The organism is Alphaproteobacteria bacterium, assembly GCA_016699735.1.
GTDB lineage: Bacteria > Pseudomonadota > Alphaproteobacteria > Micavibrionales > Micavibrionaceae > JAGNKE01.
Window position 1 is genome coordinate 173,015 of record CP065008.1, and the last position, 115,343, is coordinate 288,357.

The 115,343-nt window shown below is 52.8% G+C and carries 111 protein-coding genes, 1 tRNA gene and 1 pseudogene (2 of these 113 running past the window's edge); 40 read left to right on the forward strand and 73 right to left on the reverse strand.

Features of this window, described 5'->3' with window-relative positions; all coding sequences use genetic code 11:
* Positions 1-290, forward strand: the 3' portion of a protein-coding gene (locus IPN28_00805; GenBank protein ID QQS57390.1) for a hypothetical protein. The gene continues 223 nt to the left of window position 1, outside the view; 290 of the gene's 513 nt are visible here — the last part of the coding sequence; its start codon lies beyond the left edge, outside the window; the stop codon is at positions 288-290.
* 4 nt (positions 291-294) lie between these two features.
* Here the strand turns inward: IPN28_00805 and IPN28_00810 are convergent, their stop codons facing one another.
* The 6 genes from IPN28_00810 to IPN28_00835 all read right to left on the reverse strand — a co-directional run bounded on the left by IPN28_00810 (position 295) and on the right by IPN28_00835 (position 5,797).
* Positions 295-1,239, reverse strand: coding sequence for a hypothetical protein (locus IPN28_00810; GenBank protein QQS57391.1), 945 nt, complete (start codon positions 1,237-1,239; stop codon positions 295-297).
* A gap of 511 nt (positions 1,240-1,750) precedes the next feature.
* Complete coding sequence (locus IPN28_00815; protein ID QQS57392.1) at positions 1,751-2,443, reverse strand: hypothetical protein; 693 nt, start codon at positions 2,441-2,443, stop codon at positions 1,751-1,753.
* Positions 2,440-3,258, reverse strand: a complete 819-nt coding sequence (locus IPN28_00820) for an RHS repeat-associated core domain-containing protein (GenBank protein QQS57393.1) — start codon at positions 3,256-3,258, stop codon at positions 2,440-2,442. The genes IPN28_00815 and IPN28_00820 overlap by 4 nt, the downstream gene beginning before the upstream one ends.
* A gap of 81 nt (positions 3,259-3,339) precedes the next feature.
* Positions 3,340-3,948 (reverse strand): hypothetical protein, encoded by a 609-nt coding sequence (locus tag IPN28_00825; protein ID QQS57394.1) that lies wholly within the window; start codon positions 3,946-3,948, stop codon positions 3,340-3,342.
* Between the two features lie 55 nt (positions 3,949-4,003).
* Positions 4,004-4,795, reverse strand: a complete 792-nt coding sequence (locus IPN28_00830; protein QQS57395.1) for an SDR family NAD(P)-dependent oxidoreductase — start codon at positions 4,793-4,795, stop codon at positions 4,004-4,006.
* A gap of 105 nt (positions 4,796-4,900) precedes the next feature.
* Positions 4,901-5,797, reverse strand: coding sequence for a protoheme IX farnesyltransferase (locus tag IPN28_00835; protein QQS57396.1), 897 nt, complete (start codon positions 5,795-5,797; stop codon positions 4,901-4,903).
* 151 nt (positions 5,798-5,948) lie between these two features.
* On the opposite strand from IPN28_00835, the gene IPN28_00840 reads away from it, so the two are divergent.
* Complete coding sequence (locus IPN28_00840) at positions 5,949-6,272, forward strand: hypothetical protein (protein QQS57397.1); 324 nt, start codon at positions 5,949-5,951, stop codon at positions 6,270-6,272.
* Positions 6,273-6,282: 10 nt separating this feature from the next.
* Here the strand turns inward: IPN28_00840 and ctaD are convergent, their stop codons facing one another.
* From ctaD to IPN28_00855, 3 genes are all read right to left on the reverse strand, one after another.
* Positions 6,283-7,893, reverse strand: a complete 1,611-nt coding sequence (ctaD, locus tag IPN28_00845; GenBank protein QQS57398.1) for a cytochrome c oxidase subunit I — start codon at positions 7,891-7,893, stop codon at positions 6,283-6,285.
* Complete coding sequence (gene coxB, locus IPN28_00850; GenBank protein QQS57399.1) at positions 7,893-8,753, reverse strand: cytochrome c oxidase subunit II; 861 nt, start codon at positions 8,751-8,753, stop codon at positions 7,893-7,895. Before coxB ends, ctaD begins: the two co-directional genes overlap by 1 nt.
* 220 nt (positions 8,754-8,973) lie before the next feature.
* Positions 8,974-9,696 carry a 16S rRNA (uracil(1498)-N(3))-methyltransferase gene (locus IPN28_00855; GenBank protein QQS57400.1) on the reverse strand — a complete coding sequence of 241 codons (723 nt, stop codon included), beginning with the start codon at positions 9,694-9,696 and terminating at the stop codon, positions 8,974-8,976.
* Between IPN28_00855 and IPN28_00860 the strand changes: the two genes are divergently transcribed.
* Positions 9,695-10,624: a 4-hydroxybenzoate octaprenyltransferase gene (locus tag IPN28_00860; GenBank protein ID QQS57401.1), complete on the forward strand. Its 930-nt coding sequence runs from the start codon at positions 9,695-9,697 to the stop codon at positions 10,622-10,624. The two genes, IPN28_00855 and IPN28_00860, sit on opposite strands and share 2 nt — an antisense overlap.
* Before the next feature lie 163 nt (positions 10,625-10,787).
* Here the strand turns inward: IPN28_00860 and IPN28_00865 are convergent, their stop codons facing one another.
* On the reverse strand, positions 10,788-15,671 hold the full coding sequence (locus tag IPN28_00865) for an NAD-glutamate dehydrogenase (GenBank protein QQS57402.1): 4,884 nt from the start codon (positions 15,669-15,671) through the stop codon (positions 10,788-10,790).
* A 184-nt stretch (positions 15,672-15,855) separates the two neighbouring features.
* On the reverse strand, positions 15,856-17,085 hold the full coding sequence (locus tag IPN28_00870; protein ID QQS57403.1) for a PD40 domain-containing protein: 1,230 nt from the start codon (positions 17,083-17,085) through the stop codon (positions 15,856-15,858).
* A 177-nt stretch (positions 17,086-17,262) separates the two neighbouring features.
* Here IPN28_00870 and IPN28_00875 point away from each other — a divergent pair, with 177 nt between their 5' ends.
* The gene (locus tag IPN28_00875) at positions 17,263-17,451 is read left to right on the forward strand and encodes a hypothetical protein (GenBank protein QQS57404.1); all 189 of its coding nucleotides are present in this window, start codon (positions 17,263-17,265) and stop codon (positions 17,449-17,451) included.
* A 70-nt stretch (positions 17,452-17,521) separates the two neighbouring features.
* Here the strand turns inward: IPN28_00875 and IPN28_00880 are convergent, their stop codons facing one another.
* Both IPN28_00880 and IPN28_00885 read right to left on the reverse strand, forming a co-directional pair.
* Positions 17,522-17,917 (reverse strand): hypothetical protein, encoded by a 396-nt coding sequence (locus tag IPN28_00880; protein ID QQS57405.1) that lies wholly within the window; start codon positions 17,915-17,917, stop codon positions 17,522-17,524.
* An 8-nt stretch (positions 17,918-17,925) separates the two neighbouring features.
* Positions 17,926-18,411 (reverse strand): hypothetical protein, encoded by a 486-nt coding sequence (locus IPN28_00885; GenBank protein QQS57406.1) that lies wholly within the window; start codon positions 18,409-18,411, stop codon positions 17,926-17,928.
* Between the two features lie 40 nt (positions 18,412-18,451).
* Here IPN28_00885 and gorA point away from each other — a divergent pair, with 40 nt between their 5' ends.
* Both gorA and IPN28_00895 read left to right on the forward strand, forming a co-directional pair.
* Positions 18,452-19,834 (forward strand): glutathione-disulfide reductase, encoded by a 1,383-nt coding sequence (gorA, locus tag IPN28_00890; protein ID QQS57407.1) that lies wholly within the window; start codon positions 18,452-18,454, stop codon positions 19,832-19,834.
* Between the two features lie 60 nt (positions 19,835-19,894).
* On the forward strand, positions 19,895-21,799 hold the full coding sequence (locus IPN28_00895) for a methyltransferase domain-containing protein (protein QQS57408.1): 1,905 nt from the start codon (positions 19,895-19,897) through the stop codon (positions 21,797-21,799).
* Between the two features lie 9 nt (positions 21,800-21,808).
* Here IPN28_00895 and IPN28_00900 read toward each other — a convergent pair whose 3' ends face one another.
* From IPN28_00900 to IPN28_00915, 4 genes are all read right to left on the reverse strand, one after another.
* Entirely contained in the window at positions 21,809-22,354 is a 546-nt protein-coding gene (locus IPN28_00900; GenBank protein ID QQS58504.1) for a TrmH family RNA methyltransferase, read from the reverse strand.
* Positions 22,355-22,359: 5 nt separating this feature from the next.
* Complete coding sequence (locus tag IPN28_00905; protein ID QQS57409.1) at positions 22,360-23,067, reverse strand: aspartate/glutamate racemase family protein; 708 nt, start codon at positions 23,065-23,067, stop codon at positions 22,360-22,362.
* A gap of 63 nt (positions 23,068-23,130) precedes the next feature.
* Entirely contained in the window at positions 23,131-24,339 is a 1,209-nt protein-coding gene (locus tag IPN28_00910; protein ID QQS57410.1) for a pyridoxal phosphate-dependent aminotransferase, read from the reverse strand.
* A 269-nt stretch (positions 24,340-24,608) separates the two neighbouring features.
* A complete protein-coding gene (locus IPN28_00915) occupies positions 24,609-26,603 on the reverse strand; it encodes an acetoacetate--CoA ligase (protein QQS57411.1) in 1,995 nt (664 codons plus the stop codon).
* A gap of 108 nt (positions 26,604-26,711) precedes the next feature.
* On the opposite strand from IPN28_00915, the gene IPN28_00920 reads away from it, so the two are divergent.
* The 4 genes from IPN28_00920 to IPN28_00935 all read left to right on the forward strand — a co-directional run bounded on the left by IPN28_00920 (position 26,712) and on the right by IPN28_00935 (position 31,843).
* Positions 26,712-28,967, forward strand: coding sequence for a thioredoxin family protein (locus tag IPN28_00920; protein ID QQS57412.1), 2,256 nt, complete (start codon positions 26,712-26,714; stop codon positions 28,965-28,967).
* 81 nt (positions 28,968-29,048) lie between these two features.
* Positions 29,049-29,681: a redoxin domain-containing protein gene (locus IPN28_00925; GenBank protein QQS57413.1), complete on the forward strand. Its 633-nt coding sequence runs from the start codon at positions 29,049-29,051 to the stop codon at positions 29,679-29,681.
* Positions 29,682-29,861: 180 nt separating this feature from the next.
* A complete protein-coding gene (locus IPN28_00930; protein QQS57414.1) occupies positions 29,862-30,521 on the forward strand; it encodes a PAS domain-containing protein in 660 nt (219 codons plus the stop codon).
* A complete protein-coding gene (locus IPN28_00935) occupies positions 30,512-31,843 on the forward strand; it encodes a PAS domain-containing protein (GenBank protein QQS57415.1) in 1,332 nt (443 codons plus the stop codon). The genes IPN28_00930 and IPN28_00935 overlap by 10 nt, the downstream gene beginning before the upstream one ends.
* Before the next feature lie 7 nt (positions 31,844-31,850).
* Here IPN28_00935 and IPN28_00940 read toward each other — a convergent pair whose 3' ends face one another.
* The 7 genes from IPN28_00940 to IPN28_00970 form a co-directional block, all read right to left on the reverse strand.
* A complete protein-coding gene (locus IPN28_00940) occupies positions 31,851-32,789 on the reverse strand; it encodes an SDR family oxidoreductase (protein ID QQS57416.1) in 939 nt (312 codons plus the stop codon).
* Positions 32,790-32,803: 14 nt separating this feature from the next.
* Positions 32,804-33,472, reverse strand: a complete 669-nt coding sequence (locus tag IPN28_00945) for a glutathione S-transferase family protein (protein ID QQS57417.1) — start codon at positions 33,470-33,472, stop codon at positions 32,804-32,806.
* A gap of 90 nt (positions 33,473-33,562) precedes the next feature.
* Positions 33,563-34,786 (reverse strand): YceI family protein, encoded by a 1,224-nt coding sequence (locus IPN28_00950; GenBank protein QQS57418.1) that lies wholly within the window; start codon positions 34,784-34,786, stop codon positions 33,563-33,565.
* Positions 34,787-34,816: 30 nt separating this feature from the next.
* A complete protein-coding gene (locus tag IPN28_00955; GenBank protein ID QQS57419.1) occupies positions 34,817-35,431 on the reverse strand; it encodes a polyisoprenoid-binding protein in 615 nt (204 codons plus the stop codon).
* Between the two features lie 70 nt (positions 35,432-35,501).
* Positions 35,502-35,705, reverse strand: a complete 204-nt coding sequence (locus IPN28_00960) for a hypothetical protein (GenBank protein ID QQS57420.1) — start codon at positions 35,703-35,705, stop codon at positions 35,502-35,504.
* Positions 35,706-35,779: 74 nt separating this feature from the next.
* Positions 35,780-36,340, reverse strand: coding sequence for a 16S rRNA (guanine(966)-N(2))-methyltransferase RsmD (gene rsmD / locus IPN28_00965; GenBank protein QQS57421.1), 561 nt, complete (start codon positions 36,338-36,340; stop codon positions 35,780-35,782).
* A 3-nt stretch (positions 36,341-36,343) separates the two neighbouring features.
* Positions 36,344-37,159, reverse strand: a complete 816-nt coding sequence (locus IPN28_00970) for an rRNA pseudouridine synthase (protein QQS57422.1) — start codon at positions 37,157-37,159, stop codon at positions 36,344-36,346.
* A 34-nt stretch (positions 37,160-37,193) separates the two neighbouring features.
* Between IPN28_00970 and IPN28_00975 the strand changes: the two genes are divergently transcribed.
* Positions 37,194-37,637 (forward strand): nucleoside deaminase, encoded by a 444-nt coding sequence (locus tag IPN28_00975; GenBank protein QQS58505.1) that lies wholly within the window; start codon positions 37,194-37,196, stop codon positions 37,635-37,637.
* Here IPN28_00975 and IPN28_00980 read toward each other — a convergent pair.
* From IPN28_00980 to putA, 3 genes are read right to left on the reverse strand one after another with little or no spacing between them, the layout of a single operon-like run.
* A complete protein-coding gene (locus IPN28_00980) occupies positions 37,634-37,999 on the reverse strand; it encodes a barstar family protein (GenBank protein QQS57423.1) in 366 nt (121 codons plus the stop codon). The genes IPN28_00975 and IPN28_00980 overlap by 4 nt on opposite strands.
* Before the next feature lie 15 nt (positions 38,000-38,014).
* Entirely contained in the window at positions 38,015-39,313 is a 1,299-nt protein-coding gene (purD, locus tag IPN28_00985; protein ID QQS57424.1) for a phosphoribosylamine--glycine ligase, read from the reverse strand.
* Between the two features lie 23 nt (positions 39,314-39,336).
* Positions 39,337-42,375 (reverse strand): bifunctional proline dehydrogenase/L-glutamate gamma-semialdehyde dehydrogenase PutA, encoded by a 3,039-nt coding sequence (gene putA, locus IPN28_00990; GenBank protein QQS57425.1) that lies wholly within the window; start codon positions 42,373-42,375, stop codon positions 39,337-39,339.
* Between the two features lie 43 nt (positions 42,376-42,418).
* Between putA and IPN28_00995 the strand changes: the two genes are divergently transcribed.
* The gene (locus tag IPN28_00995; protein QQS57426.1) at positions 42,419-43,915 is read left to right on the forward strand and encodes an exodeoxyribonuclease VII large subunit; all 1,497 of its coding nucleotides are present in this window, start codon (positions 42,419-42,421) and stop codon (positions 43,913-43,915) included.
* Here the strand turns inward: IPN28_00995 and IPN28_01000 are convergent.
* Positions 43,912-45,009, reverse strand: coding sequence for a thermonuclease family protein (locus tag IPN28_01000; GenBank protein QQS57427.1), 1,098 nt, complete (start codon positions 45,007-45,009; stop codon positions 43,912-43,914). The two genes, IPN28_00995 and IPN28_01000, sit on opposite strands and share 4 nt — an antisense overlap.
* Before the next feature lie 199 nt (positions 45,010-45,208).
* Between IPN28_01000 and IPN28_01005 the strand changes: the two genes are divergently transcribed.
* Entirely contained in the window at positions 45,209-45,745 is a 537-nt protein-coding gene (locus tag IPN28_01005; GenBank protein QQS57428.1) for a hypothetical protein, read from the forward strand.
* A gap of 3 nt (positions 45,746-45,748) precedes the next feature.
* Here the strand turns inward: IPN28_01005 and IPN28_01010 are convergent, their stop codons facing one another.
* From IPN28_01010 to IPN28_01020, 3 genes are read right to left on the reverse strand one after another with little or no spacing between them, the layout of a single operon-like run.
* On the reverse strand, positions 45,749-46,390 hold the full coding sequence (locus tag IPN28_01010) for a TerD family protein (protein ID QQS57429.1): 642 nt from the start codon (positions 46,388-46,390) through the stop codon (positions 45,749-45,751).
* A gap of 53 nt (positions 46,391-46,443) precedes the next feature.
* Entirely contained in the window at positions 46,444-47,424 is a 981-nt protein-coding gene (locus IPN28_01015) for a calcium/sodium antiporter (protein QQS57430.1), read from the reverse strand.
* 17 nt (positions 47,425-47,441) lie between these two features.
* Positions 47,442-48,188, reverse strand: coding sequence for a Tellurium resistance protein TerA (locus IPN28_01020; protein QQS57431.1), 747 nt, complete (start codon positions 48,186-48,188; stop codon positions 47,442-47,444).
* A gap of 460 nt (positions 48,189-48,648) precedes the next feature.
* Between IPN28_01020 and IPN28_01025 the strand changes: the two genes are divergently transcribed.
* On the forward strand, positions 48,649-51,546 hold the full coding sequence (locus IPN28_01025; protein QQS57432.1) for a hypothetical protein: 2,898 nt from the start codon (positions 48,649-48,651) through the stop codon (positions 51,544-51,546).
* Between the two features lie 43 nt (positions 51,547-51,589).
* Here the strand turns inward: IPN28_01025 and IPN28_01030 are convergent.
* Positions 51,590-51,664, reverse strand: a tRNA-Thr gene (locus tag IPN28_01030).
* Between the two features lie 304 nt (positions 51,665-51,968).
* On the opposite strand from IPN28_01030, the gene IPN28_01035 reads away from it, so the two are divergent.
* From IPN28_01035 to IPN28_01045, 3 genes are read left to right on the forward strand one after another with little or no spacing between them, the layout of a single operon-like run.
* Complete coding sequence (locus IPN28_01035) at positions 51,969-53,117, forward strand: type IV secretion system protein (protein ID QQS58506.1); 1,149 nt, start codon at positions 51,969-51,971, stop codon at positions 53,115-53,117.
* A gap of 58 nt (positions 53,118-53,175) precedes the next feature.
* Positions 53,176-53,754 (forward strand): hypothetical protein, encoded by a 579-nt coding sequence (locus IPN28_01040; GenBank protein QQS57433.1) that lies wholly within the window; start codon positions 53,176-53,178, stop codon positions 53,752-53,754.
* Between the two features lie 40 nt (positions 53,755-53,794).
* Positions 53,795-56,545 carry a TraM recognition domain-containing protein gene (locus IPN28_01045; protein QQS57434.1) on the forward strand — a complete coding sequence of 917 codons (2,751 nt, stop codon included), beginning with the start codon at positions 53,795-53,797 and terminating at the stop codon, positions 56,543-56,545.
* A gap of 22 nt (positions 56,546-56,567) precedes the next feature.
* On the opposite strand, the gene IPN28_01050 is transcribed toward IPN28_01045, so the two are convergent.
* Both IPN28_01050 and recF read right to left on the reverse strand, forming a co-directional pair.
* Entirely contained in the window at positions 56,568-57,467 is a 900-nt protein-coding gene (locus IPN28_01050; protein ID QQS57435.1) for a Fic family protein, read from the reverse strand.
* A gap of 54 nt (positions 57,468-57,521) precedes the next feature.
* Positions 57,522-58,655, reverse strand: a complete 1,134-nt coding sequence (gene recF, locus IPN28_01055) for a DNA replication/repair protein RecF (GenBank protein ID QQS57436.1) — start codon at positions 58,653-58,655, stop codon at positions 57,522-57,524.
* 119 nt (positions 58,656-58,774) lie between these two features.
* Between recF and IPN28_01060 the strand changes: the two genes are divergently transcribed.
* Positions 58,775-59,272, forward strand: a complete 498-nt coding sequence (locus IPN28_01060) for a hypothetical protein (protein ID QQS57437.1) — start codon at positions 58,775-58,777, stop codon at positions 59,270-59,272.
* A 25-nt stretch (positions 59,273-59,297) separates the two neighbouring features.
* Here the strand turns inward: IPN28_01060 and IPN28_01065 are convergent, their stop codons facing one another.
* From IPN28_01065 to IPN28_01100, 8 genes are all read right to left on the reverse strand, one after another.
* Positions 59,298-60,413, reverse strand: a complete 1,116-nt coding sequence (locus tag IPN28_01065; protein ID QQS57438.1) for a DNA polymerase III subunit beta — start codon at positions 60,411-60,413, stop codon at positions 59,298-59,300.
* A 112-nt stretch (positions 60,414-60,525) separates the two neighbouring features.
* Positions 60,526-60,876, reverse strand: coding sequence for a hypothetical protein (locus tag IPN28_01070; GenBank protein QQS57439.1), 351 nt, complete (start codon positions 60,874-60,876; stop codon positions 60,526-60,528).
* 17 nt (positions 60,877-60,893) lie between these two features.
* A complete protein-coding gene (locus tag IPN28_01075; protein ID QQS57440.1) occupies positions 60,894-61,505 on the reverse strand; it encodes a hypothetical protein in 612 nt (203 codons plus the stop codon).
* Positions 61,480-62,772: an adenosylmethionine--8-amino-7-oxononanoate transaminase gene (locus IPN28_01080; GenBank protein QQS57441.1), complete on the reverse strand. Its 1,293-nt coding sequence runs from the start codon at positions 62,770-62,772 to the stop codon at positions 61,480-61,482. Before IPN28_01080 ends, IPN28_01075 begins: the two co-directional genes overlap by 26 nt.
* Positions 62,762-63,085: a hypothetical protein gene (locus tag IPN28_01085; protein ID QQS57442.1), complete on the reverse strand. Its 324-nt coding sequence runs from the start codon at positions 63,083-63,085 to the stop codon at positions 62,762-62,764. Before IPN28_01085 ends, IPN28_01080 begins: the two co-directional genes overlap by 11 nt.
* Positions 63,085-63,723: an ATP-dependent dethiobiotin synthetase BioD gene (gene bioD / locus IPN28_01090; GenBank protein ID QQS57443.1), complete on the reverse strand. Its 639-nt coding sequence runs from the start codon at positions 63,721-63,723 to the stop codon at positions 63,085-63,087. The genes IPN28_01085 and bioD overlap by 1 nt, the downstream gene beginning before the upstream one ends.
* The gene (locus tag IPN28_01095; GenBank protein QQS57444.1) at positions 63,720-64,841 is read right to left on the reverse strand and encodes an 8-amino-7-oxononanoate synthase; all 1,122 of its coding nucleotides are present in this window, start codon (positions 64,839-64,841) and stop codon (positions 63,720-63,722) included. Before IPN28_01095 ends, bioD begins: the two co-directional genes overlap by 4 nt.
* 55 nt (positions 64,842-64,896) lie before the next feature.
* Positions 64,897-65,148 carry a hypothetical protein gene (locus IPN28_01100; GenBank protein QQS57445.1) on the reverse strand — a complete coding sequence of 84 codons (252 nt, stop codon included), beginning with the start codon at positions 65,146-65,148 and terminating at the stop codon, positions 64,897-64,899.
* A 138-nt stretch (positions 65,149-65,286) separates the two neighbouring features.
* Between IPN28_01100 and IPN28_01105 the strand changes: the two genes are divergently transcribed.
* Positions 65,287-65,871, forward strand: a complete 585-nt coding sequence (locus tag IPN28_01105) for a TetR/AcrR family transcriptional regulator (protein QQS57446.1) — start codon at positions 65,287-65,289, stop codon at positions 65,869-65,871.
* Between the two features lie 4 nt (positions 65,872-65,875).
* On the opposite strand, the gene bioB is transcribed toward IPN28_01105, so the two are convergent.
* Entirely contained in the window at positions 65,876-66,856 is a 981-nt protein-coding gene (gene bioB, locus IPN28_01110) for a biotin synthase BioB (GenBank protein ID QQS57447.1), read from the reverse strand.
* A 212-nt stretch (positions 66,857-67,068) separates the two neighbouring features.
* Between bioB and IPN28_01115 the strand changes: the two genes are divergently transcribed.
* A complete protein-coding gene (locus IPN28_01115; protein ID QQS57448.1) occupies positions 67,069-67,671 on the forward strand; it encodes an NUDIX hydrolase in 603 nt (200 codons plus the stop codon).
* Positions 67,672-67,811: 140 nt separating this feature from the next.
* On the opposite strand, the gene dnaA is transcribed toward IPN28_01115, so the two are convergent.
* The 5 genes from dnaA to IPN28_01140 form a co-directional block, all read right to left on the reverse strand.
* A complete protein-coding gene (gene dnaA / locus IPN28_01120) occupies positions 67,812-69,191 on the reverse strand; it encodes a chromosomal replication initiator protein DnaA (GenBank protein QQS58507.1) in 1,380 nt (459 codons plus the stop codon).
* 620 nt (positions 69,192-69,811) lie between these two features.
* Positions 69,812-70,075 carry a 30S ribosomal protein S20 gene (rpsT, locus tag IPN28_01125; GenBank protein QQS57449.1) on the reverse strand — a complete coding sequence of 88 codons (264 nt, stop codon included), beginning with the start codon at positions 70,073-70,075 and terminating at the stop codon, positions 69,812-69,814.
* Between the two features lie 245 nt (positions 70,076-70,320).
* Entirely contained in the window at positions 70,321-70,719 is a 399-nt protein-coding gene (locus IPN28_01130; GenBank protein ID QQS57450.1) for a hypothetical protein, read from the reverse strand.
* Positions 70,720-70,753: 34 nt separating this feature from the next.
* Positions 70,754-71,587, reverse strand: coding sequence for a bifunctional DNA-formamidopyrimidine glycosylase/DNA-(apurinic or apyrimidinic site) lyase (gene mutM, locus IPN28_01135; GenBank protein QQS57451.1), 834 nt, complete (start codon positions 71,585-71,587; stop codon positions 70,754-70,756).
* 9 nt (positions 71,588-71,596) lie between these two features.
* Entirely contained in the window at positions 71,597-72,367 is a 771-nt protein-coding gene (locus tag IPN28_01140) for a hypothetical protein (protein ID QQS57452.1), read from the reverse strand.
* Between the two features lie 454 nt (positions 72,368-72,821).
* Between IPN28_01140 and IPN28_01145 the strand changes: the two genes are divergently transcribed.
* On the forward strand, positions 72,822-73,451 hold the full coding sequence (locus IPN28_01145) for a helix-turn-helix transcriptional regulator (protein QQS57453.1): 630 nt from the start codon (positions 72,822-72,824) through the stop codon (positions 73,449-73,451).
* Positions 73,452-73,482: 31 nt separating this feature from the next.
* Complete coding sequence (locus IPN28_01150) at positions 73,483-74,553, forward strand: DUF2156 domain-containing protein (GenBank protein ID QQS57454.1); 1,071 nt, start codon at positions 73,483-73,485, stop codon at positions 74,551-74,553.
* A 22-nt stretch (positions 74,554-74,575) separates the two neighbouring features.
* Here IPN28_01150 and IPN28_01155 read toward each other — a convergent pair whose 3' ends face one another.
* A complete protein-coding gene (locus tag IPN28_01155; GenBank protein QQS57455.1) occupies positions 74,576-75,142 on the reverse strand; it encodes a hypothetical protein in 567 nt (188 codons plus the stop codon).
* Positions 75,143-75,229: 87 nt separating this feature from the next.
* Here IPN28_01155 and IPN28_01160 point away from each other — a divergent pair, with 87 nt between their 5' ends.
* On the forward strand, positions 75,230-75,574 hold the full coding sequence (locus IPN28_01160; protein ID QQS57456.1) for a TfoX/Sxy family protein: 345 nt from the start codon (positions 75,230-75,232) through the stop codon (positions 75,572-75,574).
* 8 nt (positions 75,575-75,582) lie between these two features.
* Positions 75,583-76,101, forward strand: coding sequence for a hypothetical protein (locus IPN28_01165; protein ID QQS57457.1), 519 nt, complete (start codon positions 75,583-75,585; stop codon positions 76,099-76,101).
* A gap of 73 nt (positions 76,102-76,174) precedes the next feature.
* On the opposite strand, the gene groL is transcribed toward IPN28_01165, so the two are convergent.
* Positions 76,175-77,818 carry a chaperonin GroEL gene (gene groL / locus IPN28_01170; protein QQS57458.1) on the reverse strand — a complete coding sequence of 548 codons (1,644 nt, stop codon included), beginning with the start codon at positions 77,816-77,818 and terminating at the stop codon, positions 76,175-76,177.
* A gap of 32 nt (positions 77,819-77,850) precedes the next feature.
* Positions 77,851-78,153 (reverse strand): co-chaperone GroES, encoded by a 303-nt coding sequence (gene groES / locus IPN28_01175; GenBank protein ID QQS57459.1) that lies wholly within the window; start codon positions 78,151-78,153, stop codon positions 77,851-77,853.
* Between the two features lie 359 nt (positions 78,154-78,512).
* Here groES and IPN28_01180 point away from each other — a divergent pair, with 359 nt between their 5' ends.
* Complete coding sequence (locus IPN28_01180; GenBank protein QQS57460.1) at positions 78,513-78,776, forward strand: Usg family protein; 264 nt, start codon at positions 78,513-78,515, stop codon at positions 78,774-78,776.
* A gap of 54 nt (positions 78,777-78,830) precedes the next feature.
* On the opposite strand, the gene IPN28_01185 is transcribed toward IPN28_01180, so the two are convergent.
* Positions 78,831-79,145: a 2Fe-2S iron-sulfur cluster binding domain-containing protein gene (locus IPN28_01185; GenBank protein ID QQS57461.1), complete on the reverse strand. Its 315-nt coding sequence runs from the start codon at positions 79,143-79,145 to the stop codon at positions 78,831-78,833.
* A complete protein-coding gene (locus tag IPN28_01190; GenBank protein QQS57462.1) occupies positions 79,142-79,990 on the reverse strand; it encodes a hypothetical protein in 849 nt (282 codons plus the stop codon). Before IPN28_01190 ends, IPN28_01185 begins: the two co-directional genes overlap by 4 nt.
* Positions 79,991-80,082: 92 nt before the next feature.
* Here IPN28_01190 and IPN28_01195 point away from each other — a divergent pair, with 92 nt between their 5' ends.
* A complete protein-coding gene (locus IPN28_01195; protein QQS57463.1) occupies positions 80,083-81,150 on the forward strand; it encodes a COX15/CtaA family protein in 1,068 nt (355 codons plus the stop codon).
* On the opposite strand, the gene IPN28_01200 is transcribed toward IPN28_01195, so the two are convergent.
* Positions 81,119-81,937: a hypothetical protein gene (locus IPN28_01200; GenBank protein QQS57464.1), complete on the reverse strand. Its 819-nt coding sequence runs from the start codon at positions 81,935-81,937 to the stop codon at positions 81,119-81,121. The genes IPN28_01195 and IPN28_01200 overlap by 32 nt on opposite strands.
* A 211-nt stretch (positions 81,938-82,148) precedes the next feature.
* Here IPN28_01200 and IPN28_01205 point away from each other — a divergent pair, with 211 nt between their 5' ends.
* Positions 82,149-82,679 carry a DUF937 domain-containing protein gene (locus IPN28_01205; protein QQS57465.1) on the forward strand — a complete coding sequence of 177 codons (531 nt, stop codon included), beginning with the start codon at positions 82,149-82,151 and terminating at the stop codon, positions 82,677-82,679.
* Here the strand turns inward: IPN28_01205 and IPN28_01210 are convergent.
* From IPN28_01210 to IPN28_01235, 6 genes are all read right to left on the reverse strand, one after another.
* Positions 82,671-83,075, reverse strand: coding sequence for a hypothetical protein (locus IPN28_01210; protein ID QQS57466.1), 405 nt, complete (start codon positions 83,073-83,075; stop codon positions 82,671-82,673). The genes IPN28_01205 and IPN28_01210 overlap by 9 nt on opposite strands.
* Positions 83,059-83,367 carry a cation transporter gene (locus IPN28_01215; protein ID QQS57467.1) on the reverse strand — a complete coding sequence of 103 codons (309 nt, stop codon included), beginning with the start codon at positions 83,365-83,367 and terminating at the stop codon, positions 83,059-83,061. Before IPN28_01215 ends, IPN28_01210 begins: the two co-directional genes overlap by 17 nt.
* A 32-nt stretch (positions 83,368-83,399) precedes the next feature.
* Positions 83,400-84,050 carry a hypothetical protein gene (locus IPN28_01220; protein ID QQS57468.1) on the reverse strand — a complete coding sequence of 217 codons (651 nt, stop codon included), beginning with the start codon at positions 84,048-84,050 and terminating at the stop codon, positions 83,400-83,402.
* A 71-nt stretch (positions 84,051-84,121) separates the two neighbouring features.
* Positions 84,122-84,496: a hypothetical protein gene (locus IPN28_01225; GenBank protein QQS57469.1), complete on the reverse strand. Its 375-nt coding sequence runs from the start codon at positions 84,494-84,496 to the stop codon at positions 84,122-84,124.
* Between the two features lie 56 nt (positions 84,497-84,552).
* Complete coding sequence (gene chrA / locus IPN28_01230) at positions 84,553-85,887, reverse strand: chromate efflux transporter (GenBank protein QQS57470.1); 1,335 nt, start codon at positions 85,885-85,887, stop codon at positions 84,553-84,555.
* 19 nt (positions 85,888-85,906) lie between these two features.
* Positions 85,907-89,371, reverse strand: coding sequence for an acyl-[ACP]--phospholipid O-acyltransferase (locus tag IPN28_01235; protein ID QQS57471.1), 3,465 nt, complete (start codon positions 89,369-89,371; stop codon positions 85,907-85,909).
* Between the two features lie 321 nt (positions 89,372-89,692).
* On the opposite strand from IPN28_01235, the gene IPN28_01240 reads away from it, so the two are divergent.
* The 3 genes from IPN28_01240 to mltG all read left to right on the forward strand — a co-directional run bounded on the left by IPN28_01240 (position 89,693) and on the right by mltG (position 92,316).
* Complete coding sequence (locus IPN28_01240) at positions 89,693-89,932, forward strand: acyl carrier protein (GenBank protein ID QQS57472.1); 240 nt, start codon at positions 89,693-89,695, stop codon at positions 89,930-89,932.
* A gap of 88 nt (positions 89,933-90,020) precedes the next feature.
* On the forward strand, positions 90,021-91,292 hold the full coding sequence (gene fabF, locus IPN28_01245; GenBank protein QQS57473.1) for a beta-ketoacyl-ACP synthase II: 1,272 nt from the start codon (positions 90,021-90,023) through the stop codon (positions 91,290-91,292).
* A 13-nt stretch (positions 91,293-91,305) separates the two neighbouring features.
* The gene (gene mltG, locus IPN28_01250; protein ID QQS57474.1) at positions 91,306-92,316 is read left to right on the forward strand and encodes an endolytic transglycosylase MltG; all 1,011 of its coding nucleotides are present in this window, start codon (positions 91,306-91,308) and stop codon (positions 92,314-92,316) included.
* A gap of 65 nt (positions 92,317-92,381) precedes the next feature.
* On the opposite strand, the gene IPN28_01255 is transcribed toward mltG, so the two are convergent.
* From IPN28_01255 to IPN28_01265, 3 genes are all read right to left on the reverse strand, one after another.
* Positions 92,382-93,017 (reverse strand): hypothetical protein, encoded by a 636-nt coding sequence (locus tag IPN28_01255; protein QQS57475.1) that lies wholly within the window; start codon positions 93,015-93,017, stop codon positions 92,382-92,384.
* Positions 93,018-93,111: 94 nt separating this feature from the next.
* A complete protein-coding gene (locus tag IPN28_01260; GenBank protein QQS57476.1) occupies positions 93,112-93,654 on the reverse strand; it encodes a hypothetical protein in 543 nt (180 codons plus the stop codon).
* A gap of 33 nt (positions 93,655-93,687) precedes the next feature.
* Positions 93,688-93,966 carry a hypothetical protein gene (locus tag IPN28_01265; protein ID QQS57477.1) on the reverse strand — a complete coding sequence of 93 codons (279 nt, stop codon included), beginning with the start codon at positions 93,964-93,966 and terminating at the stop codon, positions 93,688-93,690.
* Positions 93,967-94,107: 141 nt separating this feature from the next.
* On the opposite strand from IPN28_01265, the gene asnB reads away from it, so the two are divergent.
* From asnB to IPN28_01300, 7 genes and pseudogenes are all read left to right on the forward strand, one after another.
* A complete protein-coding gene (gene asnB, locus IPN28_01270) occupies positions 94,108-96,051 on the forward strand; it encodes an asparagine synthase (glutamine-hydrolyzing) (protein ID QQS57478.1) in 1,944 nt (647 codons plus the stop codon).
* A gap of 61 nt (positions 96,052-96,112) precedes the next feature.
* Positions 96,113-97,000, forward strand: a complete 888-nt coding sequence (locus IPN28_01275) for a hypothetical protein (protein ID QQS57479.1) — start codon at positions 96,113-96,115, stop codon at positions 96,998-97,000.
* A gap of 107 nt (positions 97,001-97,107) precedes the next feature.
* The gene (locus IPN28_01280; protein QQS57480.1) at positions 97,108-98,136 is read left to right on the forward strand and encodes an NAD-dependent epimerase/dehydratase family protein; all 1,029 of its coding nucleotides are present in this window, start codon (positions 97,108-97,110) and stop codon (positions 98,134-98,136) included.
* Between the two features lie 5 nt (positions 98,137-98,141).
* Positions 98,142-99,296: a glycosyltransferase family 4 protein gene (locus IPN28_01285; protein ID QQS57481.1), complete on the forward strand. Its 1,155-nt coding sequence runs from the start codon at positions 98,142-98,144 to the stop codon at positions 99,294-99,296.
* Positions 99,297-99,487: 191 nt separating this feature from the next.
* Positions 99,488-99,577: a hypothetical protein gene (locus IPN28_01290; GenBank protein QQS58508.1), complete on the forward strand. Its 90-nt coding sequence runs from the start codon at positions 99,488-99,490 to the stop codon at positions 99,575-99,577.
* Positions 99,578-99,855: 278 nt separating this feature from the next.
* Positions 99,856-99,990, forward strand: a pseudogene (locus tag IPN28_01295) (IS481 family transposase).
* A 711-nt stretch (positions 99,991-100,701) separates the two neighbouring features.
* Positions 100,702-104,001, forward strand: coding sequence for a hypothetical protein (locus IPN28_01300; GenBank protein QQS57482.1), 3,300 nt, complete (start codon positions 100,702-100,704; stop codon positions 103,999-104,001).
* A 27-nt stretch (positions 104,002-104,028) separates the two neighbouring features.
* Here IPN28_01300 and IPN28_01305 read toward each other — a convergent pair whose 3' ends face one another.
* The 8 genes from IPN28_01305 to IPN28_01340 all read right to left on the reverse strand — a co-directional run bounded on the left by IPN28_01305 (position 104,029) and on the right by IPN28_01340 (position 111,778).
* Positions 104,029-104,865, reverse strand: a complete 837-nt coding sequence (locus IPN28_01305) for an FTR1 family protein (GenBank protein QQS57483.1) — start codon at positions 104,863-104,865, stop codon at positions 104,029-104,031.
* 26 nt (positions 104,866-104,891) lie between these two features.
* Complete coding sequence (locus IPN28_01310) at positions 104,892-105,353, reverse strand: cupredoxin domain-containing protein (GenBank protein QQS57484.1); 462 nt, start codon at positions 105,351-105,353, stop codon at positions 104,892-104,894.
* Between the two features lie 91 nt (positions 105,354-105,444).
* Positions 105,445-105,603 (reverse strand): hypothetical protein, encoded by a 159-nt coding sequence (locus IPN28_01315; GenBank protein QQS57485.1) that lies wholly within the window; start codon positions 105,601-105,603, stop codon positions 105,445-105,447.
* A gap of 28 nt (positions 105,604-105,631) precedes the next feature.
* Complete coding sequence (locus IPN28_01320; protein ID QQS57486.1) at positions 105,632-107,590, reverse strand: hypothetical protein; 1,959 nt, start codon at positions 107,588-107,590, stop codon at positions 105,632-105,634.
* Between the two features lie 125 nt (positions 107,591-107,715).
* On the reverse strand, positions 107,716-108,060 hold the full coding sequence (locus tag IPN28_01325) for a hypothetical protein (protein QQS57487.1): 345 nt from the start codon (positions 108,058-108,060) through the stop codon (positions 107,716-107,718).
* On the reverse strand, positions 108,060-109,829 hold the full coding sequence (locus IPN28_01330; protein QQS57488.1) for a hypothetical protein: 1,770 nt from the start codon (positions 109,827-109,829) through the stop codon (positions 108,060-108,062). Before IPN28_01330 ends, IPN28_01325 begins: the two co-directional genes overlap by 1 nt.
* Before the next feature lie 150 nt (positions 109,830-109,979).
* A complete protein-coding gene (locus IPN28_01335) occupies positions 109,980-110,867 on the reverse strand; it encodes an alpha/beta fold hydrolase (GenBank protein QQS57489.1) in 888 nt (295 codons plus the stop codon).
* A 29-nt stretch (positions 110,868-110,896) separates the two neighbouring features.
* Positions 110,897-111,778, reverse strand: coding sequence for an alpha/beta hydrolase (locus IPN28_01340; GenBank protein ID QQS57490.1), 882 nt, complete (start codon positions 111,776-111,778; stop codon positions 110,897-110,899).
* Between the two features lie 190 nt (positions 111,779-111,968).
* Here IPN28_01340 and IPN28_01345 point away from each other — a divergent pair, with 190 nt between their 5' ends.
* Together IPN28_01345 and IPN28_01350 are read left to right on the forward strand one after the other, a co-directional pair.
* The gene (locus IPN28_01345) at positions 111,969-112,454 is read left to right on the forward strand and encodes an Hsp20 family protein (protein QQS57491.1); all 486 of its coding nucleotides are present in this window, start codon (positions 111,969-111,971) and stop codon (positions 112,452-112,454) included.
* Between the two features lie 124 nt (positions 112,455-112,578).
* Positions 112,579-113,133 carry an Hsp20/alpha crystallin family protein gene (locus tag IPN28_01350; GenBank protein ID QQS57492.1) on the forward strand — a complete coding sequence of 185 codons (555 nt, stop codon included), beginning with the start codon at positions 112,579-112,581 and terminating at the stop codon, positions 113,131-113,133.
* Positions 113,134-113,202: 69 nt separating this feature from the next.
* Here the strand turns inward: IPN28_01350 and IPN28_01355 are convergent, their stop codons facing one another.
* Positions 113,203-113,715: a hypothetical protein gene (locus IPN28_01355; GenBank protein QQS57493.1), complete on the reverse strand. Its 513-nt coding sequence runs from the start codon at positions 113,713-113,715 to the stop codon at positions 113,203-113,205.
* Positions 113,716-113,717: 2 nt separating this feature from the next.
* Positions 113,718-114,065 (reverse strand): PadR family transcriptional regulator, encoded by a 348-nt coding sequence (locus IPN28_01360; protein ID QQS57494.1) that lies wholly within the window; start codon positions 114,063-114,065, stop codon positions 113,718-113,720.
* A gap of 193 nt (positions 114,066-114,258) precedes the next feature.
* Here IPN28_01360 and IPN28_01365 point away from each other — a divergent pair, with 193 nt between their 5' ends.
* On the forward strand, positions 114,259-115,343 hold the 5' portion of the coding sequence (locus IPN28_01365; GenBank protein ID QQS57495.1) for a calcium-binding protein. Its footprint extends 238 nt past the window's final position; the window shows 1,085 of its 1,323 coding nt (coding positions 1-1,085); it begins with the start codon at positions 114,259-114,261; its stop codon lies beyond the right edge, outside the window.

Consider the following 115,343-nt stretch of genomic DNA (forward strand, 5'->3'; position numbering starts at 1 on the left):
ACTTCCGAATCGACGAGGATGAAACATGGAATGCCGTCCTGGGCGGGCTCGCACCGATCACGGACTCCGCTCTGATACAGCAGATCTCGATAGACATGGCTCGCTGCCCTTGGCGTTACCGTCTGGAAGACAACTCCAGCGCTTATGTACTACTCAAAGAAGCGCACACATCCGACCACAAACACTACCTTGTTATCAATAGCAGCAGGACAATTGCTTGGTACTACAGCTTCTCAGCTGACTTTCCTTCGGAAGTCGAACAAATCTGCACTTTGCAGAATCAAGATTGACATTCTATTTCCTGCATTCCTTGACATCACTGTTCCACTGTCCCTCCTCAGACAACGGCATAATTTGGCGATTTACGCGCGACGTTCCAGGTTCTGCCATCTGCATGACAAGAGGCCCTCCAGTGAAAACCACCGTCGTCGACTTCGCATTCCCGAGCGTAATCTGGCAGCCTTGATATCGGTTCGCCACCATTTCGAAGCCGCCGTTGAACACACTGTCATCTGGTTCGGCATTCGAAGGCATACCGTCTTCAAACTCTACTTTTGTAAACGTTCGGCTCATAAATGGCTTAGATATGTTCGTCGTAGTTGCGAACCCCTCAGCTAGGACAGCCGTATGGTCCCTTTTTCCGTCAATACATTCGGATGTGAGATAAAAGGCAATAAAGAAATACCTGGTTGTTTTGAAAAACCAGTTAAATGGTTGGGTGCCCAATGAGGGCAACGAAGAAATGTCTCCTGGCGCGATCCCCCGACCAGTCCATTTGCGCAATCCTCTCGGATCAACATAAGTGAGCGGATTGAGAGAGGCGTAGGCGAAGACATTAAGATCAACACTAATTCCCAAGGGATCACCAGAAATATAGCGCCCCGTGGCGGGGTTGTAGTAGCGATTCCAGTTGTAAAGCAGCGCGCTTTCAGCATCGAAGTATTGGCCGGGGAAGCGCAGGTTGACGCTGACGCTGCCCGTTGGTGCCTCCTTGCCGAACGCGCCAGAATCCCATATCCAGACCGTTGATCCTGCCGCATTGGTGCCATAGCGCGGCGTGGCCAAATGATCCGTGTGCAGATAAGTAACGGTTTCCGTCCCGCCCGATTTCGTCACCTGCGCCAACGGTTCGCCGTTCAGCCAGATGTATTCTCGGATCAGGACGCCGGAATTGTCATACTCTCCATACAGCAACCCGCCCAGACCATACACGTAATGGGTGGTCGTGCCCCCGGCCACTTTCTTGGTGCGGGGGAATCAGAAAAAGAGATGAACGATATCCAAGAACCTTGGAATAACATTGGCAGATTCGGGAGCCGGAACGCAAGAAAGAACCGCTCAAGACCAAGCGGTCATTCGGCAAGTTCCGCAAGGCGCTGGAAACCAAGCGTAGGGGCAAGCTTGGCGATGCGCTCGAACGGTTGCGCGAAGTCTTCCTCGAACTGCATGAATATCGGCTTCATGAGGCGTGGTGCGCACTGGACAGCCGAACGAGGATGGACAGGCAGGTCCAGAATTGAGAGAGCCTGAAAACCTGTTCACTCCCGGTTTAGCTCCAACATGGGGGTCGTGCAGGCGCACAGCTCCGCACCCTCTTCGACACCTACCGCGCCGAATTGCAGAAGGAGCACGAACGAGAGTTGTGCCCGCTCGTGTGGATCAAAAAGACTATAGACGAACGACTCCGCAAGGACAGCGCAAGAAAGAAGCACTCAACAGACTGTGGCGGATTGGTATATAGCCCTATATCCTATTCTTCAAAAAACCCAGTTCCATTTGGAACGCAATCGGCGGATATAGTAACCTGCTCCATAAATATTAGATTTGGAAATTTTAGGTTGCTAATAATATTTGCAACACATATTTTCTCAGAATTGTTTATTTGACCATATAGAATCACATTTCCGACATTTCCTTTTTTGCTAATGCTTATTTCTTCAAAATAGTATGGAAAATCTTCAAAATGAGTATTTTCATTAAAACATTCGTTTAACATTTTCTTGGAAGACGAAAATAAGCTAGTACAGGAGTCCATTATTTTTATCATTTCATTGTTTTTTTGGATCCTCTTTAAACGTAATTCATTGATTTTCGATTTTTGATCTTCAGGGAGACGATTATACAAACTCTCCCAAAATATATACAATATTTTACTACTCATTCCATCTGGTTCAAATATACCATTAGCGTACATATAAATAAAAAGAAAATAGTCGTGACTATTGTAGATGTAATTATTTCTGATTTGAAGGCCATAGGAGAGATGCAAGCCAGATAATCCTTCTAATGGTAATACTAGAAGCGACCGTTTTTGTTGTTCGTCCAACTTTTGTTCAAGAGAAGATATATACCGAGAAAGAAAAAATGCTGCGAAACTTTCTTGTCGAAACGCATAAAAAAGCATCAAGAACAAGAGGGCAATAGTTAATGAAACTTTGCTCATGGCTTAATCTCGGGATGCACCTGGGTCGCATCTGAGGTGTCTTGCCCAGGCTTTAAAATTTTAATGTATCCAGTTGGAGTACCTAAATATAGAGGCTTTTTAAAACCATCTACCCATTCCCAGTCTTCCCAAGAATAACCCTCACCATCGTCACTGAAGACATTATTTGGATGGGTATGCCAACCAGCTGAGAACGATCCCCCATCGACGTAAGAAGCATTTAAATTAGGTTCTAGGCTGTGTATGTTTGAAATCCATCCTGTTTTCAAAAATTTATAGTCGTACCCAAAGCAACCGCTCTTGAAATATATTATACCTGCCAACTCATGGAGGCTTACTCTACCGTCTGTCCAAGCAAGCTTTATTGCATGAACCGCAGCACTACGTTGAGAGATAAACTTGTAACCGCTCCATCCAACAGCCTCTAATCCCCTAGGGTCTGTTAATAGCAATGGATTAGCTTCTGAGTATAAATAGGGGCTAACCTGACGAATAAAAAACTTAGGATCTCTGGAGATATAGCGCCCGGTGGCGGGGTTGTAGTATCGGTTCCAGTTGTAGAAGAGCGTGGTTTCGGAGTCGTAATACTGGCCGGGGAAGCGCAGGTTGACGGTCGCCGTTCCTGTCGCCGCTTCCTTCCCGAACGCTCCTGAATCCCAGGTCCACACTGTGCTGCCCGCCGCGTTCGTGCCATAGCGCGGCGTCATCAAATGATCCGCGTGCACATAGATGACTGTCTCCGTTCCGCCGGATTTTGTGATTTGCGCCAGCGGCCCTTCATGCAGCTCCGAACAGTGCTGTAGCCCAGTGAACATGAGCCCTCCTGCCTCAAAACATTACGCCCCTCGGAAAGGGGCGTAAAGAACAAGCATCCAAAAAATCACAGCGGACCGACCCTAAAAGTCGGGCGCATCCTCGGGCATGATGATCTTCTTGCGCGGCTTGGCTTCGCTGTCCGACTCCTCGACGACTTTTTCCTTCACACCCTCGGCAGGAGCGGCATCATCGGTCTCCTCGGCGGGTGCCCCCTCTTCAGAGACAGAAGCGGTTTCCATCGTCTCTGCTTTGTCTCCCATAACTTCCGCGCCGTCAGTATCTTCAGCGCCATTCTTGGCGGCCAGAGCCTTTTCAGCTTCCTCGGCTTCACGCGCCAACTCGAGCTGATATTCCTTGGACTCCTGTTTATACAACTCCTCACGGTTTCTGCGGAAAGCTTCAAGAGCCTCTATACGGGGAGCTTCAAAAGCCACGCGGCGCTTCTCGATAGTCTCTCTGTACGCTTTAGAGTGCTTGCGGTAATCAAGCTGTCTTGAATAAATATCGCAATAACCGCCTTCAGTTGTTTCCACCGAGCCCTGCTCTGCATCGCCGCACTTGGTGCAGGTGGGGCAGGAAGCCGGGGCAGCAGCCTCCTCCGTTTGCCCCTCCTCAGCATAAGCCGGAACAGGAGACAAAAGCACAAAAGAGAAGATAAAACAAAGGCGGATGAAAAGGGGCCGGGGCATAAAAACAACTCCAAATAAACCAAAAAGACGAACCATACTACACCATTTCCCCAATTTAATCAAAGCGTTCCACAACCAAAGGCCCAAAAGTTTGCGTCGTAGGCATCAATTCGATCCGGTTAACATTGAATTTCGGGGGCAAAGTCGCGCTCCAGACCACGGCTTCCGCCACATCCTCCGCATGAAGATTTTCCGTATTATCGTAGACTTTCCGGGCTTTTTCGGCATCACCCTTAAAGCGGACAACTGAAAATTGCGTCTCGATCATCCCCGGCTCGATATTGGTGACCCGGATATTCGTTCCCTTCAGGTCCGCCCGCAAGGACAGCGAAAACTGCTTCACGAACGCTTTCGTCGCGCAATAGACATTCCCCCCCGGATAGGGGTAGGTGCCCGCCGTCGAGCCGATATTGATGATATGCCCCCTCTTCCGTGCCGCCATGCCGGGAAGGATCAGGCGCGTCATCTGCACGAGGGCCGTGTTGTTGACGGCAATCATGGTCTCCCAGTCGGAAAGATCGCAGGTCGGCGCCGGATCGAGGCCCAAAGCCAGCCCGGCATTGTTGATCAGAAGGTCGATACCTCTGAAACCCTCAGGCAGAGTGTTAATAGCCGCCTCCATACCCTTTTTATCGGTCATGTCGAAGGCGCAGAGATGAACCGCAATCTTATGCTGGCCAAGAACCGCCTCTTTCAGGGATTCAAGCTTCTGGATATCCCGCCCGACCAGAACGAGTCTGCAGCCAAGCGCCGCAAACCTTTCGACAAAGGCCCGCCCGAAATCGCCGGTTGCTCCGGTAATCAGAACAGTGGAAGGGAGATAACTGTGGCGCTGCTCGTAACTCATGATCCCTGTAACTTGATGATCGTGACAATGAGAATCAAGGCGCAAAGCGACAGAATGGCCCCGAACACAGCGAGATTCTTTTTGAACTTTTTCTTATGCAGATCGCTATGTGGCATGAATCACCAACGCCAGAAAAAGGGCAAATAGATAAAAGACGGAATACCCGAACATCAGCCGCGCTTTCTTGAGATCGTCAGAACGAAAAACGCTCACCGCCGTCACGACAAAAAATCCGCTGAGAAGCACGGCCAAAGCCAGATAGATCGGCCCCTCCATGCCCAGAAAATAGGGAAGCAGGGTTAAAGGAAAGAGAACCAGCGTATAAAGAACCATCTGGATTTTTGTAGCCTTAAGCCCATGAACGGCGGCCATCATCGGGATTTTGGCCCGCTTGTAATCCTCGTTGGCATAAAGCGAAAGCGCCCAGAAATGCGGCGGCGTCCAGAAAAAGATAATCAGGAACAAGATGATCGGCTCAAGAGTGATATCCCCGGTCACAGCCGCCCAGCCAATGATCGGCGGAAACGCGCCCGCCGCGCCGCCGATGACGATATTCTGCGGCGTCCGGCGCTTCAGCCACATCGTATAAACGAAAACATAAAAGAGATTGGCAAACGCCAGCAGCCCCGCAGCCACCCAGTTCAGCGCCAGCCCCATCAGCATCACGGAGAAAAGACTGAGCGTGATGCCGAAGGCCAGCGCCTCTGCCTCATCCACCCGTCCCATCGGAATCGGGCGTCCGCGGGTGCGGTTCATGACCGCGTCGATATCGCGGTCGAACCACATATTGATCGCCCCTGCCGCCCCGGCATTAATAGCCAGACAGAGCATGGCGATTAACGCCAGAATGGGGTTCATGCTTTCAAGTCCCGGTGCCAGCCACAGCCCCCCGAACCCGGTAAAAACCACAAGGCTCATGACCCGCGGCTTAAGCAACGCGATGAAATCCCCGACGCGGGATTCGTCAACAACCGGAAAGGGGCTGGAAAGGACATTGCTCATGCCCCTTATTTACCACGGAAAAACAAAAGGTCACGAATTTTTCTCTGCTTTCCGTTCTGAAATGACTATAATACGAGCGCGAAAAAACGAGGATAATGAAATGAGCAACATCACGCAACATAAAGCGAGAACCCAACAAATCATAGAAGAGATGGGAAACGAGGAAATTTCCTATGAGTCGGCCAGCGTTCAACTCGAAGAAGCCAACAGCGAACTACTGGCCCAGCACGTTGTCGATACACCTGACGAGGTTATTGATCAGGTCTACGAAGCGTTTGCCGAACTTCAGGTACGGGCGGCGGAACTGGGCAATGTGACGCCTGTCGAAGGCATTCGACTGATCGGTGAACGCGCCAAAGATCTGTTTGAGAATTACCGCGGCTGGGAAGCTGTTGAGAAAGCCGTCAGGCCGCACCAAGACAAGCTGGAAAAACTGATCGAGGAAACCGAAGGCCCGGAACAAAACCTCGCTTAAAAAATCGGAATTATTTCACGCTCGGCTGGATATCGAACTGGTGGAAAGGCGGCGGTGAAGACACCGACCACTCCAGCGTAAAGCACTGCGGCTGGACGTTCCAGTAATTCGCGCTGGCTTTCTTTCCCGCCGTCAACGTGTACACCACGACAAGGATAAACCACAGCGTGGAAGCCCCGGACATATAGGCGCCGTAAGAGGAAATCGCGTTCCAGTCCGCCCACACCGCATATTCGGCATCGGCGGAATAATCGATGATCCGGCGCGGCATACCGTTCAGCCCGAGGAAATGCTGCGGGAAAAAGGTTACATTGACGCCAATAAACGTCGTCCAGAAATGAATCTGCCCCATCCATTCGGGGTACTGCCGCCCGGAAATCTTTCCGATCCAGTAATAAAACCCGGCAAAAAGCGCAAACACCGCGCCCAGTGACAGAACGTAGTGGAAATGGGCGACGACATAATAGGTATCGTGTAAGGCTGTATCCATGCCGGAATTGGCCAGAACCACGCCCGTCACACCCCCGACCGTGAACAGGAAGATAAACCCGATGGCCCACAGCATCGGCGTCTTGAACTCGATCGATCCGCCCCACATCGTAGCGATCCACGAGAAAATCTTGATCCCCGTCGGCACGGCGATAATCAGAGTCGCGGCGGTAAAGTAAGCCTCGGTATCCACGCTCATGCCCGCCGTATACATATGGTGAGCCCACACGATAAACCCGACAAACCCGATGGAGACCATCGCATACGCCATCCCCAGATATCCGAAGATTGGCTTTTTGGAGAAGGTGGACACGATATGGCTGACGATCCCGAACGCGGGCAGGATCATGATATAGACTTCGGGATGCCCGAAGAACCAGAACAGATGCTGGTAAAGAATCGGATCGCCGCCGCCATCGGGAACGAAAAACTTCGTGCCGAAATTCCGGTCGGTGAGCAGCATGGTAATGGCACCGCCGAGGACGGGAACCGCCAGAACCAGCAGAAAGGACGTGACCAGCATACCCCAGACAAACAACGGCATCTTGTGCAGCGTCATGCCCGGCGCGCGCATATTGAAGATCGTTGTAATGAAATTCGCCGCACCCAGAATAGAACTGGCACCGGCAAGGTGTAGAGAAAAGATCGCCATATCGACCGCCATATTCTGATGGCCGCTGGAGCTAAGCGGCGGATAAACGGTCCAGCCCGTCCCCGCCCCGCCGCCGACCACAGCCGACCCGACCAGAAGGATCAGCGAAGGCACAAGAAGCCAGAAAGAGATATTATTAAGCCTTGGAAACGCCATGTCCGGCGCCCCGATCATCAGCGGCACAAACCAGTTGCCGAACCCGCCGATCAGCCCCGGCATAACAACGAAAAACACCATGATCAGACCGTGCGCGGTGATAATGACGTTCCACATATGCCCGTCGGGATTGCCCGCTGCATCGACCAAAAACTGGACCCCCGGCTCCTGCAGCTCTAGGCGCATAACCATGGAGAACAGGCCACCAATCAGTCCGGCCAGAATCGAGAAAATAATATAAAGCGTCCCGATATCCTTGTGGTTCGTTGAACAAAACCAGCGGACGAAAAAACCGGGCTTATGATCGTGGTCGTGGTCAGCCATTATTCGCTGCTCCCATCAGGTTGTTCGAGAGTCGGTTGTTCGGCGGGTTGATCGGATACGGGCTGTTCAGGAACAGGAGAAGACATAATCGGCTCCGAAACAACGCCTTTATGGGCAGGATTATGATTGGCCTGAATCCACTCCTGCGCCTTGTCGGCATCCACCTTGGCCAGTGCGGCCCATTCCTCGAACACGGGTTTTTCAACTGCCCAGACCTCAATCGGCATATAGGAATGATCCTTGCCGCAAAGCTCCGAACACTGTCCATAATAAACACCAGGCTTGTTGATCCTAAACCACGTGTGGTTCAAACGACCCGGAACGGCATCGGTCTTGATCCCGAACGCCGGCATGGCCCACGCGTGGATAACGTCATTGACCGCCGCAGTCACCAGAACCTGAATCGTGACACCGACAGGCAGAACGACTTTGTTATCCGTAGACAACAGGCGCTTCTGCCCCTTCGCGGCATCCACCTTGTCGGAGGGGATCATGTAGGAGGTAAAGGCGATATCGCCCTGATCGGGATACTCATACCCCCAGTACCACTGGAACCCGGTGACTTTCAGGGTCATCTCGGGATTTTCGATCCGCTCATTCTTGTATAACAACTGGAAGGAGGGAACGGCGATGATAATCAGGATCACCACCGGAATGATCGTCCAGACGATCTCCAGCATAACATTGTGCGTCGTCTTGGACGGAACCGGATTAGCCTTGGAATTAAAGCGAAAAATGACAACCACAAGCAACATCAGAACAAAAACCACGATGCCGGTGATGATATAAAGCAGCAAATTATGAAAATCATGGATCCGCTGAGCCGAGTCAGTGGCCGCAGGCTGCAGATCAATCGCCATCCCCTGAGCCCACGAAACGCCCGCACCGCCGAGCGCGAACACAAGGCAAAAAATGGCAAACGCCGTAAATAATCTGCGAATAACTGAATGTCTTAAGAGGACCATATCCCTAAACGGACCTTTCCGGTTTCTACGCGGGGGGCAAGTAACAAACAAATACGTCCATATCGTTTGAATTTCAAGACCCTAAGCATTGTAAAAAAATGTTTTTCAGGAGTTTCTATAAAAGCTGCATACGCGCATAGGACAGGCAAAGCAGCGCCGCCGTCTCCGCCCGCAGGATCGTGTCTCCAAGGCCGACAGCCTGAACCTTGGCAGAATTCTTCAAAAACTCGCCCTCTTCGGAATCGAACCCGCCCTCCGGCCCGATCAGAAAAGCACAGTCCTTTGATACAGGAGCGGAAGAAAGAACCGGAGCCTCCATACGCTCCACGCACGCCAGAATTTTCGGTCCGTCCCATGCTTTCAGCATATTTTGCAAATTGTCCATGGGATGCAGGACCGGAAGATCAAGCCGTTCGCACTGTTCCGCTGCCTCGATCATCTGGGCAGTCACTCGCTCGGCCTTTAAATGCCTGTTCTCTGTCCGCCCCGTAAGAATCGGATAAAAATCCGTTGCCCCTAGCTCAACCGCCTTCTCGATCAGAAAATCCATCCGCTGCTTCTTGATCGGCGCAAACAAAAGCCGAATCCGCGCTCCATCTTGAGTTTGCGGCTTGAGGATTTCCTGCAAAGTGATAATCCCTCGCTTTTTATCCAGACTTTTGAGGTCAGCCCGCCATTCTCCATCGCGCCCGTTGAACACGCGCAAACCCTGCCCCGCCTCTAGCCGCAGCACATTGCGAAGGTAATGCACATGATCGTCGGACAGCGCGATCTCACGGCCCGCTGAAAACTCTTCGTTGAGATAAAGCCGCACAAGCTTGTATAAAGGTTGGGTCATGACCGATACACTCAACACCAACACCCACACCGATATCAAGAGGCTTCCATGGATTGAGGAGCGCCTTCCCGAAAAACTGCGCCCCTTCGCCTATCTCGCAAGACTGGACCGCCCCATCGGCATCTGGCTCCTCCTGCTCCCCGGCTGGTGGGGAATCGTTCTGGGGTCGGGCGGACTCTTCGGTATGAGCCTTTATTCATGGCTTTTGATGGGACTGTTCGGAATCGGCGCCATCCTGATGCGTGCCGCCGGCTGTATCATCAACGACCTCTGGGACCGCGATCTGGACAAGCAGGTCGAGCGCACCAAAAACCGCCCCCTCGCTGCGGGAACGGTCAGCAGGTCGCAGGCTCTGGTCTTACTGGCCGGACTATTAACCCTAAGTTTGGGGATTCTTTTGACCATGAATCGCCTGACCATCGTCCTTGGTGTCCTGACAATCCCCCTGATCGTGTCTTATCCACTCATGAAACGGGTAACGTGGTGGCCTCAGGCCTTTCTGGGAATAACCTTCAACTTCGGGGCTCTGATGGGATATACAGCCATCACAGGCACCTTGAGCTTTTCCTGCGTTTTCCTCTATTTAGCAGGAATATGCTGGACGCTGGGTTACGACACGATTTACGCCCATCAGGACAAGGAGGACGACGCGCTGGCCGGAATGAAATCCACGGCCTTGCTGTTTGGCGAGAACAGCCCCAAATGGGTAAAAAGATTCTATGAACTGACCGCCCTGTTTCTGGTGCTGGCCGTCTTGATCAGCAGCGGCAGTCTCTGGACCAGCCTGTTGATTCTCGCCGCCTGCTCGCATCTGCTCTGGCAAATCACGGAATGGAAATCCGAAGAACCGGCCTCCAGCCTGCACATCTTCCGCTCGAACAGGGATTTCGGGCTGCTGATCCTTCTGGCTCTGCTTTTTGGCGCTTAACAAAACGCCGAAAACCCTTAGGGTAGAGACTCACAGCTTTTATAAAGTCTGCGAAAACACGGGCTTTCGAGAACCGCATCGCAGAATACATCGACGTATTTGAGAAGCGGAAGCGAAGAAAGACCGTGTTTGCAGGTCTTTAGAAAAGCTGTGGGTTTTGACCCTACCCCCCGAAAAGCTGCCGCAGCCGCTGCTCCGCAACCGCCAGCATGGTCAGATCGACCGTTCCCGCCCGCCGCAATTCAGCGAACAACGGCTCGAACTGCTTGAGCAGATGCCCGTGATCCTTGAGCCATACCTCCAGCATACTGTCCTTGCGTGGGCTTTTCCCGGCCTTGCCGTTGAGGTCACGCAACACACGCACAGTTAACCCGGCCTGACAGCTATAGAGGCTTTCTAGTAACCCGGCCGAAGCCTCGCTCTGCCAGTGGTTGTCGTGGGGTAAAAAGCGCGCCTGCTGCCGCAGCCAGTCGAGATGGAACGCTTCTCCGACCTCGAAATAGGTCCGGGTCGTGTTCATCATGTTCGTGTTCTGCTCCAGACTGATACGGATGATATCGCACGCCGAGGACAAAACGGGCATCAGGGCGATCTGCCGCGCCAGACTCTGCGGCAATCCGTCCCGCACACCGATATCGATTCGAGCCTGAATCGAGTTTTTGAGATCGTCGGTCAAAAGCCCATCGATATTCTTACGCAGACTTTCGATGCTCTCACCGAAAATCTGGGTATCCTTCTCCAGATGCAGGTCGCGCCCGAGCCGGGTTAGAAACCAGGTGATCGTATGCTCGGCCATCTGCGCGATATCGCGCATGGCCTTGAGTTGGACTTCCGCCGGAACCTTCCCGTCGAGCGACTCGATATCATCCCACAAAGGACGCAGCTTGAACGCATCGCGCGTCACGATATACGCCTCGACGACCTGATCCACCCGCGCCCCGGTCTTGTTCATCCGGGACTTGGTGAAGGTCGGCCCCATCCGGTTGACGAGCGAATTGGCGATCGTCATACCGATAATCTCCCGCTTCAAGAGATGCCGCTTGATCTCGGGGCGAAACTTCTCACCCAGAACGTCCGGGAAATACTCGACCAGCCAGTTTTCCATCTTGGAATTGTCCGGAATGTTCGAAGCCAGCAACTCGCTGGTCAGAGCGATCTTGGAATAAGAAATCAGGATACACAGCTCCGGCCGTGTCAGCCCCTTGCCGGCCCGCAGACGGGCTTCGATGGTTTCCTTGTCCGGCAACCCTTCGTTCTTGCGGTTCAAACCGCGCTCACGCTCCAGATCCTCGATAAAATCCTCATGTAGCTGGAGGTTCTCCCGCGCCTGCAATTCGGCAAGACTCACCGCCTGCGCCTGCTGGTAATTATGCCGCAGGACGTGAGAGGCCACTTCCTCCGTCATCTTCTTGAGCAGGACGTTACGGGCCTTGATATCCATATTGTGCTTCTTGCTGCCCATCACATCGGTCAGCAAAATCTTGATATTCACCTCGTGGTCAGAGGAGTCGACGCCGCCGGAATTATCGACGAAGTCGGTATTCAGGCGCACACCCTTCTCGGAAAGCTCGATCCGCCCGAGTTGCGTCAGCGCAAGATTCGCGCCCTCACCGATCACCCGCGCCCGTATTTCCGAGGCATTCACACGCAGCGCGTCATTGGCCTTGTCGCCGACATCAATATGCGTTTCCTTGGTCGCCTTGACATACGTGCCAATCCCGCCGAACCAGATCAGATCCGTCCGCGCCTTCAGGATCGCCCGGATCAGTTCCGCAGGCGTCGCCTTATCCTTAGGAAGATCAAAGCGCTTCTGAATTTCCGGCGTCAGGCTCAAAACCTTCTCGCTGCGGTTGAAAATCCGCCCGCCTTTGGACAACAGCTTCGTGTTGTAGTGATCCCAGCCCTTCACCTCATCGAACAGCCTTTTGCGCTCCTTGAAGCTGGAAACCGGATCGGGATCGGGATCGCAGAAGATATGGACATGGTTAAACGCCGCCACAAGCCGCATCTGTTCGGACAGAAGCATCCCGTTCCCGAACACATCCCCCGCCATATCCCCGATGCCCGTCGCATCGAACGCCTTTTTCTGGATATCATGGTTGAACAGGCGGAAATGCGCCTTGACGGATTCCCAACCCCCGCGGGCCGTGATCGCCATTTTCTTGTGGTCGTATCCCGCAGAACCGCCGGACGCGAACGCATCGCCCATCCAGAATCCGTATTCCTGCGAAATCCCGTTGGCGGTATCGGAGAAGGTCGCCGTTCCCTTGTCGGCCGCAACTACGAGATACGGGTCATCCCCGTCCCGCCTCACCACATCCTTGGGCGGAATAATCGCCGCGCCGGAGAGATTATCTGTAATATCAAGCAAACCGCGGATGAAGGTCTTGTAACACTCCACCCCTTCCTTGATATATTCTTCGCGGCTCTTGGTCGGAGTCTTGACGACGAAACCGCCCTTCGCGCCCATCGGCACGATGACCGCGTTCTTGACCATCTGCGCCTTCATGAGACCCAGAACCTCGGTGCGGAAATCCTCATGCCGGTCGGACCAGCGTAAGCCTCCGCGCGCGATCTTGTCCCCGCGCAGGTGAATGGCTTCCACACGCGGTGAATAAACGAATATCTCCATGAACGGCTTGGGATCAGGCAGATCGGGAACCAACGCGCTCTTGAGTTTAAGGGAGAGATAAGGTTTGCGCCCCTCTTCCGTCCCGCGCTGGTAATAATTCGTCCGCATGGTCGCCTCGACCAATGCCGAAACCTGCCGCAGAATCCGGTCCTGATCGCTGGATGTGACCTTTTCAAGCTCCGCCTCGATCTTCGCAGAACACGCCTCAGCCAGAGTTTTCGATTTCGAGCCGTTGGCCGGATCATGATAAGCCTTGAAAAGATCAATCAACAGACGGCTGATCGACGCATTGTCCGTCAAGGCCTTCTGGATATAGGTGCGGCTGAAGGGCGAGCGCACCTGCTGCATATAATGAACATAGGACCGCAGGATCGTAATCTCCCGCCAGTTCGCCCCCACGCGCAGGACAAGACGGTTCAGACCGTCGCTCTCCATCTCGTTGTACCAGATTTTGGTAAAGGCCTTTTCGAACTGCTCCTTGACATCCTTGACCGCGATCTTGTCCTTGAATTCCGGCGTCTCCAGAAGGAAATCGTGAATCCAGAGCGATTGCGCGCTGCCCGCAGGCGTAATCTCGAACGGCAGTTCGGCAATCACCCGCAATCCCATATTCTCAAGGATTGGCAGCACATCGGAAAGCGTGATCGGTGAACCGGGGTGATAGACCTTAAGCCGCAGCTTGTCCTGCTCCGTCTCGTTCGGGCGGTAAAGATCAAGCACAATCCGCCCCTGCGCCAGCGCCTGCTCGATCTTCTCGATATCGAACACCGCCTGCCGCGCCCGGTGGTTTTCGGTATAGGCGACCGGAAAAGCCTCGCGGTACTTGATGGTCAGATCCGTAACCTTGGTATCGTCCTGATACTCCTCGGCAACAGCAAAAGCCAGCTTTTCCTGCCACGTCTCCCCGCACTCGCGCAGCATCTTCTCAAGCTGCTTGGCGTTGAATTTCGGCGGGCTTTTCTGGCTGACGTTAATCACATACATCACCCGCGCAAAGACAGAATCGTCGAGAGTCGTATAGAAATTCGCGCACGTCCCGTTCATCTGCTCTTCGAGGATTTTCTCCATATCCAGACGCAGCTTGGTGCCGAAACGGTCCCGCGGCACATAGACAAGACAGGAAATATAGCGACCGAACGGATCGCGCCGCAGGAACAGAGAAATCCTCTGCCGTTCCTGAAGGCGGATGATGTTCATGCAGATTTTCAGCAATTCGTCATTCTCGATCTGGAACAACTCGTCCCGAGGATATTTCTCAAGAATATGCCTCAGGGCGCGCCGGTCATGGCTGCCCTCCATCAATTTCGAAAGCTGAACCACATCCTCGACTTTATCCCGAAGGTAAGGCACATCGCGCACGCTGCGTGAATAGGTCACGGACGTAAACAGGCCGAGAAACAACCGTTCGCCCTTCACCCCGCCTTTCTCGTCATAGGTCTTGACCGCAATCGCATCCATCGGGACGCGGCGGTGGACCGTGGAGACGCGGTTGGTCTTGGATATCGACACGGGCGGCAGGCTGCGCCGCAGCTCCTGCAGATTGCGCGGCAATCCCTCATCGCTCTCGCTGATATAGGCCGGCTCGACATCGTCATGCAAAAGCCCGAGGCTCGACCCCTTGACTGTCTTGCTCTTGACCCCGTCCTTGCCATCCACGAACAGATATTCGCGGTAGCCCAGAAACGTGAAGTTATTGTCCGCCAGATAATCCAGAAACGCGCAGCACTTCTGGATTTCGCTGGCCGAATGCGGCGTGGTGGAAACCGACAACTCCGTCGAGGTCTCCTTCATTTTCTGCAGCATGGAGAGCCACTGCTTGTTCGCCGCCGTAATATCAATGAGAACCTTGTGCAGCCCCTGCTCCAGCGCCTTCGATTCCGCCTTGGAGAGAACCTTGTTGATCTGCACATGGACGTGCGATTGCCGCCCCTCGCCCTTCTTGCCGCCTTCCTTGATCCCCGTAAAACCCTTCTTTTCGTCGAACACCGGCACCGCGCTGGGATGAATCAGAATGTTGATGAGGTAGTCATAGCGGTTGATCTCCGCCGCCGTGGAGTCCACCAGAAACGCCAGATCGTCGCACACGATATCCACGACCGTGCGGCGGTGCTCAAGCCCCGGCACCTCCGGGCAGTAAACCTTGATCTTTGTCTGCCCCGGTTTGCGCTCCCGCGCCATCGCCCAGTGGCTCTCCGCCATCTCGGCCAGAATCTGCGGCTCGAAGAACCCCAGATCGTCCGCGTCGATATCATGAAATAAAACCTCAAGCAGCTGCCTGAGGCCTTCGGGGGAATTCGCGGGCAGGAGCGCGAGAGCGTCCTTGAGTAAATTCGCCGGAGTTTTAATCGGCCCGACAGTTTTAGACTCGGTTTTGGATTCAGCTTTAGGAGACTTGGCGGCGGCTTTTTTGGACATGATCACTCCGGAGCACCCGATAGGTTTTTTCTGGCCGCATCATAGTGTTATCCCCCACCAAGGTCCAGCCCTTTTCAAGGGTTTTTCCCCTGCGGTGCAGCATGAGTCCTTCCCGAAGGTTTATATGGTGCGCCGCATAAGCCCTTCTACCCTCAAGATAGGGTACTAAACTGATATAATTGATCTATTTCCCCTGGGCTATTGAAAATACGACTAGTGTGTCGTGACTAAAATGATCCTGCCATTTGGTGACGATGACAGCCAATCGATCTGACGTAGGAGCCCATGTTAACTCTTGTATTTGCCCGTCTATTTCCCATTGTTTTTGTAATCTGCCTGTCAGCAAATCTTTTATATAAACCGTTGAGCCGCTGATATGCGCCGTGTGAAGACCGTTTGGACTTGCAGCACCGGGGTCGGATGCATACTCAGGAGTTGGATAAGACTGCGACCCAGAAGATGGCGCAGCTTTTTGCCAACCTTGATCGAAGACTAGCAGGCTATCCGCTGTCACCGGCACAAACCGAAATGTGCCCATTTCCTCAAGAGTTCTTGTACCCCATGAGTGGACGACAGCCTCAGGATAATCTGCATCCAACAAATCGCAGAGATACTCGTTTGACAGAAAAGTGCCCTCTTTAGCAGGAATACATCGGATAACAAGCAGTCGATCGGACTGAAAACCTTTTGAATTGACTAGATTTAAAAGACCGTGAGTCTTTGTCGGAGGCACGAGAGTTTCAGTTAGTCCCGACTCAATAGAGACTCTCCCCAAGCCCACGTTTCCGCCATACGCACCATTTACCGCGCCGCCAATCGAATAAACGACTTGTTTTCCATCGTGAGAAAAGATTGGCTCAGTTAAATAACCGTCACTTGGCTTTGCCAAAGTAATATACGACTTAGAAGCTCGATCATAGATCCTGATGTCATTACCTTTGAGGGTAGATGCAAGCACTCGGTAGCGAGAAATCGGTGAAACCTGAGAGGAGTAGGCAATCTTGTTTCCATCGGGAGAAAAAACAGGTTCCCAACCCCAATCAATCGTCTCGACTTGCTGATTGGGTGACAAGATTACCACCTGCGGATCGGCATATCGCTCGTCTGCGTCAATTCGGGCTTGTTGGAGTTTTATCTCATCGTCTGAAATTGCTTCAGCCTCGTGACCGTCATAGGTGTGACGTTTACGAACGACAACAACACTAGAGCCATCAGGTGAGAGTTGTGGGTTATACAACTCCATTCCGCTCTCATACCAAGACCATTCGGGGGCATCAGGCGAAGGCGAATCTTGCCCTGGGGCAAATCCTGCAAAGAACAGCGTGGCCAGTATTCCGACGATACAAAAATAGTTTTTCAATCTATCACACATGGTTGACTCTATCTTTGTGCAGATAAACAAATCAAGCTGCATAGTAAAAGATCAAGAACCGCAAAACCTGTAGACGCAAAGAACCAAAAAAGCCACGCACTCAATGATCCAAGCGCCTCGCCGTTCAGCCACGATTCCCCCATTTCCCCATGTTCAAACCGGCTTGCGCTGTTTATCATGCCCCCATAATGCCATAAGCCTCAAACCGAAAGAAACAAAATGACCGCCTACGACTTCGACCTCTTCATCATCGGCAGCGGCTCCGGCGGCGGCCGCGCCGGACCGCGAGCGGGAAGCCACGCCCGAAGTGTTTCGCGGCAAGCTCAAAAAAGCCGATCTTGGCATCACCGCGCCCGAGGCGCACTCACCGCAACCGCGTCGGCCCGGACACGGCAAAGGCTTGAATAAAACCGGGGGGCATGAACCCGATGCGTAACCGCTACTTTCAGAATATCTGTCCGCTATTTTTGTGTTTTTTTCAAATTTCCTTCATAGCTGTATCGATGCTACTTTTCAGAAGGAGATAGAAGCTTGGCAGGTCATGGAAATAAAACCAGTATATTTGGCCAAACTCATCAATAACTACTCGTACCGCCCCCCCCAATACATTTATATCTATATTGCTAAAATCAGTTAATTTCATTTGGATTCTTTGCTCATAGGTGGGCTGAGGCAACGGGTATCCTTTAAACGAGAATTGCTCGGGAGTTCCGTCTAACAACTGCAAAGGAACTACTACCCTTTCTAACTGCTCGGCTACTAAATCTTCTCCCTGCTTTTTAAGACCCTCCAGCAAGGAAGAAAATATTCTCTGATCAACGCCCGATAGTTTTATGCTTGGAGTGCATTCTGAGCGATTCTCTTTTTGTGACATGACTATTCCTAAGGCGATCCGGGTTTGTAAGGAAATTCTATCGGAATGCCAGCAGCATTTACGGCAACAAAATGAGGGCACTCATGATTCAGGCCGCCTTTTAGACCCATTAGATCGCTTGATATAAATCTGCCAATACCCGGGTTGTAGGTGCGATTCCAGTTGTAGAAGAGCGTGGTCTCGGAATCGTAGTACTGGCCGGGAAACCGGAGATTGACGGTCGCGCTCCCTGTCGGCGCTTCTTTGCCGAAAGCACCCGAATCCCATGTCCAGACTGTACTTCCCGCCGCATTCGTTCCATAGCGCGGCGTGGCCAGATGATCCGTGTGCAGAAAGGTGACGGTCTCTGTACCGCCCGACTTGTCGATTTGCGCCAGCGGCGCGCCGTTCAGCCACACATACTCGCGGATCAGGACGCCCGCATTGTCGTATTCGCCGTAAAGCTTGCCGCCCCCCATTTCCCCATGTTCAAACCGGCTTGCGCTGTTTATCATGCCCCCATAATGCCATAAGCCATAAACCGAAAGAAACAAAATGACCGCCTACGATTTCGACCTTTTCATCATCGGCAGCGGCTCCGGCGGCGGCCGCGCCGGACGCGTGGCGGCGGAGTACGGGAAAAAGGTCGCCTACGCCGAAAACCGCCATATCGGCGGCACCTGCGTCAATCTCGGCTGCGTGCCGAAAAAAATCATGACCTACGCCGCCTCTTACGCTTCACACATCACGGATTCCGCCGGATACGGCTGGAGCATCGGCCCCTCCGCCCATGACTGGAAAAAATATATCAAAGCGCAGCAGGGCGAAGTCGAATTCCTGAATACCATGATCAGCAAGGGCATCGAAACCGACGGCCAGCCCGTTTTTAACGCCACCGCCAAAATCACCGGCCCGCACAGCGTGGAGGTCGGCGGAAAAACAATCACCGCCGAACGCATCCTGATCGCGACAGGCGCGAAGCCCCATATCCCCGACCTTCCGGGCGCGAAGGAATACGGCATCACCTCGGATGAGGTCTTCTCCCTGCCCGACCGCCCGCAGCGCCTCGTGGTATACGGCGCGGGCTACATCGCGCTGGAGTTCGCGGGCATCTTCAACCAGCTCGGCTCAGAGGTGCATCTCGTCTTCCGCCGCGAGCAGATTTTGAACCCCGACTTCGACGGCGACGTCCGCGCCTTCCTGCAAAAGGAAATGGGCAAGAAGGGCGTCACGCTTCACCCGCAAACCACCGTGACGAAAGTTGAAAAAACCCCATCCGGTTTAAAAATCAGCCTCTCGGATGCAAACACAATAGAGGCCGACGCCATCCTGTTTGCCACAGGCCGCACGCCGAATATCGAACCGCTGGGTCTAAAAGAAATCGGCGTCGAACTGACGAAAGACGGCGCGGTCAAAGTGGGTAAGGACGACCGGACAAACATCCCCTCCATCTACGCCATCGGCGACGTCACGGGCCGCATCGCCCTCACCCCCGTCGCGATTGCGGAGGGCCACGCGCTGGCCGACAGATTATACGGCGGAAAACAGCGCTATATCTCCTATGAAAATATCCCCTCCGCGATATTCTCAAATCCAACCGTCGGGCAGGTCGGACTCTCTGAGGAACGGGCGCAGAAAAAATTCCCCGGAAAAATCGACATCTACCGCGATGATTTCCTGAGCATGAAGAACGCACTGGCGCAGCGCGACGAACGCACGCTGGTCAAGCTCATCGTCCACCGCGAAACGGATAAGGTTCTGGGCCTCCACATGGTCGGACAGGACGCGCCGGAAATCACGCAGGGCTTCGCCGTCGCCCTGATCGCGGGCGCCACCAAGGCCGATTTCGACCGCACCGTCGCCATCCACCCCACGGCGGCGGAGGAGCTGGTTCTTCTGAAAAAAAGCCAAGATAAAACAGCAGTAAAAACAAATTGATTTCCGCAGAAATTATCCATTAAATACTGAAATTCAAGGATTTTCAGAAGTGACCGGACCATGACAAACCATGCGACCTCTTCATCCAACGAAGCAAAAGCCAAGGAAATATATGTGCTGGCTGTCGATTGCATCAAAAAACAGGATTTTGCTGGTGCCGAAAAGTATCTGACGGAATCCATGAGCATATTCCCCACCGCAGACGCAGCGCACAATCTGGGCACGCTGCGTTATATGCAAGGCAACATTAGCAAGGCAGTTGAGCTTTTTCATACTGCCATTCAGCTGAACCCGCACTACGATGCCGCTTACGCCAATCTGATGCGGATCATGCATCAGAAAGGCGACATGGCAAAAGCCATGGAATACAGCGCCCTCGCCATAACCGCAGCCCCTGAAAAAAAAGACCATAAAAAGGAATTCCTCAAAATATTGGCTCTGACGAAATTTGAACTCAGCAGCCCCGACATCAAGCATCTGATTACACTCTGCTTCGAAGACGGTAGCCTGAATTACGATTATATCGGAAGAGCATGGTTTAGCCTCATGGTGACAGATCATGAGTTGGCACCTTTTTACAGCCTGAAAAAAAACGAAGATTTTTCTTCTTTCGAAAGACAATTTCGCAAGAATACGGACAGAGAATTCCTTTTATCGCGCTATCTCACTCTCGGACTGGAGAACGTAATTGTTGGCGACCTGAGCTTTGAGAGACTTCTCACCCACATGAGGCATCTGCTTCTCAAAGACTACATACAAGACAATCAGAGTCTATTCGGAATCCAGTTTTTGCCTTTTCTTGCGGCACTTTCTGTTTACTGCTTCTATACGGAATATCTTTTCGATGTCAGCGATGAAGAAAATGAACTTCTGGAAAAACTAAAAAATGAAGTAGCGCTTCAAGAGGACATTTCCGGAAATCCCTACCCTCTTTGCCTTCTCGCCTGTTACGAAAACATCTGGAAACACAAAGCATCCGCTGATTATCTAAAACAGCTGAAAGACTCTAAGGAACTACAAACTTTTGTATCATATCATTTGGCAGGCCCCCTGGAGGAACAAGAGATCAAGAAAGCGATCGTAAGCATCACCGAGGTAGAAACCGAGACCTCCAGGGAAGTACAGGAACAGTATGAAGAACTCCCTTATCCGCGCTGGCGTCACACTCCCGAAGCCTTGAGTCGCGAAGATACCGCACTGCTTCAAAAATACCTTCCCAAGGGAAAGACAAAACTTCTGATCGCTGGAACGGGAACGGGGCAGGAAGCCTCCTTTTATACCCAGGTACTCCCGGAGAGCGAGATTCTGGCGGTTGATCTGAGCAAATCAAGCCTCGCTTATGGCATACGCAAAACCGAGGAAATCGGCATCAAAAATATCACCTTCCGTCAGGCGGATATTCTGGGTCTGGGAAAAGTTCTGGCCCCCGATTCCTTTGACCTGATCGTCAGTTCAGGGGTTCTGCACCACATGAAAGTACCGGAAGACGGTTTGGCCGTGGTCACAAGCCTTCTGAAGCCGGACGGTGTCATGCATCTAGCCCTCTACAGCAAGCACGCCAGAAGGGCAATTATCAAGGCCCGCGAGATCATTGCAAAAAACGGAATCGGCGGCGACCACGAAAGCATGAAAGAGTTTCGCAGAAACGCCCTGAACTGGCTGCCGGAAGAGGATGTTGAATCACTCGTAAGGTTCCGGGATTATTATTTCCTGTCGGAATACAAGGATCTTATCTTCCATGTGATGGAACATTGCTACGATATTCCCCAAATTTCAGAAATGCTTAGAAAAAACAATTTGGAATTCCTTGGGTTTAGAGACATAAATAACCTGCACCAGAACTACTCCAAAGCCTTCCCCGACGACCCGCAGCGGACAAACCTGGACAACTGGAACAAATTTGAGATCGCCAACCCGGATATTTTCCGCAGGATGTACCAGTTCTGGGTCAGGAAAAAGCCTTAGAAAAAGCGTTTAGTCTTCACTCTGCTTGGTCCGCACCCTCCGCCGATGCCCTTTCGGTTGGATGACGGTATGATCGAGCAAAGGCCCGCCCGGCCGCACAGGACGCTCCGCAAACTTGCCAAGGCAGATCATCCGGTCATAGATCACCAGCGCCGCCGCCACCCCGACATTGACACAGAATTTCATCGGGATTTTGACAACATGATCGCATCGCGCCGTCAGCTTCGGCGATAGACTGCCCATCTCCGGCCCCAGAACATACGCCGCCCGCAACGGATGGCGAAAACTGGGAAGCTCAACGGCATCCTCCGTCAACTCCACCCCGACCAGAACGCAATCCTTGGGCAGTTTCAGCTCTTCGGGTTTTTTATATTGGTAATAGGGCAGATGATCGAACGCCCCCGACGTATCGGAGACTTTCAGCTCATGAATATCGATCGACGGCCTGATCGAGAAAAAGAAACTGCCCCCGAAGGCATGGGTCGTCCGTACGATGGTTCCCGCGTTTTGTTCCTTGCTGATCCCCTCGACCCCGACGCCGAAATACCCGCGCAGCCCGCTCATGCTGCCACCGCCTGTTCATCGAAGGCAAATGCCGCAGCCTGATCGATATGAATCTGCGTGGTATCGAAGACCGGACACGAAACATCCGGCGGCCCGATCAGCATGGTAATCTCTGTACAACCCAGTATCACGCCCTGTGCGCCCTGCCCTAAGAGATCATCTATAATGTTCTGATAAACAACGAGGGATTCATCCCGCACGATTCCCCGGCACAATTCATCGTAAATGATGGCATGGACCTGCGCCCGCCCCGCCGCATCGGGAACAAGGGGCTCTATACCGTGCAAACTCAAGCGCTTCTTATAAAAATCCTGTTCCATCGTGTAAGCCGTGCCGAGCAGCGCGATGCGTTTCAGCCCGCTGGCCTTGATCCGCTCGGCAGTCGCATCCGCAAGATGGAGAAACGGGATGTTCAGCGCCGCGAGAACATCATCCGCAAAGCGGTGCATCGTATTGGTCGCCAGCAGAACGAAATCCGCCCCGGCCCGCTCCAGAGATTGCGCCGCCTTTACGATCATCTTCCCCTGTGTCTCCCAGTCGCCGCGCGCCTTGAGTTCGACAAATTCCCCGAAATCGAGGGAATTGAGCAAAATTCGCGCATTGTGATGCCCGCCCAGCCGCGCCTGCACCGCCGCATTCAGCCCCTTGTAATACACGATAGTCGATTCCGGGCTTAAGCCCCCGACGATCCCAATGGTTTTCACGCGCCAGTATCTCCTAAAAAAATATGCAGGAAGTTTATCCGCGAAGTAAAACGAAGGAAAGCTTTAAGAGACAAACCGCTCCAGCCGATCCAGCGCATCCAGAAGCTTTGTCTCCGAACAGGCGAAGGCCAGCCGGATGAATCCGCGCCCGCAATCCCCGAAGGAACACCCCGGCGCCAGAGACAACCCCGCCTCGTCGATCAAACGCGTACAGAAGGCGATGCAGTCTTCCTCGCCCGCAGCCTTGAAAAACGCATAAAAGCTCGACTCCGGCCGCACAATCGAGATTTTCGGCATCTGCGCGAAACGGTCCATCAGCAGATCGAGATTCGACCGCCACAACGTCATCTGCTCGGTCAGGAACCCTTCGCCCTGCCGCAGCGCCGCCAGTGCGCCATATTGGGTAAAGCTCGGCGGCCCCATATTGTTGTAAACCGCCAGATCGCAGATTTTCATCTCGGCAGAAGACGGCCCGACAATCCAGCCCAGCCGCCAGCCCGTCATCGCCCAGGTCTTTGAAAAACTGTTAATCACCAGCAGCAGATCGTCCGGCTCCGAAACATCAAGGAAGCTCGGCGCCCGCACCTGCCCGTAGACAGTCCGTGTGTAAACCTCATCGGCCACCACCCAGATCCCGCGTTCGCGGGCAAAATCCATGACCGCTTTCATTTCCGCCGTCGTCATGACCCAGCCCGTCGGATTGGACGGCGTAACGATCATGATCGCTTTGGTGGCAGGCGTACAGGCCGCAAACAAGCGGTTCAAATCAAGCAGCCAGCCTTTGCCGTCAACGTAGTTCATGCCGACCTGTTTGATTTTGGCTTCGGCGATTTCCATCGCACTCATCAGGTTTTTCCAGATCGGCGTCAGCGCCACGACCTCATCGCCGCTGTTGATAATGGCTGCCAACGACAGATGCACGGCCGTCGTGCCGGAACTGGTGACAAAAAAACGGTTCTGAGGAATATCAAGCCCATAGATATTCTTATAATAGGTGGAAAGCTCCGCCCGCAGCTCAGGATGGCCGAGGATCGGGGCATAAAACGTCTTGTTCTCCTCCTTCAGAGCCTTCATCGCCGCATCGCAGATGAAGGAGGGAGTCGGCAAACTCCCCTCGCCTTGCGCGAGCGAGACGACCTCCGGCTTCGTCCGCGCATAGCGCAGAAGATCGGTGCCGGGATTAGGCGTTAAATTCTCGATGGTCGTGTTATAGGGTGTCATGCGCGAACTCAAAGGCAGTTTCACGATTTCTTTTACAGGGCTCTGTGGCATTTCAATAGTTCCAAAATTCTGGTTTTTGAAGTTTTGACCTGAAAAAAGGCGCAAAACCTCTGTTTTTTCTGTTCCGGTGCTCGGGGGGTGTTCTAAACGCGCTCTTGCGCTATGGGCGAATATCGTGCGGCTAGGCCGCCGCTGCTGCAACCGCTGCTGCTGCGAAAGCCGTTGCGGCCCCGCGATTCAGATCAACTCTTTCGACAGCGAAAATATTCATAATAGTAGAGAAACACGATTTAAGCGCGTCCTGCAAGTGCTTTTTTCGCCTAACTCTTCAATTCCTCAAGATTTTTATAGAGATCGAGACTTTCCGGGTTGGCCAGCGCCTCCACGTTCTTGATTTTCCGCCCGTGGATGACATCCCTAACGGCCAGCTCAGTGATTTTTCCGCTTTTGGTCCGCGGAATATCGGAAACCGCGATAATTTTCGCCGGAACATGGCGCGGCGAAGCCCCGTTGCGGATCTTCGTCTTGATCTCCTTGATCAAATTCTCATCCAGCGCCCAGCCTTTCTTGAGAATCACGAACAGGATGACCCGCACATCGTCCTCCCAGTCCTGCCCGACGGCGATAGATTCCCGCACAGCCTCCACCTGCTCCACCTGCCGATAAATCTCGGCGGTCCCGATGCGGACACCTCCGGGATTGAGGGTTGCATCGCTGCGCCCGTGAATGATCAGCCCGCCATGCGCGGTCTTCTCCACCCAGTCGCCGTGAACCCAGATATTGTCGAACCGTTCGAAGTAAGCCGCTTTGTATTTAACCCGCTCGGGATCGTTCCAGAAGGAAACGGGCATACACGGAAAAGGCTTCGTGCAGACCAACTCCCCCGCGCTGATTGTCGCCGGCTGCGCCTGCTCGTCGAACACATCCACCGCCATCCCCAACCCCGCCGCTTGAATCTCGCCCCGCCAGACCGGAGAGATCGGATTGCCCAGCATGAAGCACGAAACGATATCCGTCCCCCCGGAGATCGAGGCGAGATGCAGGTCGGACTTAATCGACGCATAGACATAATCAAAGCTCTCATGAACCAGGGGTGACCCGGTGGAGGTCAAAGTGCGGAGCGCCGAAAGGTCATGCGTCTTCCCCGGCGCCAGATGATGCGACTTCAGCGCATCAATATATTTCGCCGACGTCCCAAAAAGCGTACACCCATGCTTCGCGGTATAATCCCAAAGGACATTCCCGTCAGGATGGAACGGCGATCCGTCGAACAGCAGAAGCGTTGCCCCGGACGCCAACCCCGTCACCAGCCAGTTCCACATCATCCACCCGCAGGTGGTGAAATAAAACACTTTATCCCCCGGCTTGATATCGCAATGCAGACGATGTTCCTTGAGATGCTGCAGCAATGTCCCCCCATGCCCGTGGACAATACATTTCGGGATGCCTGTCGTCCCGGAGGAAAAGAGGATAAACAGCGGATGATTGAAAGGAACCCGCGTAAAGGCGATCTCCTTGGGCTGAAAATCGGCTACAAAATCACCGGAGCTGACAGAGTCCTGAAGATTCTCAGGCTTGAGAGCAGAACCCGCAAAGGGAATAACCACGGTCTTTTTCAAACCCTTCAGCGCGGGCTGAACATCCTTGACCTTGGGCAGGCAATCCATCACCTTCCCGTTATAATAATATCCGTCAACGGTAATCAGAATCTTCGGCTCAATCTGCCCGAAACGGTCAATCACCCCCTGTACGCCAAAATCCGGCGAGGCCGAAGACCAGATCGCCCCAAGAGAAACCGCCGCCAGAGCGGCGATAATCGTTTCAGGAATGTTAGGCAGATAAGCCGCGACACGATCACCTACGCCGACCCCTTCACGGATGAACGCCTGCTGCCAGAGGCTGACCTGATCGTAAAGCGTCGCATAGGTAAGTGAAGACTCTTCACCTTGTTCATTACGGAAAATAATCGCGGTGACGGAGTCCCTTTGCCGCAGGTTGTTTTCGGCATAATTGATTTTGCCTTCGGGAAAAAACTGCGCCCCGAGCATCTTTCCGCCATGGGAATCGAGGATTTTACCCCCCTTATCCCCCTGTACATCGCAAAAATCCCACAAAAAATCCCAAAATTGTTCGGAATGTTCGACCGACCAGCGCCAAAGCCCGTCATAATCCACAAATTTCACGCCCTTTTTCGCCCCCAGCGCCTGCATAAAGAGATAAAGCGTAGTAGATTCGATCTGCTCCTGGGAGGGTGCCCAAAGCGGCTTTTGCGAAACGTCGGCTGTTTTTTCTAGGCTGGTCTTCTGACTGTTCATGGTGCAAATATTAGCGTGTTTCCGGTAACGGGACATTAACAAAGGCCGAATAACCTGTATACAGGGTACAAACCTTAAAAACCCCGCAATTCTAAAGGGATAATCAACATGAAAGCAAGAGGCGGCCGCAGAACATTCACCGCAGTCAGGCCATTTCTGGTTTTGGCGCTGGCAGTTTTTGCTCTGTGGACCCCCGTCCCTTCACACGCTGAAAACCCCGGAGGCGAGCCGGACCATTATGTCGATGTCCGCATCCTTGCGGAAAAGAACACGGTTGAAGCCGGATCGACAATCACTCTGGCCATCGAACATACGATCTATCCCCACTGGCATCTGTACTGGTCGAATCCCGGCGATTCCGGCCTGCCCATCCGCATCAAATGGACCCTGCCCGAAGGTTTCGAGATGGGTGAAATCATCTGGCCGGTCCCCAGCAAGATTTTTGTCGAACCTCTAGCAAACTATGGCTATCACGAAAAAGTCACCCTGTTGCAGAATCTGACAGTTCCGCAGACATTACCCGAAGGTATACAAACCCTGCACGCCAAAATCGATATGCTGGTCTGTAACGATGTCTGCATCCCCGAAACGGCGGAAATCGAGCTTAAACTCAACGATCCTGCAGAAGCCTCGCAGGACAACACGGCGATTATCAATGCGGCGAAGGAAAAGATGCCGCCCGAACTGGCCGGAACGTTCACCTTCAGCGAAGCCGACAAAAAGCTGGTCATGCGCCTCACACCCGAAGACACGTCATTTCTTCAAGACGTACAGATTGAAACCGCAGAGTTCTTTCCTGAAGAATGGGGAATCTTAAACCACTTCCCGCAACCGGAAACAAAACTCGAAGACGGAACAATCACGATCCACCACCCCAGAGGCGATATCGCCATCGACAAGCTGGAAAAGCTCAAAGGCCTTCTCACCTTCAAGAACAAACAAGGCATCTATCACGGCTACGCCCTGACCGCCCAACCGGAAAACTCCAAGCAGGGAGCGGCAGCCCCGGTCACATCCGACGGCAGCAAGCAAGTACAAAACTCCGCCACACCCTCAAACGCCAAACCCGAGATTTCCTCCTTCACAACGGCTCTGTTTTTCGCCTTTCTTGGAGGCTTGATCCTGAACCTGATGCCCTGCGTGTTTCCGATCATCTCGATGAAAGCCCTGAGTCTGGCCAAACTCTCCGGCAAGGAAAAAGCCGAAGCCCGCCTGCATGGGCTGTCCTACACCGCCGGAGTCATCGCCAGTTTTATTATCGTCGGTATGATGCTGGTCTTTCTGAAAACCGCAGGCTCCTCCATCGGCTGGGGCTTCCAGTTACAAAACCCCGTCGTCGTGGCCGCTCTAGCCTATATCCTCTTCCTCGTGGGCCTGAACCTGATGGGGTTTTTCGAAATCGGCATGGGCTTGGGCAATATCGGCAACCAGCTCACCAATAAACACTCGATGGCCGGAAGCTTTTTTACCGGAACACTGGCGACCGTCGTTGCCACCCCCTGCATGGCCCCTTTTATGGCCGCCGCCCTCGGCTATGCTCTGGTGCAGAGCGCAGGTGTGGCCTTGAGCATCTTTATTGCGCTCGGCTTCGGTCTGGCCTTCCCGTATCTTCTTTTGTGCTACATCCCCGCCGCGCAGAAACTCCTGCCCCGCCCCGGCGCCTGGATGAAAACCTTCAAGCAATTCCTTGCCTTCCCGATGTTCGGCTTCTCGATCTGGCTGATCAGCATCCTCGCCCAGCAGGCCGGACCCGAAGGCGTGTTTCTGACCCTTCTGGGAATGTTATTCCTCTCCATGGCCGTTTGGTTGACACACTTCAAAAAACCCCTGTGCAGTTGCGGAATCATGTCCCGCACCCCCCTGCTGATTTGCCTTGCTCTGCCGCTCATGTCCCTGATGGCCGTCGCCGAAATCCCCACAGCGGGCGCAGTCCCGTTAACCGAAGGCTCGTTCGGCGAAACCTATTCTCCGGCAAAGCTGGCCGCCCTTCTGGAGACCCAAGACCCCGTCTTCGTCGAAATGACCGCCGCCTGGTGCATCACCTGCAAGGTCAATCACCGTCTGGCCATCGACATCGACTCCACGCATAAAGCCTTTAAGGAGGCCAACGTCCAATACCTCATCGGCGACTGGACAAATTATGACAAAGAAATAACCGCCTATTTGGAAAGTTTCGGGCGTTCGGGTGTTCCCGTCTATGTCTTCTATGGCGCCCCGGATCATACAGGCAAACGACCGGAACCCGTCCTGCTCCCGCAGCTCCTCACCCCCGGCATCGTCCACGAAGCCGTCCAGAAAGGTAAGAAGGTAGCCGCTCCGCTTTCAGAGGCAAACGCAAGACTGAACCGCACACCAAATTTATAAAAATTTTGTAACTTTCGTGACTCCTCGGCGAACAAACGGGTAAGTTCACCCCATCTGAAACCCGTTTGAGGAGACTCTCTTATGCTTTTACATAAATCAAGAAAACTCATACTTGCGCTGGCACTGGTGCCGTTTGCGCTCGGTGCAACCCCGGCCTTCGCGGTTGCTGAAGTCGGCCAGCCCGCACCGGACTTTACCGCCACCGACATTAAAGGCAATGAAGTTAAGCTCAGCGACCTCAAGGGCAAGAACGTCGTCCTCGAATGGACCAACCAGGAATGCCCGTTCGTGGTCAAGCATTACAAATCCGGCAATATGCAGGCCGTCCAGAAAACAGCCACCGAAGGCGGCGCGGTCTGGATTTCGATTAACTCCTCTGCACCCGGTATGCAGGGCAACACCACCGCTGAGGAAGCCGTTAAGATCGAAACTGACGCGGGCGTTCACTCCACGAACCGCATTCTCGACCCGAACGGCGATATCGGCCAGCTCTACGGCGCCAAAACCACCCCGCATATGTTTGTCATCAATGCCGAAGGCAATGTGGCTTACGCCGGGGCGATTGACAGCGTTGCCGACGCCGACCCCGCCAGCATCGCGGGCGCAAGCAACTACGTTCTGGCCGCTCTGGACGACCTGAAGGCCGGCAACCCCGTCCAGACGCCGACCACCACCCCCTACGGCTGCGGCGTTAAATACAAGGCGACCAACTAACCGATTTTTTTAGCCACCCGAGAGTTCCGGCCCGAAAAATCTTTCGGGCCGGCTTTCTTTTGACAAAGATTTTGATAGGGATATCCTCAAGGAATTTACATAGAACGCTTGCAGCAGCCTGAAAATTTTCTTAACATTTAAAGGCTGTATGTACTGATTCCTTTATTCATTTTCGCTTGAATGTCCGCCACAAAACAAAACAATAGCCCGACGCAGGGCATCTCTCTCCGTGACCGCAAATCGGAACCGGCCCGCTGCGCGTTTTCCGAAAGCGGAGAGATTGTTTTTGCCTCCGACTCTTTCTATGATCTCGTGGGTCTTACGAATGAAGGCGTAAAAAACGGCGCCAGTCTGTACGACGTTTTTATCTTCGAGGATGAAAGGGGGGAAATCTTTCCCGACCCGAAGACCCTGCAGTCGGATATTCACGCGCTCAGGCTGAAAACGGACCGCTCGATGATCCGTTTCCAGTTGGACTGGCTGGAAACCTCAGATCACAAGCGTTTCCTCATCGCCTCGCAGACCGACAAATCGTCCCGCAAGATCGGGCCGGAGGACACCGGAGCGATTCTAACCAAAATCAACAAGGCGCTGGCGGGAAAACAAGGGCAGCCCGAAGACACGCCCCGCGTGATCCGGGAACAGAGCGAGCTTCTCCTGTTCATGGGAATGTCGCAGGATATAATGCTGGTCCTCGACCGCAGTGGCGTCATCCTGCGCTCCAATAACATCTTCTTCGACCGGATCGGCTACCGTCCGGCCGAAATGGAGGGATTGAATTTTCTGGATTTTTTCCCCCAGGCGACAAACCCAATACGCTCACCCATTTCGTGGGTATAAAAAGGGCGATTGAAAAAAACCAGTCGGTCGCCACAGACTTTGAAGGCCGGATGATCGCCCGTGACGGCCAGTCCCTCTGGACCGAATGGACGCTCAAAAACTTCCGCGGCATGATCTACGCTCTGGGCCGGGACATCACAGCGACAAAAAACAGGCAAAGCGAACTCGCCCAGCGCGAGAAACAGCTCTCAGAAGCGGAATCCATCGGCCATATGGGCCACTGGCGCTGGCAGGTGGACTCGGAGGACATTACCTGGTCGGAGGAAGTCTTCAGGATTTTTGGTCTCGACCCCAACCATTTCCAGCCGACCCTCAAGCGGATCAACGACACGGTCCACCGCAGCGACATCGCCCGCATGATTCAGGCCTTTCAGCGCGCGATCATCGAAAAGAAAAGCTATGACATGGAATTCCGTATCGCCCGCCCCAGCGGCGAAATCCGCTACATCTACTGCGAGGGACGCTGCGAGAAGGACGCGGAGGGCGAAGTTGTGGCTCTCTACGGTATCATGCAGGATCTCACCGAACGCATCGTCCATGAACGCGAACTCCGCGCCGCCAAGGACGCCTCCGAGCAGGCCTACGCCGCCAAAACCCGTTTTCTGGCCAACATGAGCCACGAACTGCGGACACCGCTCAACGCCATCATCGGCTTCTCGGAAATGATCGAACACCAGCTTCTCGGCCCGGTCGAGAACAAGAAATACAGCGAGTACGCCACCGGAATCCGGGAAAGCGGCGAACACCTGCTCGATCTCATCAGCGATATCCTCGATATGTCCAAGATCGAGGCCGGAAAATACAGCCTCGACCTCTCCAGCCTCCGCATGGGCGAAATCATCAAGGCCGCCGTGAAGATGGTCAAGGGCCGCGCCGAAGAAGGAAAAATCCGACTCGAAGTCGACGAGGAGATCGCAAAGGACATCAAGCTCGTCGCCGACGCTCGCGCCCTCAAGCAGATTATCCTCAATATCCTCACCAACGCGGTGAAATTCACCAAGGAGGGCGGCTCCGTCTGGATGGAGTGCCAACCCCGCGAGGAGCATCTGACCCTGAAAATATGCGATACGGGAATAGGAATCCCCGCCAACCAGCTTGCCGCCGTCCTGCGGCCCTTCGAGCAGGTCTCCACCCACTACACCAAGGATTACGAAGGCACCGGCCTCGGCCTGTCGATCACCAAGGAACTGGTGGAGCTGCACGGCGGCAGTATCCATATCGAATCAACCGTCGGCATAGGAACCGCTGTCACCATCCGCCTGCCCTATGACGCCAGCAAATTCACCGCCGCCAGCCGGATGAATAAACAGAAGATATTCTGAAAAGCACCTAGATCGGCTGCGTATAATCCCGCAGTGTGCTGATCGCGGATTTTTCCGCCGCCAGACAGGCCTCAAGCCCCTCGCGGTAGCTTTTATACTTCAGCTCGACCCCCAGCGCCTTTTTGATCTTCTCGTTGCTCACCCGCTTGTTGTCGGCGTAAAAGCTGCGCGTGATCGGTGCCAGATCGACTTTATCAAAAGGAATCAGGGGCGGTGACGGCAACTTCAGAAGCTTGCAGGCATAATCAATGACCACATGACTGGGCACCGGCTCGTCGTCGCACAGATTATAGATTTGCCCCGGCGCAGGCCGGGCAATGGAGGCCCGCAAGACCTGCACGATATCTTCGACATGGATTCGGCTGAATGCGTGGCCGGGCTTGTCGATCCGCCGCGCCACCCCCGCCCGCACCGAATCCAGGGCGCTGCGCCCCGGACCGTAGATTCCGGCCAGCCGAAAAACATGAACCGGAAGCTTGTGAGACTTATGAAGTGAAAGCCATTGCTCCTCCGCCCGCGCACGGCGCGTCCCGCGGATCGTCGTCGGCCGCACTTCGGACGTCTCGTCCACCCATCCGCCGCCGCGGTCCCCGTAAGCGCCCGTCGTGGAGAGATAGCCGATCCATTCAATCCCCGGCAACTGGCAGATATCCGCCGCGTGCATGACGAAGGTCGGGTCGCCCTCCTCCGCCGGCGGCGTGGAGATCAGGATATGCGTCACATCCCGCAGGATATAGAGCGGATCGGCCAAAGGGTGCGTTTCGTCGAACGTAAAGGGGCGAATCCCCCGCTCACGTAAAATATTCTTTTTGTCAGGGTCGCGGGTTGTGCCGGAGATTTTCCAGCCTTCCTTCTCGATGAGTTCATGCCCGAGATAATCGCAGCAATAGCCATGCCCGAAACAGAAAAGGTGTTTTTGTGATAATGTATGCGGGTCCGCGCTCATGAGGCCAAAACCCTTTAAGTGCCGGTTCGGACATAATCAACCACCGGCTCGAAGCCGGGGATGCGTTCCTCAAGCAGGGGCTGGAAGCTCGGGCGGGATTTGATCGCGTTATACCATTTGAAGGCCGCAGGATGCTGTTCCCACGGCACATCGCCGATATAATCGATCGAGGAAATATGCGCCGCCGCCGTGATATCGGCCAAGGAAAAGAAATCCCCGGCCAGCCACGTCCGACGCTCGGTTAAAAATCCAATATAATCAAGGTGGTAATAAATATTCGCCCGACCCGCCCGGATCGAGGGACCGTGCGGCTCCCCGAGCTTCAAAAACGTCTTCATCAGCTTCTCGCCGAACAGATTATCCGTGACTTCCTTGTTGAATTTGCGGTCAAACCAGTTCACAAGGCGGCGCGTTTCCGCCCGCTCGACGGGATTTTGCCCGAGAAGATTATTCCCCGTATAAACCTCATCCAGATATTCGCAGATCACCTGCGAGTTTGAAAGAATGGTGCCGTCCGGCTCGATCAGAACAGGCACATCGCCCGCCGGATTCATAGCAAGAAACTCGGTGCGCCGTTCCCAGATTTTCTCAACTTTCAGCTCGAAATCCAGCTCTTTTTCAGCCAGAGCAATTCTGACCTTACGGGAAAACGGATGCAGCCAGAAATGAAACAGGGTTCTCATGAAAAAATACTGTAACCCAGCGCCCGAAATATTCAATGCAGAAAAATGCTCAAACGAATCGCAGAAAAATTTCTGAAAAAATTTTCCGTATCACTCTTTTGAGCGCACGGCATGAACGAGAAGAGAAATTTTTACGGCGTCCGCTATGGTTTCCGTGCCTTTCCATTGCCCCTGCCCGACACCGAAATCAAGGCGGTTCAGCGTCAGTTCCGCCCGCATCTCCGCGGTGCGCGGCCCCTGTTCCTGTTTCTCAATCGTCAGGGTAAAAGGAAACGAAACAGGCAAGGTCACATCGCGAATCGTGAGTTTTCCTGTAACCGCATACTGATTCGCACCCGTAGATTCGAATGTTTCGGTCACAAAACGCGCTTTCGGAAACTTTTCGACATCAAACCATTCGGCGGATTTAGCCTGACCATCGCGGTCATCGCTTCCGGTCTTGATGCTGGAAATATCAATCGAAATATCCGCAAAGCTGCGGTCGAGATGATCGGGATCAAAAACAATCCGCCCATCGAAAGTGAAAGTCCCCTCGAAGGCTTGTCCGTATTGCGTAGCCGTAAACGCGAACCGGCTCTGCTCGGGCAGGATGCGCCATTCATCGCTGTCCAGCTTAAGGTCAGGCGTAGCCGACTCATCGCCACGCCGATCTCTTAAATCCTCCCCGGCTTCATCGTAATGGCCCTGATCCTCCTTGACCTGGAGAACGACCTGCGAGACCGGAAGCAGCCACAGCCCGCCGAAAATCACCGCAAGCAGCGCCCCGGACACCAGCCCCAGAGAAGGCCGGGTCATGCGCTGCAAGGTCGCGTCCCGATCGATGAAATGATGCTTGAACGCCCCGGCCATATGTAAAAAAATGAAAACGATGAGAACCAGCGCCACGAGTTCATGAAACTCCTGACTGCTCTCGAAGACATCGTGATCTTTGCCCGTCAGCGCCGGAACCGGAAGTCCGAAGAACGACACCGGAAACTCCCCCGCCGAAGACATGATCCAGCCCGACAACGGCATGGCAAAAAGGGCAAAATAAAGGAAAATATGCGTCAGGCGGGCCAATAGCCGTTCCCAGCTTTTATGGGTCTCCAGATGCTTGACCTTGGGAGTCAAAAATTTCCAGAAAATACGAACGACGACAAGAAGCAGAACCAGAAGTCCAAAGGACTTATGCAGCATATAAATCTGCAGCTTCGAATCCCCAAACGGCAACGTGGTCATATAAAAACCGACGAACAACAGCCCCAGAATAAGCAGGGCTGTTGCCCAGTGGATGAATTTGAGAACAAACCCGTAGGAATCTGTCTTGTTATCCATAAAATATCCTTAAGCGGACAATTCTGAGACTTATTTGTTCTCCGAAGCGGCATCGGAAGCGGCAGGCTCGACCCGCTCGCCTTCAACTTCGATACGGATCGAGACATCGTCCCCGACCATCGGCAGACCGTAACCCATCCCGAATTCCGAGCGTTTCAGAGTAGCCGTTGCCGAAAACCCGCTGACATACTTGCCGCTGAACGCGTGCTTGTCGGATTTATTGTGGGTAACGGCCAAGACCACAGGCTTGGTGACGCCCAGAAGGGTCAGGTCGCCCGTGATATTGGCGGTATTCTCGCCCGTGACCTCAACCGCCGTGCTTTTGAAGGTCATCGCCGGAAACTTCTCGACATTGAAGAAATCAGCTCCCTTCAGATGTTCGTCCCACTTGACGTCATCCATATTGATACCCGCCGTATTGATCGTCACCTCGACCGAAGATTTGGCCGGCTCGGCCCGGTCAAAGGAAAATCCGCCGTCAAAATCCAGGAATTTCCCTGTGGAATTGGAAAAGCCGAGATGGTTGACGGAGAAAAATATCTGCGTATGCGCCTTGTCGAACGTATACTGCTCAACTTCGGCATAAGAGGGTTGCGCGGCGGTCAGGCAAAAGCCCGCAAGCAGCGCGGCAAGAAACTTCTTCATGAAAAACTCCTGTCATGGGTTTGGGAATGGAGATTAAAACCTAATCTCAAAATCTTCTAAGAGCAAGAAATCATTGAAAATATTCTTGGTAGGTAACCACCATGCTATACGAGCCGAATAAGGCAATAGCCCAATTCAGCAGTCCGTATTTCCATTTGATCGTCGGATCGTTCAGCAGCTTCTCGCGGGGAACATTCCGCAAGAGGAAATACAGAACCATCTGGCCCAGAAAAAACCCGCCGAATAATCCGAAAATTCCTGCCGCGATAACCATGGTTCCAACAAAATCCCTAAATCACAGCCCCAGATTTTAATCGAATTTAAACACGAAGAAAACAGCTACGGACCTTAATGACGATCAGAAATCGCCAAAAAAATAATTTTTGTATCCTTATAGATTCGCTCATCAATGACACTAAAGGCAGCCGGAAAACCCCCGTTGTACGCCTTCTCCGTTTCGCAAACTATAAGCGCGTTACGGGAAAACCATCCGCCCTCTAGCAGGGCTTCAAGCGCCGGAACAAGAAGACTTTTTTTATAAGGCGGATCGAGTATAACCAGATCGGCAGGCTTCAGACTTTCTGGCCTATGCCCCGGCTTCACGGCATTTTTTTGAAGGATTTGGGACATCGCATCGCCCCCGAGGTTCTTGATATTCCGCCGCGTGACGTCGAGAGACGGTTTATGAATATCCATAAACACACAATAATCCGCCCCCCGCGACAACGCCTCAAGCCCCATCGCCCCGGTCCCGCAGAACGCATCGAGGACATTCGTCCCCGAAACGGCGCCCCGGCTTACGAGAATATTGAAAACGGCGCCGCGCACCTTATCGGAGGTCGGACGGATCGAATCCCCCTTGGGAACCTCGATTTTTCGCCCTCCATATTTGCCGGAAACAATCCGCACGACTTACCTCTTTTGACGGGCCTTTTTGGGAGGAGGCACTTCATCCGGCCTTCCTTCAAAAAATTTTATGACCTGATGCCGCAGAACCTTGGAGTCAACTTCCAGAACTTCGCCCTCAGGAAGCTTGCCAAGAGAAAAAGGACCGTAATCAGTGCGGATCAGACGGTTGACCGTAAGCCCGAGAGCCTCCATCACCTTTCTGATTTCCCTGTTTTTTCCTTCCCGGAGAGAAACATGAAGCCATGTATTCGCCTTACCGGTTCGATCCTGCTGCGTGGTATCGACTGAAGCCTCTATGGGAGCATACTTGACACCATCAACACTCATGCCCTTTCCGAGCTTTTCAAGAGCGTGAGGACTTACGGAACCGAAAACGCGTACACGGTATTTGCGTTTCCATCCGGTAGACGGCAATTCAAGATAACGGGACAACTCCCCGTCATTTGTCAGAAGAAGCAAACCTTCAGTAGTCAGGTCAAGGCGCCCGACACTGACCAGTCGCGGCAATCCCGTTGGCAGGCGATCGAAAACAGTTGATCGGCCCTTTTCATCCTTATGGGAGGTCACAAGCCCGGAAGGTTTATGGTAAAGAAAAAGACGTACAGTTTCCTTCTCATTGAGAACCTTCCCATCAACCACGATTTTATCCTGAGCGCCAACATTGAGAGCCGGAGAGGAAATAATCGCCCCGTTCACTTGTACGCGTCCATCGAGGATCCAGCGTTCGGCATCACGGCGCGAACACAAGCCCGCTCGCGCCAACCTTTTGGCAATTCGTTCTGGCTTGCCGTCTGTTAGTTGTTTAGAATCATCACCCATGACAGAACCCTTTGATAACTTTGACCTTACCTGTATGCAGGCAGCGATGGAAGAGGCGAAAAAAGCCGCAGAGCGGGATGAAGTGCCAGTCGGTGCAGTGATTGTCGATAACAACACAAAAACAATAACCGCTCGGGCAGGAAACCGCACCATCGCAGAATCTGACCCCACAGCGCACGCCGAAGTTCTTGTCATTCGCGAAATGTGCCGGAAAATCGGCGTTCAGCGTCTACCCGACTATGACCTGTACGTCACCCTTGAACCTTGCGCGATGTGTGCGGCAGCCATCAGTTTTGCAAGGATCGGACGGGTGACTTTCGCAGCCACCGATCCTAAGGGCGGTGGAATAATCCATGGAGCAAAATTCTACGAACAGCCCACCTGCCATCACAGACCAAAAACAGCACACGGCCTTCTGCAGGAAGAAAGCGGTAAACTCTTGAAAGATTTTTTCCGCAGCAAAAGAGACAAAACTTAGAAATTGCTGAGATCGTACGTCTGCATCCCATAGAAGGCCAGCGCCAGAATAGGCTTCATCCCCTCTTCCAGCCGCGCCCAGTTGATATACGAAATCCCCTCGACGCAAAGGGTAAACTCTTCGGGACAACGCTTGGCAAAGGACGCGACATTCAAAAGCTCGACCGTAACAACTTCTCCGACATCGCAGTAAACTTCAGTCACACGGTTACTCGCATCGTCCAGCTTGACAAGAAGAAGCATCCACGCCTCCCGTGTCCCGGGATAATCCTTCGGAAACCCGAACGCCGCCGCGAACTCCTGATGAAACGTACGGTCATCAACGATCGCATCGCAGTTGATTTGCACAACGTGCCAGACCATGCCCCAACCTCCTTTTTATGCCGCTTCTTCTCGCTTGGCCTTCAGCGCCCGCCAGCCGATATCGCGGCGGCAGAACCCCTCCGGCCAGTCAATCCTGTCTACCACCTGATAGGCTTTCTTCTGAGCTTCCGCAAGAGTATCCGCCCGCGCCGTAACGCCCAAAACCCGCCCGCCATTGCTCAAAACGGCCCCGCTGGAACCCGAAGCCGTTCCGGCATGAAAAACTTTGGCATCAGGGTCAGCAGGCAAAAACTCAAGACCCCGGATCGGCGTACCTTTCTGAAAACTTCCTGGATAACCCTTGGCGGCCATCACGACACACAAAGCTTGTTGCGAAGACCAGCTTAAATCCTTTTTAGCTGTATTAAGCTGCCCGTCCGCAGCCGCCTTCAGGATTTTCGCAAAATCACCCTGAAGCCGCATCATCAGCGTCTGACACTCGGGATCCCCGAATCGGCAGTTATGTTCCAATAATTTCGCAACCCCGTCCTTGACCATTAACCCCGCGAACAGAACCCCGGTAAACGGACAGCCTTCCGCCGCCATCCCCGCAATCGTCGGTTCGATGATGGTCGTCAGGATCTGGTGCTCCAACTCCTCGGTCATGAAATGCGCGGGGGAATATGCACCCATGCCCCCGGTGTTCGGTCCGGTATCGCCGTCGCCCACCCGTTTGTGATCCTGTGCGGACGTAAGCGGGAGGATGGTCAACCCATCCGACAAGGCGAAATAGCTCACCTCCTCGCCCCCAAGAAACTCCTCGACAACGATTTCCTTGCCCGCATCCCCAAACGCACCGCCCTCGAGCATATCCCGCGCCTCGCGCAAGGCCTCCTCGCTTGTCGCGCAGATCACCACGCCCTTGCCCGCGGCCAGCCCGTCCGCCTTGACGACGATCGGGGTATCCATTTCCTCGATGAAAGATCGGGCCGATTTGATGTCAGAAAAACGCCCGTACGCGGCAGTCGGAATAGCGTACTTTTTGCACAAATCCTTCATGAACCCTTTGGAGCCTTCGATCCGTGCCGCCGCCGCGCTCGGCCCGAACACGGAAATGCCCGCGCCGCGCAAACGGTCGGCCAGCCCCGCAACCAGCGGCCCTTCGGGCCCGACGACAACCAGATCGATTTTATTCTGCACGGCAAACCGAGTCAGCCCGTCAAGATCATCGGCCTTGAGATCGACAAGCTGAGCGCTGTCCGCAATCCCGGGATTGCCCGGGGCACAGTAAAGCATCCCGCAGCTCTTGGAGTTTTTCAGCCGCCACGCCAGCGCGTGTTCGCGTCCGCCCGATCCGACCAGTAATATCTTCATGCTCCGCCTCTCTTTTTTCTGTTTTAGTCCCCTTCGCCCAAAGAGACAAGAGACGCGTTGCCCCCTGCAGCGGTCGTATTGACGGAAATAACCTTTTCATGAGCGAAAGCCCGCAGATAATGCGGTCCGCCCGCTTTCGGCCCTGTGCCCGAAAGCCCCATGCCGCCGAACGGCTGCACCCCAACCACCGCCCCGATCATCGAACGGTTGATGTAAACATTCCCGGCATCAATTCCCTCCGCCAGCTCTTTCTGCACACTGCCGATGCGGCTTTGAACACCGAAGGTCAGCCCGTAGCCGAGCTTGTTAATTTGCTCGACGAGCACCTCACGGCTCTCTGCTTTGTAACGGATGACATGAAGGATGGGTCCGAAAATCTCATCCTTTAATTGGTCAATATCGGTGATTTCATAAGCCGCAGGAGCAAAGAAAAAGCCGCGTTGAGTCAATTCAGAATTCAAAGTTGCACGGGCAATCATCTGCCCCGTACGTGCCAGAAATTCTTCATGCGCCCTCAACCGTGAGAGCGCCTCCTGATCAATGACCGGCCCGATATCGGTGGAAAGATTCTCGGGCAAACCGACCCTCAGCATCTGCATGGCCCCGCAGAGAATCTCCAGAAATTTATCCGCGATCTCCTCCTGAAGAAACAGAACCCGCAGCGCCGAACAACGCTGCCCCGCAGACCCGAAGGCGCTAAGCAGCACATCATCCGCCACCTGCTCCAGCAGCGCACTCGAATCAACGATCATCGCGTTTTGCCCGCCCGTCTCGGCGATCAGAGGCACGATCGGCCCATCCTTATCGGCCAAAGCCCTCTGGATGGACTTCGCCGCCTGCGTTGATCCGGTAAAGGCCACACCTGCAACGTCCGGGTGACGGACAATCTCCGCCCCGATAGACCCATCCCCCGCAATAAGATGAACGGCATCGGCGGGAACGCCCGCCCGGTGCAAAAGCTCGACCGCTCTCAACGCGATGAAGGGCGTCTGCTCAGCGGGCTTGGCGATGACGGAATTTCCGGCAGCCAGTGCCGCCACGACCTGCCCGGTAAAAATCGCCAGAGGAAAATTCCACGGGCTGATACAGACGAAAACACCGCGCCCCTGCAAGAGCAGCCTGTTGCTCTCGCCCGTGTATCCGGGCAAAAGAACGCCGCCAGCAGAAAAATTCTTCCGCGCCTCCTGCGCGTAATAACGGCAGAAATCTAAGGCCTCGCGGATTTCAGCGACCGCATCAGGCAGTGTTTTTCCGGCCTCAAGCACACACAGCGCCATAAATTCGTCTCGCTGCGCCTCCAACAGATCGGCAAACTTTTCAAGCGCCGCAGCACGTCCTCCAGCATCCGTTTTCGACCACCGCCGGAAACCCTCCCGGGCAGAAACGAAAGATCGCGCAATCAGACCCGAAGCCTTCGGATCAACGCGCTGACCGTCCACAAGCGATTGCGCGATAAAATCCTTGCGGTAATTCTTGACGAAAGCCACAACCGGGGCCGAACTTCGCGGATCGTTCAGATCAAGCCCCGCAGAGTTGCGGCGATCCGCAAACAAATCCTCCGGCAAAGGAATTTTCGGATGCATCTTGTAAGGATGGACGCGGGATTCAAGAACAGGATCCCGAACGAGGTCTTCAGCCTGAAAACTCTTATCCATCACCCGCTTGACGAACGAAGAATTCGCCCCGTTCTCCAGCAGCCGCCGCACGAGATAGGGAAGCAAATCCTCATGCGGGCCGATCGGCGCGTAAATACTCGCCCGAGCCAGCTTCCGCTCAAGAAGATGATCGAACAAACCATCGCCCATACCGAACAGTTTCTGCAACTCGAAATCGCCCGAGGGATCGGCGCCTTCAGCCTTCGCCATCTCCAGAACAGCCGCAACACTATGGGCGTTGTGTGTGGCAAACATCGGAAAAATCCGGTCTTTGTTTTTCAGCAGGGTGTACGCACACGCCAGATAGGAAACATCCGTATTACACTTGCGCGTATAAACGGGATACCCCTCGAACCCGCCCATTTGCGCTTTCTTGATTTCCGAATCCCAATAGGCGCCTTTCACAAGCCTGATCTGGATTTTTTGCCCGTATGCTTGCCCGTTTTCGACCAAATAATTGACGAGCGGCAGCGCCCGTTTTTGATAGGCCTGTACCGCCAGCCCAAACCCAGTCCAACCCGAAAGATCGCTCCGCTTCAAGACGCCTTCGAAAATCTTGATCGAAAGATCGAGCCGCGCCGCCTCCTCGGCATCGATCGTCAGGCTGAGATCATAACTGGCCGCCTTCGACGCCAAAAGCCCGAGCCGCTCGATCAGGACCGGAACGCAGTAATCTTCCTGAGACACTTCATAACGCGGATAAAGCGCAGAGAGTTTGACCGAAACACTGGGCCGCAAAGAGGCCGGAAGACTTTTCGCCCGGCAAACTGCGCCGATAGATTCAAAGGCCTCTGCATAAGAATCAAGATACCGCAAGGCCGTACGCTCATCCCGCGCCCCCTCGCCCAGAACGTCATAAGAAAGCCGATAGCCCCTTGCCTCGTAACTTTTCGCAGCCTCCAGCGCCTCCGCCAATCCGGTACCCAGAACAAATTGTTTGCCCATCACGTGCATCGCCCGCATCATCGCCTCGCGCACGAGAGGTTCACCCAGCCGGGCAAAAACACCGTCCAGCGTCCGGCGGCTGAGACTCATCCCCAGCCCCGCCGCCCGCGTCAGCCAGTCCTTGGATTGCCCCTGTCGGCTCAGCCAGTCCGCCGCCCGCACCTTATCGCGGATCAGCGCATTCGCCGTCGCCTTGTCGGGTATACGCAACAAAGCCTCGGCCAGCGTCATCATCGCCAGCCCCTCTTCGGTATCGAGCGCAAAATCCTGTAAGAAGCTCTCAAGAAGGCTTCCCGATCCCTTGCCTGAACGGATCACATCAACAAACGAAGCCGCCCTCTGCCCCACCGCCTGCACACGATTCTCCGCCCACGGCAACGCCGCATGAAGCGCCTTAAGGCTCTCGCCTTCGTCCTGAGTGAGAAAAGTAGAAAAGGAAAAGACCATGTCCGAATATACCATGCAAAAAGTTTGCTTTCCCCACTTTCTGAATTAATATCGCCAGATGAGCACAGGATCGCAACCCAGAACCAACATCCCGGAATTTTCCGTAACCGAACTCGCACAGTCTTTGAAAAGAACCCTGGAAGAGAACTACGGCCGTGTACGTGTACGCGGTGAACTATCAAAAGTGACAAGACCCTCATCCGGTCATCTCTACACCACCCTTAAAGATAGCGACTCGGTGATCGACGCCGTGTGCTGGAAGGGAACCATCCCCCGCCTGTCGATCAAACCGGAAGAAGGCCTGGAAGTCATCTGCACCGGCCGGATCACCACCTACGCCCCCCGCTCCAGCTACCAGCTCGTGATCGAATCGATGGAACTGGCCGGGGAAGGCGCTCTGCTTAAAATGCTTGAGGAACGCCGTAAAAAACTCGCCGCCGAAGGCCTTTTCGACTCAGCCCTGAAAAAACCGATTCCCTTCCTGCCTGAGATTATCGGCGTGGTGACTTCACCGACCGGAGCGGTCATCCGCGACATCCTTCATCGCCTCGCCGACCGCTTTCCTCGCCGCGTGCTGGTTTGGCCCGTGATGGTGCAAGGTGAAAGCGCCGCAAGGCAGGTCGAACAAGCCATCAGGGGTTTTAACGCACTCAAACCCGAAACGGGAAAACGCCCGGATGTTCTGATCATCGCCCGCGGCGGCGGATCACTCGAAGATTTGATGCCCTTTAACGAGGAAGCGGTGGTGCGGGCCGCCGCCGAAAGCGCCATACCGATCATCTCCGCCATCGGACACGAAACAGACACAACCCTGATTGATTTTGCCTCAGATCTGCGCGCCCCAACCCCGACCGGAGCCGCCGAGATGGCGGTTCCGGTAAGATTGAACCTCCTCGCACAGGTCCGCGACGACGAAAAGCGCCTGATCAATGCGGTCACACGCCTACTCTCGGAAAATCGCCATAAAATAAACAGCTATGAGGCCCGTCTGGGCACACCGGAACGGATTCTGGACCTGAAAATCCAGAAAACCGACCATATTATCCATAAAATGAATGTTTTGTTCCGCGAATCCGTCAATTTGCGCCAGAGCAGACTGGAAAAAGCCTCCGTACGTCTGGTTCATCCGCAAAAATTGGTTGATTCAAAACGTGAATCGCTCAGATATGCTTCAGATAATTTTGGCAAGACCTTCACCCACCTTCTCTCAAGAAAAGAAACCTTGCTCACAAAGAAAACAGCTTCACTCATCCCGCCTCTCGGGAAAATCACTACAGGAAAAAGCATTCTGGAAAAATGGAATATGCGCCTGACATCCACCGCCAAACTGATTTTGGAAAGAAAAGAACGTACGCTCGAAAAAGCGTCAGAAAAACTTGAATTATTGTCCTTTGAAAACATTCTGGAAAGGGGATTCGCAGTCGTATTCTCCGAAGAACAAACAATCATCAAAGACGCTCAAAACCTAACCCAAAACCAGAACGTACAGATAAGATTCAGGAAAAAAGGGCTGGCCCGCGCAAAAATTATCGCAGCAGAAAACCTATCGGATTAGTTATCCTGCACCAGCAGCATCGAGGCAAATTTGTCGAGAAGCTTGTCTGAAATCGAATCGATCTTGCGTGCCCCATCAACCGCGGCATCGACGATCCCGATCACCTCGTTGACAGGCGCATCGGGTTCGATCTCCATATAATCCGGAACCGTTTTGATCCGGGCATAATAATGAATGATATCGCTGGCCGTATGCTGCCCCAGCAAGTCGAGCTTATGAGTATTGCCATCAAAAACCGAGCGGCTCAGCGCCGGCTGCTTCTGGATGATATCGCCTGTTTTTTTATACTTCGGTTCCTTGCTTTTATTTTTGAGATCCTTGAGCATTTCATCATACATCAGAAGGTAGGCTTCAATTTTCGTCTTGTTGGTCTTGATTTCCGCATCGATCATGCTGGCAATAACGAACTTCTCCTTTTCGCGCAACACACGCTCTTTGGTCGCCAGATCCATACTCTGGTTCTGGACTTCCACGACATTCCGGAACCCGCGCATGATATAAAAGGTAATCGCAGCCAAAGCAGCCAGAACAAGCCCGACAAAAATCACACCCCCGAGAATGAATGGATTATCGTTCTCAAAACGGCTGCCGGAACCCTTCTCATGGTTCAAAGACCATAAGCCCTTGCTCTGGCGCTGGGCGCTCTTTTCAGCCTCAATATAGGGATTTTCGTAAATAGAGCCATAGACAAGCTCACGGTTGACCACGACGTAACCTTGCTGAAGCATATAAAGGCTTAAATCTTCCTCAGCATGATTGACGCACTGGGCGCTGATATCGTTTTGATTGCGGATTTTAATAACGCACTCTATGGGTTTCTGGGCAATCTTCTCCTCAAGAACTGAACGCGCCTGAAGCTCAAAAACCGGATTTCCGGTAGCAACGGCATCGACCCCCCATAAACTGATTTTGTAAGGACCGGAAACGAGCGTTTTCGTATCGACCGGACGAGCCTTGATCTCGACACTGCTTTCCTGTACAGGCTCCTGAGCATAAGCAGCCGAGCCGAATGAATCGAGCGCAAAAGCCAAAAAACTGGCGAAAATAGCGGCCAGAAAGTATGGGCGCCGGATGAGGTTAGGCTTTCCAAACATAACGGTGACAACCTGTTGATATAGACGCAGAAAACCTTATTTAACCCCAAGTCTCAAAGTAACACTTTTTTAATAAAAACAGACCCTCTTTATCTTTTACCTGATTTCCTTCAACAAATATTTAACAAACCCAAGAATTTCATGCACAAAAGGGTTTTTTTGTGTAGATTGAGGGCATCAGAAAGAAGCGAAAAGGGCCATGAGGGTCGAATTAAAAGAACTTATGGAAAAACTAGGGGTGGATTATATTCTTTCGGCCTATGAAACCCGGCCCTGGTTTTTGTACGATGCAGAAAAAGGAATTACCTGCAGCGCCGAGGTCCGCATGGGCCCGGGCGAGGAAGACGTACAGGCTGAAATCCAGTTTCTGCACGACGAGAAAGAGGGCGAAGAAGACAAAGGCAGTGGATCGTCCGGCGGCCTCTCCTCCCACGGCCGTCTCCAGCAAATCCTGCACATGAGGGTTATCCCGACAAGGGAAGGCAAATGGAACCCGGTCTTCCTGACCATCAACGGCGAAAGCTATGTCAACGAAGTCCATAGCTGGGAGGAAAAGGGCTGCAACTTTTTCAGATCCTGCATCGAGGCCATCCAGATGAACGAGCTGCCCGATATCGAAAAGCTCATCGACACGGAAATGTACGACTCAGGCCGTGCCGGTGGCGGAAAGCGCGGCCGTGTGGGGCGCAAAGCCCCGAAAATTAAGCCGGGACAACTCCTCGGGATGAAGAGATAATCCTCAGGCGCTGCCAACGATGATATCGTACCCCTCGGCAATCTTCTGCAAACCGCCCTCGATACACTCGCCCAGAGCCACGAAATGCCACTTCGGCCCCTCCCGGTTCAGGACACCAACTAGCATAGCTGTTTCATCACGCTCTTCCGTATCTTTCATAAGATCGTAGCGGACAATCTCGATATTCGTGTCGCTATTAACCAAGCGGAAATAGGCATTACGCATTTTCTTTAAGCCCTGCCCCTTTTCCTCGCCCTTATAAATCGAAAGCACAAACATCAGCTGCACAATATCGAAATGTACAAAGGGCAGATGAACAAGCATGGATTCATCATCGCCGTCCCCCGCGCCGCTCCGGTTATCCCCGCCGTGAATGACCGCCTTATCTGATCCCTCATAATTATTGTAAAAAACGAAATCCTCGTTGACGCGCGTCTTGCCCTTCCGATCCAGCATAAAGCAGCTAATATCCATGTCCAGGGGTTCTGTGTCGAACTGGTTCTGGTCCCAGCCCACACCGATATGTATCCGTTGCAGAGTCGGATCCTTGGCGGCGAGATTAAGCTCGTCGCCCTTACTCATCTTGTTCTGGTTAATCTCGATTTTGACTTCTTTATACTGGTTCGGATCGAAAATGTCGGTCATGGGTCCGTATCCTGAAAAAAGTTCATCGTTCCATGCTCAAGATGTGCCAAAGGCTAAAGATGAGCTGTATAGATGTATATATTATAAACAACATACATCAAACAAAACAAAAACCCGCAAAATTGGGTAATTTTACCAGACGTAAACAAAAGAGCGGCAAAAACCAAGGCAACAACAAGCGCAAACCAGACGTCAAAGGCAGCCAGTTGCGGTGGAAAAGTTCCCGGAGAAACGGGAACCATAAACCCGGTAATACCAAGAATCATCAGGATATTAAAGACATTTGAGCCGATCACGTTCCCGATGACCAGATCGGTCTGGCCACGCCGACTGGCAATAATGCTGGTGGTCAATTCAGGCAAAGACGTCCCGACCGCCACGATGCTCAAGGCAATGACGGATTCGGGAATGGACAAAATAACCGCCAGAGTCTTGGCCCCCTTAACCAGAAACTCCGCTCCGGCAGCAATGCTAAGCAGGCCGCAAACCAGAAAAAACAGCGCCGCCACATCGCTGTCGAACTTAAAGAGATCAAGCCTGGGCTCATGCGCCTGATCCCTTTTGGCCTGAAAGAATTGCAAGCCCACGTAAACCAATAAGAAAAATATCATCAAAAAGCCCGACCAACGACCTATCCCTCCGCTATTCAACAGCCAGCCCAGCCAGAAAGTAGATAAAACCATAACAACAAGATCACGAGACAAAGAAACGGAACGTTGAGCCACCAGGGGAGCGATCGCCGCGCTGAGTCCAAGAATAAGGAGGATATTGGCGATATTTGACCCGATGACGTTACCTAGGGCTATTCCTGCGGAGCCCTGAAGATTGGCCAGAAGGGAAACGATCAATTCAGGCAACGACGTCCCGAACCCGACAATCACAAACCCGACAAACATTGGGGAAAGACCGCGCTGGGTCGCAATATGGACAGCGGAGTCGATCGTCCATCCGCCGCCGCGCACAAGCAGGAAAATCCCGAAAACCAAAGCCCCGAAGGAAAGGAGGACAGCTTCGTAAGGATTAATTTCAACCATGGAGAATTGAGTAATATCTATGCAGGCGGTTTGCTGCCATCGCCCCAGTCAAGGCCGAATCCGTAAGCCCGGTCCAGTTCCTCATGGCCGGGAAAAAACTCGGTGCGGTTGGTCAGTCTGATCCCGCCGCGCACATTCTCAAGCTCCCCCACCGCGCAAACAGCCAAACTATCGTCGTAAACATCCAACGTCACATAGAGATCGTTCTCGCCGGGCACATCAATCACGACCTGCGGCTTGATCACCGACCAGTTGGGTACGCCCTTGTAGATGTAGATATAGACAAGAATGCGTTTGATCTCGTTCCATTTATGACCGTTGATCAGGAGATACTCATCATGCCCCTCACGGTCCCCGGTCCGCTCATCTTCCGAGAGAGCAATATAGGGCGGACCTTCAAAATCGCCGAATTTCTCTCCGAAAGGCTGGATCGCGCCACGTTTCCCATTCTTCAGCTCATAAAGGCACCCGATATCAAGATCGACCCCGATTTTGCGGACTTTCTTGAACCAGCGCCCGAGAACGCCGGACTCCTCAACCACGACGTTATTCCACGCCGCCCCGATCAGGATGCTCTCAAAACCGCCAACAGGAGGTGAAATGGCAATGCTTTGGCCCGGATGCCCCAGAAACTCGCAATTCTCGGGATGATCACTGGCAACGCGGTATCCGGCGGCTCCCAAAGCCTTTCCGTGCCCGGAAAACTTCGCCCGGTCCCTGTTCGCTTCAACCAAACCGACTAACGCTTCATCTTCATCTGCCATGGGAAAGCTCCTTCGTCACCCTGACTGTAAGAATATAAGGCCGCAGTCTTCGGCGCAAGACCTTAAGCAAAAGGCAGAAAATCAGGGCACACCAGCATGAAGCCCATCATGCTCGGAATCGTTGCCTACCCCGTTGCGCCGCAAGCCCAAGGGAACGTCCAGTTCATGATTCTCTAGCAAATACTTTGCTTCTTCATACATTTCAGGCAGCGGAGAAACCGGACGGATACCCCAGTTTAGCGCAGCTCTTGTGATGCTTGTTCCCAGAACAAAGTAGTATTTGCCAATGCTTCCAAATCAACAGATGCGCCTAAATTCAAGATAAACAGCTCTCCTCACCACTATACAGACGCCCTAAATTATTTGGTAAGGCCCGTAAATCTTTAGGATTTCTTGACCTACTTAAAAAAATCCCATAACATTCTTTAAGTTGCTTTTATGGGAATTAAAAAGAAATAAAATGGTCAATCGTCCTTCAGAGATAATTTATCAGATTTATCCTGCTTCTTTCATGGACGCAAATGGTGACGGACACGGCGACCTGAAAGGTATAACACAAAGACTTGACTACATCAAAAGCCTACAAGTGGACGCAATATGGATTTCTCCCTTTTTTAAATCTCCAGACGGTCCCAAAGGGGACGGAGGGTATGCCATAAGCGATTATAGGCAAATTGGCCAAAAATTTGGAACCATGGAAGATTTTGATGTTCTCATCAAAGAAGCTCAATCCAGAGGCATCCGTGTCTACACCGACTTTGTAATGTGCCACACTTCCAATGAACACGAATGGTTTGAAAAGAGCAGAAATCGTGAACCGGTATACGAAGATCGTTATGTCTGGTCACCGGGTAAAAAAGATACTGTGGGCAATCTTATCCTCGTTGACGGAAAACCCATTCCTCCCAACAACTGGAAATCTGTCTTTGGTGGTCCTGCGTGGACATATGACGACAAACGGCAAGAATTTTACCTGCACCATTTCAACAACAGCCAACCCGCACTAAATGCCAATCAGAAACATGTGCAAGAAGCAATTCTTGGCGAGATGAAAATTTGGCTTGATAAAGGTGTTTCTGGATTACGCCTAGACGCTCTTCCCTATGCGAATTATGACCCACAACTTCGCGATAACCCATGGATGTGGAATTCAGATGCTTGGAATGCTCAATACTTTGAGCATAGTATCTGTCAGCCTCAAACAGTTGATTATGTAAGGCGCATACGTAAGCTTTTCGACAGTTACGAGGCACGTGGCCTCGGAAAAAGAACGGCTATCGGAGAAGCTATAGCAGGCAAGAATGGGGGTTTAGGTTCGATGGAAATCGCCTCTACTTATATAGCCCCGAAAACCGGCCTGGATATGTGTTACACAGAAATGCAATTTTGGCGTTACCCTTCCGCCCGTGAAATGAGAGATAAGCTCAACAGCAGCCTTCAACACTTCCCTGACGGATCAATCTGCAACGTTTTGAGTAATCATGACTTCTCCCGCGCCTCTTCGCGCATGTTACCGCCTGATGCTCCTGAAGACTTGCGCACAACCATCCTTAAACAACTAATGACCATAAATTTTTCTCTCCCCGGATCCGTTTGCATGTATCAGGGAGAAGAACTTGGATTACCAGATGCTCGCATCCCCGAAGATATACCCTATGACAAAATGCAGGATCTATTAGATTCTAGGTGTCGTGATATCGCAAGATGTCCCATACCTTGGGACCACAGACTTAAGAATGCCGGTTTTTCAGGATCCGACACACCCTATCTGCCGATGCCCGAAAGTTATGCCGCACGTGCCGTCAATATTGAAGAAGCTGAGCGCGGCTCTATGCTTAATTTCACCCGCTCTTTGATTGCCGAAAGGCAAAACAGTCCCGCATTGCGCATCGGAGACACGAAAGTATTGAACATCAATGATGAGCTCTTTGCTTTTACACGATCAACTGAAGAACAGACTGTTCTCATAGTTGCCAATATGGGACCGTACACGATCGAAATCAAACCTTCAGACTTTCTTGACCAACAAACTCTTGAAAAACTCCATATGACCGAAGATTCTAAAATGATTATCGGCCCTTATGACGTATCCAAACGCGGTCTCTCGAAACCAAAAACTCCATCACTGTCGAACGTTACAGATATTTCTTTTTCAAATGGTCATCTTGGGAAAAAACTATTCGCTTTAGATTTTCTTCTGGCCGATGTCTTCTATGAGCAAGACGAGGTCAATGACATTGTTACAAAAAATGGTTGGCAGCCGGGCGATCGTGTCAGCATTAGCCGGGAAACGCACCAAGAACTCAGCAAACGATTAAAAGATGCCCATCCCAAAACGATTGGAGGCGCTACTGTTGTTACCATGCAAACTCTTAAGAGCTTGCAACCCGGCGGTGAAGTCAACATAGATTTTCTTGGCGTGACAGGATCAGATCCGCATGGAGCAATGATTCGTAAAAAGTTTAGTGGACTGGGCATAAACATTCTTGTTCCTTCTTCGACCAACGATGCGCTTGTAGAAACATCTGTCTCGCACATTATAAAAACCGGTGGACGCGAAATCATAGCGACCTACCCCGGCACTGAAACGCAAGCTTTACAAAAAGCACTTGAAGAAAATCCTACTCTTTTGGAATCAAGCATCGCTAAAGCCGACATCGTATATCTTCCAGGATCTATAACTGAAAAATTCGGGCAAACTCTTACTGACGAAATTCTCCGCTTGCGGTGGAAATACAAAAAAGAATTAATTCTGGCTTTGCCTTCCCATGCTAAATATGGGCCTCATGACGCAGAAACTTTCAAAAACCTGATCAAAAGCGCCAATGTTATTGTAGGAAATGATCTGGAATTTTGCCGGACCTACGGCATGAAAGATGTCCAACGCCCTATCTCCGATTCGCAAATGCTTAGAGTCACTGAAAATATACAAAAAGCTTTAAGTGAGGATGTGCTCTTCAATAATGATATGCCTTCATCCCCTGAACCTGTCGCCCTCATCACGCGCGGCCACCTCCCGGCTATCTTGATTACAGCGAACACTATTGAAGAAATTCCCGTTCCAAAAATTGGAGCTCCCATTGGACAACTTGGATCTGGTGACGTCAGCACTGCAGCTTTCATTGATGCTACACTTCGAGGACTTAGCCACAGCCAATCAGCACATTATGCCGTCGCCATAGGCGCAAAGAAAGCTAGGCAAGACGCCCCCCAACCTTCACTTGTTAACGCCAGCGAAGCTCAGACAGAAGTTCTCAATCAAACATACTTTGCGAGCATACTACCGGCTTTTGAAAGTATTTCTCCTCCCCGCAAAATATCAACGAAGCCTCTTGCCACTAATGATCTTGAAATTTAGCCATTAAATTTATGGGGCTGGCCTAGATAATATTATTAAAAAATGGTGCCGGCGGAGAGGATTGAACTCCCGACCTTTCGATTACAAATCGACTGCACTACCGCTGTGCTACGCCGGCCCAAAACAAAGATTCTCTAATATTGCTGGCCATAAGAAATTATTAAGGCCAAGGCGCGTAAGATGTAGCAAAACCTTGGGCAACTATTCAAGCGTTTTTGCAGATTTTACATAGGCATAAGACACAAAACGCCCAAAAGGCAGTTTTTTTTATGCCCCTATTGGTTTTTTCTGGTTTTTTCTGTTATTTTACATCTTAATGTTTAGCACTAAGCGTTAATAATTAGACAGGTTGGGCTTCTAAATTGGCTGGTGGACAACAAAATCAGGATTCCCTCCACGACAGCGCGATCGGCTGGACGATCATGCTGTTTATTTTTGGCGTTCTGATCTGGATATTCTGGTACTTCTTCCAAGGAGAGGTCCGCGAAATGGTCCGCTGGATTCGCTATGCAGAAGTCTGGGTGATCTCCTGGTTTATGGATACTGACTATGAGATTTTTTGGAACGGAAAACCGCACGATTTTCACGAGAAGATTGACAAAATTACAGAATATCCAAAGGACAAGCTGCGTTTTAAACACCTGTCTTTTTTTAACGCGATGGCGATGCAACCTTGGAGAATGCCTTTAGTCAGTCTGCTCGGCTTGGGCGCTATGTGGTGTATGTTCCTCGGCCCTCGGACGCACTATCGCCGTAGATTTAACCTCGAAGGGTTGATTGAGAGGCAAGCAAATATCTTCCCCGTAATCTCACCATTCGTAAAATTTAACCCCTCTAACCAGCCGAACCGCCCGCCCGGCTCTCCTGTTCCTGCCGAACTCCCATTATTTGCCGAAGCCCTAGGGCCAGAGGAATGGTTGGCATTTAACCGCATTTCCATACCCGATGGCAAAATCGATCAGGAAGAGGCAGAGGAAGCATTTATCAAACAACTTGGAGAACGATGGAAGGGCCCGAACAGTCTTGAAGATTACAAGCAAGTGCTCTTGGCGGCTTTCTGTATGAAGGCCGCACGGAAAAGAGGGGATGCTGACGAAATTCTGGGGCGGCTTGCTAAATGCTGGTCGTTCAAGAATGGTTTGGACATGAAGAAAGACCGCAAGCTTTTTAAATACGCAACCAACATTTTGAAGGACAAGGATTTGGCAGGAAAAACTCTTGCCCAGGTTAATCAGCACGCTTTCGAAACCACAGCACTGATGAAGGGATTGGCCTACGCCCGCGAAGAAGGAGGGGTCCTCTCGCCGTCACAGTTCATTTGGCTGCGCGCTCATGACCGTACGCTCTGGTATCCTCTGAACAACATGGGACGCCAGTCTTTTCATATGGAGGCTCTTGGAGCGATGGCGCATTATAAAGCCGAAAAACTCACCCAACGCCCGATACCGGTGCCAAAAGTCCAAGATGCTGTAAGTACAATAACAGAATACATGAAGTCCGACCGGGCAAGACCCATTCCGTCCCTTGATTACAGTAAATCTAAGCAAAAAGGTGTAAAGAAAGCGATTTAAGTAACATTAGGAATCTTAATTTTAACAGGATCATGGACAAAGAAGACACAGGCAAAAAATGAAAATGGCAAAAAAGCAAAACCATCCCCTAACCTCGAACGCAACTGTTGTTGATGGGAAGCTTATTCTCTCGCTGCCTGATGCGTGCTCCCCAGTAGTATGGCAAATGGATTTTGAGGAATACAGATCTTCCGCATTAGAGGTGCGCGAAGATTTGAAAAACAACAGATTTACTCTTTGTTTAAAAAATCAGAAAAACGAAGCCATAGACATTGCCTGTTACGAAGACCGTCATTCCGCAGTTAACGCCCTCATGGCTGCATCACAAGCCCTCGAAACTGGCCACGGCAAAATCCGCCCTCAATTAATTCACGGCTCGAACAACAACCATTCCTATATAGCCTCCGGTTCAAATGGAATCGGAACACCCAATTCAAGCCAGATGTCAAATAGTGGAAACAGTAAGGCCGGAGTAGTTTTAGCAGGTCTCATGATTATCATTCTGGTTTTAGCCTGGACTCTCTCGATACCCAAATCATCAGATATGATGATTAGGTCAGCCAAAATATCACCGGGCTCAAACTCAGAGACTGGCGTAGCACAATCAGCGGACGATTTTTTGAGCCGACGACAATAATGATTTTTTATAAGATACAACTTATACTACAGAAGATAAAATGGCGTTAGACCAGAGAAAATACGAACATAAGCACGAGGCCATCCTGCGGGATGTACGCCCGCTGTCGGTCCGTTTAGCAGACGGTTTATCAAATCCTTCATACTCAACCGCCATTTTTATGATGGCAGCTATGGCGGTTTACATCAACGACTGGGCACAGACCTTCGGAGATCTGATTGTCGCTTGCATGTTCCTGTACTGGATCTGGCTGCGTAGTCGTAACAGAAGTTTGGCCTTCAAATTGCCGCTGGGATCTAAATTCAAGGATTTTAACAACGGCCGCAACGGTAAACCCGGAAAAGCTGAAGGAATTTTATATCTCGGAAACGTCGAGAAAACCAACGAGGAAGTCTGGTTCACCAACTCGGATGCCCGAACCCACATCCTCTACCTCGGAACCACCGGCGCGGGTAAGACCGAAGGCCTGAAATCCATGGTCACCAACGCCCTCGCTTGGAGTTCTGGTTTCGTGTACGTGGACGGTAAGGCCGATACGGACCTCTGGTCCTCACTGTCTTCTCTTGTTCGCCGTTTCGGACGCGACGATGACCTTCTGGTTCTGAACTACATGACGGGGAACGCAGACGTCCGCGCTCCATCAAACACTATGAACCCGTTCTCCAGCGGATCCGCCTCCTATCTCGTCAACATGCTCGTCAGCCTGATGCCGGAAGCCGAAGGCGACAACGCGATGTGGAAAGAGCGTGCGGTCTCTCTCATCAGCTCCATCATGCCGGCCCTGACCTGGAAGCGGGACAATCAGGACATCCCGCTCTCTGTCCGCTCGATCCGTGACTACCTCACTCTCTCGAACGTCATCAAGCTGTCACGCGATGAAGCCGTACCTTCAATAACGCGTGCGGGTCTGAAGGGATATCTGGAAACCCTTCCGGGCTTTATCAACGATGCCTACGACGATAACGGAAAGGTTAAGCCGCCCGGGCCCGACACGCCGCAATACAACACGGAAACGGCCAGCCAGCAGCACGGTTATCTGGCCATGCAGTTTACCCGCTCCCTGCAATCTTTGGGCGACGATTACGGTTACATCTTCGATACGCAGGCCGCAGACGTGGACATGGTGGACGTGGTCCTGAATCGCCGGATCCTCATCGTTCTGATCCCGGCCCTTGAAAAATCCGGCGACGAGGTTGCAAACCTCGGTAAAATCGTGTCCGCGACCATGAAGGGAATGATGGGCTCAACCCTCGGCTCCACAGTGGAGGGATCAAGCGAAACTGTCATCGAGAACAAACCGACCCACTCCGCCACCCCGTTCATGACCGTCTTCGACGAGGTCGGTTACTATACCGCGCAGGGGATGGCCGTTATGGCCGCTCAGGCCCGTTCGCTGGGCTTCTGTCTCGTCTTCTCCGGTCAGGATTTGCCCGCAATGAAAAAGCGGGTCCGCGAGGAAGCCAATTCGATTGTCGGTAACTGTAACATCAAGATTTTCGGCAAGCTCGAAGACCCAACCGAAACCAAGGACTTCTTCGAAAAAACCGTGGGCTCCGCCATGGTGACGGAGGTCTCGGGCTTCCAGATGGCCGGCGGCACGGAATTCGGCGCCTATCACGACACCAAGCAAGCCGGCGTCCAGCTCCGCCCGCGCGCCAGCTATGACGGACTGCGTGGTTTCCGTGAAGGTCAGGCGGTCATTACCTTTGGCGATGTCGTCGTCGATTGTGCGATCTTCTACTCCAACCCCGGCCATGCAAAAGCCATGCGCGTCACACGCTTCATGATCCTGCCGCCGCCCGACGAGGAAGTAGTCAAACATTCCACCTCGATCCGCAAGCTGCGCGATCTTATGGTGAACAAAAGTTGGACCGCGATGCGCGCCGATGTCGCCATCGAAACCGGCAAGGAAATCGCCGCAATGAACGAAGGCTACAAGAAAAGCCTCAAACCCAATATTAGCCCCGTCGATGCAGGAATAGCGGCACTCGTCAGCATCCACGCCCTCGAACATCCGATCCCGGCGACCGACGACAAGGGCACACCGCCCGCTGGCGGCGGAGGCTCTGGAGGCGGAGGCGGTCCGACCTCGCCCGTAACCCCACCTACAGCCCCGCCATCGACAACGGCGCCGGCAGCACCTGTCACCGCCGGATCGCCCATCGGTCAGGTGGTCCAGAAAGCGGCCCCGCCTCTGGTCGCGCAAAAACCGGCCGAAATCGTCAAACAAGCGGAAACTGCAGGCTCAGCATCCCCGGCGACAGCCGCTGCAGGAACCGCCCCGATGTCCTTCTTTGGCAAAACTCAGGCAGCAACGCCTCCAGCCACGACGCCCGTAGCACCTCCATCAGCGCCGCCTGCTTCACCTCCAGCAGAAAAGCCTGCAATCTTCGGGGGTACCCCGGCCACACCCTCTGTAGCACCACCCTCTGCGCCGCCCGCCGCGCCTCCTCCTGCGAGCCCCGCAGGACAAGGCCAAACCCCGGCAAAACCCGCGATTTTTGGTGGAGCCAAACCTGCAGCGGCACCAGCGACGACCACACTTCCAGCCGAACCGCCCGCTGCATCTGCACCCCCAGCAACGCCTCCCGTACAGCAAACGCAACAACCGAATAAACCGGCCATCTTTGGGGCAAGCAAGCCACCCGCTCCACCGACTGAAGATGCTAAACTGACACAGGAAGCGCAGGATACGCTCAAAAAAGCGGGCGAGGATCTGGCCGATTCACTTCTCAAGAACGGGAACGGGAACGGCAATGGCCATTCCGATAACGGCGAGAACAAATCTTAAAAAAGCAGATGATTGAATGTCCTCAAACGCGTGAATACCACGTTGCACGGGCTTTTCCGTGCCGCATGAGATAACCTTCTTCGACAAGCTCCCCAAGTCTCAGCTTAAGCGTCGAGCGTTTTCCCCGCGTAAGTCTCTCAATCTCTTTCATACTGATCCGCTCATGCTTGTCGAACAGACGCAGAACCTTGGTGGAAAGCGAGGGCATATTGGCAATTTCCGGTCGCCCTTTTTCCAGCCGTTTCTGGAGAATATTCTTCTGCTCGCAGAGAACTTCCAGGAAAAACCCGATCCAGCGGTCCCAATCCACACGGCCCGAGGCCAGTGTTTCCTGCGTATGCTTCAGGGAATGAAAATACTCCTCGGCCTTATCCGAAAAAACCGGATCCAGCAAACTGAAAGGGGCGTAGCTATAGCCGCACTTCAGCAGGAGCAGAACCGCAAGAATCCGCGCCAGCTTCTGGTTGCCCTCCTCGAACGGACAAAGCTGCAAGAAAACAGCGGTAAAAATGGCGATAACGAACAGTGGGTGAATGTCGCCCTTCTCAAGCGCTTCGGCGACCCACTTGATCAGACGGGGCATCAGGGCGCGGATTTCGTCGGGGCTGGCCGTATCCAGTTCTCCAATCACTTGATCCTTGGCATAGACACGCATGAGATGAGGGACATCACGGTAAGAACTCGCCTTTTTCGATCCGGTAAAGAGACCATGCAGCTTGCACACCATCTCCTCATCAATGACCTTGTCCTGCCAAACGCCGGCAATCTCCTTTAAATTCCGGCCGAAATTGGATACATCGCCAAGGATTTGCAGCGAAGTAGTATGATTTTCAAGAGCCGTCCACGCGCCTTTGAACTCGTCAACCGAACAGGCAAGTTTCAGCATCGAAGGCGTAATTTTGACGTATTGCAATCCAAGCATGGTGGCCGACTATAGCCAGTGATCATAAAACGATCAACCGGAAAACAGGAGCGTTTACGGTAAAGAGGATTTGATGTGAGAGTCCTGAACATGAAAGAACTGGGTGGGCTGTTTTACGCCCTCGAACAAGCCAATATCCGTTCCGGTCAACCACACTTGTGCGCCAAGACTATGCAGAATGTCATAAAGGGCCTCTCGTCGCCTTTCATCCAGATGGGCCGCCACTTCATCCAACAGAAGAAGGGGAGGCTCTCCGCGCTCCGCTGCAATCACCCGCGCATGGGCAAGAACGATTCCGGTTAATAGAGCTTTCTGCTCCCCCGTCGAGCATTGCGCGGCAGGCATATCCTTTTCAAAATAGACGACATTCATATCGCTCTTGTGCGGCCCTGACCTCATGCCGCCAGACACAGAATCGCGCTCACGGCTCTCCAACATCCGTTCGCGAAAGAGGGCTTCAGCCTCCAATGCTTTATGAGTAAGAAGTACCTCTTCCAAAAACCCGGCAATACTGAGCCGCACCAGAGGAAAGGGCGCATGACGCGAATCCCCACACGCGGACTGAAGCCGGTTGACAAAATCCAGCCGTGCAGCCGCAATCGCAGTACCGGTCTCGGCAATAAGCTGTTCCAGAGCGGACAACCACGAAGGATCCCCGCGCCCCTCGCGCAAAAGACGTGAGCGTTGTGCAACGGCATTCTCATAACGGACCACCCGCCCGGAGTGCCCGGGATCGAACCCGAACACGAGCCGGTCCAGAAACCGTCGTCTCTCCCTCGAGGATTCAAGGAAAAGCCTGTCCATTTGCGGCGTCAGCCAGACGATGGAAAGATAATCCGCGAGCAGATGCTGGCCTTTGGCTGTCCTGCCGTTCACCCGCACAATTCGCTTTTCTTTATCCGATATGCGCTCGGGATCAAGGCCGGTACCCAGCCGGACGGCCTCCTGCGCTGTTTGAACCTCTGCAGCGACAGCCCAAAGAGCCTCATCATCTTTTCTCTGGATTTCTGCAAGTTTGGCTCCCCGTAAGCCGCGTCCGGGTGAAAGAAGAGAGACCGCCTCAAGGATATTGGTCTTTCCCGCGCCGTTAGGGCCGGAAAAGATTATTAGTCCCGGCCTGAGATCTACCAATTCCGCAACCTTATAAGACCGAAAAGAATGTAGTTTAAGAGTTCGAATCCAAACCATAATTCAAATTAGTCACGAAAGATGTCATTAGGAAGCGCTGTTTCAGCTAAGAAGGATTTGACTTATACTGAGATTATATATTATTTACATATATAAGTATTTTATGGATGGGAAAACCTATGGGAAAATTAACCGAATACATGACCGCAGCAGGTCTAAGTGCTCTTTTGTTGGTTGGAGAAGCCTCGGGACAAGAGGCAAAAAAAGTAGATCTCAAGACGATTGATGCAGACAGGGTCGTGATCCAGATGAATGGCAGATCCGTTTTTAACACGGTATCAATGCCGACAACATCGAGTGAAAGACCCTCTAAGCCCCCGGCCATCGAAAACGTCGAGGATTGCCTAACAGCCTCTAATAGTTACGTAAAAACCACGCCATCCGCGACAACAGCTGCGCCTGGGTCGCCCGCAGCAGCGACAGGAACTGCACAAAGAGGCACAGCAGCCGAAAGGATTATGCCGCAAAGAGGATCAACAGCAGCAGGAACAGCCTCACAGGCATTTATAGCTACCTGTTATAATAACGGACGCGAGGTTGCCAAAATCACCTTTTCGGACGGAAAAGATCCCACGGTTGAATTGATCACCAATGCGCCAAAACCTGCAGGACGCTAGATCATAAATAAAAAGCACCGCAGTCTTAAACCCTCAACGGCATCAGCACATAAAGCGCACTCGGGTCGCTATTGTCCTGAATGATCGTCGGGCTGGCTGAATCCGCCATGGTTAAACGGCACCCATCACCCTCGATCTGCGAGGTGATATCCAGAAGATACTTGGCGTTAAACCCGATCTCCAGATTGGTATCGCCGTTCACCTCCATCTCCTCGGTCGCGCTGCCAGATTCGGGTGAACTCGCCGACAGAGTCATCTGCTTTCCGCGCAAGGTGATTTTAAGCGCCCGCGACTTGCCGTCAGAAATGGTAGACACCCGGTCGATCGCCCCGGTAAAGACTTTAGGGTCTACCTCGACGATTTTGTCGTTGCCCTGCGGGATCACACGCTGATAGTCCGGGAACGTCCCGTCGATAAGTTTGGACGTCAGCACCACATGATCGAACGTGAAGCGGATTTTATTCTCGGAAAGAGAGATTTTAATAAGATCCGCCGCCTCGTCGATCAGCTTGCGGAGTTCACCCACCGTCTTGCGCGGGATGATGACGCCGGGCATCCCCGAAGCGCCCTCAGGCAGGGGCATCTCAAACCGGGCCAAACGGTGCCCGTCCGTGGCTACAGCCCGCAGAACGGGAAAACCGCTGCTCTCGGCCTGATGCACATATATGCCATTAAGGTAATAGCGCGTCTCCTCGGTGGACATCGCAAATTTCGTCCGGTCGATCAGGGACCGCAGATCGGCCGCCGGAATGGAAAACGACACTGGAAGCTCACCCGTAGAAATTTCCGGAAAATCGGCAACAGGCAGACAGCTCAGTTTGAAATCGGAGCGACCAGCCTGGACCGTCATCTGCGTCCCGTCCTTGTTCAGGATCATCTCGACCTGCGAACCATCGGGAATTTTGCGGACGATATCGTACAGCGTATGCGCCGGAGCCGTCGTCGCCCCCTTCTGCGGAACATTCGCAGCCACGGATTCGACGATCTCCAGATCCATGTCGGTCGTGGAAAGGGACAGCGACCCTTTCTCGGCTTTCAGCAGCACGTTCCCAAGGATCGGAATGGTATTGCGGCGCTCTACGGCGCTCTGGACGTGGTTAAGCGATCTCAGGAGCGCGGCGCGTTCAATGATAAATTTCATGGCGGAAACCCATTTGAATCAGTATTTTTTACGAAGTATGAAAATCTTAGCACAGCCGCGAAGCCGCAATAAAGCCCCAAAAGCCGCCTGAATCAGGATATTCATAAAAAAATTAACCAATATCCATTTCCTGATAGCCCAGATCGGCTTTAGAAATGTTCAGAGTGCGAGCGGAGCCGAAAACGGTCATCATAAAATCGCCCTTGAAAAAAAGCTGTTCACGAGCCTCTGCATCCATGGCCTTGAGATGATCCACAGACTTCACCGATGGAAAGGCAGCCATAACAGCCTCGGTTGAATGATGAGCGGCCAAAGCGAAAAACACTGAAAAATTCTCAGACTGTTTATCGGGATCAAAAGTACCCTCACCAAACTCTTGGACAAGTTCCTGGAAGTAACCTTTTATACCCTTGTTGACTTCACGCTTTATGGCAGAAATCGAAGGCGAAATTCTCTTGGACATGACAGCCTCACTCCTCTCTATTCCGCGGCCTGTAAAACGGGACGCGCCTCATCCAGCCACCGCCAGAAATTGACAAACAAACCTGTCTCATACGCGCTGAGCTTTCGCAGCATCTCGTACTGCCCGCCGCATTGAGCGAACATATCCGCCAGATGCTGGTCTTCCTCGGCCAGCAAGGCTTTAAGCGAAAGCGCGACGCCCGACCGCTCCAAAACATCCTGATAAATCTCGTAGAGCCAGCACGCCCTGAGTTCAATGACAAGCGACACCCACGGATAGGCGGCCTCATCCCCGACCTCTTTCGTGATCCCCGCATCAAGCCGCCCGAAATACATCAAGGCGGGAACGCGGCACATCGTATTGTCATCCGTAAACCCGTCCAGATTGACCCCGCCGATCCGCTCTGCGTGGCGCTTGAAGAAATAGGCGTGCCGCGCCTCCTCCGAAAGATGCGACAGCGTCTCTTCCGTAAGCGTCCGGTTCATCTGCGAAAGCATGATCTTGCGGCTGCCCATATGCTCAAGCATCGAGAGCATATTCATGAACAGGGCATGACGGGAAGGCTCACGTACGAGCTGTTCAAGAAACGCACGGACAGGTGCCTCAAGCGACCTGTTTTTGTCTTTCATCCCTGAGGCGGTCCAAGGCGAAATCGATGCACTCATAGATCGTGTCCAAATCCCTTTGTGTAACGCAGTACGGAGGCAAAATATAGACGCTGTTGCCCAACGGGCGCAAGAGAACGTTGCGGGAAAGCATCGTCTGGTACAAAAAGGGTTGCAGGTCAGAGAGATAGCCGCCCCCCTCATCCCGGACGTCCAGTGCGAAAATACTGCCCAAAAACCGCACGTTTTCAACATCCTCCCGCCCCCCGAAATGCGCCGCCGCCTTCCGGTGGGTTTGGTTGATTGCGGCAATTCGCTCCATTACAGGTTCCTGCTCCCATATCGTCAGGGACGCCAGCGCCGCCACGCAGGACAGCGGATTGCCCGTAAAAGAGGTCGAATGAAAAAACATTTTCGCCCGATCTTTATGATAAAACGCCCTGTAAATCGCCTCGGTCGCCAGCGTCGCACCCATGGGCAGGAACCCGCCCGTCAATCCCTTGGACAGGCACAAAAGGTCCGGCGCTAACCCCGCCTGTTCGCAGGCAAACAGCGTCCCCGTTCGGCCAAAACCGGTCATGACTTCATCGGCGATCAGGAGGATTCCGTGCGCCCGGCACATCTTTGCCATCTGGGCCAAAACTTCTGCGGAGTAAAACCGCATCCCCCCCGCGCCCTGCACCAGTGGTTCGAAGATAAACGCGGCGATATCGTCACCCGATTGTTTGAGGAGTTTCTCAAGAGCGGAAAAAGTCCACTCTTCCTGCCCTGATTCAGGAAACGGCAAATGCGTGACCTCAAACAGATACGGTTCGTAAAGCGCGTTGTAAGCGCTGCGCCCCCCCGCCGACATCGCCCCGAACGTATCGCCGTGGTATCCGCCCTCCAGCGCCAGAATCTTGCGCCGCGCCTGTCCCGTCTGCGCGAAATATCCGATGGCCATTTTCAAGGCAACTTCCACGGCCGTCGATCCGCTGTCCGAATAAAACACGCGGCTAAGCCCCTCAGGCGCATGGCAGACAAGCTTTTCCGCCAGCCGCTCAGCCGGCTCATGCGTGAATCCCGCGAAAATCACCTGATCCAGTTTTCGGGCCTGCTCACGCACCCCCATGACGATTTTCGGATGGCAATGCCCGTGCGTCACCACCCACCACGAGGAAATCGCATCGATGATCCGCCGCCCGTCATTGGTGTAAAGATAAGCCCCCTCCGCCCGCTCGACGGGGAGGATCTCCTGCATCAAGCCATGCTGTGTAAACGGGTGCCAGATGGGGGAGGGTTTATGGATCATCACCCTTGATCTTTCCCTCACTTTTCAGTTTTTCTATAACCCGCTTTTCGATCTCTTTAATGCTTTGTCTAGTCTTGTAAAACTCTATTTCTAGCTCTAGAAATTTATGGATAGCCTTTTCTTCCTCAGAAGATGCGGTGTGGTTATCAAGAAACCACTTAAGCCAAACATCCTTATGGCCACCGAAATTGTTTCCATATCGCGCTTCTAATTCCTGAAAAATATTCGCTTGCGTTGCTTGATCATCATCATCTGCCTCTCTCAGCAGTTTCATCAATGCCAAAAGAGATTCACTTTTGATAGAATCCGTCATCAAAAAAAATCCCCCGCCTGAAAATTCTCCGCGAACGCTTGCTTGAGGCTCATCCGGTTCAAAATCTCCAGCCGCGGCAACCGCCCCAAAACTTTCACCTTCGCGAACTCTGAAATTGTGCGGATATTATCGGGGTTGCTCTCGCCCACAAACGCGATCCCCAGCACCGGAATCTCCCGCGCCCACAGCGCCTCCAGCGACAGCATCGTGTGGTTGATCGTGCCTAGCCCCGTACGCGCACACAAAATCACCGGAAGATTCCATTTCTTGTACAAATTGATTTGCAAATTCTTCCGCGTGATCGGCACCATCAGCCCCCCCGCCCCCTCGATGATCAGAGGTCCATCGCACAAAGGAATGTTCCGCACCTCCAGCCTTTCCATCTCGATCTCAACCGCGTCGATCTCCGCCGCCCGGTGCGGGGACAGCGGCTCGCTGAAAATATACGCTTCGGGAAAAAACCGCTCGGCGGGAAGGCCTGTAAGAGTCTGCACCGTGCGCGTATCCACACCATCCGTAACGCCCGATTGCAGTGGTTTCCAGTAATGCGCGTTTTCAAGCCCCAGCATCATCGCGGCGCAAAACACCGTCTTCCCGATATCCGTATCCGTACCCGTCACGACAAACCGCCGTGTCATGCAGCATCCTTTGTCACAAAATCCTTGAGAAAAAAACTCAGCCGATCAAGCTCCGATCGCTCCGTTTCGCAGCTCACCGAAATCCGCAGCCGCGCCGTACCCTCCGGAACGGTCGGCGGCCGGATGGCGCGGATATCGAAGCCGTTCTTCTGCAGCATGGCGGCTATTTCAACCGCCCGCGCATCCTCGCCAATCACAACCGGAAGAATCGGTGTGCCATGTCCGCCGAATAACCGCTGGGCATATTGGCAAGCCGCAAACAGCCGCCTGCGCCGCTCTTCCCCCTCCGCCCCGCTGAGAATCTCCAAAGATCGCCGCACCAGCAAAGCCTGCAGCGGCATCGGCGCGGTGGAATAGATAAACGCCCGCGCAAAGTTAATCAGCGAATCGACGACAAGCTCAGAACCGCAAACCAGTCCGCCCGCTACGCCGACCGCCTTCCCGCAGGTGTGAAGGGTAATCAAATTCCTGTACCCATGTTCCCGAATGATCGGCCAGCACAACCCGCGCCCGCCCTCGCCATAAATACCCGTTGCATGAGCCTCATCGACGATCAGCGTCGCGTTATATTGGCGCACCAGATCAAAAATCGCCTGCAAAGGCGCCATATCCCCGTCCATCGAGTAAAGCGACTCGATAGCGATCCAGATATTTTCAACTTTCTGCCCATCGCTCTTGAGGATGTCTTCCAAAGCGCCGACATCGTTATGCGCGAACTTGACCGACCGCGCCGGACAGGAACGCAGCCCCTCCCGCACACTGGCATGGATCAAGGAGTCATAGATCACCAGATCATGGCGGTCCGGCAAAGTGGAGAGCAGCGCATAATTCGCCTGAAATCCCGTGGTAAAAAACAGGGAGCGCGGTGCATTGAAAAGTCGGCAGGAAAAAGTTTCAAGATCCTCATGCTCCGGTCGATGCCCGCGCAAAAGCCGTGAACCGCCCGACCCTAAAGGTATCCCGGCATTGACGCCCTGGACCACCGCCTGCCGCAGGGCCGGATGCGAGGCCATGCCCAGATAATCGTTCGACGTGAAATCCGTCCCGCTTCCTAACTTCAGGGAACGACCCCGCCCGAGCCTTTTCAGCTCCTCCAGTACTTGTCTTAATTTGTTCATGACTGATAGTCATATCAAAGTACCGAGTTTAAAGCCATGGAAACAATACGGAAATTTACTCCTTATCGCCCCAGGTTTTTGGCGGTTTTTTCAACGGGGTATCCTTGTTGTAATCATGGTGTTTATAAGCCTCGTAATCTACGGAAGCGCGTCTCTTCTTTGTGCCGTAGGTCGGCTTATAATTTTTATCCAGCCGCTTATGCAGGCTTTCACAAGACCCAAAAGGATCAACGCAATCCAGAACATCAAAAACCGCACAGCCTGAAAGACAAAGACACATCGCAGGCAGCAAAATCAATCGTTTCATAGAAAATCTCCAAAATTAATTAAACATCGTTCAATTAATAAGTTAGTCCTGTTTTTCTGGAAAAGCAAGAAAAAATTGAACATCGTTCATTTTGCTGTTAAAGTTCTCCGTCATGAAAGATTGAAAGGGATTAAAAAATTGGCCAGACGCAATGACCACAGCCGGGAAGAGCTAAAACAAATAACCCTGGAATCTTGCCTGAAAATCGCTGAAAAAGAAGGAATAGCGGGTCTGACGGCGCGCCGGATCGCAACGGAAATTGGCTACACACCGGGAACCCTTTACAACATCTTCGGCTCGATGGAGGGTCTGTATTACGAAATAAACGCAGCGACGATGCAAAAGCTATCGGAAGCGTTATTTGAGACGATGGACAAAAAAACGCCCCCCATCGAACAAATCAGGGAAATTACGAACTCCTATATCGGCTTCGCGCTCAAAAACAGGCAGCTCTGGCTGATGCTTTTCAATACACCATTCGAGCATGAGCCGCCGGATTGGTACGCGGAAAAAATCGAGAGCCTCTTCCACCCCCTCGAAGCGGTTTTTGCAGAGATATTCGAAGGCCGGGAAAAAAAGAAAATAAAGCTCGCAGCCCGCACCTTCTGGGCAGCAGTCCACGGAATAGCCTACCTCGAAATTACGCAAAAAGGCCCGATGAGGAAAAACCGGATGATCTCGAAGGAAATGGCCGCCGAACTGATCGAAAGATTTTTTTCGTGAAAACTTAGGCCGCTTCCTGCGACTCGCTCTCGTCCTTGAACGGCGCACGGGGTCGCAACCCCAGTTCCCCCAGCAAATCCTTATCGGCATCGCGGTCCGGATTCGGGGTTGTCAAAAGCTTTTCCCCGGTAAAGATCGCATTGGCCCCGGCCAGAAACGCCAGAGCCTGCGCCTCTTTCGAAATCGTCAGCCGTCCGGCGGAAAGCCGCACCATCGCCTTTGGCATTAAAATGCGCGCAACAGCGATACAACGAATCCACTCGAATATATCCAACGTCTTCTGATTCTCCAGCGGCGTCCCCTCGACGGGAACCAGCATATTGATCGGCACCGACTCCGGCTGCGGATTCAACGTGGACAGACGGTGCAGGAGAGCAATCCGATCCTCCTCTGATTCGCCCATCCCCAGAATACCGCCGCAGCACAGCGAAATCCCGGCTTTGGCGACATTCGCAATCGTATCCAGACGGTCCTGATAGGTTCGAGTCGTAATGACCTTGTCGTAAAATGCCTCGGAGGTATCAAGATTGTGGTTGTAGGCTGTCAATCCGGCATCTTTCAATCGTTTGGCCTGATCCTCCGTCAGCATCCCGAGCGTACAACAGGCTTCCATGCCCAGATCGGAAACACCCTTGACCATGTCGCACACACGGTCGAACGCCCGCCCGTCCAGAACCCGCGGCCACGCAGCGCCCATGCAGAAACGTGTCGAGCCAGCCTCTTTCGCCTTCCGGGCGCTCTCAAGCACATCGTCGGTCTTGAGAAGAATCTCTTTTTCGAGATTGGTGTTGTTATAGATCGACTGCGAACAATATTTGCAGTCCTCAGCGCATCCGCCCGTCTTGATCGAGAGCAGTGTGCAGAGCTGCATATCCAGCGGATCATGATTCGCACGGTGAACCGCCGCAGCCTGATAAACCAGATCGAGCAAAGGTCTGCGGTACAGGTTTTCGACGTCGTGCAATATTGGGAATGTTTGAGTCATAATTTAAGGACCGTAGACCTGAACACCGGAAAAACCAAGACCAAAAAAACACACAAGAAAAACCGTACGGCGAATCACCTCACAAAGGCTCCGTAAAAACGAAAAACATATAACCCATTGTGAAAAAAAGCAAACTTTCTTTTTTCTTGCACAGCAGCATGAATATTTTTTACACTCCAGATGCCACATTACCACGGAGAACGGTTCTTGCCATGAAGCGTAAAAAACTTCTTGCGATCGCAAACGACACTTTCACGCCTACTTCTGAAATCCAGAAGACCACCGCCAGTAATTTTATTGTTACCAAGCACGAAGGCGACTGGTACGCTCTGGCCCTCCAACGAGCTTCAGACAAGCAACCGGAGCCCAACCACTGGGGGCTCCCCGGTGGCGGTGTGGAACCGGATGAAACCCTTCTCGAAGGCGCCATCCGCGAAACTGCGGAAGAAGCCGGACTGCGGCCCGACCCGCGATTTATATTGCCCGTCGCGCTGGTTAGCGCCCCGACGGTCCACAAGCAATATCTCTACACCATGACCTATGTCAGGGATTTTTTTGAGCCGGATTTAGACAGCGATCCTTTTCATGAACACCAAGCCTACCGCTGGGTAAAATTCAAGGATTGGCCAGACCCGCCGCACACTCGCGTCAAAAACCTGATCGATTCGATTGGAAAAAAGAAGCTTCACCACCTGGCCGATGAATTAAAGAATGAATCAGACAGAATTGAGAGAAACGTTGAGAGGGCGACAAGAAGAGCAGTCTCCGGCGAAGAAACTGAAACAGATATGGAAACCATCGCAGAACCCGCGTGAAGTCCACAACAATTCTGCGTACTGCTTTATTGCGTAATCACAACAAGTTTCGGAGTAACGGTCTGAGTAAAGTAAACCCCGCCTCGGCGGGGTTTATCTCTTCTGATAAGGGTGAGGAGGTAGGCCCGCCCCCAAAAACCTTAGCCGGTAAGCGCCCGCCGCACGACTTCCACATCCTGCGCGATCTGTGCATCTTCGTTCATCAACTGCTCCACCTTGCGGATCGCGTGCATGACCGTCGTATGATCGCGCCCGCCAAACTTGCGCCCGATCTCCGGCAAGGAACGGGAGGTGAGGATTTTCGCCAGATACATCGCCACCTGCCGCGGCCGCGCCACATTCCGCGCCCGACGTGAGGAATGCATATCCGTAACCCTCAGATTGTAATGCTCGGCAACCTTACGCTGAATCTCGTCGATCGTGATCTTCCGGTCATGCGCCCGCAGAAGATCCTGCAGGACATCCTGCGTCGTCTCTAGAGTAATGTCCTGCTTGGCCACTTCCGCATGAGCGACGATCCGGTTCAGCGCCCCCTCAAGCTCACGGATGTTGGACGTGACCTTCAGAGCCAGAAACTCCAGAACGCTATCGGGAACCTTGGCCCCGAGGCGCTGACGCTTGGACTCAAGAATTCCCAGACGCAAATCATAGGAACTCGGGTGAATATCGGCCACCAGCCCCCACGCGAGGCGAGACCGCAGACGCTCATCTATTCCGGTCAGATCGCTCGGCGCCTTGTCTGCGGAGATGATGATCTGTTTATTCTGATCAACCAGAGCATTAAACGTATGGAAGAATTCCTCCTGCGTGGATTCCTTTCCAGCGATGAATTGAATGTCATCGATAATAAGCACATCGACGGAACGGAACTGATCCTTGAAATTCATCGTGTCATTCGCCCGCAAAGCCTTGACGAACTGATACATGAATTTTTCAGCCGATAGATACATCACCAGACGATCCGGCCAGTTTTCCTGCATCGACCACGCAACCGCGTGCATGAGATGAGTCTTTCCAAGCCCGACCCCCCCATAAAGGAACAGCGGATTGAACGGAATGCTCATACTCTCGACGACCCGTCGCGCAGCAGCGTGGGCTAGAGCGTTAGGCTTACCGACAACAAAACCTTCAAAGGTAAAACGGGGATCAAGCGGCGACGAAATGGAGGCCACGCCTTCCCGGTTATTCTGATTCGCCTTGCGCTCGGCGCTCTCGGAATCGCTGTCCGCAGATTCTCTTGATTCGCCGGAGATCGCATTCTGTACAACGACAATCTGAACGCGCCTCACATCAGCATTCGCCGCCGAACACATCTGCGTGATTCGCTCGGCATAATGGGTGTGTATCCAGTCACGCATAAAGCGCGTAGGAACGGAAACCTCCATCGTCCCATGATAATAGGCCCGCAAGGTCAGCGGTTTAAGCCAGCTACGGAAAATAGCCTCTCCGAACTCCTTACGCATCTCTGTATGGACATCATTCCAAATCTTCTGAATCTCCGGCGTTGGCTCAAGAGGCATGGCTTCAAGATTAACTGACGCTGCCTTGGACTGAACCGAAGACTTTCCCACTACTTCCGGCATTACTTTCTCTCCACAAAATAAAGTTACTTCTGCTGATGATTGAACGCAGAAAGACAAATGGGGCATTTCAGATAAAGGCTGCTTGAGGACAAAAAAATCCCCTCAGCAAAACGCAAATGCGTCGCTGCCTGCATCTAAAATCTGGTAACATTGAGACCTGTTCTAAAGCTTGTCGTAGCTCCCCGAGAGACTAACGCTTTAGAGGCCATCCCCTACACGCACACCGTCACCGCTACATGACGGCTGACTGACAACCCGTAACAAAATGTGCATTTTATCCACACGCCGTTACGAAGTTAACAGATAGGGACAGGCAAACTTTCTTGGAAAGTTTCCGAAGAGGGTATTTGCTCATGTCCCTGTGATGAAATTACCCTACACTAAATTTTCTTCATCATGCAATACGAACAAAAAAAGAACGGCAAAAAAAGAAATTTTTTTTTCGCAAAAAATTTTGTGCAGCAAAAAACTCTCCACCGTTGGATGGAGAGTTTCTTAAAACCTATATTTCACAGGACTTACAGACTATAGCCCGGAAAATTTCTTCTCGAAAAAAATCAGCCGATAGCCTTGATTCTTGCAGAGAGGCGAGAGAGCTTTCTTGCTGCAGCATTTTTATGAATCAGACCCTTCGCCACGCCCCTCGAAAGTTCCGGCTGAACGAGTCGCAGAGCCTCTTGCGCGAGTTTTGAATCTTTTTTCTCGATGGCCTGTTCGACCCTCTTGATGAAGTTACGCATCCGGCTTTTACGGGCTTTGTTAACTTCACCCTTCCGGGCGTTACTGCGGGTTCTCTTCTTTGCCGACTGATGATTTGCCATTGTTAAACCTTTTCAATTCACTAAGGGGTTCTTCTCATATCCCGTAATAACGGAAATATACACAAAATTATCCACAGGAATTACTTCCTAAAACTGTTTTACGGCCAGACTACAAGGTTTCTCCGTATAGGAAAAAACAAAGGCTCTGAGCGAAACGAGCCAGAGCTATACCCCTGTAAGCCCCTGTTTGTCAAGCCTTTCAACTCATTTATAGGATGAGGAAACACCCCCCCGAATCAGTGGTCTTAAAGAGCAGGACGAACCGTAATCTTTACGAAGTCAGCGCCGTCCTGTGTATCAAAGAGTAACTCAAGATATTCCCGGTCACGGAAGAAACGGCTCTCGCTAACGCGGCCCCAGCCAAGCTGAGTAAGAACTCCGCCATAAAAGACCAGAACATCCTCACGGCTAACCCCCTCCATAAGAGCCGTCTGTTCGACTATACGGCCCTCGGGCTTATCGAAGAAGAGAGCCTCATCAGGAAGCTCCGTCAGACCGGGCATAAGCGGAATATCCTCCAGATCGGAAAAAAACACCGTCTCGTCCAGGCTGCCGGGTTGCTGGGCAACGGCGAACGCAGAAAAAGCAAATCCGGAAAAACCGCTTAACAGAACAAGAATAAAAAAAACGCGAACCCCGGCCATGCGTGAACTCCTCGGTATGACTTCTGTTCCCATCCTACACTTGGATCACAGGGCAGTAAAACGTCGAACGCCCCGCCTGCACGATTCTTTTGACGCACCCCTCCGCACACGAGCAGTTCGGGCATCTTTCCCCTTCCCGGTCATAGACCGAAAACTGGGTTTGAAAATAACCCAGAGATCCATCCGTCTTTTTATAATCGCGCAAGCTGCTTCCGCCGGCCTCTAGAGCCTTGCGAAGAGTCTTTTGGATGCTCACGATCAGCCGCTCAATCTCTTTCGCAGACAGTGACGAGGACTCACGCACAGGAGAAATGCGCGCATCATAAAGAGCCTCACACACATAAATATTCCCCAGGCCCGTCACAACACGCTGATCGAGCAAGGCGGTCTTGATGTTGGCTTTCTTGTTTTTGAGTACTCCGCAAAGATAATCGGCACGAAGACCGGACAAAGGCTCCGGCCCCATCGTGGAAAAAAACGAAAGCGACTCCCAATCCTTCGCACAGGCATAACTCAGAAACCCGAATCGCCGCGGATCGTGATAAACGGCAACACTCCCGTCTTCGGCTTCAAAGACAGCATGGTCGTGCTTCTCGGACTCATGATTCTGTCCGGGGCCATAAAGCCTTACACGCCCCGACATCCCCAGATGCAAAATCAGAACATGGGAATCATCCAGAAAACCGACAATATATTTCCCCCGCCGCACAAAGGAGCGCAGAACTTTTCCTTGGACGGTTACGGCAAAATCCGGCGGCACAGGAAAACGGAGATCGTGACCGGAAAGATGGACACGGACAATACGTTTGCCGCGCAAGGATTGCTCAAGACCAAGACGGACGGTTTCCACTTCCGGCAATTCCGGCATGAAGGCCTCCTATTGGACCTTATCCCATTTGAGATAGGGATTCTTCTGTAGCCCCGTATAAAGCAGCAGCGGAAAAACCTGCATGGATGCCAGTGTTTCCGGCGGTGCTTGCCAATAGAGCGAAGAACCCTCAGCGTTCTTCCGCAGAATGACGTCGAAATATCTGTAAGTCAGAACCTGATAGACAATGCCCGGAACATCTTTGGGCGGACCGAGCTTATGCGCGGGCTTAAGACTGATAACCCCGCTGGCCGGATCGTAGGAATAATACCCTCGCGCATATTTTCGGAAATCGGAATCCGACCGGCCGGAATAAACAATCTGGAATGCCTGACCGGAAAACACCGCTACAGCGACCCCGTCAGGAAGCTCGACGGTCCATCGCCCCTTGACCTCCTCGTGGGTGGGGATGGACAAGGCCGCGGCATCAGGCAAAGGCGGCATGATGAATTGCGGACCGCTGCTGCAGCCGATACACGCCGACGCAGCTTGCTCGGCCTCAGTTTGAGTTTGTTCAGCAACCTTCGGATCAGGTTTATCAGGAGGGACTTCCTCCTTTTTTTCACTTGCAGCTGGCTGTACGTACGTAACCGCAGCCCTACCCTTCGCATTTTCCTTGAGATAGATATAAGAGCCCACCCCCAGAAGAAGCCCGATGCCGCCAGCCAAAACAACAACACCGATCAAATCGTTCTTCTTGGAACGAACCGCCCGAGCCTTCGCACTGGACTGTGGCTTTTTTGTGGCAGGATTTTTTACGACAGCCGCTTTCTCAGACATATCTTTTTCCCAATCTAAAACAGGTGCATCGCAACCAATATCTCGTGGGCGTCACCTTAGCCGATTTTTTCGCAGGAGGCGATAAGACTCCAAACCGGAAAAAAGAAGATCAAACAATCTAGGAAAACTGCAGGGTTCAAGCCAAAAAAGAAAAGTTGGCACGAAGGCCAACTTTTTTACGCAGTATCGTGTGTGTGGGGATTCACGAACAGGATGAGATTTGCAGAGAGGAATGTCCGTCCGGAAACGTCATTCATTTAATTATGTATAATCTAATCCTGTACGCCCGTTTTAGCCCTTTGCCATAAAATTGTCAAGATTTATGTCTATTTTTTGTGCATGGAAATACCTTTTATTTGCACCTCCTAATATATGGTCGGTAGACATTGCGGCGCAAAAATCATATAAGGGAAGGCTAATAACGCAGTAAATCTGAGTGTTTGGGACAATTTAGATGCCGACGATTGAGCAAATCCGCGCCGCCCGGGCTTTGATTGGGTGGAGCCAGGGAGAATTGGCCCAACAGGCAGGTCTGTCGCAAACCGGCATCGCTCGCATCGAAAACGGCACAAATCAGCCTAATTCCAGCACGATCGACAAAATTACCAAGGCCTTCGATAACGCCGGCATACTCTTCATCCCCGGCGGGGTTCAAAGAGTACAGGATAAATTGATCGTTTTCGAAGGGGAAGATTGCCTCCGCCGCCTGCAGGACGACATTTTTCACGCGCTGCAAACGACAAAGGGCGAAGTCCTCCTGCTAGGAATCGCCGAAATCGCCCCGGAGGAAAAAAAGAATTACGAATACACCCTCATGCACATTGAGCGCATGAAGAAGGCGGGAATATCCGAACGCATACTCGTGCGTGACGATGAGAAAACTTTTCTGGCGCCCAAATCCTGGTACCGCGCCATTCCTGAAAAATATTTCAGCCCCTACACGGTTTTTATTTACAGCACGAAAATCGCCCTGGCCTTAAGGGATCCGCATAACAAGGTGCTGTTGCTGGATAATTTTTTCTTTGCCGAAGGCATGAAAAGTTTTTTTAATATGTTGTGGGACAACGGAAAACCCTTCGATTGAACAAGGGTGTGTGTTTTAGCGTAACAAACAAATGAACGACGCTCTCAAGGGCAGGGATATCGCACAAATTCTCTATCGCAATGTCGGCAATGATAATCTCGCCACCGACAGCGAAAGGGCGTTTGTCCGCCGCCTGAACAAGCTGGATGAGGTTGCAAAAGTCGGCATCTGGGATCTGACGTCGCTAAAACACGCCTTCGCGGTCGCCGCTTCGAACGATCCCTATTATCTCTCTCCGACCTATTACGCCGTGACCGGCCGCCGCGGACTCTGGCTTTTTAACGACGAAGGCGAAGACAATCATTACACCAGCTTCTTCTTTTGCCTGCACCCGAACCTGAAGGATACGGTTGTCGTCTTCCCGCCCTTCGGCGATCACCCGGTCGAAGCCGTGGCCGAGTTTCTGCACAAAATCCGCGAATCGAAAATGAATATCCGCATCGGCCGCGTCCCGCAGGGTTCACCGCTGGAAAAAATCGAAATACAATATCCGCAGCTTCAGGCCCGCACAGCTACCGAAACCGTTCTCGACTGGACTTTCCCCGTCCATACCGTCGATTGCGAAGCCCTGGTGGATAGAGAGGGCAAGGATTACGGGCGCATCCGGCAGGCGATGAACAAATTCAAACGCTCCTCGGCTTTGACCCGTGAGATGGATTTCAGCCGCGATATCCCCGCGCTGGAAAAACTGGCCCGGCAATGGGAGTCCAACACGCGCCACTACGACGCCTACGACTTGCGGACAAACTATTTCAACTATCTCGCCCGCCTCGCTATCGACCAGAAAGCCCTGAACCTCCGCGGAATGGTCGTCTCCATCGACGGCGTCGATAAGGGCTTCTCGATCTGGGAACCGGAATCGAACGGCGGCGATACGGCGAATCTCTTCGCCTCTCAAGTCACCGATTTCGACATGACAAACCTCGCTACCTATCTGACCGTCGTTTCTGCCGAAAAAATGCTCGAAGAAGGCACGCATTTCATGTGCCTCGGCGGATCGGAAACCGCCGGAATGGACCGCTACAAGCGCGGCTTCAACCCCTCAGTGTCAACGCAGCTCAACACGATTGAAATTAAAGTCCCCGAAGACTTCGAACCCTGACGCAAGCCACAGCCCCATTTTTTCAGATTTTTTCGAACGGAACGTCGAACCTGGCTTCGAACACCATGCGCTGCGGCTCCTCATTCTCATCGAGAAAAACCTCCTCCGCCCAGATCTCCCCCGTCTCCGGCTCGCGGAAGGTGAACAAAGTTCCGTTGGCAACGCTTCCTCCCTGCTCCCCTTGAAGGGAATGCAGCGCCTCGCCCGCAACGCTGAGATCAACCCGCCCGCTCATCCGGTCCTCGAATTCATAACCGTTCGGGCGGATCAGCTTGTCGGACGCCACGTAAAAAGCCCGCTGCACGTCCGGCAGGCGCGGCGCCCCGCTCTCATCCGCCTTTTGGCTATCCACGGCCCAGAACCGCTGACCCCAGTGTTCCGGCGCATCCTCGGAGGTCAGGGTATAGCTCACCCAGCGGTTCTTCAGCCCATGTCCCGCTTCCGCGTGATTAAATGCCGCCGTGATCTCCCTGTACGTATCCGCCCCCACCACCCTGGCTTTGAATGTTACAGAGGTTTTGGGATCGGTGATCGCAATCTCATCCCCGACCTTCAAATCGTAGCTGTACCTGTCATCCTGTTTAGACATAAGGAAAACTCTAGGGGAACAGAAAAAACTCGGCAACAAAAAAGGAACCGTCTAGAATGAAAAGCCGATAGAACCGGAAAAAATCATATGCCCTTCGATCCCGAACTCGACAGCCGCCTGAGCGCAACCCTGAAAGGCCGCAAAGGCTTCGAGCGCAAAAAAATGTTCGGCGGCACGGGCTATATGCTGAACGGCAATATGTGCGTGGGCGTCTATAAGGAGTTTTTGATCCTGCGCCTCGGCCCGGAAAAATTCGAAACTCTGTCCGCCAAATACGATGACCTCCGCCCGATGGACATCACAGGAAAACCGATGAAGGGCTGGGGCATGATCGACGCCGCGGCGTGCGATCCTCTGGAATTCGACGAACTCGTCTCCGCAAGCGAAGCGTTTGTAAGGACTCTGCCGGGAAAAAACTTCAAACACGATTGAGACAAAGTATGAATAGAGGACAGTTGAAGCTGTGGATCTGGTTAGGCAGCTTTCCTCTATTAATTGTGGCTCTCTTCGCATACGTTGTTTTGTGGAACTATTTTGCATTGCGGAATTCCGCTGTGGTCTTCATGGTGAAGAATCTTGGCATCCACAATTTTGACGTTCGAGAAGTCCAGGTAGAACGGTATTTTAATGATTCGAAAGGGCGTGTGTTCATCTATTTGGATCAGCCTTTTGATTTCGACGATTTGGATAAGCGAAAAATTTATTACAAGAGCTACAACCCGGAAACGAAATCAGACGGCATGTCATCCGAGCAAGCTTCTGCATTATTGGCTAAAAGGTTTGCATTTCATGCCAGTGGATTTGAGTCGTTGGCATTTTCGTCCGAAATGTTAGGAGATTGGACTTTATGCCCAAATGAACCGCCGTTACCTGACGGTGACATACCGATAGGGTGCGAAATTTCTATTCTCGCTAAAGACGGCAGGAGGGAAGTGTTCGTATGGATATCAACTTACTAACGTCTCTCAGAACCGAACAAAAAAAGCCCCGCATCCACGGGGCTTTCTGAATGTCTGACACTGAACGGGACAATTAGAAATCGCCCATGCCGCCCATGCCGCCCCCGTGGCCATGACCGCCGCCGGAGGATTTTTCATCCGGCGCTTCGCAGATCATCGCTTCGGTGGTGATCAGGAGTCCGGCAACCGAGGCCGCATCCTGCAAAGCCGTACGCACGACCTTAACAGGGTCGATGATTCCGGCCTTCACCATGTCGGTGTACTCGTCGCCTTGGGCATCGTAGCCATAGTTAAAGTCTTTCTGCTCCAGCAGCTTGCCGACAATAACCGAGCCTTCTTTGCCCGCATTTTCGACGATCTGACGGATCGGGGACTGGATAGCGCGGCGGATGATCTCGATACCCACATCCTGGTCATCGTTATCACCTTCCAGCTTGTCCAGAGCTTTGGTCGCGTACAGAAGAGCAACGCCGCCGCCGGCGATGATGCCTTCTTCAACGGCTGCGCGGGTCGCGTGCAGCGCATCGTCAACACGGTCTTTGCGCTCTTTCACTTCGACTTCGGTCGCGCCGCCGACACGGATAACCGCAACGCCGCCGGCCAGCTTGGCCAGACGTTCCTGCAGCTTTTCCTTGTCATAGTCGGACTCGGTATTGTCGATCTGCGAACGGATCTGACCGCAACGGGCTTCGATGTCCTTCTTCTTGCCCGCACCGTCCACGATCGTCGTATCGTCCTTCGTGATCGAGACTTTCTTGGCCGTGCCGAGCATATTGAGAGCGACATTCTCCAGCTTGATGCCGAGATCTTCGGAGATCAGCTGACCGCCGGTCAGAACCGCCATGTCTTCGAGCATCGCCTTGCGACGATCACCAAAACCGGGTGCTTTGACCGCAGCGACTTTCAAACCGCCGCGCAGCTTGTTGACCACGAGGGTCGCCAGCGCTTCGCCTTCCACGTCTTCCGCAATAATCAGCAGCGGACGGGAGCTTTGAACGACGGCTTCCAGAATCGGCAGCATGGCTTGAAGCCCGCTCAGCTTGCCTTCATGCAGCAGGATATAGGGGTTCTCAAGAACCGCCTGCATCTTGTCGGCATCGGTGATGAAGTAAGGCGACAGGTAGCCGCGATCAAACTGCATTCCTTCGACGATTTCCAGTTCGTTGTTGAGCGACTTGGCTTCCTCGACGGTAATCACGCCTTCATGGCCGACTTTTTCCATGGCTTCGGCAAGCATATTGCCGATTTCGATTTCGCCGTTAGACGAAATCGTGCCGATCTGACGGATTTCATCGTTGGTCTTGACGTTTTTGCCGCGTTTCTTGAGGTCGGCGACAACAGCCTCGACGGCCTTGTCAACGCCGCGCTTCAGATCCATCGGGTTACGGCCCGAGGAAACGGCCTTGAGGCCTTCACGGACGATCGATTGCGCCAGAACGGTCGCGGTCGTCGTACCGTCACCGGCCTGATCGTTTGCCTTGCTGGCAACTTCGCGGATCAACTGGGCGCCCAGATTCTGATGCTTGTTGGACAAGGTGATTTCCTTGGCAACCGTCACGCCGTCTTTGGTCGTGCGCGGTGCGCCGAAGGATTTTTCGATCACGACGTTACGGCCCTTGGGACCGAGCGTCACTTTAACCGCATTTGCGATAATATCCACGCCCTTGAGCAGTTCGGCGCGGGCTTGTTCCTGAAACAGGACTTCTTTAGCAGCCATTATAATATCTCCTTAATAGCTATGTTGATGGATTAAGCGGCAATAACGCCGATAATGTCGGATTCTTTCATGACCATCAGCTCTTCACCGTCGATGGTGACTTCCGTCCCCGCCCATTTGGAAAAGATCACGCGGTCGCCACTTTTAACATCCAGCGGGCGGACTTCGCCGTTATCGTTGACATGCCCGTTGCCGACAGCGACGATTTCGCCTTCCATGGGCTTTTCAGCGGCTGTATCGGGAATGATGATCCCGCCGGCCGTCTTCTGGCTCGGCTCGATCCGGCGCACCAGCACACGGTCATGCAGGGGGCGGAATTTAGGTTTTTTTGCCATTTTTGTATCTCCATTCGTTAAGAGTTGCAGGCTTACGGCTCACTCGGATTATTTAGAAAGTAACCTTCGCAGCCAGACCGTAAGCCCCGGTTAAAATCACCCCTGCTGTTAGCACTCAGCGGAAATGAGTGCCAAATCTATACCCTGACTGCTGGCGAAAAGCAAGAATCTCGCAAAGAAATTTCCCCAGATGAAAGAACTGAATGAAAAAAGACCTATTGGTGTGTAACGCGCTGAATATAAATAAGTTTTAGAATAGGACTTATGCCAGCCATGGATTTTGTTTTCAAAGAGAATATTAGTTGCTGTATAATATTAGAAAAATAGAAAAGATTACGAAAACAGAGCAGAGGTTACGAATGGCAGAACTGGATAAACAACTAAAGGATTATCGGCTAATAACAGCCAAAATACTCTACCATATGCCTGACTTTCAGAAGCTTTTACAAGAATTTATCTGGCAGCAATATGACCTTACGCCAAAATTTCCAGAACTGAAGAAGTTTCTCGATTTTTGGGATCGGGAGATCGATGGAAAGATTCACTCTGTCTATATCGCCAGACTCGACCTCATCACCCCGGGCGATTACCGTTACGCGGAATGGGAAAAAACACTTCAGTAGAATAACCAATATTAACAATAGGATAAATAAGAACAAATATCCTTAAATAGCCAATCAGTCGGGGTTGGGCGCAAGGCGCAGGCGCAAACCGTCCAGACTCTCCTCAAGAATGATCTGACAGGACAGCCGTGACTCGTCCTTAAGACCAAAAACCTCATCCAACCGCTCCTCCTCTTCGGGACGCTTGGCCGGAAGCTTATTGATCCACTCCGCATCGACATAAATATGACAGGTCGCGCAGGAACACGCCCCGCCGCACTCCGCCTTGATTGGTAACCCATACTCGCGGATGATTTGCATGACGCTCCAGCCCTCAACGGCTTCAAGCTCATGCTCGACATCCTGATAATCGACGACAACAATTTTCATGAAAACATATTCAGCCGCGGCGGGGGCGGCCCCTCGACCATATCCTTGATTCCATAGGCGCTCGCCACCGTAACAACCGAAAGCAGGATGATGGCAATATACTCACGCACGATGGCGGTCGTGACCACCCACACCGCCGGCAAATCTGCAAAAATTATCGTGAGAAGCTTTAGAAGCATCTCGGCAGGAAAAACCAGCAGCAGCATCACAAAAAAACTGCAGAGAAAAAGGCTTACGGAGCTGGAAAGCCCCCTTAACTTTTGGAGATATTCACGGATACCATAACCAAGAGCGAGGGAAACATAAAGAAACCCGAGACGAATGGACCAGAAAGCCGCAAAGAGAATAAGGACGGCTATGAAAGCCTCGGGAAGACTCGACAGCACATCGGCGGTAGACATGGCCTCTGGCGGCGGCTTGATCTCTTTTTCAGCCCCCAAAGCACTCAGCCCCATCAGCACATCCGCAACCACCATCTGAAGAACAAAAAGAATGACAGAGGCATAGATGATCGATCGGCGGCGGGCATCCTGCATCCGCGAAACATAAAGGGCGTTGAATTCCTCAAGTTTCGAGCGCCGCGTATACCCCCACAGCACAAAAGGCTCCCCATAAATCGCATAGCGTACAAGCTCAGCCAGAAAATACCCCTGTGCAAAAACGGCAGGCAGATCAAGCAACCCGCGCCGCAGGATATTTTCTTCCATCCCCGCTTGAATAATCACGAACTCGCAAAACACGCCGATAAACACGACCGGAAAGGAAAACTTGAGCAGTTCGACACGATGAAGCCAGACAAACTGATAGCCCTTGACCGCGGCTTTAATAAAATCAAAACTTGCCATGAATCCGATCCGGCGTTAAGGCTTAATCGCGCCGAGAATACAGGATTTACTGAGGCTTTAAAAGGTGCGTTCGCATTAAGAATTGACAGAAAATGAACTCAGGATCGCACACAGACACGCCCTTAGGATCAGACCATAAACACCTCTCCACATGGCTCTTTCTCTGCTGCGCCCTGGTTTTTTTAATCATCATCGTCGGCGCAGTCACCCGCCTCACGGAGTCCGGGTTATCTATTGTCGAATGGAAACCTGTCATCGGCACCCTCCCCCCTATGAACGAGGCTGATTGGCGCAAGGAATTTGAAGCCTACAAGCAAAGCCCGGAATACATAAAAAAAAATTTCTGGATGACTGTAGAGGATTTTAAAAAAATTTATTTCTGGGAATGGTTTCACCGGCTTCTGGGGCGCATCATCGGCTTAGCCTACGCACTGCCTTTTTTCTATCTTCTGGCCAAAAGACAGATTCCTCAGGGATATACGCTTAAGTTTCTGACCTTGGTTCTACTAGTAGGGTTTCAGGGTGCAATGGGCTGGTATATGGTCAAAAGCGGCCTGATCGACCAGCCCAGCGTTAGCCACTACCGCTTGGCCGCCCACCTCAGCCTCGCACTCTTGCTCTACAGCCTGTCTTTATGGACGGCGCTGAGCCTTCGCACAAACAAGAAAACAATCAACCGCCAACCAGACAAAGCTCTCTATTATTCGGGCTGGTGGCTCTTGGGACTAATAGGATTGACGATCCTCTGGGGTGCCTTCACGGCCGGACTGGATGCCGGGTTGGTCTATAACGACACATTCCCGAAAATGGGAGAAGACTGGATTCCCGCCGAAGTTACGAAAGCACATTCGATTCCAACAGCCCTTCTCGAAACCCACGCCGGCGTACAATTTTTGCACCGTTGGCTGGCGATACTGAGCACATTGAGTATATTTTTATACGTCCTTCTAGCTATCGCCCGCTATAAACGCCAAGAAAAAACCTTTCCCGCGCTGGGTTTAATGATTTTAATTCAACTCGCCTTGGGACTGACCACACTATTCTCGGGGGTCGCCCTCCTCCCCGCAACCCTGCATCAAGCTGGAGCCGTCATCGTGCTGACCCTTTTGCTCATGATCTTACACGGCCTCAAGCCGCAAGCTGTACCGCAACACGGTTAAACTGCGCCTTGCAGAACCCTTTTTCCGGCTTGCTCGACGCCACCATCGGTGAAACGGAAACGGATGCAGCACCGGGGGCAGGTTCCTGAACAGATACAGGTTCCAAAGGCAGGGCAGCAATCGGAGCTTCAGGTGCCGAGACCCGGGGATCTACGTGTGGACTCGAGACGGAACCGGCATCGATCGGCCGCACTTCATCGGGAATTTCCACGCTCGAAACGGCTTTAACCTCCTGAGATGAGGGTCTATTCCTGACCGTGGCACCAAGACTCTGGGCACGCCTGCGAATGGCCTCTTCCTCCTGCTGGTGAGCCGTTAACTTCTCCTGCTCTTTTTTCTTCTTTTCTTCGTCAGCTTTGGCCAGAAGTCCGGGTTTAACGCGCTCAATAATATTTTCTGCGAAGATCATACGTGAGATATGTGGCCCGTATTGATCGATAACACTGGCGACATACTCGAAAATCAGGGAACCGGATTTGACGCTTTTCTCCTCGACTTCCGCAAGAGTCGTTTTGAGGCCCAAACGGCAGTCCTCGGCCTTATCTTCAAGGGTTGCACGTAAAGTGTAGTCCTTTGACTGAACGCCATGAGTATCGAGATCAATCAGTTCAGGTCCGAAAAGATAACCAGCGACATCCGGCCATTTCTCCAAAAATTTGTTCCGTCCGCTCATATTCTTGGAAATATAAAGTACGGCGAGAGCGTTCTTCAACTCATCTAGCTTAGGAGAAAACGCTTTGCGCGAAGTATCATCATTAGAGCTTTTAGGCTTGTTCGCCTGATCCATGGTGCGTAAACCCCTCAAAAATCTATACGCCGTTAAGGAAAATCAACCAACTTTTATTGCACAAACCTAGCATACCAAAAAGCCGGACGGTTGAAACCGCATTTCTTATACACGCGCCCCATGCAACACTAAAAAAACCTTGCCCAAATGCATCTTATCAGGTTAATTGTGGCCCTGATAAACGCTCGATAGCCTCTTTTTGGAGTTCAGCATGAACAACTTTCTCGACCTGATCAATTACGCCGCGCAAAAGCCTGAAATGGTCAGCTCGTTGGCCGCGCAATTCGGACTCGACCAGAAACAGACGGATGAAGTCACCAAAATGTTGATCTCCGCGGTAGCGGGAGGAATGCTGAATAATGTTAAGAATGGCGGCCTCGAAAATCTGACCAAAGCCATTGAAACCGGCCAGCACGAGCAGCTGCTTGAGAAGGTGAAAACTCCAGGCGCAAACCTTTTTAACGTCGTTCAGGAAGGCAACGGCATTCTTGGCCATATCCTCGGCAGCAAGGATGTCAGCCGCCAGGTCGCAAGCGCCGTGCAGCAGAAAACCAACGTCGAGGCGGACATTATCAAAACAATGCTCCCGATTATTGCCTCGACAGTCATGGGCCTGCTCGCGCAATCGCAACGCAAGCAGGGAAGTTCACAATTCTCGGGCAATATGCTCGGCATGCTCGATATGAATCAGGACGGCAACCCGATCGACGATATCTTTAGACTTATTGGCTCATTAAAATAAAAGATCCGCTGCCAAAAAAGCAAAAAAGAACCCGATCGCGTAAATCAGGACCGAAAACCCGGTAATAATCTGGCTCACCAGCCTCAAGCGGGCGCAGGCCTTCGCTTTGAGCGGATCAATCGGACACGGCAAGAACCGCGCTCGCCATTGCAGGATAACGGAAACCGTCAGCAAAACCCCGGCCACGGAAAACACGATCTTTTTATGATCCGAAAGCCAGACCAGCCACGGAGCTGCCGATACCAGCCCCGCGACCGCCGCCCCCATCCCGAGGGTCACCAGCAAGGCCGGCAACGCACAGCAGATCAGAGTGCCAAAACTGGTAAACAGGCTCAGAGTCGGCAGAACCGCCTGTCGGTAAAGGCTCTTTTCAACCGGATCACTGGCCTTGTCCATCGGTGGCCTCCTCCCGCTGGATGGAAACCAGCGCATAACCGGAATCATTGATCAGTTTAGTAATCGCCTGATCGTCCATAGTCTGCCCGTCTTTCATGGCCAGCGTAATGAGCTTGTCGGTCAGATTGACAGCGATTTTATCAACCGCCTCCTGCTTGCCGAACACCTTCTCGATGGCCCGCGCACAGAAATCACAGACCATGCCGTTAACATTGATTTTAACGGTTTCCCCCGCGTACACCGGGCTGCTGAAAAGAACAACTAAGGCAAGCAATAATAAAAAGCATCTCATTTCAAGTCTCCTTCTTATAAAGAAAATTTTGGTCAGTATTGGATAGTCCAATTAAATAACAACTCGCCGTTATTATTCATCCCGGCCTCCACAAGGTGTACGCCCTTAAAAAACCTCACCAGAGGCGTAACAGTAACAGGATCCTCTGCTTCGGGCTTGTGATCGACCTGCACCATCACCCAGGTATGCAGGTCGCCATATTCTCCGATATACGGCGCAACCCCGACACGGGCCGACTGCATATAGAAATCGTCGATATCGCCGGCCTGCGTATAGCGGTTTTCATAAGACGTGAAGAACCGTCGATCCTCCCAATCGATAGCAAGTCCAGCAAAACCCGCAGGCTCGGTTTCATGGTCGAAATTGCCTTGATCGCTGTACGCGATCCCAATACCGGATTTCAGATAAAAGTTCGCCTGCGAGTCGGGATTGTTCCAGCGTTTTGCAAGAAAATTGAACTGTACGCCACCCATGCCGAACTCCTCATCCCGCCAATATTCAGCAAAAGAGCCGACTGAAAATTTAGGGGTAAAAGTATAATCGACATGAGCAGAATTTTGTTCACCGTCATTCATGATCATGACGCTGGTTCCGCCCGGATAAGAAACAGGGCGGGCCTCCGCTGGCTGTACGCCAACTAAGATCAAACCGGAAAATAAAAATACGTGTGAAAATTTTAACATAATAAGCCTCCTGAAAAGATCATTGAGCCACAACAAGGCTAAAAACCTGAGCCGCAGCACACACAGAAATTTTAGGAGAAATGTTTGGGCGGTCGTTCGAGAGGAAAATGGGCAGCAGAACGGAAATCCTGCGCTCCAGCAGGAAGTGTCAGGCCTTTAACCAAAGACAGACCTTCAAGAGGGTCAGCAAAACGCAAAGGAACGATATTCTGTCCCAAAGAGGCGTGCTGGCAGAAACAGAGCCCTTTGCAATGCCCGGCCTTTGAAGGAACGGAAGCCCCACCGGAATTGCCCTTCTGGGAACTCGCACTTTCATGGCAGGGTGCAACGGACTCAGCTTTCTTCTCTTCCTTCATCACGTGAGGGCAAACGGCGGCGTAAGCGCTCAAACTGATCGTATTGAACACGAAGGCAAAAATAAAAAAACCAAGAACCAACCGTTTCATAGAAGAACAATACCATAAAACTGTAAAATAACCGTCTCAGAACTAATTCGGCACTCTCAAGGCAAAGTTACAATCATAGAAAAGATCAATCCGATCAAGGCACTAGCGCCAATCACCGTCAAAACCGACCGCTTAAACACCAAGAGCGCCAGCGCCGCCAGAATTGTCAAAACGGCAGAAAAAACATCGAAAGCACCCTCAAATCCCTGCGGCCACAGCACATGATAGGCGAAAAACAGCGCTAGATTAAGGATCACCCCCACCACGGCCGCCGTGATCGCGGTCAACGGCGCGGTGAATTTCATGTTCCCGTGCGTAGCCTCAACGATCGGCGCTCCACCGAGAATAAAAAGAAACGAGGGCAGAAACGTAAACCACGTCACAATCCCAGCACCGATAAAACCGGACAGGCTAGCCCATTCCGGCCCGAACGAAGCCGCCCCATGCCCCCCGACAAACCCAACGAATGCGACCACAAGAATCAGCGGCCCCGGTGTGGTTTCCCCCAGCGCCAGCCCGTCAATCATCTGCGGAGCGCTCAGCCACTGATAATGCTCAACCGCCGCCTGAAACACGTACGGCAAAACCGCATAGGCGCCGCCGAATGTTAATAGTGCTGCTTTGGTGAAAAACCAGCCCATCTGCGTAAACGGATGCCCCCACCCGCCCCAAAACATCAGAACCGCCATCGGCGTACACCATAAAATGAGCCCGATAATCAAAACCTTAGCCAGACCAACAAAGGAAAACCGCGTCCTTCCCTCGGAATCCATCGCATCGTCGATCACGGCGGGACCGTAATCCTTCTGCACCCCTGCCGCATGGCCCGCACCCGAAAAATACGCGGGCACCAACCGGCTTCCGGCCAGCCCCGCCAGCGCCGCGCACAGCACGATCAGAGGAAACGGCGCGTCCAGAACAAAAAGCGCCAGAAACGAACACGCCGCAATCCCCCACAACGCCGTATTCTTGAGCGTACGCCCCCCGATCCGATACACGGCCTGTAAAACGATCGCCGTGACCGCCGGCTTGATCCCGTAAAAAATCCCCGCCACGACGGGCAGATGAGAATAGCTGACATAAATCCACGACAAAAGGCACAACAGGAAAAAGGCGGGCAGCACGAACAACGCTCCGGCCGTAATCCCGCCCCGCACCCCGTGCAAAAGCCAGCCGATATAGGTCGCCAGCTGCTGCGCCTCCGGCCCCGGCAGCAACATACAGTAATTGAGCGCGTGCAGAAACCGCCGCTCGGAGATCCAGCGCCTTTTCTCGACCAGTTCCTGATGCATGATGGCAATCTGCCCCGCCGGCCCGCCGAAACTGATGAACCCGAGCTTCAGCCAGAACCGGAACGCTTCGCGGTAGGTGGGAAAGGAGGGTTTTTGCATAAAAATTTTCTTTTAAGAATTAAGCCGCCTTCTCCAACCGTTCCTCCACAAGCGCCTTCAGCGCCGTGTAATCCGTCTTCCCGCTGCCCAGAACCGGCAGTTTATCCATCGTCAGGATCGTTTTCGGCACCGCCAGCTCGGAAATCCCGTTCTCCCCGGCATATTTGGACAGCGCCTCGCGCTTCACATCCGCGCAGGTCGTCGCCAGCACGAGCTGCTCCCCCTTCCGCACATCGGGAACGGCCACCACCGCATGGGCGAAGTCGGGATAAACCTTGGCAACCATCGTCTCGACGCTGGTCAGCGACACCATCTCCCCCGCGATCTTCGCAAACCGCTTGGCACGGCCCAGAATCGTGACAAACCCCTGCGCGTCCACATCCACGATATCGCCCGTATCGTGCCAGCCCTCATGCGTCGGCTGGATCACACCCGGCTTGTCATGCAGATAATAACCCAGCATCACATTCGGCCCACGCACATACAGCCGTCCGCCCTGCTCGACCCCCGGCACATCCTCCAGTCGGTATTCGATTCCCGGCAACAGCCGCCCGACCGACCCCGCCTTCATATGCATCGGCGAATTCAGCGTCAGTCCCGGCGAAGTCTCCGTCGAGCCGTAACCCTCCAGAACGCGCACCCCGAACCGCTCCATATAGAGTTTCTTGGTCTCGTCCTTCACCTTCTCCGCCCCCGCGAAAATATACCGCATCCGGTAAAAATCATAGGGATCCGCCATTCGCGCATACCCATTGAGGAACGTATCGGTCCCGAACATGATACTGGCATTGGTCGCATAGACCATTTCCGGCACAATTCGATAGTGCAGCGGACTCGGATAAAGGAACGTACGGATTCCGGAAAGTATGGGCAGCAGCGTTCCCGCCGTAAGGCCGAAAGAATGGAAAATCGGCAAACAGTTGAAAACAATATCCTGCCGGTTGAAATCCACCCGGCTCGTGAGCTGCACGATATTCGCCATGATATTCGCATGGGACAGCACGACTCCCTTGGGCAATCCCTCCGAACCGGAGGTAAAAAGGATCACAGCGGGATCATTCGGGGCAACGCCCTGCCGTTTATGCGTATATTCGGCACTCAAAGGCGAATAAAACCCGCGAACCTTGTCAAGAACGCCGATTTGATCGCGGATATCCTCCAGATAAACGATTTTCACCTGCGATTCCATCTCTTCGACCAGCTTCGTCAGCCGCCCGAATTCAATAAACCGCCGCGAACTGATCACGGTCTTGATCTGCGCGGCATGACACGCCGCCAAAATGGACTGCGGTCCTGACGAATAATTCAGCATCGCCGGAACACGCCCAAAGCCCTGTAAACCGAAAAACGCCGCCATCGCTCCGCAACTGTTCGGCAGCAGGAACCCGACATTCTCACCTTTTTCCGTAAAGCCGGAAAACTTTCGTCCCAGAACAATCGACCCGCGCACAAGCTTTTTAAAGCGCATCGGCTTATGCTCAATATCCTCAACGATAATCTCGTTGTCCCCATTGACGTGCCGCGCTTTCATCAGCGCCTGATAAAGCGTCTGCTCGCGGTCCTGGGTCAGGAACATCATTTCTTCCATGAGATTATAAAGCTGTGCGGACGCAGCACGCCGACGGGTCCGGCCCTTATACTCATCGGGAATCCGGAATGTACGCGGCTCCAGAATGGCAATGGTGATCTTCGGGAAATTCCGCAGCGGAACTTTGCCCTTCAAACGCGCAAACGGCGTATGTTGAACCCCGTCAAGCCGCACGGGAACAATGACGGCCTGCGTCTTGTCGGCGATCATCCCCGGCCCTTCGTAAATTTTCATCAGCGCTCCGGTTTCCGTCAGCCGCCCTTCCGGGAAAATCACACAATGCTTATCCTTTTCGACTTCCTTAATCAGAGACTTAATCGAAAACGGATTACTGGGATTCAGAGGAAAAGCATCGACCAGCTTCAGGAAAGGCTTCACCCAGAACCATTCGGCGACAAAACTGTTGACCGCGAACATCGGCCGCCCCGGCAAAAACGCGGCAAGCAAAGGCGGATCGAGCAAGGATACATGGTTACCCACGATGATCGCCCGCGGCCCAGCTTTTTCATAATTTTCCAGCCCGCGCACCTCGACCTTATAAAGAAGCTTGAAAAGCCCCTGCAAAAGCGACTTGAACAAGTAATCCGGCAACAACAGACAGATATAAACCGCAACCCCCGTCCCGATCAGGGAAATCAGCAAAAACAGATGCTGAACCTCAAAACCCAGACTTAAAATCGTCATCGCAATTAAAGAAGAACTGAGAATAAACAACGAATCAATCAAACCACTCCCCGCCATAACCCGCGCCTTGTGATCCTCCGGCACGAAATGCTGGACGATAGATTTCAAAGGAATCACATAAATCCCGCCCATCACCGAGACCATAAAGATATCGAACGTCACCCGGAGTCCGGAAAAACTAAGCAGAAAAACAGGTAGAGACATATAAAGCGGCTTTCCATCAGCGCCCAGACCCGGACCCGCGAAATAACGGCTCGCCATGAAAAGATCAAAGGAAAAAATTGCAATCCCGAGCGCCGCCAGCGGCACATACGTCGCTTCCACCCGTGAACGCAGGAGGCGATTATTCACCAGCCCGCCCAGAGCGATCCCCACCGAAAACACCGTCATGAAAAACACCAGAACGAGCTGATCAACACCCAAGGTCGTCTTGGCAAAATTAGGGAATTGAGCCAGAAAAGTTCCGCCCACAAAGTAAAACCAGGAAATCCCGAGGATCGCCAGAAACACGCCCTTCGGCTGCTGCGCGGCATACTTTATGATCCGCACCGCCTCCACAGGCGTGTTATAATTGAGCTTCAAATCCGGTGCCTTGGCCTTGGCCACAGGAATAGAGCGACTGGCGATATACCCCAAAACCGCGCAGAGAACCATCAAACCGGAGACGATATGCAAACCATACGGCATGATCGCCAGAACACCACCGATAATGGTCCCGGCCAGAATGGCAAGGTACGTGCCAGTATTCAGCAGCGCGTTCCCGCCGATCAGCTCATCCTCGCGCAAATGTTCGGGAAGAATGGAAAACTTGCTCGGACTGAAAAACGCGGCATGGCTTCCGAGAAGAAAAAGCACGAAAAGCCCAAGATAAACAGGCGTGCCCGAAACCCCTGCAACAAGAAGACAGTAACTCGCCAGAAGCGCAATGCCAATCTCGGCGATTTTCGTCCATCGGATCACCGCATCTTTGTCATATTTATCGGCGAGTTCCCCGGCAAGAGGTGCAAAAATCAGAAACGGAAAAATAAACAGGCCAGCAGCAAAAGAAACCAGAACCTTCGGATCGACCCCGCCCACAGCCCAGATTTCATAACCCACCAGAACCGAAAGGGTCATCTTGAAAATATTATCGTTAAACGCCCCTAGAAACTGGGTGATAAAAAGTGGTAAAAACCGCCGATCGCTCATGAGGTCAAACTGATTTTTTTCCATATGTATTAACTCCAAAAAAGGCTCTTGACCTTCTTCTCAAAAAATTTCAGCTCGGAGAGTATCAAAATCCCAGTTTCATCGCCATTAACATTGTTTGAATAACCAAAATCAAAAAATACTTAAAGACATAGAAGGCATAAATGACAAATCGCTATTTCCGTAACACAACCATTATCCACACCAACTACATACCCGCCTTTTTAAGTCTTCTCGCCACGGCGGTCTTATGCTAATCCTGTGCACTCGAAGATGAGGCTGGTAATGTTCGGCCTCGTTCTTTATATAGGGACTTTGACTGAAACCAGAGCATAGGGAATAGAGATGAGTGATATTGCCGATCGCGTGAAAAAGATCGTAGTTGAACAACTGGCTGTTGATGAAGGCAAGGTCGTCGAAGGCGCCAGCTTCATTGATGACCTCGGGGCGGATTCTCTGGACACGGTGGAACTCGTCATGGCCTTCGAAGAGGAATTCAGCATTGAAATTCCTGACGATGCCGCCAAGGACATCCAGACCGTCGGCGATGCCGTAAAGTTCATCAAGGTAAAGGCCGCCGCCTAGGCGTCTGCTCCTTGCGAAAAACGAAAAACAAAACCGGAAGGAAACAGCAAAAGTTCCTTCCGATTTTTTAGATGACTATGGGCGCACGATGAGACGCGTTGTCATAACCGGAATGGGCATGGTGACCCCCCTCGGGGTTGGTGTCGCGCACAACTGGACGGCTATAACCTCCGGCAAGACCGGAATTCGCAAAATCGAACATTTCGATGTCTCGGACATCACCTCGCAGATCGCCGGAATAATCCCGCGCACCGACAACCCAGCGCCGCAGGACGGAGCCTTTAACCCCGACCTCTTCGTCTCCTCGAAGGATCAGCGCAAAATGGACGTGTTCATCACCTACGCGCTGGCCGCGGCGCAGGAGGCCGTTGAGGATTCCGGCTGGAAACCGACCGAAGAAGAACATCTCGACCGCACGGGCGTCTTGGTCGGCTCCGGCATCGGCGGCCTCGATGAAATCTACAACACCTCCCTGACCCTGAAGGAAAAAGGTCCGCGCAAGATTTCCCCGTTCTTCGTCCCGGCCGCCCTCATAAACCTCACCAGCGGCCATATCTCGATAAAACATGGCTTCCGCGGTCCGAACCATTCTGTGGTCACGGCCTGCGCGACCGGAACCCACGCCATCGGCGATGCCGCAAGACTGATTGCATGGGACGATGCGGACGTCATGATTGCGGGCGGCGCCGAAGGCGCGGTCTGCCGCTTGGGTGTAGCCGGATTCGCCGCTGCACGCGCCCTTTCAACCGGATTTAATGATCGTCCTGAGCAAGCCTCCCGCCCATGGGACAGGGACCGTGACGGATTCGTCATCGGCGAAGGCGCGGGCATAGTTGTTCTTGAAGAACACGAACACGCCAAAAAACGCGGCGCGAAAATTTACGCCGAAGTCATCGGCTATGGCCTCTCGGGGGATGCTTACCACATCACCTCTCCGCCTGATGACGGCAACGGCGGTTTCCGCGCCATGAAGGCCTCGCTCAAACGCGCAGGCATCAACCCGGAAGACGTCGACTACATCAACGCCCACGGCACATCGACCCCCGTCGGCGATGGCATCGAACACGCGGCGGTCAAACGCCTGTTTGCCAACACCCTGAACACAATCTCCATGTCCTCCACAAAATCCGCCATCGGCCACTTGCTCGGCGCGGCAGGCGCGGTCGAGGCAATCTATTCAACCAAGGCGATTCAAACCGGAATCTTGCCTCCGACCCTCAATCTTGACAACCCGTCGGAGGAATGCACGGGGGTAGACCTCGTCCCCAAAGTGGCAAAGGAAAAAAAGGTCAGAACCGCCCTCTCCAATTCCTTCGGCTTCGGCGGCACCAACGCCTCGCTGGTTATTCGCGCCGTATAGATAGGAAGACGCTATGAAAGTCGTGAAACAGGTTCTGGGGTTGCTTTTCTTCCTGACAACCCTCGGCCTTGTTCTCGGTGGTGTAGGCTTTTACTGGGCATCCAAAGAGGTCAACAAGCCCGGAAAACTCGACACACCCGTGGAAATCACCGTCGCTCAGGGCGCCAATATCGGCGGCATAGCGGATCAGTTGTTATATGTAGAGGCAATCGAGCAACCTGCCTTGTTCCGCATCGCCGGCCGCTGGACCGGACAGGCTTCGAAGCTCAAGGCCGGAGAATACGAAGTCCCCGCTCATGCCTCTATCCGGGATATTCTCGATCTTCTGGAATCCGGCAAAACCATCCAGCGCAGCGTCACCCTGCGTGAAGGTCTCACCAATTTTGAAATCGCCCGTATCCTCGCCGAAACCAAAAACCTTCAGCAGACACAGGTGACTCTTCTGCCCGAGGGCAGCTACCTGCCCGAAACCTACAGCTTCACGAAAACCGAAAGCAACGTGGATGTCCTAAGCCGCATGGCGGCGGCGATGGAATCCACGCTCGACGAACTCTGGAACAAACGCGCACCCGACCTGCCCATAAAAACCAGGGAGGAGGCAGTGATTCTCGCCGCCATCGTCGAGAAGGAAACCGGAAAGCCGGAGGAACGCGCAAAGGTGGCAGGTGTCTTCATCAACCGCCTCAACAAAAACATCCCGCTGCAAAGCGACCCGACCGTGATTTATGCCCTCACCAGGGGCGAACATGAAAATGAGGGGCAGGGGCCGCTGGGCCGCCGTCTCCTGAAAAAAGATCTGGAAATCGACTCGCCTTATAACACCTACCGTTATCCCGGCCTGCCTCCCGGCCCGATCGCCAATCCCGGCCGCGCCGCGCTGGAGGCCGTGCTGAACCCCGAACGCCATGACTATATCTTCTTCGTGGCCGACGGAACCGGCGGGCACGTCTTCGCCGCTACGCTGGAGGAGCATAACAACAACGTCTCCAAATGGCGCGAAATCAGGAAAAACGCGGAACAGTAGCTCTCCAAAACAGCATCCCCGCGCAAGCGGGGATCCATCAAAGACTTTAAGAAAAACGGCTTATTCTAATCCTTTCGGCCTTCATCTGCGCCGTCGGTCTCCCCGTCCTCGGGCCTCTTCCGCGCTTCCCGAATAATCTTCATCCGCTCGGACGGATGGGAAACCGCCCCGCCGCCCAGCCCCATCGTCGGTGCGTTCGGCGTATAGGCGAACTCGGGCCGCGACTCGATGGCTTTCCGGCGTTCCAGATGCGGGGCGAATTTCAGCTCGGAGGGCAGTGTATCGCCAAGAATACACCCCAGCGTATCCTCATCCCCCGCATCAAGGCGATGCACGGGCTGGCCAAGAACACAATGGCTGATGAAATAGAAATAGGATTCAAGAGGTTTCGGCGGCGTCCGCACATGTTTGAAAATCTCCCCGCGGTAGGGGTCGTTCAGGAACATCAGCGGCACCTGATAGGCCTGCGAAATGAAATTGTTCTTCACCGCACCGACATGGATGAATAGCGCCAGGTCCAGAGTCCCGAAAAACTCCGGCTCGACGGGGATATTGAGGTCCAGATAATCCATATCGGTATACTCAAGAGTCATCCGCCCGTTCTCATGGTCGAACAGGATACCCGCGACCTTCTTGAACAAATTCTCGCTGCTCAGCAGACCAACATCGCCCGTTTCAGTAAGAAGGAAATCGACATCCATAGGGATAAACCTCGTCCCAGAGACAACCCGTTTCCGATTCGATAAAAGGATCGGCGTGAAAACCAAAAAACCGGGACGGGGACGCCCGGTCTCTTTACGCCAGTTTCAGAGGATTGAGCTTCACCGCGTCCTTATCGATGGCAGCGGCAGCCGCCTCGTTCTCAAGACTCAACTCGGCCACGGCGGTGTCGCGCTTGGCTGTTTCCTCAATAACACTGTGCAGTTTCATTTCCCGCTCGATCTGCGCCTGTGTCGTGCGCGATACTTGCTCAAGCGCCGCAGCTTTAGCCCCGGTCTCCTGCGCCACGGAAGCGGCAACGGTTCCCTGAACGCTGAATTGCTGGGCCTCGTTCGCACGGACCGAACTCTGGGTGCTGTGTGCGGTAAACGCGTTCATGTCTCCGGCATTCTCGGCCACGACCCCATGAACGACCGATTGCTGCTCGGACCGCAACTGCATCGCCGAGTAATCCCCGGATTCCAGAGCAGCATTGCTGGCCATACTTGTAAAACGGTCCACCAAGCCCATGACACCCGCGATTTCGACATCGGAAAAATTCACATCCTGCGAAAACGAACACTCGGTCATGGTGCGCTGCACCAGTTCGGCAGGATCACTTGGAAAAGCAGCGGTCATATTCGTACACCCATATCTTCTTACTTATTTCGTTCAGTAAACCACCCCGGCCCGGAAACGCACATACTCCGCCGCAGTCAGTTTTCCACCTTCAATATAGCCCAAAGCACAGAAAATTTCATTTTTTATTTTATCGACCGTCTCAAGATCAAGCGGGCTGTTGAGTTCGGCGGACTCCTTGTATCCCTCGAAAACCACGCAGACAACGCCCGAATCCGGGTTCATGACGATCTCCTCAACCCGCTGCGTAAACCGCCCCTTGCACAGCAGAACGACCCGCCCGTCCTTGGATAACCGAAGCTCAATATCCATTTTTCCCAACCTTTGCAATATTTTAGGGTCAACAACACTCCCCTGTCAATTCCAAGCATTTTACCCCACTGTCTTGCCTTTGTCCCCGCCCTCGGTCAAACTGTTCCGGCAAAAAGCCTAGGAACAGGTGGTCTGACCCTCATGTGCGGCATCGCCGGATTATACAGCTTCAACGCCCACCCCGACCGTCAGGCGCTCCACCGCACGGCCACCGCCATGACCAGCGCCCTGCGCCATAGAGGCCCGGACGAGGGCGATGTCTGGCAGGATCCCGAAACCCCGATCGTCCTCGGCCACCGCCGCCTTTCCATCATCGACCTCTCCAGCGCGGGCCGCCAGCCGATGCGCTCCGCCTCCGAACGCTACATCATCGTCTTTAACGGCGAGATTTATAATTTCCGTCAGCTCCGCAGCGAACTCGAACGTCTCGGCGCCTTTTTCCGCGGCTATAGCGACACCGAAGTCATCCTCGCGGCAATAGAGGAGTGGGGTCTGGATTATACCCACAAATCCATCCGCGGGATGTTCGCCTTCGCCCTCTGGGATCGCCAGGAAAAACGCCTTCATTTCGCCCGCGACCGCATGGGCAAGAAGCCCCTCTATATCGGCTGGGCCGGATCCGCTCTGGTCTTCGGCTCGGAACTGAAGGCGCTGACCGCCCACCCCGATTTCCGCAAAAAAATCGACCGCCCCGCGCTGACCGCCTATATGCGCTTCGGCTACGTCCCGTCCCCTCTGTGTATTTTCGAAAAAATCCGCAGCCTCCCGCCGGGCCAGACCATGACGCTCGATCTCGACCGTCTGGAAATGAACGAGCCGCTCGAACCTTACATGAAATCCTATTGGAGTCACCTCGACTCCCTCCGCACCGCCCGCGCCGCCGGCTGCGGCGAAAAACTGCACATCCCTGAACGCTTCGAATCCTTGCTGCAGGACTGCGTGGCCGAACGCCTCGTCTCAGATGTTCCCCTCGGTGCCTTCCTTTCCGGCGGAATCGACAGCTCTTTGACTGTGGCTCTTATGCAGAAAGCCTCGAAATCTCCGGTGAAAACCTATTCCATCGGCTTCCACGAAAAGGGCTACAACGAGGCCGCCCACGCGAAAAAAGTCGCCGCCTATCTCGGCACCGACCACCACGAACAATACGTGGAACCCGCCCACGCCCTCGACCTCATCCCCAAACTCGCGGAGATTTACGATGAACCCTTCGCCGATATCTCCGCGATCCCGACCTATCTCGTCTCCGCCTTCGCACGCCAAAGCGTGACCGTGGCCCTCTCCGGCGATGGCGGCGATGAAATGCTCGGCGGCTACACCCGCCACGTTCAGGGGCCAAAGGTTTGGAAGAATATGAAGCGCGTGCCGAAATTCCTCCGCAGCGCCCTCTCCTCGGGACTGTCGAAAATTTCCGTCCAGACATGGGATAAAATTTCCCGCTACCACCCGCAGTTCGGCTCACACATCCACAAGGTCGGCGATGCGTTGAGCGAGGAAGACCCCACCGCCTTTTACCTCCGCCTCGTCAGTCGCTGGGATCGACCGGAGAATCTGGTAACGCAGGGCGCTGAAACGACAATCCCCCTGACGAATCCGGACCTGCAGCCCGAAGGCCTCTCCTTCGGCGAAATGATGATGTACTGGGACGTCCTCTCCTATCTCCCCGGCGATGTCCTGACCAAGGTGGACCGCGCCAGCATGGCCGCGAGTCTGGAGGTTCGCGCACCGCTCCTCGACCAGCGCATCTACGAATATGTCTGGAGTCTCCCCGAGTCCTATAAAATCCATCAGGGGCAGGGCAAATGGCTCCTGCGCCATGTGCTGCGGCAACACCTACCCGAGCGCCTGTTCGACCGCCCCAAGCAGGGCTTCAACATCCCGATCGACGAATGGCTGCGCGGTCCCCTGCGCGACTGGGCCGAAAACCTTCTCGATGAGAAAACGATGACGGCGCAGGGCTTGATCGACCCCGCACCCGTCCGCAAGCTCTGGGCGGATCATTGCGCCGGACACGGCAACCATTCTGGAAAGCTCTGGACCGTCCTGATGTTCCAGGACTGGCTGGCCCGCTGGATAGTAAAGACCTGAGAGCTTATGCTTGCCAGAGAACACTAATATCAAGTAAAATGCAAAAAATATGTAAAAAGACATGAGTGCAAAAAGCGGGCAAGGAAATACGATCAACGAATTGATCGACACACCGTTAACGGAGATTTTTACGGGCAGCAGTCACTCTGCTGCGCCGACCCTCAACGCACGTCCCCTTGTCAATTATCTCTGGCTCGACAGCGGCGAGCGTGACCCGCAAAGCGGTTACTTTCTGGGTGTTCCTGCATCCCAGCTCGAACAGGTGCTGACCAACGCCCAAAGATACCCGGAAGTCGATTTTAAACTCTGGCTGGATTTCAGCGAGCTTGAGCCAGGGGCACGACAACATCTTTCGGAAAACCCGCACCCCTTCACAACGAGCAACCTCAGGATCGAAAGTCTTGAGACGATTCCCGATTACCTGACAAACCCGTTGACCCAAATCGACGAGGCCGTAGAGGTTCGCTCCGATATGGCGCGGCTTCAGGTGCTCTCTCACACTTTCAAAACCACGGACCACCGTGACATCTTCTATGCCGACTGCGACTGCAAGGATGTAAAGGTTACGCACCCGCAAATACAGGGCGTAATGGAATCGTCGGGTTTTACCGTCGGTCTGTATTACGAGGTGGACAGCGGAGAGCTTAATCCTGAAAACGGCTTTCTGGGGTTTAGAAGGGGCGAGGGATCGGAGTTTCTCGACCGCTGGATCATTCCGGCTGCGAACGAATATATGTTTTTCGTTGAGGGGGAATATAACACCTCCGATTTTCCCATTCTGATGCAACTGGGAACCCTTCATGAAAAGAGAGGAACGGATTTCAAGGAGGGGCTGGAGCTTCTGGCTCCCTGCGGAGAGAAGCTTCCCCCTGTTTCAGGGGATCGGATAAAGCCCTTTATCAGCCAAGCCTTCTCTGCGGATTTGACACAGACTTATGCGCCCGGATGATTCTATAAGTGTCTTGGGGATTGCTCCAGCGTAATCGAAACCGTATCAAAGAAGAGAAGCCATATTTTATCTTGGCTTTTTCCGCGCCCCGTCATACTGTCTGACCCATGAAAATCGCAATCACAGGCGGCGCAGGATTTATCGGAACCGAACTTATGACGGTGCTCAGGGAGCAGGGGCATGAGTGTATCTGGCTCGATATCAACCCCTCTTCCGCCTACCCGAAACAGGGCCGGATTGTTGACATCACCGACAAACCTGCCTTGACCGAAGCCCTGAAGGGCATCGAGGCGGTCTATCACCTCGCCGCCGAACACCGCGACGACGTAACACCGATAAAAAAATATTACGATGTAAACGTCAGTGGAACCGAAAACCTTGTGACCGCGGCCCAGACGAACGGAATAAAAACCATCATCTTCACCAGCACGGTCGCCGTCTACGGCCTCGACGCCGGCGAGTCCAAAGAAGACAGCCTCCCCGCGCCCTTTAATGATTACGGCCGCTCGAAGCTGGAAGGTGAAAAAATTCTGGAAAAATGGTCCGCCCAAGCATCTGACCGCCGCCTTGTGACCATCCGCCTCGTCGCCACCTTCGGCCCCGGCAACCGCGGCAATATCTTCACCTTGATGGACCAGATCGCCCGCAAGCGCTTCTTCATGATCGGTAACGGCGAAAACAAAAAATCCGTGGCCTATGTCGGCAATGTTGCCGCTTTTCTCGCCGAATGCTTGAAGGAAAGCCGCAGCATGACTCTCTACAATTACGCCGATAAGCCGGATTTGAGCATGAAAGACATGGTCGCCGAAATCCGCGCCGGAATGGGTTTTCCCGGCCTCGGACCGAAGCTGCCCTATATCGCGGGTGTCGCGGGCGGCGCGGTCTTCGATGTTCTAGCCTCAATCACGGGCCGAAAATTCCCGATCAGCCGCATCCGCGTCAAAAAATTCTGCGCCAGCACCGTCGTGAACGCCGACCGCGTTAATCGAACGGGCTTCAAACGCCCCTTCACGTTGCAGCAGGGCTTGCAGGAAATGATTGCCTCCGACTTCGCCGAACTCCTGAACCTGCCCCGCAGACCCGATAAAAGCGGCCACCAAACAGATTCCACCGATACACCACGGAAAGTCGCATAACGCCGATGGCGCGCGGAAAACTCCTTTATGTCATCAATCACCCGGACTGGTTCTGGTCGCACCGCCTGCCTTTGGCTCTGGGCGCGAAGGAGACGGGCTACGAGGTTTTGGTGGCGATGCCCGACGGAGAAAACAATAAAAAACTCAGCGAATATGGCTTTCAGGGCTTCGACCTGCCCTCCTTCGAAAACAAGGGATCGCCGCTGACCGCAGTAAAAACCATGTGCGCCCTGCAAAAACTGCTGCAACAGCAAAAGCCCGACATCGTTCACGCCATCACGCTGAAATACGCCTTCATGACCGGCATAGTGACACGCTTTGATAAATCATCTCGAACCGTTCACACCATTGCGGGATTAGGCTACCTCTTTTCAGGAGAGGGGATAAGACCGAAGGCGCTGCGCCTCCTCATCGGCCCCCTGCTGAAATTCGCCCTTAAAGGCCCGCGCACGAGGATCATCGTCCAGAACCCCGACGACCTCGACCTGCTCGTAAGGCGCGGCTTCGTCAGAGAGGATCGAACAATTCTGATCCGCGGTTCCGGCGTGGATACCGAAACCTTCAAACCCTCCGGGCAGCCGGAGGAAGACCCGCCGATCGTCCTGATGCCCACCCGCCTGCTACGCGATAAGGGCGTTTCCGTGTTTATCGACGCCGCCCGAATCTTGAAAAAGAAAGGCGTGAACGCCCGCTTCCAAATCGCCGGAGGCCTCAGTCCGAACAGCCCCGGCGCAATCACCGAACCGGAAATGCGGCAAATGATCGCAGACGCAAGCGTCGAATGGCTGGGCAAGCGCGACGATATGCCCGACCTTCTCGCCCGCACGACGCTGGTCGCCTACCCCTCCCATTACCGCGAAGGAGTCCCCAAGGTGCTTCTGGAGGCCGCAGCATCGGGCAGGGCCATCGTCACCACCAACCATCCCGGCTGCCGCGAGGCGGTGCAACACGGCGTCAACGGCCTTCTGGTTCCAATAAGAAACGCGCCTTCCCTTGCCGCAGCTATAGAGGAGTTGTTGCTGGACGCCCCGCGCCGGAAAAGCATGGAAAACGCATCGCGCATAAAAGCCGTTACGGAATTCAATCTCCGTCTAGTAGTAACGCAGACCTTGAAAAATTATGAAATAAAAAACCCCTTCTGCTACGGTCTAAACACTTAGCTGATTTTGTTTCAATGGTTTGGTAATTTGAAAGAGGAGCCACGCCATGAGCCGATTATTTTACCTGTCTGACGACCAGCGGGAAGCGATCAGGCCGCATTGGCCGCCCGATAAAGGGCGCAAACCCCGCATAGACGACCGCCGGATCATCTGCGGGATTTTTCCACGTTCTGTAATCGGGATGCCGCTGGATCGATGCGCCGGAGGAATACAGAGATCACACCACGCTCTACAACCGCTATAACCGTTGGTCAAAGCGCGGGATCTGGCAATATCTGTAACGCAAGATTGTCGGGACGCTCTTGGAGGAGGCCGAAATGGCGGCCATCGACAGCACCCATATCAAAGCCCATCGCTGCGCGGGCGGCGGTAAAAAGGGGAGGCTCTTGAAACCATCGGCATCAGCCGCGGCGGGCGCGACACCAAGCTCCACGCCGTCAACGATATGAAATGCAGACCTCTGGCTTTGTATATCACCCCCGGGCAACGCGCCGATATCAACGGAACCGTTGCTCTGGCGGGCGTCCTGCCTCCCGTGAAATATATGATCGCGAACAAGGCCTATAACTTCGCCCGCAGGCTTAAAACCCTCAAGGACCTCACGCCTTACGAATACATCTACAATATATGGACAAAAGAGCCCAAACGATTTAACGGTGATCCATTCCAGCACACCGTGGGACTAAACACCTAGGTTGTACCACAAAAAATCTCGCTATAATTGCAAATAATATGTATAATAAATTCCCTACTAAACAAACGATTTCCTCTTATTGATATAGCCCTGACCTTTTTTGAAATAGATAAAAGAAAAAGTTACCGTTCTTGAATCTCAAAAAATGCAAAAAACAAGGAGTGCTGAAAAAATATAATCGAAACGCACTGTAAAACATAAATTGAAAACGATGCGGCTGGAAACAAAAAAATAAATATCTTTTTATATTAATAAGATAGATAAAAAATAATCCAAACAATAAAAAGGTATTTATCTAGAATTTTCGCTACTAAAAAATACAAAAATTGGGAAAGAACAATCAAAAACCAGTAAGAAAATGATTCAAGAAAAAAATTTACAACATCAAAACAGATCACAAGAATAAATGTAGGCTAAGCCATAGATTAGGAAAAAAAGCACAAAACATAGATATCGTGTAAACAGGAAAGAAAAAGAAAACGCATATATTAAACAACCCAAGGTAATACACGCCCGCAAAAATCTTAAAGATAATTAGCATGGGTTTTGTTATCCTTAGCGGCCATATTAACTAAAAAGACTACTGCGAATAGTCATATTCATTGCTTTTAGGGAACAAAACATTTAGTATTAGGGACCAAACAAAAAAATAACTATAATTTTAGTCTTGGAACGATATTATTAGGACCGCGAAAATAGGCGCAGGGTGTTATGGGACAGAGTGTTTTATCCGGTACGGATCAGCAGGGAATATATAAAGCCGCCAAGTCGATGCTCGACCGACATGTCGATTCCCTGGGAAAAACGGGTGAACTCCCCCTGAAAGCCGTTCTGCTTTATAACAACACCCAGACCCTTTTGAACCAGCCGGACGCCGAAGAAAAATTTCTTACCGAATTCAAAGGCATGTCGGAAGAGGAACGCAACGCTTACTCCCGCCTGCGTCTGGCTTCACATCTACTGGACACGGGCGCACACATCATCGCCCACCGTAACCGCCCCGACGATGCGGAACATAACGCCTATAATATTGAAGAAATGCTCAAACTGGCCCGCCAGGCCGGTTACACCGCTCAGGATATCGAAGAGTTTTTTGCAGACATCAGAATCTGGAAAGCCATCACCCCTCATCCGACCGAACATCTGGATGAGGAGGGCATTGAATTGTTCCGCCAATTGGTCGCAGTTGGAGAAAAACCCGAAGAGGAACGTCCCGCAGCACTGGAGACGGTCATCAAACAGATGACCACAAATCAGATTACGCCCAAAAGACGGCTGACAACCTTTGAGGAAACGGACCAGGCCATAAGACAGGCGGAAGTATACAGACAAGGCCAGCGCGAAATGTTTCGCCGCGTCAACGCAGCCGTAGCCTCGGCCTTTGATGGTTATATCATTTCTCCTGACCTCAAACGCGCCGAATCAAGCATCAGCACAGCCATGAGAACCTGGCACGCCGGCGGAGACGCCGATGGGAAAGCCAACGCCGACCGCTGGGCGCTGCTTTACGGAATGCTCAGCCTGACCCGCGGTGCGGTCGAAGATCACTTGAACGACCTTGAAAGAGCCGAAAAACTCGTTGCAGAGGATGAATGTGATACACTGCGGGGAACCTTCCAAAAAGCCGCGCAGCCCTTCACCTTCGCCCGCAAGGCTCTCGAACAGCTAAAAGACAGGATTGACCTTCTGGAAAGCCGCTTTATTGATATCGACGCCGGCGGAAATAAATCCCACAAGAAGGAGGCGGATTACGAAGTCATCAAGGAAGAATTTTCCAGTCTTTTTAATGGCGTCAACATTGGTAAAATCAACATTGAGACCCGCAAAGGCTTTGAGCGCGAGATCGGAAAATATTTCAAACATTTGTCGCAGACGATCCTAAACCCGGAAGCGCGGCAGATCATGGCCGAATCCGACTTCCTGATGCGCCAGTACGGCCTGTCCGCGGCGATCATCGAAACCCGCCATAACGGTGTATTGTTAAAGGACACGATGAACAACATTTTTAAGGATGAGAAATTTATTGAATCCTTGAAAATGCCTGCGGAAATGCGAGATCTTCTCAATAGCAAACCTTCCTTCGCGGGTGGTCATGGCGAGGACGGTCTGAGCCCGGCCGATCAGAATGCGATTCTCAACTTTGTCGTAAAGGCCACGACGTCCGAACAGCGCCGCGAAGCCTTCCTGCGCGCAAACCCGCTGGAAAAGGATGGAAACGGCTATACCGTGCAGACCCATGAAATTTTCGAGCGCTACAGTCTTATATCCGAGAACCCCGAGCAATTCGGCATGGCAATCGTGGCCGAAGCCGATGAAATGTCCACCTCCTATCAGCGCTTCCTCGCCGAACCTTTCGGCGCGACTACACTCCTGCATACTCCTTTGAACGAAGAATACGAAACCATTCGGGATATGCCCCAAAATATGTTGAAGCACCACCAGAACGGCGGTCAGCACGATATCGGCGAACGGGCGCTCGTCGGCTCCAACGGTTCCTGGTACGGCCATAATTTGGTCCACGGCCAGATGGTTCCCTGCAGCGACTCGGGCAAGGAATACGGACTTCTGGTCCGGGTTCTTGAAACCGAGGGATTCCGCCAAACGACCGCTAAATCGGCCGCAGGAAACTTCGCAACACTGATCAAGCGCGGCAACGGCCTCTCGCTTGAGCGCGGTGGCGGCGACGACATGATGTATACGCGTTACATCGCGCAGATTTTGAGAGAATATGCCGAAGAAAGAAAAAAACCCTTCGATCCCAAAGACCCCCATGACCGCGTCTTGTTACAGATGGGAACCTTCTTCTCTAACACCGAACAGGGCCGCGCCATCCGAATCAATAGCGCGACACCCAACCAAGTGTCGGACGACTTGTGCGAAAAAATGGGTGAAATGCTCGGACGCCGCTTGGAGCTTGAAGGTTTGGTACACAAGGGAACCTTCATCCCGCCGCGCGGGACATACAGCGAAAAAACGAATACATTCGTGATGGAAACCGCCTACGACATGATGCAGCTTTACAGCGCCTACCGTCACGCCCGCAGCGAGAATGACGAGGAAAGCGTGATCAACAACTGGGCAACGATCGTCTCGGATCCATCCTTAGCCGGCGCAGGCAATAGCTCGGCCCGCGCCGCGTCCAAGAGTAAAGGAACAAAAGCCGAGCGTTTAACAGCCCAACGGGCGATTGGCAGCAACATCTGGATTGCGTTGGCACGGACGCGCCACGACGGCTATTTCACCGCCGGAGAATTCCTGGAGCGGATGCATAGAAAATACAATAATAGCGGGCTGAGCATACGACACGTTAAAGAATTTACCGTCGATTCTCAATGGTGGCGCCGCAACTTCTTTCTCCGCGCCCTCATGCCGGCGGTCCGGTCCGACATGAAGCACGGCTTCGAGAAGCTGGGTCTGCCGGACATGACCTTTGACCGCGCTATGGAAATTGGTAAAAGCGTGAAGATAGAGGAAGGCGTTTTGAAATATGACAACCCAACGGGGGAAATTACGCCGGAACAGGCGCTGCACGCGGCATTCTTCGAGGATCAGGTTTTGCTGGCGGCTTTAACGGAAGCGGGACTGGCCATAGACGAAATCGATTCTCCCTATAACAAACCGATTGAAGAACTCATAAAAACGGTTCGTCCTGACGATAATTCAGTAAACATTCTGTTTGGCAAGAGAACAATGGCGCGCTGGCCGCAACTCTTGGAGGCACAGGAAAGCGAAAGGCAGGCGCTGCCGGAACTCGTTATGACGGATTTGTATGAAGACAGGATCAGGGAAAGCGAAAATATCCCCGATGCCACAAAACGGCTGGTCATCTCCGCCACCAGAGCGGGAACGATCCCTCACCTCCCGACCGTTCAGGGCTACACAGCCTACGGTCGGCGCACAGTGCCGATCTGGGGAGACAAAGCGCTGATCGCCCCTCCGAAAAACTTCCGCCCGGAAACTACACCGGAAGCGATACACGAACAGCCCGACCACACCGGCGGAATGGCCTGATCAGTCAATAATTTTGGTAAAAAGCCTTCACTCGGCAGAAACGAAAGCTTCGGCTTTTTTCACCGGACGTCCCGCGAATTTAAGCGCAACGGTCAGGAAAACGAGAGTCACTACGAAAGCAATCAACTGGATCGCAGAGGGCTGCGCGGTATAACCGACCAGCGCCTTGAGACTCTCCCCGGCCAGATTCTCCTCGGACAACAGCCAAGACGTATCCCAGAGAGTAAAGGACAGGCTTTGAAAATTATCAGCGGCAGTCAGAAAGCCTACCGCCTGCACAACCATTCCGGCAACGACGAGTGCCAGAAGCCAGCTGGTAACCTGCAGGAAAGCGCGGGTGGAAATCTGGATCAGCCCAAGATAAAGAAGAATCCCGACAACGCTGCCGCCGACAAACCCAATCAGCGATCCGGCCATAAGCTCAGAGACCGTCGCAATCTGGGAATAATATTGCCCTGAAAGGAAGAGCGAGATCTCGGCTCCCTCCCGCAGGATGGCCAAAGCAATCACGATCGAAATACTCATGTAGGGAAGACGCCCCTCAGCGACCGCCTCCCCGACCCGGGTGAAATGCGCCTTCATCTCCCGCGCATGGCGCTTCATCCAGATCAGCGTCCAGCCGATAAAAGCCGCCGCCGTAAAAAGGATTCCGGCGTTGAAATACTCCTGCCCGAACCCTTCCGCGAACTCCGATATCTGCCCGGTGAAAAACGCCACCAGCAGGGAACCGAAAATCCCCAACCCGAATCCCATCCCGACAGCCATCCAGCGCTTCGGCACGGCCTGCGTCGCGGCAATCACGATCCCGACGATCAGCACGATCTCGAAGACTTCACGGAAAACGATGACGGCGGTGGAAAACATCGGAGACCTTCTTTTTCAGGAACTCATTATTGACCGGCAGGCTTTTCGGGGGTCGTCGCGGAATCGGAAGGAGCCGCACCTTCGCCGGAAGAAGCCTCAACAGCACTCATGCCCTCGCCTGAAGCGGGAGCCGGACTCTCGGAACCCGGAACCTTGGCGACAATCTGCCCTTGCGCGGTCGCGGGGTTGAACTCGCCGAAGAACGGATAGGTTCCCTCCTTCAGTGGTCCGATCAATACGATCCCCTTGCTATTACCGCGGATAACCTTCTCGCGGTTCAACTCATGGCTCTCGAACTCCTCGGGGGTTGCATCTTGATTATCCACGATCAGCTTCACTTTCTCGCCGGCGGGAATCTCGACGGTCGAGGGTTCAAACTTATGGTCTTTGATGACGACCGTGATTTCCGTCACGGCAAAAGCAGAAACGGAAAAAGCCGGAACAAGAGCAACAGCGGCAGCAAAACCAAGGATATTCAGGTATTTCATAACAAAGGTTCCATCTACATGTGAAGTTGACTTTGATAGTCACTCTCATCTACATCGGAGTCATGTTCAAGTCAAGCCTTTACTGAAAAGACTAGAAAAACCCGAAGGACAGCCCGTAGCGGATATAAAGGGTAATCCCGATAGACAGGAACGAGAACACAACAAACAGCACGATGCCCAGCGCCGTGCTGAATATCTTCTGGATCAGCGAAAAAACCAACCCGAAGAGCAAGGTAAAGGGTTTAAGCACAAAGATCCCCTTTCAAGGACTAAAGCTGTTAAGCGCCGACGGGTTGCAGATCGTGATCACCCGCAGGTTCCGAAGTTCCGATATAATTGCCTTCGCGCACTCGATCCAGAAGCTGATAGGCCACTCTCTGCTGCACAGCGGGAATATTCCGTGCTGTCACACCCTTCTGCTTGCAGGCATCCTCGATCATCCGGTTGACACGCTCAACTGCGTGTAACAACTGCCCGCTCTCAAACCCGTCATCGTAAAGCATCTCGGGAACGGTTTCGAGAAACGCATCGATACGCGCCTGCGCCTCCTGACCCCACTTATCGAACATCTCATCGAAATATTCCGGTCCGGCGCGATCCTGCCCTGCAGGCACGGAACCGCCATTCTTGAGATGCTCCCGCTTTTCAATTTCCAAAGCATCCTGCGCGACAGCCTCAAGCGCCGCCGCGCCGCCGATGGCCTCGGCAATCTCGAACTCATATCGCACCTTATGCCCATTTTTATAGTAGCGGTCAGGATTGCCGTTCGTGATGTCCGTTAAATGGCTGGGAAGGGCGGGCGCAGGAGCGGATGTTAACTCCCCTCTATGCTTCTTAAGCACATGATTGAGGCCCGTCTGAGTCTTGTCCCACCACATGGCGACAGTCAAAACATCCTGCGTAGAGGGTTCTTTAATTCCATTGTCGACGAGTTTTTGGCGTGAAGCCTCCATCAGAGGACTAATCATCGAAGCCGGACGGACGGTCATAGGCTCGGATAAACCTTCCTTCTCAAGTGCCTTTTTGACTAGCTCGGGATCGGGCTGGCCAGGAACGCGGCCATACTGTCCGGTCAGATACTTGCTCATGGCATCAGTAAGCGATGAAGCACCACCAGCACGACCGAAAAGAACATCATAAGTGGCCTCTGTCGTCGTATTCTTGGCGTGGGGCGTTACCTGCATAGGATGACCGAAGCGGGGCAAAATCTGGGCTTGTCTCTTATAAATATCAATCTGCGCCTGACGCCAGCCAATCCGGCGAGCCGAAAACTGACCTTCAAACATCGCTTTAATCGCGGAAGCCGCACCGCCCGGACCTTTCGCCTGAAAGAGAGCCTCATAAACTTCACGATCAAAAACGGGCTCAGTGCCACGGTATCGGAACCGCAGAGCCATGAGCGATTCCATATCCGCCTCAAGAGCACGAAGATTAAGATCGGGCGCCCTGCGGCTCACACTGCCGCTAGGATGGTTTTCAATAAGTTCCATCATCTTGAGCGCCGAGGGCTGCGCGACATTCTCGCCCATACCCGGATGCCCGACATCGATCCCATCCGCCCCGGCCTCGATCCCGGCCATATAGGACGCATAAGCCAGACCGTGAGAATTATGCACATGAAGGAAAACATCCTTATCGTACTTTTCCTTCAAACGGCTGACCAGCTCGTAAACGGTTTCCGGTTTCACAAGCCCGCACGGATCCTTGAGATAAAAGTCTCGTACACCCATCGCCGCCAGCTTCGCCGCCGAATCCATATAAAGATTCATATCGAACGCGGGCGTATCGCCCACGCAGATCGCGCCCTGGGCATAAACCTTGGCGCCCTCGTCACGGCATTGATTGACCGCACGAATCGGAACCTCCTGATTCCGCGTGTCGTTCAAACCGTCGAAAATGGTAAACCCGTTAATCCCGCTATTGACCATCTCACGTACATAAGCCTGTATCACATCATCGGGATTGACGTCGTAACCGACCAGAACATCCCCACGCACAAGGATGCTCATCGGCAGCACCGGATAAGCCTCGCGCACGATCTTCTGCTCTTCCCACGGATCGCGCCCACGCAACATGGGAACATGGAAAAACGTCCCGCCCCCGCCTTGCACGGAATGCCAGCCCACCTGCTCCATATGCTTTTCCGCCTGCGTCATTTCGGTCGCGGACGGCTGCATCCCAAGATTCGACTGGTAGGAGTCGCGCATCGTATTGTTGAATTTGACTGGCTTATTCATAGACTCACCCTGAGAACGCTCATTTTCCAATAATCATTGTAATTCAAGTGCTTGAACCTTGCAAAAAATACGATTCTTGTCAAAAACAAACCGCGCTGCACTGCAGCGTAACCGTTTGTAAAACCTTAGATTTCTCCCTCAAAAGGCTTCAAGGATAAAAACTCGTTATTCTGAAGATAATACTCCAACGCCTCCACAAAACCCTTATCCTGGCGGGTATAGACAACAGCCTGACTGGTTAAGATCGACCCGTCAGCAGACACGGTGCGAACATGAAAAGTCCGCAGGGCATTCACCCGTTCGCAAATTCTCTCCAGCGTCTCATCCGCCGATTCCGTCTCCGAGGCAACGACATGGAGCATATTCTCCTGATCCAGCCCTAAGGCGCCCACGACTTGAGAATCATCCTCGGAAATATAACCGCCGGAAACATCCCAAAGCTTAATATATTTATCCTGCCCGACCATCATCAATACCCATCAGGTTCCGGCATCGGCGGGTGATGCGCCCACGGAAGTTTGTCAAACCCTCGTGTCAGATCGATTTCCGTTCCTCGGGGATGTTCATGTATGGCTTCCATTTTCCTGAAATACTCATTGCGTTGTCGGTCATCCGCAAGCGCGATAAAAAAAGCAACCCCGTTGCCGAAAGCAAAAGAATCACGCTCGAGAGGGTTGTTCTGATAGTGATCCTGATTCTGCTCATGCGTCACATAAACGTAGCTTCCGGCGGAGAAAAACCGGGCCTGATTGTAAAGAGGATGCTCCGGCTTAAGGCCTTTCCACTCCACTTCCTTGGCAAGATAATCCTGAAAGCGGTGCTGCTGCTCATGCATGACAGTATTCAGAGCCTGATAAAAATGCTCCAGCACCCCGGCATCCGCGTTGACGTTCAGATTCATCCTCGCATTGGGCTGACGCCAGAGATAATTCCCGTAAGTGACTATGCTTCCGTTACCATCAGGGTTTGGCACAGGGGGAATATCGACCGTTTGAATATAAGCCGGACTGCATCCGAAAATCTCGGCGTGTAGATTAACCGCGTGCTGGAGAGTACGAATTTTCTGATAATCCCTGTAAGTATCCCACTCAGTTTTGGCCTTCTGGAGAACAGGATCATTGGCCATCCGTAACAGCAATTCACCTTGCCGCTCCATAAGGAATTTTTTATAGTCCGGCGTCAGCGGATAACTCTCAAGAATTCTATTGATGGCCTTATTCAAATCCTCTGGAATTTTCTCTCCGCGGCCATGAATGTCGCTGGCCAGGTTTACAACAGCGCTCTGCGCACCGATGCTCAGGCTGCGGATATCGGCGGGGAGAATCGCCTGAACGGCATTCCACACATCCTCCGGCGCCTGAACCTTCATATTCGCGGCATAAAGAATCTTGGTCGATTGATAGCGGCTCTTGGTTCCGGCGTTGATATCCTTAATCATGCGCTGGGCAAAGTCGGGATCCTCAGGTTCCGTTTTCTCTGCAACCGTTTGAAGAGCGGTATCTGCAAGCCATGAGGCATGACGGCGCGTGGGCTGGTTCATAAACGGGTGGAACCCGTCCGCCTCCCAGAACATACTGTCTTCAGCCGGAACATCGCCAAAAGTCCTGTAGGCTAGCTCCTCACGCGGACTCCCCTTTTCTCTTGTAATGTTTCCATAGACCAGCCCGTCTTGGTAGAGCCGGGCGCAGGCATAAACGATGCTGTGAAACGCACGGTTGAAATCATCTTGAACAGCCGTTGCCCGACTGATGGTGACTGTAGGAACCGGACGGCTACTCCCTTCGGAATAATGCACTTCCGCCTCCATGAGTTCGGTCGTATCAATCTTCGCATGGCCCGAACGGATATCGATGCCAAAAGCCTTTCCAAACTGACTTTGGATCTGAAATATGACGCCCCTGCGTTTGAAGAAGTCAGACTCTTCCCACTGCGTCTTCCATTTCTGAAAATCGCCGCTTTCAACAGCCTTTGATGCAAAATCAGCAATCGCAGCAGCATCCGAGGAAAACTCAATCGGGCGGAGATTATCCAATACAAAAAGATCGCGGAGCATCCCTTCCTGATACAGCAGGGTGCGATAGGCTTCCGGCGTCTCGGGATTAATATTCTCGGCATATTCCTCACCCAAGCGGCGCATGAGATGACAGCGGGTAAAAAGATCAAGCTGCTGCAACTGATCAAACGAGGCACCCTCGACCTGATCCCAGACAGTCTTTTTCTCAAAATCGATGGTTAACATCCCTAATCACCCGTCATGACCGAAGCCAGAACCATAAGGCGCAATTCCGCTGCGCTTATTATTAACCCCTGATTATAACGATCTTTCAAAAATTAGGGAAGAAAAGATTTTTTCGAAACGACACAAAATAAATACTTTAATATCAATATTTTAACCAGCATCAAAATGTTGCTTGAGAAACCCCAGAACACGCGCTTTATACTCTTCTGGAGCATATAAATAGAAATCGTAATGCCCCGCCCCCTCGACCATCCAGAGTTCCTTGGGTTCCGGCGCCCGCTCATATAAAGCCAGCGTTTCCTCCGGCAGAACATGGGGATCCTTGCTCCCGCCAATAATTAGGACCGGAGCTTTCAATTCCGAAATACTGTCGATCGGCCGAAGCAAATCGGGATCAAAGCCTAGCCGCCAACGCACCTGCCCGACCAGCAGGGGCAAAAGCCAGTGCGCCGCCTGCCCTCCCAAAACTTCCGCGAACCGATGCTCTCCTGTCTGCGCCAGTGAAGGATAAACCCCCTCCAGAATATAGGCATCGGCCGCAATCACCTGCCCTTTGACAAACAAAGACGCTCCGCCAAGTGAAGGCCCGATGATGGCAATCTTCTCCATAGGCAGTCGCTCTCGAATAATGTCTAAAGCCGCCCTGACATTCGCCGCTTCCTGATATCCAAGCGTCGAGTTTTTCTGCTCGCTCTCCCCATGCCCCTGAAAATCAAAAACAAAGACAGAATATCCCGCTTCATGCAAAAACCGGACACGATCCAAAGACATACTCTTATGTCCTCCGTGCCCGTGCAAAAGCAAAACAACTCCGCGGCCTTGTGTGCCGGATATGAACCAGCCCTTTAACCCCGTCCCCGCCTCATCCTTGAAAGAAGTGACTTCGACCGGAAAATCCTTGGGTACAGGTTGATGGAAATTGGGAAACGGGCCGATGAATAAGCTGCCAAACTGCCAGAGAATAATCGCCACCGATCCAAAGAATGCGATCAATAACAGAAAGATGAATCGTGCAATACTCTTACGCTTTTGTCTCATCGGAACATCACCCGGCATAAAATACAGGATCAATCATGGCGCTTCCTGAGGTGCGCCTGCAGAAAACCTAGAACCCGTTTCTGATATTCTTCTGGAACGGTATGAGAATAATCCCCGTGCGGCATCCCCTTGATGATCCACATTTCCTTCGGTTCCGGGACATAACGATAGAAGGTCATAATTTCAGAGAGGGGAACATAAACATCCTCGCTGGCAGCAACCATCAACAAGGGACCGGACAGATTTTTCAGCCCGTCTGCCGGGACGAAGGTCTCGGTATTAAACCCAAGCCGATAGGAAAGCATTTTAAGAAAAATAGGTGTGTAGAAAGGAGTATTAACTCCAAAAAATTTATTAAGATTACTTTCAGAAAACCTCTTAAGCCCCTTAAACGGACTCTCCAGCACATAAGCATCAGCGGAGACAGCATTGCCTTGTGAAAAAACACTGACAGCGCCCATGGACGTCGCCACTATTCCAATTTTCTCTGCCGGAAACCGTTCGCGCAAAAACTTCATCGCTGCAACGACATTATAATACTCGCGGTAGCCGAAGGTGGCGAACTCACCACTGCTCTGCCCATGCCCCTGAAAATCAAAAAGCATAACCGTATATCCGGCCTGATGAAGAAACCGCGTACGCTTAAGCAAGATATTTCTATGCACCGAATAGCCATGCAAGACTAGAACAACACCCTGCCCCTTCTGCCCCGGCACAATCCACCCGGCAAGACGAGCACCAAGCTCATCCTCAAAGACGATATCCTCAATCGGAAGATCGAGAGGCCGGACAAGTTCAGCCCCCGGAAAAGGACCGGCAAATACCTTAGTAAGTCTCCATAGCGAATATCCCTCAAGAAGGCAAAAAATAATGAAAGCTACAAAAAGAGAATAACCAAGAGCCTTCCACATACTCTGATATTAGACATTTTTATTTCCCGATCCAGAGCTATTGGCTCTTAGCACTCAAACGAATAGACTGCCAAAAATATCTTGACTTTTTCGGCAATAGGAGTAGAGTGGGAAAACACAAACGGATGCCTAATTGGGTCCGTAACATATTGAAAATGTTTGTTGAATCTTGCTTTGAAAGGAGATCACTATGACAAACGTCCTTACACTCACTACCCCCTTATTGCGTCAAACCGTAGGCTTCGACAGGTTCAATGATCTGTTCGAATCGCTTCTGCGCGACACCTCCGAAAGCTTTGACAATTATCCCCCGTATAACATCGAAAAAACGGGCGCGGAGGGCTACCGTATTACGATGGCCGTCGCCGGGTTCCAGCAGGAAGACCTCAACATCGTCCTTCAGGACGGCGTTCTCACAGTCTCCGGCCGTACGAAGAAACAGGAAGACCAAGAGGGTCTGCAAATTCTCCATCGCGGAATCGCAACCCGCTCCTTCGAACGCACTTTCCGTCTGGCCGATTACATCAGGGTCGATGAAGCAGACTTGAGGGACGGCCTGTTGACGGTCTCTCTGACACGGGTCATTCCCGAAGAAAAGAAGCCGCGTTTGATCCCGATCAAGGACAACGCTGTCGAAAAAGCGATAGAAAGTAAAACAAACAGTAAAAAAGTCTAACCCCCGAGAGGACCGCCAGCAGGAGCTTTCTGTCCGCTCCCACCGGACTGGGCTTCTCTGGCGGCACCGCCTTAAGGAACTGCGTATTTTTTTAGCAATCAAACCAAAAGTGATGGAGATGAAAATGAATATCGAAAAATGGGCGCCTTGGAACTGGTTTAGACATGAGCAGGAACAGGCAAACCAGAAGCCGCAGGGGACGGACCTCACCTTCTATGGCAACAACCCCTTCGGCGAACTGCACCGGGAGATGGACCGGATGTTTAATCAGGTCTTTCAGGGCGCAGGGTTTCCGGCCATCAAATCCGGCTTTCCGCTTCCGGCCTTCTCGCCGACCCTTCTCAAACCCAGCGTAGACATCAGCGAATCGGAAAAATCCTACGCGATCACAGCCGAAGTCCCCGGCGTGGAGGAAAAGGACGTGAAAATCGAACTGGTCGGCAACACCCTGACCATCAGCGGCGAAAAGAAACACGAAAAGGAAGACAAGGACAAGAACTGGCACCGTATTGAACGCTCTTACGGCTCGTTCAAGCGTGTCCTTTCTCTGCCCGAGGACGCTGTGGCCGATGAAGCGGAGGCAACCTTTAAAAATGGAATCCTCAATATCAGCGTCCCACGCAAAGCTCAGAAAAAACCGGCCAACATCCGGCAGATCGAAATCAAGAAGGCAAGCTGACAAAAAGTTTATAACTCACCGACTCTGAACCTCTCCCCCGCCCGGTATCAGGTATATCGGGCGGATTTTTTACTTGTTCGCGCCCGCGATAATAAGAAAGAGAATCAGAAGGACAGCGGAAATATAAGTTCCGATTTTTCCGGGTCGGGTCCGGAATTTAATGATTCCGGTAATCAGAGCCATGACTTCGCAGATCAAAAAGAATATTCCGCCAATATCCTTCCCCTGACCGCCTGAAGCCTCGGCAATCAAACCAATCAAAAGGGCGATAAAAACGCCGCCAATGCTGGCCCTGGCGCTGAACTGACCGACCCAGGCCGTCGGATCGCGGTCCGGCGAAGCGCTCAAGGCGACCTGCTCCCCAAACGCCTGCGGCGCATCGAAATTGCTGAGAATCTCTTCGACCACTTCTTTCCCGGCTTTTTCCTCGGGCTGTCCGACGATCTCAAGCACCTGCTCCTTCAGGCTTTCGACCACAGCCTCGATTTCCTCCTTGTCCGCCCCCTTGCGTCTCATGGAGCGGCTGACTTTCTTCAGATATTTTGTGAGCCGTTTGCGTCCGGCGCGGGAGAGATGATCCATGCCTATTCCTCAATCTGCTCAAGCAACCGGAGAATTGCCTTGTTAGTGTCGTCCCAATAATGCCGCATATCCTGCAACCGCCTCTTTCCAGACGCTGTGAGTTTGAAATAGCGGCGCGGTGGCCCTGATTCCGACGGCCCGGTCCGCACACTGACCAGCCCCTCTTTCTTCAGACGGCCAAGCACAAGATAAAGCGTACTTTCCTTGAACGCCAGCCCCGGATACTCTTCCAGTTGCCGCAAAATCGAATAGCCGTAAGCCTCCCCCCGCGACAGAATCGCGAGCACACAAAGCTCGACCAGACCCTTTCGGATCTGCGAAATCCAGCTATCGACGGACAATTCGCTCAAAGCACTGAACCTTGAATTCTATTGTTATTACAAAGGGTTTTAACACACCCGACATACCCATCATACCCTGAAAATTGGTACTCTGCAACGCATTACTCTGCATAACAGTACTATGTATTGACAAGTAGCGTAATACAGAGTACCTTGCCAAGCATTACACCCGCAAAACATTATGACAACAGGAGTGCGTGAAATGTCTATCTACAAACCCAATGCAATCATTCTCGGAAGTCTTCTGGACGAGCTTCTCCTCGGTACGGCAGGCGCAGATATAATCTCAGGCTACGCGGGCGATGATGCCATTTTCTCCGGCTGGGGTGACGATGTCATCATCGGCGGCGCGGGCGGCGATCTTCTCGTCAGTGGCCGCGGACAGGATTTCCTCGCCGGAAAGCGGGGCAATGACGCCCTTTTCGGCGGAACCGGAAACGATCTTCTGGTGGGCGGCTCCGGTAACGATGCTCTCTTTGGCGGACGCGGCAACGATGTTCTGGCCGGAAATGCCGGACAGGACATTTTGGCTGGAGAAGATGGCGATGACGCCCTTTTCGGCGGCACGGGCGATGACCTTCTGGCCGGAGGGAACGGTAATGATCTTCTCGCAGGAGAATCCGGAAACGACGCCCTTTTCGGGGGATACGGCCACGACGTTCTGGCAGGCGGGATCGGCAACGATCTTCTGGCCGGAGAACAAGGTAATGATATTCTCGATGGCGAGGCCGGAGACGATGTTCTCGCAGGCGGCGAAGGAACGGACCTCCTTCTGGGCGGTATCGGAAACGACGCCCTGTTCGGTGGAAACTACAATGACGTCCTGAACGGCCAGTCCGGTCACGACGCCCTGTTCGGTGAAAACGGAAACGACATTCTCGCCGGAGAACTCGGCAACGACCTTCTCGCAGGCGGCAACGGCGATGATGCCCTCTTCGGCGGCGCCGATAATGACGTGCTGGCAGGGGAAAGCGGTAACGACCTGCTCGCGGGGGAAACGGGCGATGACGCCTTGTTCGGCGGCACAGGACACGATTGGCTTTCCGGCGGCTGGGGCAATGATCTTCTGGCCGGAGAAGAAGGCAACGATGCCCTCGGCGGCGATGCCGGAGACGATGCCTTGTTCGGCGGTTCCGGAAATGATGCCCTCTTCGGCGGGATCGGCAATGACCTGCTCTATGGCGGCGCGGACGGGGATATCCTCTTCGGCGAAGCCGGGAACGATGCCTTCCTTTTCGACGCGGAAAGCATCGCCTCCGGTCCCGATATCATCGGCGACTTCACCAG

Bases quoted from the DNA above. Each gene is read 5' to 3' on its own strand.
- IPN28_00825 (QQS57394.1), bottom strand. From the start codon at position 3,948: ATGCCCCGGCCCCTTTTCATCCGCCTTTGTTTTATCTTCTCTTTTGTG.
- mltG (QQS57474.1), top strand. From the start codon at position 91,306: ATGAAAGTCGTGAAACAGGTTCTGGGGTTGCTTTTCTTCCTGACAACC.
- IPN28_00870 (QQS57403.1), bottom strand. From the start codon at position 17,085: ATGCAGCTTGATTTGTTTATCTGCACAAAGATAGAGTCAACCATGTGT.
- groES (QQS57459.1), bottom strand. From the start codon at position 78,153: ATGGCAAAAAAACCTAAATTCCGCCCCCTGCATGACCGTGTGCTGGTG.
- IPN28_00955 (QQS57419.1), bottom strand. From the start codon at position 35,431: ATGAAGAAGTTTCTTGCCGCGCTGCTTGCGGGCTTTTGCCTGACCGCC.
- IPN28_00835 (QQS57396.1), bottom strand. From the start codon at position 5,797: ATGAGCAATGTCCTTTCCAGCCCCTTTCCGGTTGTTGACGAATCCCGC.
- IPN28_01075 (QQS57440.1), bottom strand. From the start codon at position 61,505: ATGAAAGACAAAAACAGGTCGCTTGAGGCACCTGTCCGTGCGTTTCTT.
- IPN28_01150 (QQS57454.1), top strand. From the start codon at position 73,483: ATGAACGACGCTCTCAAGGGCAGGGATATCGCACAAATTCTCTATCGC.
- IPN28_00915 (QQS57411.1), bottom strand. From the start codon at position 26,603: ATGAACAGTCAGAAGACCAGCCTAGAAAAAACAGCCGACGTTTCGCAA.
- IPN28_01085 (QQS57442.1), bottom strand. From the start codon at position 63,085: ATGACGGATTCTATCAAAAGTGAATCTCTTTTGGCATTGATGAAACTG.
- IPN28_01095 (QQS57444.1), bottom strand. From the start codon at position 64,841: ATGAACAAATTAAGACAAGTACTGGAGGAGCTGAAAAGGCTCGGGCGG.
- IPN28_01035 (QQS58506.1), top strand. From the start codon at position 51,969: ATGCTGTTTATTTTTGGCGTTCTGATCTGGATATTCTGGTACTTCTTC.
- IPN28_00820 (QQS57393.1), bottom strand. From the start codon at position 3,258: ATGTTCACTGGGCTACAGCACTGTTCGGAGCTGCATGAAGGGCCGCTG.
- groL (QQS57458.1), bottom strand. From the start codon at position 77,818: ATGGCTGCTAAAGAAGTCCTGTTTCAGGAACAAGCCCGCGCCGAACTG.
- IPN28_00960 (QQS57420.1), bottom strand. From the start codon at position 35,705: ATGGTTATCGCGGCAGGAATTTTCGGATTATTCGGCGGGTTTTTTCTG.
- putA (QQS57425.1), bottom strand. From the start codon at position 42,375: ATGGTATATTCGGACATGGTCTTTTCCTTTTCTACTTTTCTCACTCAG.
- IPN28_01200 (QQS57464.1), bottom strand. From the start codon at position 81,937: ATGGATCAGGCGAACAAGCCTAAAAGCTCTAATGATGATACTTCGCGC.
- IPN28_00975 (QQS58505.1), top strand. From the start codon at position 37,194: ATGCAGGCAGCGATGGAAGAGGCGAAAAAAGCCGCAGAGCGGGATGAA.
- IPN28_00815 (QQS57392.1), bottom strand. From the start codon at position 2,443: ATGAGCAAAGTTTCATTAACTATTGCCCTCTTGTTCTTGATGCTTTTT.
- IPN28_00860 (QQS57401.1), top strand. From the start codon at position 9,695: ATGACCGATACACTCAACACCAACACCCACACCGATATCAAGAGGCTT.
- IPN28_00940 (QQS57416.1), bottom strand. From the start codon at position 32,789: ATGAGCGCGGACCCGCATACATTATCACAAAAACACCTTTTCTGTTTC.
- IPN28_01275 (QQS57479.1), top strand. From the start codon at position 96,113: ATGAGTGCAAAAAGCGGGCAAGGAAATACGATCAACGAATTGATCGAC.
- IPN28_01005 (QQS57428.1), top strand. From the start codon at position 45,209: ATGAGGGTCGAATTAAAAGAACTTATGGAAAAACTAGGGGTGGATTAT.
- IPN28_01045 (QQS57434.1), top strand. From the start codon at position 53,795: ATGGCGTTAGACCAGAGAAAATACGAACATAAGCACGAGGCCATCCTG.
- IPN28_01155 (QQS57455.1), bottom strand. From the start codon at position 75,142: ATGTCTAAACAGGATGACAGGTACAGCTACGATTTGAAGGTCGGGGAT.
- IPN28_01225 (QQS57469.1), bottom strand. From the start codon at position 84,496: ATGAAACGGTTGGTTCTTGGTTTTTTTATTTTTGCCTTCGTGTTCAAT.
- IPN28_01205 (QQS57465.1), top strand. From the start codon at position 82,149: ATGAACAACTTTCTCGACCTGATCAATTACGCCGCGCAAAAGCCTGAA.
- IPN28_00910 (QQS57410.1), bottom strand. From the start codon at position 24,339: ATGCCACAGAGCCCTGTAAAAGAAATCGTGAAACTGCCTTTGAGTTCG.
- IPN28_01010 (QQS57429.1), bottom strand. From the start codon at position 46,390: ATGACCGACATTTTCGATCCGAACCAGTATAAAGAAGTCAAAATCGAG.
- IPN28_01260 (QQS57476.1), bottom strand. From the start codon at position 93,654: ATGACCGCTGCTTTTCCAAGTGATCCTGCCGAACTGGTGCAGCGCACC.
- IPN28_01355 (QQS57493.1), bottom strand. From the start codon at position 113,715: ATGGATCATCTCTCCCGCGCCGGACGCAAACGGCTCACAAAATATCTG.
- IPN28_01325 (QQS57487.1), bottom strand. From the start codon at position 108,060: ATGATGGTCGGGCAGGATAAATATATTAAGCTTTGGGATGTTTCCGGC.
- IPN28_01080 (QQS57441.1), bottom strand. From the start codon at position 62,772: ATGATCCATAAACCCTCCCCCATCTGGCACCCGTTTACACAGCATGGC.
- fabF (QQS57473.1), top strand. From the start codon at position 90,021: ATGAGACGCGTTGTCATAACCGGAATGGGCATGGTGACCCCCCTCGGG.
- IPN28_01185 (QQS57461.1), bottom strand. From the start codon at position 79,145: ATGAAAATTGTTGTCGTCGATTATCAGGATGTCGAGCATGAGCTTGAA.
- purD (QQS57424.1), bottom strand. From the start codon at position 39,313: ATGAAGATATTACTGGTCGGATCGGGCGGACGCGAACACGCGCTGGCG.
- IPN28_00930 (QQS57414.1), top strand. From the start codon at position 29,862: ATGTCCGCCACAAAACAAAACAATAGCCCGACGCAGGGCATCTCTCTC.
- IPN28_01190 (QQS57462.1), bottom strand. From the start codon at position 79,990: ATGGCAAGTTTTGATTTTATTAAAGCCGCGGTCAAGGGCTATCAGTTT.
- IPN28_01220 (QQS57468.1), bottom strand. From the start codon at position 84,050: ATGTTAAAATTTTCACACGTATTTTTATTTTCCGGTTTGATCTTAGTT.
- recF (QQS57436.1), bottom strand. From the start codon at position 58,655: ATGGTTTGGATTCGAACTCTTAAACTACATTCTTTTCGGTCTTATAAG.
- IPN28_00945 (QQS57417.1), bottom strand. From the start codon at position 33,472: ATGAGAACCCTGTTTCATTTCTGGCTGCATCCGTTTTCCCGTAAGGTC.
- IPN28_01310 (QQS57484.1), bottom strand. From the start codon at position 105,353: ATGAAATACCTGAATATCCTTGGTTTTGCTGCCGCTGTTGCTCTTGTT.
- ctaD (QQS57398.1), bottom strand. From the start codon at position 7,893: ATGGCTGACCACGACCACGATCATAAGCCCGGTTTTTTCGTCCGCTGG.
- IPN28_01130 (QQS57450.1), bottom strand. From the start codon at position 70,719: ATGGCCGGGGTTCGCGTTTTTTTTATTCTTGTTCTGTTAAGCGGTTTT.
- dnaA (QQS58507.1), bottom strand. From the start codon at position 69,191: ATGCCTCTTGAGCCAACGCCGGAGATTCAGAAGATTTGGAATGATGTC.
- IPN28_01340 (QQS57490.1), bottom strand. From the start codon at position 111,778: ATGTGGAAGGCTCTTGGTTATTCTCTTTTTGTAGCTTTCATTATTTTT.
- IPN28_01160 (QQS57456.1), top strand. From the start codon at position 75,230: ATGCCCTTCGATCCCGAACTCGACAGCCGCCTGAGCGCAACCCTGAAA.
- IPN28_01345 (QQS57491.1), top strand. From the start codon at position 111,969: ATGACAAACGTCCTTACACTCACTACCCCCTTATTGCGTCAAACCGTA.
- IPN28_00830 (QQS57395.1), bottom strand. From the start codon at position 4,795: ATGAGTTACGAGCAGCGCCACAGTTATCTCCCTTCCACTGTTCTGATT.
- IPN28_01180 (QQS57460.1), top strand. From the start codon at position 78,513: ATGGCAGAACTGGATAAACAACTAAAGGATTATCGGCTAATAACAGCC.
- IPN28_01025 (QQS57432.1), top strand. From the start codon at position 48,649: ATGGTCAATCGTCCTTCAGAGATAATTTATCAGATTTATCCTGCTTCT.
- IPN28_01070 (QQS57439.1), bottom strand. From the start codon at position 60,876: ATGTCCAAGAGAATTTCGCCTTCGATTTCTGCCATAAAGCGTGAAGTC.
- IPN28_00885 (QQS57406.1), bottom strand. From the start codon at position 18,411: ATGATAAACAGCGCAAGCCGGTTTGAACATGGGGAAATGGGGGGCGGC.
- IPN28_01015 (QQS57430.1), bottom strand. From the start codon at position 47,424: ATGGTTGAAATTAATCCTTACGAAGCTGTCCTCCTTTCCTTCGGGGCT.
- IPN28_01065 (QQS57438.1), bottom strand. From the start codon at position 60,413: ATGAAATTTATCATTGAACGCGCCGCGCTCCTGAGATCGCTTAACCAC.
- mutM (QQS57451.1), bottom strand. From the start codon at position 71,587: ATGCCGGAATTGCCGGAAGTGGAAACCGTCCGTCTTGGTCTTGAGCAA.
- IPN28_01255 (QQS57475.1), bottom strand. From the start codon at position 93,017: ATGGATGTCGATTTCCTTCTTACTGAAACGGGCGATGTTGGTCTGCTG.
- rpsT (QQS57449.1), bottom strand. From the start codon at position 70,075: ATGGCAAATCATCAGTCGGCAAAGAAGAGAACCCGCAGTAACGCCCGG.
- IPN28_01100 (QQS57445.1), bottom strand. From the start codon at position 65,148: ATGAAACGATTGATTTTGCTGCCTGCGATGTGTCTTTGTCTTTCAGGC.
- IPN28_01215 (QQS57467.1), bottom strand. From the start codon at position 83,367: ATGAGATGCTTTTTATTATTGCTTGCCTTAGTTGTTCTTTTCAGCAGC.
- IPN28_01300 (QQS57482.1), top strand. From the start codon at position 100,702: ATGGGACAGAGTGTTTTATCCGGTACGGATCAGCAGGGAATATATAAA.
- IPN28_01060 (QQS57437.1), top strand. From the start codon at position 58,775: ATGGGAAAATTAACCGAATACATGACCGCAGCAGGTCTAAGTGCTCTT.
- IPN28_01335 (QQS57489.1), bottom strand. From the start codon at position 110,867: ATGAGACAAAAGCGTAAGAGTATTGCACGATTCATCTTTCTGTTATTG.
- asnB (QQS57478.1), top strand. From the start codon at position 94,108: ATGTGCGGCATCGCCGGATTATACAGCTTCAACGCCCACCCCGACCGT.
- IPN28_01350 (QQS57492.1), top strand. From the start codon at position 112,579: ATGAATATCGAAAAATGGGCGCCTTGGAACTGGTTTAGACATGAGCAG.
- IPN28_00855 (QQS57400.1), bottom strand. From the start codon at position 9,696: ATGACCCAACCTTTATACAAGCTTGTGCGGCTTTATCTCAACGAAGAG.
- IPN28_01040 (QQS57433.1), top strand. From the start codon at position 53,176: ATGAAAATGGCAAAAAAGCAAAACCATCCCCTAACCTCGAACGCAACT.
- IPN28_00925 (QQS57413.1), top strand. From the start codon at position 29,049: ATGCTTTTACATAAATCAAGAAAACTCATACTTGCGCTGGCACTGGTG.
- IPN28_01195 (QQS57463.1), top strand. From the start codon at position 80,083: ATGAACTCAGGATCGCACACAGACACGCCCTTAGGATCAGACCATAAA.
- IPN28_00865 (QQS57402.1), bottom strand. From the start codon at position 15,671: ATGTCCAAAAAAGCCGCCGCCAAGTCTCCTAAAGCTGAATCCAAAACC.
- IPN28_00995 (QQS57426.1), top strand. From the start codon at position 42,419: ATGAGCACAGGATCGCAACCCAGAACCAACATCCCGGAATTTTCCGTA.
- IPN28_01210 (QQS57466.1), bottom strand. From the start codon at position 83,075: ATGGACAAGGCCAGTGATCCGGTTGAAAAGAGCCTTTACCGACAGGCG.
- IPN28_01140 (QQS57452.1), bottom strand. From the start codon at position 72,367: ATGTCTGAGAAAGCGGCTGTCGTAAAAAATCCTGCCACAAAAAAGCCA.
- IPN28_00950 (QQS57418.1), bottom strand. From the start codon at position 34,786: ATGGATAACAAGACAGATTCCTACGGGTTTGTTCTCAAATTCATCCAC.
- coxB (QQS57399.1), bottom strand. From the start codon at position 8,753: ATGGCGATTGATCTGCAGCCTGCGGCCACTGACTCGGCTCAGCGGATC.
- IPN28_01235 (QQS57471.1), bottom strand. From the start codon at position 89,371: ATGGAAAAAAATCAGTTTGACCTCATGAGCGATCGGCGGTTTTTACCA.
- IPN28_01285 (QQS57481.1), top strand. From the start codon at position 98,142: ATGGCGCGCGGAAAACTCCTTTATGTCATCAATCACCCGGACTGGTTC.
- IPN28_01115 (QQS57448.1), top strand. From the start codon at position 67,069: ATGAAGCGTAAAAAACTTCTTGCGATCGCAAACGACACTTTCACGCCT.
- IPN28_01240 (QQS57472.1), top strand. From the start codon at position 89,693: ATGAGTGATATTGCCGATCGCGTGAAAAAGATCGTAGTTGAACAACTG.
- bioB (QQS57447.1), bottom strand. From the start codon at position 66,856: ATGACTCAAACATTCCCAATATTGCACGACGTCGAAAACCTGTACCGC.
- IPN28_00895 (QQS57408.1), top strand. From the start codon at position 19,895: ATGACAAACCATGCGACCTCTTCATCCAACGAAGCAAAAGCCAAGGAA.
- bioD (QQS57443.1), bottom strand. From the start codon at position 63,723: ATGACACGGCGGTTTGTCGTGACGGGTACGGATACGGATATCGGGAAG.
- IPN28_01050 (QQS57435.1), bottom strand. From the start codon at position 57,467: ATGCTTGGATTGCAATACGTCAAAATTACGCCTTCGATGCTGAAACTT.
- gorA (QQS57407.1), top strand. From the start codon at position 18,452: ATGACCGCCTACGATTTCGACCTTTTCATCATCGGCAGCGGCTCCGGC.
- IPN28_01280 (QQS57480.1), top strand. From the start codon at position 97,108: ATGAAAATCGCAATCACAGGCGGCGCAGGATTTATCGGAACCGAACTT.
- IPN28_01145 (QQS57453.1), top strand. From the start codon at position 72,822: ATGCCGACGATTGAGCAAATCCGCGCCGCCCGGGCTTTGATTGGGTGG.
- IPN28_00920 (QQS57412.1), top strand. From the start codon at position 26,712: ATGAAAGCAAGAGGCGGCCGCAGAACATTCACCGCAGTCAGGCCATTT.
- IPN28_01305 (QQS57483.1), bottom strand. From the start codon at position 104,865: ATGTTTTCCACCGCCGTCATCGTTTTCCGTGAAGTCTTCGAGATCGTG.
- IPN28_01165 (QQS57457.1), top strand. From the start codon at position 75,583: ATGAATAGAGGACAGTTGAAGCTGTGGATCTGGTTAGGCAGCTTTCCT.
- IPN28_01000 (QQS57427.1), bottom strand. From the start codon at position 45,009: ATGTTTGGAAAGCCTAACCTCATCCGGCGCCCATACTTTCTGGCCGCT.
- IPN28_00980 (QQS57423.1), bottom strand. From the start codon at position 37,999: ATGGTCTGGCACGTTGTGCAAATCAACTGCGATGCGATCGTTGATGAC.
- IPN28_01265 (QQS57477.1), bottom strand. From the start codon at position 93,966: ATGGATATTGAGCTTCGGTTATCCAAGGACGGGCGGGTCGTTCTGCTG.
- IPN28_01330 (QQS57488.1), bottom strand. From the start codon at position 109,829: ATGTTAACCATCGATTTTGAGAAAAAGACTGTCTGGGATCAGGTCGAG.
- IPN28_00840 (QQS57397.1), top strand. From the start codon at position 5,949: ATGGGAAACGAGGAAATTTCCTATGAGTCGGCCAGCGTTCAACTCGAA.
- IPN28_00880 (QQS57405.1), bottom strand. From the start codon at position 17,917: ATGTCACAAAAAGAGAATCGCTCAGAATGCACTCCAAGCATAAAACTA.
- chrA (QQS57470.1), bottom strand. From the start codon at position 85,887: ATGCAAAAACCCTCCTTTCCCACCTACCGCGAAGCGTTCCGGTTCTGG.
- IPN28_01320 (QQS57486.1), bottom strand. From the start codon at position 107,590: ATGAATAAGCCAGTCAAATTCAACAATACGATGCGCGACTCCTACCAG.
- IPN28_01020 (QQS57431.1), bottom strand. From the start codon at position 48,188: ATGGCAGATGAAGATGAAGCGTTAGTCGGTTTGGTTGAAGCGAACAGG.
- IPN28_00970 (QQS57422.1), bottom strand. From the start codon at position 37,159: ATGGGTGATGATTCTAAACAACTAACAGACGGCAAGCCAGAACGAATT.
- IPN28_00875 (QQS57404.1), top strand. From the start codon at position 17,263: ATGACCGCCTACGACTTCGACCTCTTCATCATCGGCAGCGGCTCCGGC.